88 protein-coding genes (2 of these 88 cut by a window edge) are annotated in these 115343 nt (G+C 69.2%); 41 read left to right on the top strand and 47 right to left on the bottom strand.

What is annotated here, in order from left to right:
- From HUA78_RS08200 to HUA78_RS08215, 4 genes are all read right to left on the bottom strand, one after another.
- A protein-coding gene (locus tag HUA78_RS08200; RefSeq protein ID WP_174460878.1) for a hypothetical protein crosses the window boundary here: on the bottom strand, window positions 1–267 show its 5' portion. Its footprint begins 33 nt before the window's first position; only the first 267 of its 300 coding nucleotides appear in the window; it begins with the start codon at window positions 265–267; its stop codon lies off the left edge, out of view.
- A 95-nt stretch (window positions 268–362) separates the two neighbouring features.
- The gene (gene dnaK, locus HUA78_RS08205) at window positions 363–2186 is read right to left on the bottom strand and encodes a molecular chaperone DnaK (RefSeq protein ID WP_141642005.1); all 1824 of its coding nucleotides are present in this window, start codon (window positions 2184–2186) and stop codon (window positions 363–365) included.
- Window positions 2187–2191: 5 nt separating this feature from the next.
- Window positions 2192–3085 (bottom strand): nucleotide exchange factor GrpE, encoded by an 894-nt coding sequence (grpE, locus tag HUA78_RS08210; protein ID WP_174460877.1) that lies wholly within the window; start codon window positions 3083–3085, stop codon window positions 2192–2194.
- Between the two features lie 95 nt (window positions 3086–3180).
- A complete protein-coding gene (locus HUA78_RS08215; protein ID WP_174476019.1) occupies window positions 3181–3681 on the bottom strand; it encodes a transcriptional regulator in 501 nt (166 codons plus the stop codon).
- Between the two features lie 223 nt (window positions 3682–3904).
- Between HUA78_RS08215 and HUA78_RS46260 the strand changes: the two genes are divergently transcribed.
- The 10 genes from HUA78_RS46260 to HUA78_RS47675 all read left to right on the top strand — a co-directional run bounded on the left by HUA78_RS46260 (window position 3905) and on the right by HUA78_RS47675 (window position 19486).
- Window positions 3905–6190: a lamin tail domain-containing protein gene (locus HUA78_RS46260; protein ID WP_254623603.1), complete on the top strand. Its 2286-nt coding sequence runs from the start codon at window positions 3905–3907 to the stop codon at window positions 6188–6190.
- Between the two features lie 728 nt (window positions 6191–6918).
- Window positions 6919–7362, top strand: a complete 444-nt coding sequence (locus HUA78_RS08225; protein WP_174476020.1) for a hypothetical protein — start codon at window positions 6919–6921, stop codon at window positions 7360–7362.
- Window positions 7363–7553: 191 nt separating this feature from the next.
- Entirely contained in the window at window positions 7554–8249 is a 696-nt protein-coding gene (locus tag HUA78_RS08230; RefSeq protein ID WP_174454143.1) for a sigma-70 family RNA polymerase sigma factor, read from the top strand.
- A complete protein-coding gene (locus tag HUA78_RS08235) occupies window positions 8246–8992 on the top strand; it encodes a hypothetical protein (RefSeq protein WP_174476021.1) in 747 nt (248 codons plus the stop codon). Before HUA78_RS08230 ends, HUA78_RS08235 begins: the two co-directional genes overlap by 4 nt.
- Window positions 8989–10722 (top strand): caspase family protein, encoded by a 1734-nt coding sequence (locus tag HUA78_RS08240; protein ID WP_174476022.1) that lies wholly within the window; start codon window positions 8989–8991, stop codon window positions 10720–10722. The genes HUA78_RS08235 and HUA78_RS08240 overlap by 4 nt, the downstream gene beginning before the upstream one ends.
- 27 nt (window positions 10723–10749) lie before the next feature.
- Window positions 10750–12684 (top strand): hypothetical protein, encoded by a 1935-nt coding sequence (locus HUA78_RS08245; RefSeq protein ID WP_174460873.1) that lies wholly within the window; start codon window positions 10750–10752, stop codon window positions 12682–12684.
- Window positions 12681–14570, top strand: coding sequence for a hypothetical protein (locus HUA78_RS08250; RefSeq protein WP_174476023.1), 1890 nt, complete (start codon window positions 12681–12683; stop codon window positions 14568–14570). Before HUA78_RS08245 ends, HUA78_RS08250 begins: the two co-directional genes overlap by 4 nt.
- Window positions 14571–14623: 53 nt before the next feature.
- Complete coding sequence (locus HUA78_RS08255) at window positions 14624–16669, top strand: hypothetical protein (protein ID WP_174476024.1); 2046 nt, start codon at window positions 14624–14626, stop codon at window positions 16667–16669.
- Between the two features lie 116 nt (window positions 16670–16785).
- A complete protein-coding gene (locus tag HUA78_RS08260; protein WP_174476025.1) occupies window positions 16786–18447 on the top strand; it encodes an FAD-dependent oxidoreductase in 1662 nt (553 codons plus the stop codon).
- A gap of 1 nt (window position 18448) precedes the next feature.
- Window positions 18449–19486, top strand: a complete 1038-nt coding sequence (locus HUA78_RS47675) for an ATP-binding protein (RefSeq protein WP_174476026.1) — start codon at window positions 18449–18451, stop codon at window positions 19484–19486.
- 5 nt (window positions 19487–19491) lie between these two features.
- Here the strand turns inward: HUA78_RS47675 and HUA78_RS08270 are convergent, their stop codons facing one another.
- The gene (locus HUA78_RS08270) at window positions 19492–21048 is read right to left on the bottom strand and encodes a sensor histidine kinase (protein ID WP_174460868.1); all 1557 of its coding nucleotides are present in this window, start codon (window positions 21046–21048) and stop codon (window positions 19492–19494) included.
- Between the two features lie 279 nt (window positions 21049–21327).
- Between HUA78_RS08270 and HUA78_RS08275 the strand changes: the two genes are divergently transcribed.
- Together HUA78_RS08275 and HUA78_RS08280 are read left to right on the top strand one after the other, a co-directional pair.
- A complete protein-coding gene (locus tag HUA78_RS08275; protein WP_141641992.1) occupies window positions 21328–22716 on the top strand; it encodes an ATP-binding protein in 1389 nt (462 codons plus the stop codon).
- 165 nt (window positions 22717–22881) lie between these two features.
- Complete coding sequence (locus HUA78_RS08280; protein WP_174454134.1) at window positions 22882–23379, top strand: hypothetical protein; 498 nt, start codon at window positions 22882–22884, stop codon at window positions 23377–23379.
- Here the strand turns inward: HUA78_RS08280 and HUA78_RS08285 are convergent.
- On the bottom strand, window positions 23366–24082 hold the full coding sequence (locus HUA78_RS08285; RefSeq protein ID WP_174460867.1) for a DUF2238 domain-containing protein: 717 nt from the start codon (window positions 24080–24082) through the stop codon (window positions 23366–23368). The genes HUA78_RS08280 and HUA78_RS08285 overlap by 14 nt on opposite strands.
- Before the next feature lie 436 nt (window positions 24083–24518).
- Here HUA78_RS08285 and HUA78_RS08290 point away from each other — a divergent pair, with 436 nt between their 5' ends.
- The 4 genes from HUA78_RS08290 (at window position 24519) to HUA78_RS08305 (ending at window position 28785) form a co-directional block, all read left to right on the top strand.
- On the top strand, window positions 24519–25532 hold the full coding sequence (locus HUA78_RS08290) for a Gfo/Idh/MocA family protein (RefSeq protein ID WP_174476027.1): 1014 nt from the start codon (window positions 24519–24521) through the stop codon (window positions 25530–25532).
- A gap of 125 nt (window positions 25533–25657) precedes the next feature.
- Entirely contained in the window at window positions 25658–26431 is a 774-nt protein-coding gene (locus HUA78_RS08295; RefSeq protein ID WP_174454131.1) for a VOC family protein, read from the top strand.
- Between the two features lie 78 nt (window positions 26432–26509).
- Window positions 26510–28078: an AAA family ATPase gene (locus HUA78_RS08300; RefSeq protein ID WP_174476028.1), complete on the top strand. Its 1569-nt coding sequence runs from the start codon at window positions 26510–26512 to the stop codon at window positions 28076–28078.
- A complete protein-coding gene (locus HUA78_RS08305) occupies window positions 28075–28785 on the top strand; it encodes a hypothetical protein (RefSeq protein WP_141641986.1) in 711 nt (236 codons plus the stop codon). The genes HUA78_RS08300 and HUA78_RS08305 overlap by 4 nt, the downstream gene beginning before the upstream one ends.
- Before the next feature lie 66 nt (window positions 28786–28851).
- Here HUA78_RS08305 and HUA78_RS08310 read toward each other — a convergent pair whose 3' ends face one another.
- The 18 genes from HUA78_RS08310 to HUA78_RS08395 form a co-directional block, all read right to left on the bottom strand.
- Complete coding sequence (locus tag HUA78_RS08310; protein ID WP_174476029.1) at window positions 28852–30120, bottom strand: SH3 domain-containing protein; 1269 nt, start codon at window positions 30118–30120, stop codon at window positions 28852–28854.
- A gap of 115 nt (window positions 30121–30235) precedes the next feature.
- Entirely contained in the window at window positions 30236–31408 is a 1173-nt protein-coding gene (gene larC / locus HUA78_RS08315; RefSeq protein ID WP_174460865.1) for a nickel pincer cofactor biosynthesis protein LarC, read from the bottom strand.
- A 5-nt stretch (window positions 31409–31413) separates the two neighbouring features.
- Window positions 31414–32166 carry a nickel pincer cofactor biosynthesis protein LarB gene (gene larB / locus HUA78_RS08320; RefSeq protein ID WP_141641983.1) on the bottom strand — a complete coding sequence of 251 codons (753 nt, stop codon included), beginning with the start codon at window positions 32164–32166 and terminating at the stop codon, window positions 31414–31416.
- 24 nt (window positions 32167–32190) lie between these two features.
- Window positions 32191–32790, bottom strand: a complete 600-nt coding sequence (locus tag HUA78_RS08325; RefSeq protein ID WP_174454127.1) for a chemotaxis protein CheC — start codon at window positions 32788–32790, stop codon at window positions 32191–32193.
- Window positions 32787–35255: a chemotaxis protein CheA gene (locus HUA78_RS08330; protein ID WP_174476030.1), complete on the bottom strand. Its 2469-nt coding sequence runs from the start codon at window positions 35253–35255 to the stop codon at window positions 32787–32789. The genes HUA78_RS08325 and HUA78_RS08330 overlap by 4 nt, the downstream gene beginning before the upstream one ends.
- A gap of 50 nt (window positions 35256–35305) precedes the next feature.
- Window positions 35306–35674: a response regulator gene (locus tag HUA78_RS08335; RefSeq protein ID WP_015352829.1), complete on the bottom strand. Its 369-nt coding sequence runs from the start codon at window positions 35672–35674 to the stop codon at window positions 35306–35308.
- A gap of 75 nt (window positions 35675–35749) precedes the next feature.
- Window positions 35750–36172 (bottom strand): chemotaxis protein CheW, encoded by a 423-nt coding sequence (locus tag HUA78_RS08340; protein WP_141641980.1) that lies wholly within the window; start codon window positions 36170–36172, stop codon window positions 35750–35752.
- 15 nt (window positions 36173–36187) lie between these two features.
- On the bottom strand, window positions 36188–36790 hold the full coding sequence (locus HUA78_RS08345; protein ID WP_174476031.1) for an MmcQ/YjbR family DNA-binding protein: 603 nt from the start codon (window positions 36788–36790) through the stop codon (window positions 36188–36190).
- Window positions 36787–38112, bottom strand: a complete 1326-nt coding sequence (locus HUA78_RS08350) for a methyl-accepting chemotaxis protein (RefSeq protein WP_217439534.1) — start codon at window positions 38110–38112, stop codon at window positions 36787–36789. Before HUA78_RS08350 ends, HUA78_RS08345 begins: the two co-directional genes overlap by 4 nt.
- A 133-nt stretch (window positions 38113–38245) precedes the next feature.
- A complete protein-coding gene (gene thiL / locus HUA78_RS08355; RefSeq protein WP_141641977.1) occupies window positions 38246–39178 on the bottom strand; it encodes a thiamine-phosphate kinase in 933 nt (310 codons plus the stop codon).
- A 55-nt stretch (window positions 39179–39233) separates the two neighbouring features.
- Window positions 39234–40763 (bottom strand): hypothetical protein, encoded by a 1530-nt coding sequence (locus HUA78_RS08360; RefSeq protein WP_174476032.1) that lies wholly within the window; start codon window positions 40761–40763, stop codon window positions 39234–39236.
- Between the two features lie 139 nt (window positions 40764–40902).
- Complete coding sequence (locus HUA78_RS08365; RefSeq protein WP_174454122.1) at window positions 40903–42801, bottom strand: Hint domain-containing protein; 1899 nt, start codon at window positions 42799–42801, stop codon at window positions 40903–40905.
- A gap of 221 nt (window positions 42802–43022) precedes the next feature.
- On the bottom strand, window positions 43023–44636 hold the full coding sequence (locus HUA78_RS08370) for a hypothetical protein (protein WP_174460859.1): 1614 nt from the start codon (window positions 44634–44636) through the stop codon (window positions 43023–43025).
- A 316-nt stretch (window positions 44637–44952) separates the two neighbouring features.
- Window positions 44953–45975 (bottom strand): hypothetical protein, encoded by a 1023-nt coding sequence (locus tag HUA78_RS08375; protein WP_141641973.1) that lies wholly within the window; start codon window positions 45973–45975, stop codon window positions 44953–44955.
- An 88-nt stretch (window positions 45976–46063) separates the two neighbouring features.
- Window positions 46064–46546 carry an SRPBCC domain-containing protein gene (locus tag HUA78_RS08380; RefSeq protein WP_174465447.1) on the bottom strand — a complete coding sequence of 161 codons (483 nt, stop codon included), beginning with the start codon at window positions 46544–46546 and terminating at the stop codon, window positions 46064–46066.
- A 19-nt stretch (window positions 46547–46565) separates the two neighbouring features.
- Window positions 46566–46913, bottom strand: a complete 348-nt coding sequence (locus HUA78_RS08385; RefSeq protein WP_174465448.1) for a helix-turn-helix transcriptional regulator — start codon at window positions 46911–46913, stop codon at window positions 46566–46568.
- Window positions 46914–46929: 16 nt separating this feature from the next.
- On the bottom strand, window positions 46930–47355 hold the full coding sequence (locus HUA78_RS08390; protein WP_174454118.1) for a VOC family protein: 426 nt from the start codon (window positions 47353–47355) through the stop codon (window positions 46930–46932).
- 145 nt (window positions 47356–47500) lie between these two features.
- Entirely contained in the window at window positions 47501–50362 is a 2862-nt protein-coding gene (locus tag HUA78_RS08395) for a serine/threonine-protein kinase (RefSeq protein ID WP_174460855.1), read from the bottom strand.
- 26 nt (window positions 50363–50388) lie between these two features.
- Here HUA78_RS08395 and HUA78_RS08400 point away from each other — a divergent pair, with 26 nt between their 5' ends.
- Window positions 50389–51099, top strand: coding sequence for a sigma-70 family RNA polymerase sigma factor (locus HUA78_RS08400; RefSeq protein ID WP_141641968.1), 711 nt, complete (start codon window positions 50389–50391; stop codon window positions 51097–51099).
- 29 nt (window positions 51100–51128) lie between these two features.
- Here the strand turns inward: HUA78_RS08400 and HUA78_RS08405 are convergent, their stop codons facing one another.
- The 3 genes from HUA78_RS08405 to HUA78_RS08415 form a co-directional block, all read right to left on the bottom strand.
- Window positions 51129–51716, bottom strand: coding sequence for an NYN domain-containing protein (locus HUA78_RS08405; RefSeq protein WP_141641967.1), 588 nt, complete (start codon window positions 51714–51716; stop codon window positions 51129–51131).
- Window positions 51717–51824: 108 nt separating this feature from the next.
- A complete protein-coding gene (locus HUA78_RS08410; protein WP_174460854.1) occupies window positions 51825–53336 on the bottom strand; it encodes an ATP-binding protein in 1512 nt (503 codons plus the stop codon).
- A complete protein-coding gene (locus HUA78_RS08415; protein WP_141641965.1) occupies window positions 53333–54052 on the bottom strand; it encodes an ATP/GTP-binding protein in 720 nt (239 codons plus the stop codon). Before HUA78_RS08415 ends, HUA78_RS08410 begins: the two co-directional genes overlap by 4 nt.
- 287 nt (window positions 54053–54339) lie before the next feature.
- Between HUA78_RS08415 and HUA78_RS08420 the strand changes: the two genes are divergently transcribed.
- From HUA78_RS08420 to HUA78_RS08440, 5 genes are all read left to right on the top strand, one after another.
- A complete protein-coding gene (locus tag HUA78_RS08420; RefSeq protein ID WP_141641964.1) occupies window positions 54340–54879 on the top strand; it encodes an N-acetyltransferase in 540 nt (179 codons plus the stop codon).
- A gap of 245 nt (window positions 54880–55124) precedes the next feature.
- The gene (locus HUA78_RS08425; RefSeq protein ID WP_174476033.1) at window positions 55125–56819 is read left to right on the top strand and encodes a type IV pilus twitching motility protein PilT; all 1695 of its coding nucleotides are present in this window, start codon (window positions 55125–55127) and stop codon (window positions 56817–56819) included.
- A gap of 1 nt (window position 56820) precedes the next feature.
- The gene (locus HUA78_RS08430; RefSeq protein WP_174454112.1) at window positions 56821–57927 is read left to right on the top strand and encodes a type IV pilus twitching motility protein PilT; all 1107 of its coding nucleotides are present in this window, start codon (window positions 56821–56823) and stop codon (window positions 57925–57927) included.
- 113 nt (window positions 57928–58040) lie between these two features.
- Window positions 58041–58865, top strand: a complete 825-nt coding sequence (locus HUA78_RS08435; RefSeq protein WP_174476034.1) for a hypothetical protein — start codon at window positions 58041–58043, stop codon at window positions 58863–58865.
- Window positions 58866–58931: 66 nt separating this feature from the next.
- The gene (locus HUA78_RS08440) at window positions 58932–59462 is read left to right on the top strand and encodes a GNAT family N-acetyltransferase (protein WP_254623604.1); all 531 of its coding nucleotides are present in this window, start codon (window positions 58932–58934) and stop codon (window positions 59460–59462) included.
- A 40-nt stretch (window positions 59463–59502) separates the two neighbouring features.
- On the opposite strand, the gene HUA78_RS08445 is transcribed toward HUA78_RS08440, so the two are convergent.
- The 4 genes from HUA78_RS08445 to map form a co-directional block, all read right to left on the bottom strand.
- Entirely contained in the window at window positions 59503–60282 is a 780-nt protein-coding gene (locus HUA78_RS08445) for a hypothetical protein (protein ID WP_217442387.1), read from the bottom strand.
- Window positions 60283–60817: 535 nt separating this feature from the next.
- Window positions 60818–62581, bottom strand: coding sequence for a hypothetical protein (locus HUA78_RS08450; RefSeq protein ID WP_174476035.1), 1764 nt, complete (start codon window positions 62579–62581; stop codon window positions 60818–60820).
- Entirely contained in the window at window positions 62578–63204 is a 627-nt protein-coding gene (locus tag HUA78_RS08455; RefSeq protein WP_174476036.1) for a hypothetical protein, read from the bottom strand. Before HUA78_RS08455 ends, HUA78_RS08450 begins: the two co-directional genes overlap by 4 nt.
- Before the next feature lie 437 nt (window positions 63205–63641).
- A complete protein-coding gene (gene map / locus HUA78_RS08460) occupies window positions 63642–64451 on the bottom strand; it encodes a type I methionyl aminopeptidase (RefSeq protein ID WP_174476037.1) in 810 nt (269 codons plus the stop codon).
- Between the two features lie 104 nt (window positions 64452–64555).
- Between map and HUA78_RS08465 the strand changes: the two genes are divergently transcribed.
- The 3 genes from HUA78_RS08465 to HUA78_RS08475 all read left to right on the top strand — a co-directional run bounded on the left by HUA78_RS08465 (window position 64556) and on the right by HUA78_RS08475 (window position 69190).
- Window positions 64556–64834 carry a LysR family transcriptional regulator gene (locus HUA78_RS08465; RefSeq protein ID WP_141646277.1) on the top strand — a complete coding sequence of 93 codons (279 nt, stop codon included), beginning with the start codon at window positions 64556–64558 and terminating at the stop codon, window positions 64832–64834.
- A gap of 1000 nt (window positions 64835–65834) precedes the next feature.
- Window positions 65835–67757 (top strand): TonB-dependent receptor, encoded by a 1923-nt coding sequence (locus HUA78_RS08470; RefSeq protein ID WP_371745525.1) that lies wholly within the window; start codon window positions 65835–65837, stop codon window positions 67755–67757.
- 194 nt (window positions 67758–67951) lie between these two features.
- Complete coding sequence (locus HUA78_RS08475) at window positions 67952–69190, top strand: YhcG family protein (protein WP_217442388.1); 1239 nt, start codon at window positions 67952–67954, stop codon at window positions 69188–69190.
- 3 nt (window positions 69191–69193) lie between these two features.
- Here HUA78_RS08475 and HUA78_RS08480 read toward each other — a convergent pair whose 3' ends face one another.
- From HUA78_RS08480 to HUA78_RS08495, 4 genes are all read right to left on the bottom strand, one after another.
- The gene (locus HUA78_RS08480) at window positions 69194–70525 is read right to left on the bottom strand and encodes a hypothetical protein (protein ID WP_174476039.1); all 1332 of its coding nucleotides are present in this window, start codon (window positions 70523–70525) and stop codon (window positions 69194–69196) included.
- 101 nt (window positions 70526–70626) lie between these two features.
- Window positions 70627–72624, bottom strand: a complete 1998-nt coding sequence (locus HUA78_RS08485; protein WP_174467865.1) for an ATP-dependent DNA helicase — start codon at window positions 72622–72624, stop codon at window positions 70627–70629.
- A gap of 133 nt (window positions 72625–72757) precedes the next feature.
- Window positions 72758–73519 (bottom strand): hypothetical protein, encoded by a 762-nt coding sequence (locus tag HUA78_RS08490; RefSeq protein ID WP_141646282.1) that lies wholly within the window; start codon window positions 73517–73519, stop codon window positions 72758–72760.
- Window positions 73516–74511 (bottom strand): site-2 protease family protein, encoded by a 996-nt coding sequence (locus HUA78_RS08495; protein ID WP_141646283.1) that lies wholly within the window; start codon window positions 74509–74511, stop codon window positions 73516–73518. The genes HUA78_RS08490 and HUA78_RS08495 overlap by 4 nt, the downstream gene beginning before the upstream one ends.
- Window positions 74512–74726: 215 nt before the next feature.
- On the opposite strand from HUA78_RS08495, the gene HUA78_RS08500 reads away from it, so the two are divergent.
- From HUA78_RS08500 to HUA78_RS08510, 3 genes are all read left to right on the top strand, one after another.
- The gene (locus HUA78_RS08500; protein ID WP_141646284.1) at window positions 74727–75074 is read left to right on the top strand and encodes a hypothetical protein; all 348 of its coding nucleotides are present in this window, start codon (window positions 74727–74729) and stop codon (window positions 75072–75074) included.
- Between the two features lie 101 nt (window positions 75075–75175).
- Window positions 75176–75976 carry a hypothetical protein gene (locus HUA78_RS08505; protein ID WP_141646285.1) on the top strand — a complete coding sequence of 267 codons (801 nt, stop codon included), beginning with the start codon at window positions 75176–75178 and terminating at the stop codon, window positions 75974–75976.
- Between the two features lie 42 nt (window positions 75977–76018).
- Window positions 76019–76738 (top strand): HAD family hydrolase, encoded by a 720-nt coding sequence (locus HUA78_RS08510; RefSeq protein WP_174476040.1) that lies wholly within the window; start codon window positions 76019–76021, stop codon window positions 76736–76738.
- A 59-nt stretch (window positions 76739–76797) separates the two neighbouring features.
- Here the strand turns inward: HUA78_RS08510 and HUA78_RS08515 are convergent, their stop codons facing one another.
- A complete protein-coding gene (locus HUA78_RS08515) occupies window positions 76798–77280 on the bottom strand; it encodes a transcriptional regulator (protein ID WP_174476041.1) in 483 nt (160 codons plus the stop codon).
- Between the two features lie 185 nt (window positions 77281–77465).
- Between HUA78_RS08515 and HUA78_RS08520 the strand changes: the two genes are divergently transcribed.
- Window positions 77466–78335 carry a calcium-binding protein gene (locus tag HUA78_RS08520; protein ID WP_174476042.1) on the top strand — a complete coding sequence of 290 codons (870 nt, stop codon included), beginning with the start codon at window positions 77466–77468 and terminating at the stop codon, window positions 78333–78335.
- A 131-nt stretch (window positions 78336–78466) separates the two neighbouring features.
- Here the strand turns inward: HUA78_RS08520 and HUA78_RS08525 are convergent, their stop codons facing one another.
- On the bottom strand, window positions 78467–79309 hold the full coding sequence (locus HUA78_RS08525) for an immunity 52 family protein (protein WP_371745526.1): 843 nt from the start codon (window positions 79307–79309) through the stop codon (window positions 78467–78469).
- A 399-nt stretch (window positions 79310–79708) separates the two neighbouring features.
- Between HUA78_RS08525 and HUA78_RS08530 the strand changes: the two genes are divergently transcribed.
- Window positions 79709–80620 carry a lipid kinase gene (locus HUA78_RS08530; protein ID WP_254614205.1) on the top strand — a complete coding sequence of 304 codons (912 nt, stop codon included), beginning with the start codon at window positions 79709–79711 and terminating at the stop codon, window positions 80618–80620.
- A 52-nt stretch (window positions 80621–80672) separates the two neighbouring features.
- Entirely contained in the window at window positions 80673–83555 is a 2883-nt protein-coding gene (locus HUA78_RS08535) for a carboxypeptidase regulatory-like domain-containing protein (protein WP_174476043.1), read from the top strand.
- A gap of 61 nt (window positions 83556–83616) precedes the next feature.
- On the opposite strand, the gene hrcA is transcribed toward HUA78_RS08535, so the two are convergent.
- Window positions 83617–84648: a heat-inducible transcriptional repressor HrcA gene (gene hrcA / locus HUA78_RS08540; protein WP_141646294.1), complete on the bottom strand. Its 1032-nt coding sequence runs from the start codon at window positions 84646–84648 to the stop codon at window positions 83617–83619.
- Window positions 84649–84933: 285 nt separating this feature from the next.
- Here hrcA and yedA point away from each other — a divergent pair, with 285 nt between their 5' ends.
- Together yedA and HUA78_RS08550 are read left to right on the top strand one after the other, a co-directional pair.
- On the top strand, window positions 84934–85887 hold the full coding sequence (gene yedA / locus HUA78_RS08545) for a drug/metabolite exporter YedA (RefSeq protein WP_371745527.1): 954 nt from the start codon (window positions 84934–84936) through the stop codon (window positions 85885–85887).
- A gap of 170 nt (window positions 85888–86057) precedes the next feature.
- The gene (locus HUA78_RS08550) at window positions 86058–88349 is read left to right on the top strand and encodes a hypothetical protein (protein WP_174460843.1); all 2292 of its coding nucleotides are present in this window, start codon (window positions 86058–86060) and stop codon (window positions 88347–88349) included.
- A gap of 26 nt (window positions 88350–88375) precedes the next feature.
- Here HUA78_RS08550 and HUA78_RS08555 read toward each other — a convergent pair whose 3' ends face one another.
- The 3 genes from HUA78_RS08555 to HUA78_RS08565 form a co-directional block, all read right to left on the bottom strand.
- Window positions 88376–90361: a PAS domain S-box protein gene (locus HUA78_RS08555; protein WP_141646819.1), complete on the bottom strand. Its 1986-nt coding sequence runs from the start codon at window positions 90359–90361 to the stop codon at window positions 88376–88378.
- Between the two features lie 113 nt (window positions 90362–90474).
- Window positions 90475–97644: a HAMP domain-containing protein gene (locus tag HUA78_RS08560; RefSeq protein WP_217442415.1), complete on the bottom strand. Its 7170-nt coding sequence runs from the start codon at window positions 97642–97644 to the stop codon at window positions 90475–90477.
- Between the two features lie 469 nt (window positions 97645–98113).
- A complete protein-coding gene (locus tag HUA78_RS08565) occupies window positions 98114–99004 on the bottom strand; it encodes a hypothetical protein (RefSeq protein ID WP_174476046.1) in 891 nt (296 codons plus the stop codon).
- Between the two features lie 182 nt (window positions 99005–99186).
- Here HUA78_RS08565 and HUA78_RS08570 point away from each other — a divergent pair, with 182 nt between their 5' ends.
- From HUA78_RS08570 to HUA78_RS46270, 3 genes are all read left to right on the top strand, one after another.
- Entirely contained in the window at window positions 99187–101679 is a 2493-nt protein-coding gene (locus tag HUA78_RS08570) for a TonB-dependent receptor (RefSeq protein WP_174476047.1), read from the top strand.
- Between the two features lie 214 nt (window positions 101680–101893).
- The gene (locus HUA78_RS08575) at window positions 101894–102493 is read left to right on the top strand and encodes a transglycosylase domain-containing protein (protein ID WP_174476048.1); all 600 of its coding nucleotides are present in this window, start codon (window positions 101894–101896) and stop codon (window positions 102491–102493) included.
- A gap of 202 nt (window positions 102494–102695) precedes the next feature.
- Window positions 102696–103634 carry a hypothetical protein gene (locus tag HUA78_RS46270; protein ID WP_254623605.1) on the top strand — a complete coding sequence of 313 codons (939 nt, stop codon included), beginning with the start codon at window positions 102696–102698 and terminating at the stop codon, window positions 103632–103634.
- A 4-nt stretch (window positions 103635–103638) separates the two neighbouring features.
- On the opposite strand, the gene HUA78_RS08585 is transcribed toward HUA78_RS46270, so the two are convergent.
- Genes HUA78_RS08585 through HUA78_RS08595 form a run of 3 tightly spaced genes read right to left on the bottom strand, consistent with a single transcriptional unit; the run spans window position 103639 to window position 105074 of the window.
- Window positions 103639–103935, bottom strand: a complete 297-nt coding sequence (locus HUA78_RS08585; protein WP_174454091.1) for a cyclic-phosphate processing receiver domain-containing protein — start codon at window positions 103933–103935, stop codon at window positions 103639–103641.
- Between the two features lie 25 nt (window positions 103936–103960).
- Complete coding sequence (locus HUA78_RS08590; RefSeq protein WP_141646813.1) at window positions 103961–104194, bottom strand: hypothetical protein; 234 nt, start codon at window positions 104192–104194, stop codon at window positions 103961–103963.
- 34 nt (window positions 104195–104228) lie between these two features.
- Window positions 104229–105074 carry a 2-oxo acid dehydrogenase subunit E2 gene (locus HUA78_RS08595; RefSeq protein WP_174476049.1) on the bottom strand — a complete coding sequence of 282 codons (846 nt, stop codon included), beginning with the start codon at window positions 105072–105074 and terminating at the stop codon, window positions 104229–104231.
- Window positions 105075–105187: 113 nt separating this feature from the next.
- On the opposite strand from HUA78_RS08595, the gene HUA78_RS08600 reads away from it, so the two are divergent.
- Both HUA78_RS08600 and yjjJ read left to right on the top strand, forming a co-directional pair.
- Window positions 105188–106123: a DUF1684 domain-containing protein gene (locus tag HUA78_RS08600; RefSeq protein WP_174476050.1), complete on the top strand. Its 936-nt coding sequence runs from the start codon at window positions 105188–105190 to the stop codon at window positions 106121–106123.
- Between the two features lie 198 nt (window positions 106124–106321).
- Window positions 106322–107623, top strand: a complete 1302-nt coding sequence (gene yjjJ, locus HUA78_RS08605; protein ID WP_174476051.1) for a type II toxin-antitoxin system HipA family toxin YjjJ — start codon at window positions 106322–106324, stop codon at window positions 107621–107623.
- 71 nt (window positions 107624–107694) lie between these two features.
- Here the strand turns inward: yjjJ and HUA78_RS08610 are convergent, their stop codons facing one another.
- Window positions 107695–108276 (bottom strand): type 1 glutamine amidotransferase domain-containing protein, encoded by a 582-nt coding sequence (locus HUA78_RS08610; RefSeq protein ID WP_174476052.1) that lies wholly within the window; start codon window positions 108274–108276, stop codon window positions 107695–107697.
- 205 nt (window positions 108277–108481) lie between these two features.
- Between HUA78_RS08610 and HUA78_RS08615 the strand changes: the two genes are divergently transcribed.
- From HUA78_RS08615 to HUA78_RS47225, 3 genes are all read left to right on the top strand, one after another.
- Window positions 108482–109648, top strand: coding sequence for a sorbosone dehydrogenase family protein (locus HUA78_RS08615; RefSeq protein ID WP_141649430.1), 1167 nt, complete (start codon window positions 108482–108484; stop codon window positions 109646–109648).
- A gap of 70 nt (window positions 109649–109718) precedes the next feature.
- Window positions 109719–111314, top strand: a complete 1596-nt coding sequence (locus tag HUA78_RS08620) for a sodium:proton antiporter (protein WP_246137899.1) — start codon at window positions 109719–109721, stop codon at window positions 111312–111314.
- Entirely contained in the window at window positions 111311–112444 is a 1134-nt protein-coding gene (locus tag HUA78_RS47225; protein ID WP_174454086.1) for an NAD-binding protein, read from the top strand. The genes HUA78_RS08620 and HUA78_RS47225 overlap by 4 nt, the downstream gene beginning before the upstream one ends.
- A gap of 126 nt (window positions 112445–112570) precedes the next feature.
- On the opposite strand, the gene HUA78_RS08630 is transcribed toward HUA78_RS47225, so the two are convergent.
- Window positions 112571–113743 (bottom strand): tetratricopeptide repeat protein, encoded by a 1173-nt coding sequence (locus HUA78_RS08630; RefSeq protein ID WP_174468046.1) that lies wholly within the window; start codon window positions 113741–113743, stop codon window positions 112571–112573.
- 88 nt (window positions 113744–113831) lie between these two features.
- Window positions 113832–115343, bottom strand: the 3' portion of a protein-coding gene (locus HUA78_RS08635) for an aldehyde dehydrogenase (RefSeq protein WP_174476053.1). The gene runs 207 nt beyond the window's last position; 1512 of the gene's 1719 nt are visible here — the last part of the coding sequence; its start codon lies beyond the right edge, outside the window; it ends in the stop codon at window positions 113832–113834.

Genomic DNA, 115343 nt, shown 5'->3' on the forward strand with positions numbered 1-115343 from the left:
ACCGGACACCCGCTCGGAGGAGGCCGAGGGCAGCGGCAGGGCGCGACGGTCGTCGATGAGGCCGTGGATCTCCAGCATGTGCTCCAGGTGGGCCACGCGCGCCTTCAGCATCGCCGTGTCCGGGTGCTGGCCGAGCTGGGCCTCGCGCAGCCGGATGAACGCCTCCATCACCGGCTTGAGCGAGAAGCGCAGCGTCAACCCGAGAAAGGGGATGCCGACCGTCATCGCCACCACCGACGTAATCACCACGGCTTCGACTGGATCCATGACTCGCTACCTCGAAACGGACAGGGGGTGATTCACCTACGCGGGAGGCGCGGAGATGATTGCACGCCCCCCGTCCGAAATCCGGGGGTGCTCGTTCAGCTCGCCTGGCCGGTGTAGATGGCGTCGGCGATGCGGTAGGCGCTGCCCTCCAGGCGCTGGAAGGCCTCCTTGAGGGCCACCGCGTCGGAGGTGTTGAGCATGCCCTTGAGCCGCTCCAGGTCCGTCCTGATTTCCTCGCGGTCCTTCTCCGACAGGAGGCTGGCGTACTCCTCCAGGCTCTTCTCCGTCGTGTAGATGAGGCCGTCGGCGTTGTTGCGCAGCTCCGCCAGCTCCTTCTTCTTCTTGTCGTCGGACGCGTGCGCCTGCGCGTCGGAAATCATCCCCTGGATTTCCGCCTCCGACAGACCGGAGTTGCTCACCACGCGCACCTGCTGGACCTTGCCGGTGCCCAAATCCTTGGCGCTGACGTGGACGATGCCGTTGGCGTCGATGTCGAAGGACACTTCAATCTGCGGCACGCCGCGCGGCGCCGGGGGGATGCCCACCAGTTCGAAGCGCGCCAGCGTCTTGTTGTCCGCCGCCATCTCGCGCTCGCCCTGGAGGACGTGCACGCTCACCAGCGGCTGGTTGTCCACCGCGGTGGAGAACACCTGGCTCTTCTTGCAGGGGATGGTGGTGTTCTTGTCGATGATCTTCGTGAAGACGCCGCCCGCCGTCTCCACGCCCAGGGACAGCGGCGTGACGTCCAGGAGGAGGACGTCCTTCACCTCGCCCTTGAGCACGCCACCCTGGATGGCCGCGCCCACGGCGACGACCTCGTCCGGGTTGATGCCCTTGTGCGGCTCCTTGCCGAAGAACTCCCGCACCTTCTGCTGCACGCGCGGCATGCGCGTCATGCCGCCGACGAGGAGCACCTGGTTGACGTGCTGCGCGCTCAGGCCCGCGTCCTTCAGGGCAATCTTGCAGGGCTCAATCGTGCGGTCGATGAGGTCCGCGACCAGCGCCTCGAACGTGGAGCGGTCCACCGTCTCCGTCAGGTGCTTGGGGCCGGACGCATCCGCGGTGATGAACGGCAGGTTCACCTCCGTCTCCGGCGCGCTGGACAGCTCGTGCTTGGCGCGCTCGGCGGCCTCCTTGAGCCGCTGGAGCGCCATGCGGTCCTTGCGCAAATCCAGCCCGTTGTTCTGCTCGGCGAAGCGCTTGGCCAGGTAGTCGATGAGCCGCTGGTCGAAGTCCTCGCCGCCCAGGAACGTGTCGCCGTTGGTGCTCTTCACCTCGAACACGCCGGCGGTCAGCTCCAGGATGGAGATATCGAACGTGCCGCCGCCCAGGTCGTAGACGGCGACGCGCTCGGTGCCGCCGTCCTTCACCTTGTCCAGGCCGTACGCGAGCGCCGCCGCGGTGGGCTCGTTGATGATGCGCAGGACGTTGAGGCCGGCGATGCGGCCGGCGTCCTTGGTGGCCTGACGCTGGCTGTCGTTGAAGTACGCGGGGACGGTGATGACCGCCTCGGTGACGGGCTCGCCGAGGTAGTCCTCCGCCGTCTGCTTCATCTTCATCAGGATGATGGCGGAGACCTCCGGCGGGCTGTGGCCCTTGCCGCGAATCTCCACCCACGCGTCGCCGTTGGGGCTGGTGGCCACCTTGAACGAGCTGACGCTGATGGCCTTCTTCGCCTCCGGCGAGTCGAACTTGCGGCCGATGAGCCGCTTCACCGCGAAGACGGTGTTCTCCGGGTTGGTGATGGCCTGCCGCTTGGCAATCTGGCCCACCAGCCGCTCACCGGAGTCCGTGAAGCCCACCATCGAAGGCGTGGTGCGGCTGCCCTCGCTGTTGGGAATGACCACCGGCTCGCCGCCTTCCATGACGGCGACGCACGAGTTGGTCGTTCCGAGGTCGATTCCTATCACCTTGCCCATGACGCTTACTGACTCCCCCCGGAAGTGCTGTCCGACTGCTGCTCGGTCGCCTCGGCACGCGGCTCACCGTCCGGCGAGGACGGCGCCTCCGCGGACTCGGGCGGCGTGTTTGACGTGGTGTCGACGGGCGCGGGTGCCTCCGGCGCGCGCGCGACGACGACGAGGGCCGGACGCACCAGCCGCTCGTTGAGGAAGAAGCCGCGCACCACCTCGAAGGCCACGTGGCCCACGGGGACGTCCGCCGTCTCCACCTGCTGGATGGCCTCGTGCATGCGCGGGTCGAACGGCTGACCCTTGGCGCTGAAGGACTTCACGCCGTGGCGCGCGAGCGCGTCCTCGAAGGACTTGCGCGTCATCGCGACGCCCTTCTGGAAGCTGTCGATGTCGGTCGACTTGGCCGCCGCCTCGAGCGCGCGGTCCAGGTTGTCCATCACCGGGAGCAGGTCCTTGAGCAGCTTCTCCGAGCCGAAGCGCTGGACCTCCTCCTTCTCCTTCTGCGCGCGCTTGCGGTAGTTCTCCAGGTCCGCGGCGGCGCGGACCATGCGCTCCTGCGCATCCTTCGCGCGCTCGTGCGCCTCGCGCAGCCGCTCCATCGTCTCGCGGCCCTTGGCCTGACTGAATTCGACCTGCGCCTTGAGCGACTCCACCTCCTCGCGCAAGGCGGCGACCTCTTCGGCTGTCGCCGGAGTCGCCACGGGGTCTTCGGGAATCGCGGAAGACTCGGGGGAGGCGGCGAGGTCCTCGTCAGAGGCGGCGGCCTGGGGGGCCTCCACCTCGATGACGGTCACTTCGTCATCCTCCATTCGACGCTCGACGCTGCGGACCGCCGCGTCGATGACGTCCTGCCCGATTTCCGCCTGGATGCTGTCCTTTTCGCTGGAGCCGGCCACGGCGCGCACTATCTCACGCGCCGCACACCGTTCCAACTGGCGGGAACGACTGGCGGAACCCGGACCCGAGGTATGTGCGGGCGCGATTCAGGCGGAACGGAACTTCACGCTCCGGCGGTGGGCTTCTTGGCGCGGCCCATCGTCTTCTTGGAAGCCGGGGCGGCCTTCTTCGCCGCCCGCCCGCCCGCCTTCTTGGCGCGGCCAATGGACTTGGTGCCCGCCTTCTTCGTGGCGCGAGGCTCGGCCTTCGGAGCCGGGGCCTCGGTGGCCGGGGCTTCGGGGGCGCTGGCGTGGGAGGCGCCCTTGGCCTTCTTGCTGGGGGGAGGCTTGGTGGTGGCCTCGTCCTCCGGATGGAAGGCGCGCTCCACGGCGCCCTCGACCTGGCGCACGGCGGTCTCAATCTTCTCCGCCGCCACCTTGGTGGTGCTGGCCGCCCAGGTGCGCAGCTGCTCCAGGCCCTCCTTCACCTTGGCCTGCTTCTCCGGGTCCTTCACTTCCTTGAGGAGCCGCTGCGCCTCGCCGCGAAGGTCGTCGGTCGTGCGCTTGAGCTCATCACCGGTGCGCTTGAGGAACTCCATCAACTGCTTGTCCCACTTCTCGGCCATTGAGCGTGTCCTCTCGTCGGGCGGCGGCAGCCCCCCATGGTTCCCGCGACTCTCGAATATGTCACGGACGACGCGGACGGCCATTGCCGTTCCAACGCAGCGCGACTTCCTGGGGCTCCGTCCGTGTTCGAGGGTGTCATCGTCGCGCAACAGGGATTTCGCTAGAGTGTCTCGTTTCAAATGCGGGCCCGGCCGATGGCTCGCCCTGCTGGAGCCCACATCCATGTCTCTCATCCGCGCCGCCGGGGCACTCGTCGTCCTGGCCTTCTTGAGCGCCTGTTCGGGAAGCCGCCACGATGACCCAGGCGGGGGCCCCAAGCTCCCCACCTCCGAGCTGACCGACACCACGGTGGGCGCCACCTATGAGGTGCACCTGACGGCCACGGGTGGCACCGCGCCCCTGAGCTACACGCTGGAGACGGAAGTCCCCCCGGGCTTCTCCTTCTATTCGGCCGACGGGAAGCTCACCGGCCCCGCCAGCGCCTCTGGAGAGTTCTCCCTCCGGGTGAGCGTGCGGGACGTGGAGAAGAGCGTGGATACGCGGACGTACAGCCTCAAGGTGTGGCCGGCGCCGGTGCTCTCCGCCGTCGCGCCGTCCGCCGCGTTCACCGGCAACGGCTACACGCACACCTTCTCGGTGGCGGGCGGGCGTCCCCCGCTGACGTTCTCCGTGGCGGAGGGTTCGCTGCCTTCGGGCCTGTCGCTGACTCAGGACGGAGAGGTGACGGGCGTGGCGGAGCTGGCGGGCACGAAGACCTTCACCCTGCGGGTGCAGGACGCCAGCGGCGTGAAGGCGGAGGGCCGCTTCTCCCTGGAGGTGAAGCCAGGCACGGGAATCCCCGATGGGGGCCCTTCGACGAGCTTCCCGCTGGCGGTAGGCAACTGGAACATCGAGTGGTTCGGCTCCCCGACGGAGGACCCGGCGGACGACGCGCTCCAGCTCGCCAACGTGCAGTCCGTGATTGGCGACGCGGGCGTGGACGTGTGGGGCCTGGGGGAGATGGTCAACACGGCGCAGTTCAACACGCTGAAGGACCAGCTGCCCGGGTACGAGGGCTTCCTTTCCAATGACCCCACCGTGACGTTGGGACCCACCTACTACTCGTTCAACGAGCAGAAGGTGGGCCTGCTCTACAAGACGGGGCTGGTGGAGGTGCGCCAGGCGCAAATCGTCCTGAGCGAGTACGAGAATGACTTCGCCGGCAGGCCGCCGTTGCGCGTGGACCTGCGCATCACCCGAGGCGTCTCCAGCGTGGACCTGACGGTGCTGGTGCTGCACATGAAGGCCATGACCGGGGCGGACGACTATGCACGGCGGCTCGCGGCCGGGCAGCACCTCAAGGACTACCTGGACTTCAACCTCCCCACGCAGAAGGTGATGGTGGTGGGTGACTGGAACGACGACGTGGACGGGTCCACCACGACGAACCCCAGCACGGGGGGGAAGTTCGACACACCCTACCGAGACTTCGTGGACGACACCGTGCGCTATGCCTTCGTCACCCAGGCCATGTCGCTCCAAGGGGTCGCCTCCACCGTGAGCTTCTCGACGTTCATCGACCATCAGCTCGTCAGCAACGAGATGCTGGCCCACTACGTCTCCGGCTCGGCCGCCGTGCTGCGGCCGAACATCCCCAGCTACGGCTCCACCACGTCGGACCACTACCCCATCATCAGCCGCTACAACTTCGGGGAGGTGCCGGAGCACACCGTGAAGCTCACCGCGCCCAACGGCGGAGAGTCATTGAGCGCGGGCGTGGCGTTCGACGTCACCTGGACGTCGGCCGGGGTGAACACGGTGCGGCTGCAGTACTCCCTGGATGACGGGCTCACGTGGAGCGACATCGTCGCGTCCGTGCCCGCATCGCCCGCGACCTACACCTGGACGGTGCCCGCGGTGGAGTCCTCCACGGCGCGGGTGCGCATCAGCGACGCGCAGGATGGCACCCTCGCGGATGTGAGCGACAACGTGTTCCTGCTGAACCGTCCGGTGCCCACGTTGTTCATCAACGAGTACCTGCCCCACCCGAACAACGTCTCGGGGACCACCACGGTGGACTTCGACAAGATGTTCGTGGAGATCCGCAACACCGGCACCACGGCCGTGGACCTGGGCGGCTACTCCATCCACGACGAGGAGTCGCGGCGGGGCGACAAGCCCGCGCGGCACGTCTTCCCCGGGGGCACGATGCTCCAGCCCGGCAAGGTCTACACCGTCTACTCCGGCGCGTCGGCGGTGCCCTCGGGCGTGCCCGATGTGGCGTTCGCCAACGGCGGCGACGGGCTGCGCTTCAACCGGGGCGTCAACACGGGCAGCTCCGGCGACACCGCCTTCCTGGTCCGCCCGGATGGCTCCGAGCAGGACAAGGGCAAGTACGTCAACGCGACCCAGGGTCTCTCCTACAACCGGAGCCCGGACGGCTCGGCTGCGGGGAGCTGGGTGCCGCACAACACGCTGTCCTCCTCGACCGCGTCTCCCAGAACACGCGTGGACGGCTCGGCGTTCTGACCGGCCGAGGGTGAAGTCCGCTCGACGCCATGACAGCGGCCCGTACCCACGGGTCGCCCGGCGTCGGGCGGCGCCGTGTGCCGGGCACGAACACCATCGCGAGCTGGCTCATGAACGCGGGCTTCAATCGGCGAGCAGCGCCGGGCAGGGGCAGCATCGCGAGCCGGCTCATGAACATGGGCTTCAATCGGCGAGCAGCGCCGGGCAGGGGCACCATCGCGAGCCGGCTCATGAACATGGGCTTCAATCGGCGAGCGGCCGCTGCGCCGAGCACGAGCACCATCGCGAGCCGGCTCATGAACACGGGCCTCAATTGGCGAGCAGCGCCGGGCCCGAGCACCATCGCGCGCCGGCTCATGAACACGGGCCTCAATTGGCGAGCGGCCGCTGCGCCGAGCACGAGCACGAGCACCGTCGCGCGCCGGCTCATGAACATGGGCTTCAATCGGCGAGCGACCACTGCGCCGAGCACGAGCACCGTCGCACGCTCGACCCGCTCGGCGTCGAGTGACTTCAAACTGAGATCTTCCCGAGGTCGGCGGCTCATGCCTGGAAACGCGGGACGCGCCTTCGAGGCAACGGGCCGGAGTGGCTGGACGCGAACCCGGCCGCCACCTCCGCACCGTCAGGGCCTGCCTTCGCACCGCGTCGGCGGGCCCTCCGGGCCCGGGCAACTCCAAACGCCGCGCGCCCCCCCGCCCCACAACCCGCTCGATATGAGAGACCCCATGACGGAGACACTCACGCTGTACCGCCCGGTGGGGCTGAAGGAAGCGGAGCTCGTCCTGGCCAGCGACTGTCGCGGCTTTCCTCCCCGCCTGCCGGACCAGCCCTTCTTCTACCCGGTGATGAACGCGGACTATGCGCGGCAGATCGCCCGGGACTGGAACGCCCCGGACGCCGGCTCCGGCCACGTGGGCTTCGTCACCGCCTTCGACGTGGAGTCCTCCTGGCTCACCCGCTACCCCGTCCGGACGGTGGGCGCCGCGCGACACCAGGAGCTGTGGGTGCCCGCCGAGGAGCTGGAGGACTTCAACGCCCACCTCGTCGGCCCCATCCGCTTCATCGAGAGCTGGTACGGCCTGGACGAAACCCACCGCGCCACCGTGCTCGCCCAGCTCCAGACGGCCTGGACCCAGGTCCATCCCCACTCGCCCCTCCCCTTTTCTTGAGGCCAGCCCAGAAATAGTTCGAGGACATAAGACCGCGTCCCGACAACTATTTCTGGGTCGTGCCGCAAGGAATTCGGCATCCCTTCGTTGACGTGGACAACCCATTTCGCGAGCAAGCTCCGTATCCCTTTCAAGGGTGACGGCTGGTCGGGCATTGGGCTCGAGCCGGCTCGCGTGGTGTCGGAGAGACCGTGCTGCCAGGCAATGACCGCTCCGTCCTGGAGTCCTTCCGTCGTGGGGATTCGTCCGTCCTCACCCAGGTGTACCGCGCCTATTCGCCGGAGGTGCTGCGCTACCTCTCGCGACGCTTCTCCGTGGGCCCGGATGGTGGGGCCACGCGCACCGTGTCCCTGTCCGCGCTGGACCTGGACGCGGCCCATCAGGAGACCTTCGTGCGCGCGTTTCGTCCCAACATGCGGCAGGCCTATGACGGGGTGCGGCCCTACCTGGGGTTCCTGCTGACAGTCGCTCGCTCGACGGCCATCGACCTGATGCGCGCGTCGGGACGGGTGTCCCGGGAAGCCGTCTCGCTGGACGAAGCACCGGAGCTCAACCAGTTGCCCAATGAGGGGCGCAGCCCGGAGGAAGAGGCGCTCGGCACCGAGGTCCGGACGCTGGTGCGCCGCTTCCTGGAGACGCAGTCCGAGGAAGGTCGCGCGCTGGCGCAGCTGCGGTTCGTGGAGGGGCTGTCCCAGGAGACCACCGCCGAGCGACTCCGACTCACCCGAGGCGAGGTCCGCGTGCGCGAGCGCAAGCTGCGCACGCAGTTCACCGAGCACCTGAAGTCCTCCGGCTGGCTGGAGACGACGGCCGAGCCTGGAGGCCTGGAGCTGGGCGTCCTCTTGGCCACCCTCGCCCTGTGCGCGATAGGGAGCATCCCATCATGAGGTGGTACGAGCGACACATCGACGCCAGCCTGCCGCGCTGGGCCCAGGGAGAGCTTCCCCCAGCCCAGGCCTCGCGACTGCTGCGCCATGCCCACGTCTGCCACCGCTGTGGCCCCCTCTACGAGCGCTGGGCACAGGCGCACCGCGCGCTGGAGGACTCGCTGGACGCGCCCTCCTCCATGGAGCGGCTCGCGTTGACGGAGGGGGGACTGGAGGCGGCGCTGGCCGCGGCGGAGCCCCTGGCCGCCCCTTCACGGTGGCCGTCGATGATGGCGCTCGCGGGCGCGCTGACCGCCGTCGTCGCCGCCATGGTGCTGGCCCCCACCCTGACCGACGAGTTCCGCGCCCGAGGCCTGGGCACGCCGCCGCCCGGCGTGGCCCTGCGCATCTTCTGCGCCACCCCGGGTCAGCCGCTGCGGGAGCTGCACTCGGGTGAAGCCTGCCCGGCGGGCGCCATGCTGGCCTTCGCCGCGGGCGGGCAGGCGCCGTACACGCATATCGCCGTCCAGGTGCGCGGCACGCAGCGCGCGGAGCTCACCGCCGGCCCCTTCCTCCTGTCCGGTGCGCCAGGCAAGGAGGCGCCCCTCGCGTTGACGGTGCCGCTGCCGGAGACGGTGGGCGAGGCGGAGGTGACGGCTGCGTTCGCCGACAGCCCGTCCGCGGCCCTGGCGGCCTTGCGTGGTGAGGAGCAGGGGGGGGCAGTGGTGCTCAAGCAGGCCCTGAGGGTAGAGGAAGGTCCATGAACAAGCTGGGAGTGCTCCTCGGGGTCGCCGCGCTCTTCGCCGCACGCGACGCCTCGGCGGATGCCCTGGTCCGCCGCGCGCTCGTGATTGCCCACAACGGCAGCGACGACCCGTCGCTGCCCGCGCTGCGTTTCGCGGACGATGACGGCGTGCTGTGGGCGGAGACCCTCCAGCGGCTGGGAGTGGAGACGACGCTGCTGGTGGACCCGGACGCCTCCACGCTCGCGGGCGCGCGGCCAGTGCTCGCGGGCGCGCGGCCTCCCACGCCCGACGAGGTGAAGCGCGAGGTGGCCCGGCTGCGCGCCGCCAGCCTCGCCGACGACGAGCTGGGCCGCGAGACGGACGTGCTCGTGGTGTACGTGGGCCACGGCAACACGGACGAGGCGGGCCGCGCCTACTTCACCCTGGCGGGAGGCCGGCTGGACAAGGCGAGCCTCTACGCGGACGTGGTGGACCCCCTGGGCGCCGACTACGTGCACCTCATCGTCGACGCCTGCCGCGCGTCCGGCGTCGTGGGCAGTCGGGGTGGGCAGACGGACGCGGCGGTGCTGGCGGAGCTGCGCGGCATGCTCGCTCGCGAGCAACTGGCCACCCGGCCCACCGTGGGCGCCGTCTTCGCGGAGAGCGACGATGGAGAGACCCACGAGTGGTCCCGCATCCGCGCGGGCGTCTTCAGCCACGTGGCGCGCTCGGGGCTCCTGGGCGCCGCGGACATCAATGGCGACGGACAGGTGGAATACAGCGAACTGGGCGCCTTCGTCTCCGCGTCGCTGCAAGGCGTGAAGGGCCTGCCGGCGCGGCTGAGCATCCACGCCTTCGCGCCCACCGGAGCGCCCCGCCGTCCCCTCGTCGGCCCGGCCCCCAGCGGCCCCAGCCTCACGCTGTCCAGCGGCTTCGGTCACTCGCGACTTTCCGTGGAGGACTCGGACGGACGGCGGCTCGCGGACGTGCGTCGCTCCGAGGACCAGTACGTGATGCTGCGGCTGCCGGAGCGCGACGTGTACTGGTTGCGCACGCCCACCAGTGAGGCCCGCGTCACCCTGGCGGAGCTGTCCCAGGAGGTGCTGCCGGACCTGAAGCCCCGCGAGCTCCAGGAGCGCGGTCCCGCCGAGGAGGCCCTGCGCCGGGGCCTGTTCGCCGTGCCGCTCGACAAGGACTTCTATGACCAGTACGTGGTCGCCGCGGGTCTGGTGCCGGTGGACTTCTCCCGCGCCTTTCCTCCAGCCGCGGGCGGCGGCGACTTCGTGTCCCGGCGCTTCGCGATGGCCAGCCCCTCCGCCTCCTCCGCGTGGGAGGTGGGCCTCGTGGGGCATCAGGCGCCCCTGGGGCTGAGCAGGTTCTCCACCGGCCCGAGCCTCTCCTGGCGCGATGACACGTGGCCGCACCTCTACTACGGCGCGCGCGCCACCTACTCGCTGATGCCGGTGGCGTTCGAGGGCATCCGCACGCACCGCACCACGGTGCAGGGCCTCTTCGGCCTGAGGGATGGGGAGCGCACGCCGCTGTTCCTCGAGGCGGGACTCGGCTGGGGTGTGCTGGGGGTGACGTCGCCGAACAAGCGCATGTGGGACCCGACGCTGCTGACGACACACGCGGCGGCGGGCGTGGCGGGGCGGCTGCTGGGACTGAAGCTGCGACTGGCCGCGACGGCCTCAGCAGACCGCGTCACGCTGGACGGCGATGACAGGTGGGACCGGATGTTCGGCGTCGAGCTGGCGCTGAGACGCTGACACCGTGCGGCCCGGGGGAGAGCCTTCGTGATGCGACCTGTCTGGATGACGCTGCTCGTGCTCACCGTGGGCTGTGACGGAATCGACCTGGAGCAACTCGTCCGTCAGCACAATCCCCTGTCCCGCTTCGAGCCCGAAGCCCCTGGCGAAAACTGCGAGCACGGCGGACGGCGCACGCTCACGGGCCTGGACCTGGACGACGACGGCGTCCTGGACGACGCCGAGGTGAGCAGCACCTCCTACGACTGTGCCCTGGCACCGCCGCGAGTGCTGGTGGTGACGCAGACGCTCCCTCCGGGGACACCCTGCCCGTTGGGCGGCCAGCGCTTTCGCGCGGGCCTGGACGTGAATGGCGACGGGCAGCTGGAGGACGCGGAAGTCACGCAGGAAGTCGTCACCTGTCGGGATGCGTCGACCGTGGTGTACCGCGTGAGCGACCTGAACTCGTATCCCCTCGCCTGCGACGAGGGGACGTCCCTCCTGGAGGCAGGGCCGGACCTGGATGGCGATGGAGCGCTGGGCGACACGGAGCGCCGCGCGCAAACCATCGTCTGCGCTCCCGCGTCGATGGTCCGCGTGCGCCCGCAACCCGAGCCGCCCGGAGCCCGCTGCGCCTCCGGTGGCACGCGCCTCAATGTGGGCACCGATACGAACGGCAACGGCACACTCGAGGACTCCGAGGTGGCCACGCGCACCTACGTGTGCCTCTCCGAAAACACCTTCACAGGCGACTACTATCTGCGCGACGCGGTGGACCTGGAGGTGCTGCGCTCCCTCTCCCGCATCCAGGGCTCGCTGAACATCCAGGACACCGCGTTGGCCGAGCTCGTCCTGCCATCGCTCTCCGCGGTGGAGGGGCCGCTGTACGTGGGCGGCAACACGGCCCTGACGCGTCTGGAGATGGACGGGCTGCGCTTCGTGGGCGGCGACGTCGCCGTCTACTCCAACCCGGAGCTGGAGACGCTGACGCTCGGGGGCTCGACGGAGCAGGGCATCCTGTGGGTGGAGCGGGACTTGTCCGTGCAGCAGAACCCGCGCCTCGCCAGCCTGGATGGGCTGAAGAACGTGAGGCCCCGGGGCAGCCTGTCCTTGTTCGACAACGACTCGCTCACCCTCCCAGCCTCGTGGAACCTCACCGAGCTGCCCGGCTCGCTCGATGTCATCGGCAACGCGAAGCTGACCCGACTGCCCTTCCGGGTCCTCAAGCAGGTGGGGGGCTCCATCGCCATCAATGAGAACCCGGCGCTGACCGCGCTGGAGCTGACGCAACTGGAGACGGTGGGCAACACCCTGACGCTCCGCCAGAACGGCTCGCTGACCGACCTGTCGGGCCTGCCCGTGCTCCGGACGATTCAGGAGGGTTTGTACGTGACGGACAATGACGCCCTGGTCTCCACGTCGGGGCTGGGCGAGCTGCACAGCGTGAGCTGGCTGTCCCTCGCCGACAACGACGCACTGACGGCCTGCGACTTCCCTCGACTGGCGGCCATCCACGGCCGGTTCGACCTGACGCGCAACAAGGCACTGACGCACCTGGGGACCTTCCCGGCCCTGTCCTCCCTGCCGCGACTGGCGCTCTCGGAGAACGACGTGCTGAACGACGTGTCGGGGCTGGGCAACCTCCGGAGCATGGAGGAGCTCGAGGTGACGGGGAACCCGGCGCTGAAGCACCTGGATGGGCTCTCACACCTCAAGTCGCTGACGAAGCTCAAGGTGGACTCCAATCCCGCGCTCGAACGACTCGGGTTGGGCGGCCTCCAGGAAGTGCGCCAGACACTGGGCATCGTCTGGAACACGGCGCTGCCCACCTGTCTGGCCAACACCTTGGCGGACCGGGTGTTCATCGGGACGGAGCGCGACATCCGGGGCAACGACGACACGGCCACCTGCGCGACGCCGGTGCTCCCTGTCGGCGATACAGCAGCGCAGGGCGCGTGGGCCCCCCAAGGAAGCACTCGATGAGATGGTCATGGCTGGCGTTGCTGCCCCTGGTGATGGGCTGTGAAGCCCTCCGGTTGAGCGAGCTGTTCCCCGCGCTCTCCCGCACCATCGTGGAGCCTCCGGGGGAGCGCTGTCCCCTGGGAGGACGGGTGATGTTCGTGGGCACGGACCTCAACGCGAACAGCGTGCTCGACGACGACGAGGTGACGAGCACCGAGGTCCAGTGCGCCATCGTCCCCGACCTGCTGGTGATTGTGGAGCCGGTGCCCTTCGGGACGCGGTGCCTGGGAGACGGCCAGGTCACCCGCGCCGGGCACGATGCGAACGGGAACCACACCTTGGACCCGGAGGAGGTCGCCCGCGAGGTGTACACCTGCTGGAAGGTCTCCGACGCGCCCATCCTCTCCCGCGTGCGCATCCCCGAGCCGCCCCCGAGTTCCTGCCCCGAGCCCACCAGGCTCACCCTCGTCGACACGGGGCCCGACGAGAACGGCGACAAGAACCTCGACGACGACGAGGTGCGGACCACCCTCTCCCTCTGCGCGAAGGAGCCCCAGCTCCTGGTGGAGCTGGACTGGGAGCCGGCGGGTGAGAAGTGCGCGGCGGGCGGGACTCGCGTCTTCGCGGGCATGGACCAGAACACCGACAGGGTGTTGGACGCCTCGGAGGTCCTCGCCTCCAGCTTCATCTGCCGGGACCGGAACACCTTCGAGGGCGACTTCCTGGTGCGGAACGACACGGACCTCGCCGTGCTCCAGGGCATCGGCCGCATCCGAGGCACCCTCCAGTTCCGGGGCGGCGGTCCGTCGCTCTCCCAGGTGAGGGTGCCCTCACTGGAGGTCGTCGATGGCGCCGTGGTCATCGAAGGCAATCCCTCCCTGACGCGCATGCAGTTGCCCGGCTTGCGCTTCGTCGGACAGGGGCTGGAGATTCGCGGCAACGACATGCTGGAGACGCTGGAGGTCGGCGGCGCGAGCGGCGAGAAACTGTGGGTGACCACGAATCTGGCCGTCGAGTCCAACGCCCGGCTGACGAGCCTGGACGGCCTCCGGTTCGTGGTTCCTCGCGGCGGCGTGCTCCTGAAAGGCAACGCGGCGCTCACGCACGCGCCCGAGAGCCCGGGGCTGCATTCCATCCAGTTCCTCGAGGGAGCGTTGACCATCAGCGCTCACGGCACGCTTCCGAGGCTGCCCCTGCCCAACCTGGTGCGAGTGGCCGGGGACGTCGTCATCGAGGGCAACACCCACCTGGTCACGCTCGGGGGGACGAAGCTGGAGTCCGTGGGTGGAAACCTGCGGGTGAAGGGCACCCCCCAACTGCCGAACCTCATGGGACTGTCGTCACTCCAGGTCGTCTCCGGCGAGCTGGAGGTGAGCGAGAACGCGGGGATGCTCAACTCCTACGGTCTCTTCTCGCTCCGGCATGCGGGGAGCATCACCTTCGCCCGCAACGACGCGATGACGGTGTGGGGGGACCTGCCCGAGCTGCGGAGCGTGGCGACGGGCATCTCGGTGGACTCCCTCCCGGAGCTCAAGACCCTGGGTGGCCTGATTCCCCTCGTGAACGGGCCCTGGCTCTCCCTCGACAACAATCCCAAGCTGACCGCGCTACATGGGCTGGCGAACCTGGAACATCTGCGGGGGCTCTCGGTGCGGCGCTGCGACGCGCTCGGCAACCTGGGTGAGTTCGCGAAGCTGCGCACCATCGAATCGCTGATGGTGGAGGACAACGCCAACCTGACCCGCCTGGGGTTGGACACGGTGCAGGAGGTGTCCAGCTACCTGTCCGCCCAGCGCAACCCGCGGCTTCCCACCTGTCATGTCCTCGAATTCGTGGGGCGCGCCTATACAGGCACCCCCGGCGTGCTCTTCGTGGCGGACAACGACGACCAGGCCACCTGCCCATGAGTCCGTCTGGCGGGGACAGCGCGCGCGACGAGAAGCGACCAAGAGGACCTCCGATGCGATGGACCTGGGTTGTTCCGCTCTTCTTGCTGGGGGGCTGCGATGCGATTCGCCTCGGCGACTTCCTCGAACCCCACGCGACGCTGATGCGCAAGGAGCCAGAGCCCGCGGGCGAGCACTGCGAGCATGGCGGGGAGGCGATGCTCGCGGGACCGGACGCGAATGACGATGGGCTCTTGTCCGACGACGAGGCGGACAGCATCCAGTACTCCTGCGACAAGGCGCCCCCGCGAGTCGTGCAGCGCACGCGGGAGGAACCGGCGGGCCCGCATTGCGAGCACGGCGGTCGCCGGGTGGAGTCGGGCATCGACACCGACCTGGATGGCGTGCTCGGCGACACCGAGGTGACGGCCGAGGAGTACGTCTGCGCCACGACCTTCCCAGGGGTCTTGGTGCGCACGCGGAGGGAGCCCCGGGGCGAGGCGTGTCCGCTGGGCGGCCAACTGACTCACGCGGGCAACGACACGAACCAGGACGGCATCCTGTCCGACGACGAAATCACCCGCGCGGTCTACGGCTGCCAGGAGCCGGACACGGTGCTCACGCGCGTGGTGGGGCTCGGGACGCGCGAGGACAGTGAATGCGGCTCCTCGGACGTCTACGCCGTGGAGTCGGGACCCGACCTGGACCAGGACGGCACCCTCGACGACGACGAGCTTCGCGCCTCCACCCGCATCTGCAGACCGCCGGGGAGCATCCTGACACGCCAGCACGCGGAGGCGCCCGGCGTGAACTGCATCGCTGGCGGCGTGGCCGTGGCCTACGGCGGAGACGAGGACGGGAGTCTGGTGTTGGAGGAGCTGGAGGTCCTGGGCCGGCAGTACGCATGCCGGTCCGCCGCCACCCATGACGGCACCTACGAGCTGCTCGACGCCACGGACGTCGCCGCGCTCCAGAACATCTCCCACATCCGAGGAGGGCTCATCATCTCCTCGCAGGTGGCCACGGAGGTGGTGCTCCCCGGGCTGGAGTTCGTCGAAGGCTCCGTGGACATCCACGACAACCCGCTGCTCGTGCGCGTGGCGCTCACGGGGCTTCGCTTCGTCCGGGATGACGTGGTCATCGCCCGCAATCCGCAACTGAACTCGCTGATGTTCGGCCCCGCCTCCTTCCCCCCGAGCCGCGAAGTCCAGGTGGGCCGGAGCCTGAGGGTGGAGCAGAACGCCCGGTTGTTCTCCCTGGCGGGGACGGGCGCCCTCACCCCTCGACAGGGCCTTGAAATCACGGACAACGCCATCCTCGAAGGCGCGGGGACCTTCAGTTTCGTCGAGAGCATCACGGGCACCGTGAGAATCGCGGGCAACCCAGCGCTGAGAGACGTTCCACTGCCGCAGGTCGCCCTCGTCGGGTCCCTCCACATCGTCGACAATCCCTCGCTCCTTTCGCTGGCCGGGCTGCGCAAGCTGCGGAACATCCCGGGTGACGCCTCCCTCGTCCGCAATGAGGCGCTGGAGGACACCGCCCTGCTGGAAAACCTCCAGACCGTCGGCCGGGAGTTCGTGGTGTCGGGAAACCCTCAGCTCAAGCGGCTGGAGCTGCCCAACTTCTCCCGGGTGGGGGGCTTCACCATCGAGAACAACAACAACCTGTCCGTCCTCGGCCCCATGCGGGCCTTGCGGGACGTGGGTCCCTACTTCCGCGTCATCGGAAATCCGAGGCTGTATCAAGTCACGGAGCTGGGCTCCCTGCAGAGCATCCGCGGCGAGCTGGGCATCACCAACAACCGGTCCCTGATGGACCTGTCGGGCCTGGAGCGACTGACCATCGTCAGCAACCTCTACGCGGATGGGAACACGAACCTGCCGACCCTCGTCGGGCTCAAGGGGCTGCGCGAGGTGGACGGCCTGACGGTCCGGAACAATCCCAGCCTCACGGAGCTCCGGCTCGACTCCCTGGCCCAGGTCCGCGTCGGCTTCATGGTCACCGGCAACACATGGCTCCCCTCGTGTTGGGCCACCCTGCTCGCGGAGGCCGTCCACACGGGCGCCCTCGAAGAGCGTGTCATCGAAAGCAATGACGAGGCGGCCACGTGCCCGCCGTAGCCCGCCTCGCGGGCGCTCGCTGACGCCAGGGCTCCGGGCGGCCCGCGCACGGCCCGTCCGCCCGCCTGGAGGACCTGACCTGTCCGGTGCGTTCTCTCCCAAGGGGAGCGAACCGCATGGCCAAGCCCGTCATCCTCGCGGTGGACGACGACACGGAAGTGCTGCGCGCGGTGGAGCGCGACCTGCGGCGGCAGTACGGCCGCGAGTACCGCGTGCTGAGCGCGGACCGGGGTGAGGCGGCGCTTGAGACGGTGCGTCAGCTGCGGCTGCGCGGAGACCCGGTGGCCCTCTTCCTGGTGGACCAGCGCATGCCAGGCATGTCCGGCGTGGAGTTCCTGGAGCAGGCCAAGGCGCTCTACGACGAGGCCCGGCGCGTGCTGCTCACCGCGTACGCGGACACGCAGGCCGCCATCCACGCCATCAACGAAGTGCACCTGGACCACTACCTGCTCAAGCCGTGGGAGCCTCCCGAGGAGCGCCTCTATCCGGTGCTGACCGACCTGCTCGAGGAGTGGTGGGCGCACCACCCTCCGACGTTCGAGGGCATCCGCGTGCTGGGCAACCGCTGGGCGCCTCGCTCCCATGCGCTGCGGGACTTCCTGGGCAGCAACCAGGTGCCCTACCAGTGGCTCGACGTGGAGGTCAGCGACGAGGGCCGGCTGCTGCTGGCCCAGGCCGGCGGCGCGGCCGTGGAGAAGCTGCCCCTGGTCCTCTTCCCGGACGGCACGCGGCTGATGGGGCCTTCGACGCTGGAGGTGGCCGAACGCATCGGCCTGAAGGTCCGCGCCACCAAGCCCTTCTACGATTTGGTCATCATCGGCGGAGGACCCGCCGGGCTCGCCGCCGCCGTGTACGGAGCCTCCGAGGGCCTGAGCACCGTCATGGTGGAGCGCAGCGCACCGGGCGGACAGGCGGGCACCAGCTCGCGCATCGAGAACTACCTGGGCTTCCCCGCGGGCCTGAGCGGCGGAGACCTGACCCGGCGCGCGGTGGCGCAGGCGGCGCGCTTCGGCGTGGAAATCCTCACGCCCCAGGAGGTGAGCGGCCTGCGCGTGGAGGACCCGTACCGCATCGTCACGCTGGCGGATGGGACGGAGCTGAGCTGTCACGCGCTGCTGCTCGCAATGGGCGTTCAATGGAAGAAGCTGGAGACCCCCGGCATGGAGGCGCTCACCGGCGCGGGCGTCTACTACGGCTCTTCGCGCACGGAGGCGGTGTCCTGCAAGGAAGAGGACGTCTACATCATCGGCGGCGCCAACTCGGCGGGACAGGCCGCGCTCTACTTCGCGCAGTTCGCCCGGCAGGTGACGCTGGTGGTGCGCGGCGACTCGCTGGAGCGGGGCATGTCCCACTACCTCGTCGAACAGGTGCGCTCCCTGCTCAACGTCACCGTGCTGCTCGACACCGAGGTGACGCGCGTGGAGGGTGGCGCCCACCTGGAGCGCCTCACCCTGGCCACGCGGAACCAACCCGAGCGCACCGTGCCCGCCAGCACGCTGTTCGTGATGATTGGCGCCGTGCCCCGGACGGAGTGGCTGGACGGACTGGTGGCCCGGGACGCGCGCGGCTACGTCCTCACCGGACCGGACCTGATGCCCGGAGGCCAGCGCCCCAAGGGCTGGAAGCCGGACCGCCCACCGTTCCTCCTGGAGACGAGCGTGCCGGGCATCTTCGCCGCGGGCGACGTGCGCCATGCGTCCATCAAGCGCGTGGCCTCCGGCGTGGGCGAGGGCTCCATCGCCATCTCCTTCATCCACCAATACCTGAGTGAGGTGTGACGTGTCCGCGGACGTGAAGGAGCCCCAGGAGCGTCTGCGATGCCTGGAAGGCACGCTGCTGCGCCAGGAGAAGCTGGCCGCGCTGGGCCGCCATGCGGCGGGGCTGGCGCACGAGATGAACAACCCCGCCTCCGCGGGCCGCCGCGCCACCGAGCAGCTCACCGTGGCCATGGACGCGCAGGAGGACCTGTCCCTCGCGCTGGAGCGCTGGAAGCTGACGGAGGAGCAACGCGTGCTGCTCTTGCGCACGTGCCGGCAGAGCCAGGGCCGCGGCGCCACGCGGGACCTGGACCCGCTGACCCGAGGTGACGCGGAGGACGCGCTCGCGACGTGGATGGATGCGCGCGGCGTGGTGAACGCGTGGGACCTCTCGCCCACGCTGCTCGACGCGGCCATCGGACAGGAGAAGCTGGAGGCGCTGGCCCAGGCCCTTCCCGCCGACGCGCTGCCGGACGCGCTCGCGTGGCTTGAGGCGATGGTGCGCACGCGGGCACTGCTCGCGGAGGTGAAGCAGAGCACCACGCGCCTGGCGGAGCTGGCCGGCGCGGTGAAGTCCTATACCCATGCGGGCAAGGAGCAGCTCGAACCCGTGGACGTCCACGAGGGCCTGGAGAACACGCTGCTGCTCCTCAACTACAAGCTGAAGCACGGCGTCGAGGTGAAGCGCGAGTACGACCGCGACCTGCCGCGCGTCCAGGCCCTGCCCGGCATGCTCAACCACGTGTGGACCAACCTCGTCGACAACGCCATCGACGCCATGGGCGGCAAGGGCCACCTCACCGTGCGCACCGCGAAGGACGGTGACTTCCTGCTCGTGGAGGTGGTGGATGACGGGTCCGGAGTGCCGCCGGAGCTGCTGCCGCGCATCTGGGAGCCCTTCTTCACCACCAAGCCCATGGGCCACGGCACCGGCCTGGGCCTGGACATCACCCGCCGAGTCGTCGTGGACCGTCACCACGGCGACGTGCGCGTGGAGTCGAAGCCCGGACGCACGTCCTTCCAGGTCCGGCTTCCGCTGAAGACACCTCCGCCGGGGTGACACCGCTACGCGCCGCGCAGCTCCTCGAGCTCCGGACGCGGCTGTGGAGAAGGCGCACGCGGACGCGCGGGCTCGGGGATGAAGGCGCTGTCGAGTTCGAGGGGCAGGCGGACCCGGAAGCGCGTCTCGCCCGGCCTGGAGGTGACGACCACCTCGCCTCGGTGCAGCGTGGACACCACGCGGTGGGTGATGCTCAGCCCCAGGCCCGTGCCCTCGCCCACGCCCTTCGTGGTGAAGAACGGGTCGAAGACCCGTGGCAGCACGTCCTCGGGGATGCCGGGGCCGTCGTCCACCACCTCCACCTCCACGTGGTCCCCGTCGCCGCGCGTGCGCAGCAGCAGCGTGCCCCCGCCGTTCTCCTTGATGGCGTCGGCCGCGTTCTCGATGAGACTGGTCCACACCTGATTCAGCTCCGTGCCGTACGCGGTGATGGGCGGCAGGCTCCGGTCATAGTCCCGCTCCACGCGCACGCCTCGCAGCCGATGCCCCAGCACGGCCAGCGTGCTCTCCAGTCCCTCGTGGACGTCCACGCGCTGCAGCGGCGCTTCATCCAGGTACGTGTACGCCCGGGCCGCGTTCACCAGCGCGGCGATGCGTCCCCCCGCCTGCCCCACCTCTTCGAGCAGCACCGAGATTCCCCGCGTCGCGGCCACCCAGCGCAGCGTGCCCTTCAGCACGTCGCCCTGCAGCGACTCCAGTTCGTGCTCCAGTCGCTCGAGCGACAGGCCCGACTCCACCAGCTCCGGCGCCAGCACCCACGCGTCCTCCACGCCGCGCGCGCCCAGCCACCGCGCGAGCGCGTCCTCCGCGTCTCCCCGGTCCAGGGGACTGCGGGAGACGGGCTCCAGCGAGGCGCGAGCCTCCAGCGCCCGCACCTGGGGCTCGGACAGCGTGCGGCAGTCCAGGGACAGCGCCAGCGAGGGCAGCTCTCCCAGCCGCTCCCCCAACTCGCGCACGCCGCGCATCACCGCCGACACGGGGTTGTTCAGCTCATGGGCCAGCCCCGCGGCCAGCGTTCCGAGCGACGCCAGCTTCTCCTGCTGGAGCGAGATGGACTGGAGCGCCTTCATGCGCTCGGCCATCTTCCGGAGAATCTCCCGGTTCGCCGTGGGGCACTCCGCGAGCATCTGCCAGAAGGCCTTGTGACTGAGCCGCACCAACCGGCAGTACGAGAGGGCACGGCTGCTGGCGAGGAAGCGCTGGCCGAGCAGCAGCGGCACCTCCCCGAAGAACTCTCCGGCGCGGAACACGGAGACGAGCGTCTCCACGCCTCCCACCGTCTTGGTGATGCGCAGCTCCCCCTGCAGGATGAGGTAGAAGGCAGCGGGTTCCCCTTCGTGGCCCAGCCACTCCTGGGGTTGAAGCTCCACGTGCGTGGACTCGCCGCGCAGCCACTCGGCCTCCTCGGGGTCCACGTCGGAGAAGAGCGAGACGGTCCGCAGCTCCGACAGGAAGACAGCCGCCGCGTCGCCTTCCTCCGCTCCTGCCGAGGTGGGCGGAGTGCTCGTCGGCGACAGACCCGGGGCCTCCGTGCGCGGAGGGGGAGCGGCATGCGGCTCCATACGGAGCTCCTTCCTGTCAGGGTTCCCCCAACATTGCGCCCCGTCCGCGAGTCCCGCTTCCCCACATGCTCCGTCGTCCCCCACCCTGCCGGACATGCGTCGCGCGGGAGCGGACAGCCAGGCGGAGGCCGCCTGCTCCCAGTCGGGTGAGGCCCCCCTTGAGCCCCAAGGCGCCGGGCGCCTACAGGGCTTGCATCCCACGGTCCATGTCGATTCCGGGTCCACGGGGCCATCCGGAGATGGACACCCTTCCTCGGACCCAGGCAGCATCGAAGGGACATGGGAAGCGAGGACATCGTCACAGCGCTGCGCCGGGTTTCACTGTTCTCCCGGCTGGGCGACGAGCAGCTCCACTGGGTGGCCAGTCATGGGCGCCAGCTTCACTTCGCCGCAGGGACTCGAGTCGCCGCGCAGGGAGACCCCGCCGACGGCCTGTCCGTCATCCTCGAGGGACGCACGGTGTGGTCCCGCCGGGTGGGAGACCAGGACGCCCCCACGGGCACGCTGGAGGCGGGCGACATCTTCGGGGAGCTCATCCTCTTCCTGAACTCCCCCTATCCCACCACCGGCCATGCGCAGACGGACGTGCGCTTGCTGAGGTTGGAGCCCGCCGCCTTCTGGGAGCTCTTGCGACAGGCGCCCTCGCTGGGACGGGGGCTCATGGAGGTGGCGGCCCAGCGCACCCAGCCGCAGGAAGTGGTGTCCACGCAGCAGCCCGGGCTGCTGACGCCCGGGCAGATGGTGGCGGGGCTCGCACCGGAGCTGGGCAACCCGGCGACGGCGGCGAACCGGAGCGCGACACGACTGCGCGACACGCTGCGACTGGTGTCCGCTCGGGCCATGGCGCTGGGGCAGCATGGCCTGTCCTCCGCGCAGCGTGGCGCGTTGCTCGCACTGCCTCGCGAGGCCGCCGACCGCGGCCGGGCGACTCCCGCGCTGGAGCCGCTCGCGCGGACGCGGCGCGAGGAGGACGTGGGCGCGTGGCTGGAGATTCGCGGCATGACGGACGCGTGGGACGTCGCGCCCGCGCTGGTGGCGTCCGGGCTGGACGTGGCGTGGCTGGACTCGGTGGCGCACCGCGTGGGCGAAGCGCTGCTGCGCGACACGCTGTCCTGGCTGGTGGCGGCGGTGAGCGGCGACGTGCTGCTGGCGGAAGTGGAGCGCGGCAGTGCCCGCGTCTCCGCCCTCGTGGAAGCGGTGCAGGCGTACAGCTTCATGGACCGGGCACCGGCCACGGAAGTGGACGTGCATGACGGCCTGGAGACCGCGCTGGGCGTGCTGCGCCACCGGCTGGACGGCGGCCACGTCACCGTGGAGCGGCAGTACGAGCGGACAGCCCCGAAGCTGAGCGCGGAGGGTGGCGCGCTGGACGAGGTGTGGACGCAGCTGGTGCTGAACGCGCTGGAGGCGCTGGGTGAGCGCGGCGGGACGCTGAAGCTGCGCACCTGGACGGAAGCCGGTCAGGTGGTGGCGGAGGTCGCCGACGACGGGCCTGGGATTCCCAGGGACTTGATGCCGCGCATCTTCGAGCCCTTCTTCAGCACGAAGCCGCACGCGGCGGGGCTGGGGCTGGACATCAGCCGGCGCATCATCGAGCGGCACGGCGGTGACGTGCGCGTCCTCTCCGAGCCGGGCCACACGCGGGTGCAGGTGCGGCTGCCGGTGTAGCGCTCCGGGCGGGTGTCCTGCGGAGCACGCGCGGAGCATCCACCGGGAGACGGAAGACCTGTCCTCGACGCTCGCGAGCGTCGTGCCGTGCACGCCCGCGTGGGGGGCCCTCTGGTTCGCGAGGGGCCACGCGGGTGGAGTGCTCTCCAGTCAGGGGAGCAACTCATGTCCGGCGAAATCCAGGGCGCCTGGTTCAAGGCCATCCTCGGCGCGATGACGGCAGCGTCTTCGCGCTTTCCAGCGCACCAGCGCACCATCAACAGCATGCGTGACGACACGTGGTACGCGTGGGAGGACTACGTGCGCATGACGGGGGAGCTGCACGCGGCGCTGGGAGACAGGGCGGTGGAGGCCATCGCCCAGCGCTCGGCGATGCGCACGCTGCCGCTGGCTCGGGCGAAGGGCTTCGACTCGGTGGAGAAGGTGTTCAGCGACTTCGACTTGGTGCTGCGCGCGCTGGTGAAGGACCTGCCCGCGACGGACAGCACGCGCACCGTGGCCTTCATGCCCCTGGCGGCGGAGCTGGAGAGCGGCTCGCGCCTTCCCGCGCCGCTGCTCTTGGGGACGTTCCGCGGCTTCCTGATGGGGTTCGGGAAGATAGTCACCGAGGCGAAGATGACGCCTCGGCACACCGTGCGGCGCTACTCGCTCAAGTGGATGTGAGCTTCGCGCGCGCCACCAGTCGCTCCACGCTTCGCAGGTGGGCACGGCCGAAGAGGGCCATGGCCAGGGTGGCGCCGCAGAGGGCGAGGAACATGTCCCACTGCGCGTCCCAGATGTCGCCCTGCGAGCCGAGGAACTTGTCGCCGCCCTCGGGGTCCAACACGAGCGCGGCCCACCACTCCAGCAGCTCGTAGGAGGCGCTGATGGCCAGCGCCACCGAGCCGGTGAGGAAGTTCAGCCAACCGCCGCGCCGCAGGGGCGTGGCGCGCAGCAGCACCTCGCGGATGATGAACGCGGGGAAGAAGCCCTGAACGAAGTGCCCCAGCCGGTCATAGGGGTTGCGCGACAGGTGGAAGGTGTCTCGCGCCCAGTCGCCCAGGGGCGTGAGGGCATAGGTGTAGTAGCCGCCGTACGTCAGCACGAGCACGTGCAGGAAGACGCAGACGTAGACCCAGCGAGACATGGGGAAGCGGCGGAAGGTGGCGGCCAGGACGACCATGCCGATGAGGCCTGGGCCCACTTCGAGCAGCCAGTTGAGCGGGCCCTCCGGGCTGAACAGCAACGTGGCGATGAGGATGGGAGCCAGCACGCCTGCGAGCACCAGCGGTACCCGGGCTTCTTCTCGCGTGCCGCGCACGGGAGCGAAGTACGGAGCGACGAAGTCGGCGGAGGGCGTCGAGGACAGGGAAACCGCGGGCTGCATCAAGGGGCCTCGTCTCGGGCGTGCCCGGATGTGAAGGCCGGGCCGCGCACAGCATCGCATGTCCCCAGCGGAGGCGTGCTCGCCCCATGCGTGCCGGCACGGCATGACACGAACGGCCTCGCTTCGCGGGGCGACACCGTGAGAGTCGTATCGGACGGGCTGGCATGGCCGCAGCGGCTGCATTCATGCCAGTTGCTCGGCCCGTGCTTGCCGGCACGGCATGACACGAAGGGCCTCACTTCGCTGGCCGACACATGAGGGCTGTACCCAACGGGCTCGAATGTCCGCAGCGGTGGCATTCACGCCAGTTGCTCGCCAGCACGGCTCAGTCAGGCATGACACGAAGGGCCTCGCTTCGCTGGTCGACACCGTGAGGGCGCTCTTCCATCAGCGTGGGTACACGCTCGGACCTCGGTCTCTGGCAGGCTGCGCCCCCATGGCGCGCATTGGAATCATCGGGACGAAGTGGGGGCGCATGCACGTGGGCGCCTTCCGCGCTGCGGGTGCGGATGTCGCGGCCCTGTGCGGACGCGACCCCGTGGCCACCCGAATCGCGGCCGAGCAGGAAGGCATTCCCCTGGCCACCACGGACGTGCATCAACTGTGCGCCGCCGTGGACGCGGTGGTCGTGGCAAGCCCAGACGCACTGCACGCCACCCATGTACTCGCCGCCCTGGATTCCGGACGCGCGGTGCTCTGCGAGAAGCCCCTGACTCGCACCGTCGAAGAAGCACGCCTCGTGGCACGCCACGCCCACGACACCCCGACGCCCAGCGCCGTCAACTTCCCCTACCGCATGCTGCCGCCCCTTCGCGCCCTGAAGCATTGGCTCCGTGGACGCTCCGTGCGCCACCTCGTCCTCACGCTGCGCAATGGCTTCACGCCCGTCGGAGACGATGCACCCGACGCGCCCCGCACGGGCGAATCCGGAGACTGGGGCGGCCTGTCGCACGTCATCGACGCGGCCTTGTGGCTGACAGGACACGCGCCTGTCTGGGTGCAGGCCTCGCTCTCCGGCCGGCCCGTGCACACCGCCGCGTTGCACGTGGGACTCTCCTCCGGCGCCGTGCTGGTGCTCACGCATGCCGCATGTCCGGAGCCGGGCCTTCACGGTGGATGGACGTTGCTCGGCCACGGCTGGGAGGTGGGCTTCTCCGGGGGCTACGTGCCCTCGCGCGGAGGCTGGTGCATCTCCCCCGTACGCGGCTTCGAGCAAGGCACCTGGAAGGACCTCGCCCCCGGCATCGAGCCCCGACCTGCAGAGCCCGAGCCCTGGGCCCGCGCCCACGAAGAAGGCGCGCGCCGATTCCTCGGCCTGCTGCGCGGCGCACCCCGCGACGGGCTCGCCACGGTGGAAGACGGCGCCATCGTCCAGGAGGTCATCGCGGCGGCGCTCCTCTCCAACGAAGAGGGCCGGAGGGTCCACGTGCCTTCCTCCTCGGCGGCGTGAAGGACACGCCGCGACAAGGGCCCACTCCCTCCGGACAGACAGAGCAGGCAAGGTGGCACGCGCGACTTCCCCGGCGGTGGCTACCTTTCACCCGCACGAAGCCCCACCCCATGAAGGAGCACGACATGCCGACAGTCGAAGCGCATGCGGTCGGAACGCCCACCTGGATGGACCTGACGACGCCCGACCTGGAACGGACCCGCGCCTTCTACAGCGCGCTGTTTGGATGGACCTACCTCATCGGTCCCGAGGAGTCGGGGTTCTATTCGATGTGCCAGCTCAACGGCCGCATGGTGGCCGGCATCGGCCTGAAGCCCAAGGACGCGCCCTACCCCACCGCCTGGAGCGTCTACTTCGAGGCGGATGACGTGGATGCCTTCGTCCAGCGCGCCGAGAAGCTGGGAGGCAAGGTGGCGATAGCCCCCATGGATGTCTTCGACGCGGGCCGGCTCGCCTTCTGTACGGACCCCACGGGCGCGAGCTTCGGGCTCTGGCAATCACGCGGGCACAAAGGCGCGCAGCTCGTGGGAGAGCCCGGCACCATGGCCTGGCACGAGGTGAACACCCGCGACGGCATCCGCGCGAAGGACTTCTACTCCGCCCTCTTGGGCCTGGAGGCCAAGAAGCTGGACCTCGGCATGGACTACTGGACCCTCGACAAAGGCAGCGAGCCCGTGGCCGGAGTGCTCCAGATGACCGCGCAGTGGCCCGCCGACCTGCCACCCCACTGGATGAACTACTTCGCCGTCACGGACACGGACGCCTCGGTGCGCAAGGTCACCGAGCTGGGCGGCAAGGTCCACGTGAAGCCCACCGACTCGCCCCATGGTCGCTACTCCGTGGTGACGGACCCGGTGGGGGCGGCCTTCACCCTCATCGCGCCGAGCCGGCCCGCGTAGAGCCCTGTCGGACGCACGCCACTCCCGTGGGCATCCGCGTTTTCGCTTCCGCGCGGTGCCCACTAGAGTACTGGACGAATGTCGTCCTTCTCCCCCGGCAGCGCCCGCGTCTCACGTCCCGCCGAGCCGTGGCTCGAGGAGCTCGACATCTTCGTGCGGGCTCGCTACCCGCTGCTCTACCTGGTGTCGTGGGAGGAGCACCGCGTGGACGCCATCCTCGCGGAGCTGGCGCGCGCACACGGCAAGGCCCTCTTCACCTGGTCCATCACCCGGGGCCTGCGCAGCATGGGCACCTCGCGCACCGCGCCCCTGCCCGAGGACACGCGCAATCCCATCGACGCGATGGCCGCCATCGAGAAGCTGGGCGAGCCCGCGTTGGTGGTGCTCAAGGACTTCCATCCCTACCTCGAGGACCGGGGCGTGGTGCGCGCGCTGCGGGAACTGGCGCACTTCCTCAAGAGCACCTTCACCACCGTCATCCTCCTGTCGCCCACCCTGCTCATCCCCGTGGAGTTGGAGAAGGAAATCTCCGTCATCGACGTGCCCATGCCCGGGTACAACGACTTGCTCCAGCTCTTGAGAGAGATTGTCGCGGTGGTGCGGCGCACCAACAAGGCGACCATCGACCTGTCGAGAGACCACGCCGACCAGCTCATCAAGGCGGCGCTCGGGCTGACGATGGCGGAGGCTGAGAACGCCTTCGCCAAGGCCATTGCCCATGACGGCAAGCTGGGCCCCGAGGACATCAAGCGCATCCAGGACGAGAAGCGGCAGGTGATTCGCAAGAGCGGGTTGCTCGAGTACTACCCGCCCGAGGAGTCGCTGGGGAACGTGGGAGGGCTGGAGAACCTCAAGGGGTGGCTGAGCCAGCGCACCGCGGCCTTCGGCGAGCGGGCCCGCCAGTTCGGCCTGCCGGAACCCCGAGGCCTCCTGCTCCTGGGCGTGCAGGGCTGTGGCAAGAGCCTCACCGCGAAGGCGGTGTCCGCGCACTGGAACCTGCCGCTGTTGCGGCTGGACATGGGCCGCATCTTCAGCGGGCTGATTGGCTCCTCCGAGGAGAACCTGCGCAAGGCCATCCGCGTGGCGGAGAGCGTGGCGCCGGTGGTGTTGTGGGTGGACGAAATCGAGAAGGGGCTGTCCGGCGTGGCCTCCTCCGGCGCGGGAGACACCGGCGTGTCCGCGCGCGTCTTCGGCACGCTGTTGACGTGGCTCCAGGAGAAGACGGCGCCGGTGTTCGTGGTGGCCACGGCCAACCGCATCGACGGCCTGCCGCCGGAGGTCCTTCGCAAGGGACGCTTCGACGAAATCTTCTTCATCGACCTGCCCGAGCAGGCCGAGCGCGAGGCCATCTTCCGCATCCACCTGCGACGGAGGAAGCGGGAGCCAGAGGGCTTCTCGACGGAGGAGCTGGCCACGCTCACCGCGGGCTTCAGCGGCGCCGAAATCGAGCAGGTGGTGGTGGCCGGGCTCTATGAAGCCTTCGCGGAGGACACCGAGCTGGCCCAGCGGCATCTGGTGCGCACCATCCAGGACACCTTCCCGCTGTCGGTGACGATGCACGACGAGATTCGCCGGCTGCGCGACTGGGCGAGAGGCCGCACGCGTCCGGCCTCGTCCGGGAGGACCCTGCCCCAGAGGGCGACATGAGCTCCAAGCTGTCGCGCTTCCTCCATCTGGAGAAGGACCGGGGCGAGCGCGCGAAGCGGGAGCTGCCACCCCAGCTTCAAGACGGAGGGCGCCGCTTCGAGGACATCGCCGAGCGCGGCGCGCTGCCCCAGGGCGAGGTCCCCGAGGCGCACCTGGAGCGCTTCAAGGCCCAGGCCCCGGTGGTGTTGGAGCAGCGGCCCGACAGCTCGGAAGACGACGGGCCGGACTTTCCCCGCTGCGTCGTCTGCGCGTCGAACAACGGCCGCTTCGCGAAACACTGCCAGCAGTGCGGCGCGGACCTGGGGACGCCCGAGCAGCTCGCCTACAGGGAGCAGCTCGCGCGCGAGCACCGGGAGCAGCGCGCGAAGCAGCTCGGCGTCGAGCGGGAGGGCGCGCTCCAACGGCTGGAGCAGGAACGCCGCGAGGACTCGGAGCGCTACGCGTTCCTCCTGGGGAAGCTGCGCGCGGAGGAGCAGAAGCACGGCGCGTGGCGCCTCTTCGCGCGTCACTCCACCGTGGGCACCGGGCTGCTGGCCCTGCTGCCCTCGACGTTCGCGCGGTGCCTCGCCATGGGGGCCTATGTCGGGGTGACGCTCGGACTGCTTCGCTTCGGCCCGGGCGACGTGCGCTGGGTGGGCATCGGGATGATGTTCCTCCTCGCCCTGTTGTTCACACCGTGGCGGAGCCGGTTCAGGCGCTGGCGATGAACGGCCGGGGTGCCCGCGCCACCCGAACTGGCGAAGGGCGGCACCCCGGACCTGGACTCCTTGAGACTACGAGGCCTCGGTCGTCGGACCGTCGATGGCGATGGCGCTGCGGTTGCCACGCATGAAGGCATCGAGCTTCTCGGGAGACACCTCGATGGGCGCCTTCGAGGGATGCGCGGGGTCACACACGATGAAGTTGCCCTCGTCCGTCACGCCCACCACGGCGACGAAGTGTTCGATGGCGCCACCGCCCTGGGTCCAGGTGTCCTTCTTCTTCTCGGTGGCGAGGGTGTACTCACCCGGCGCGGTCTCGTCGGGGAGGAAGTCACCGTTGTCGTCCACGTAGACGCGACCCTCGGGGGCCCTCAACGCCTCGGGCGTCAGGTCTGTCGCCGTCGAGTACTCGTAGAACGAGCCGGAGATGACCACCGTGCTGCCGTCGCGAATGGCATCCGCGATGGCCCCCGGATTCGCCGCCGGCCGGTAGAAGGTGCCGCCCGCGGCCGTCACCGCGTGCTCGATGTCCGTGGTGCCGGTGTAGCTCCCGTTCTCCCCCAATGCGTAGACGACCTCGCCCTGGTCATTCGTGCTGACACCGTCATCGCCGGAGTCGTTCTCGTGATTGCCCCAGTAGCGCACCGCCTGCACTTCCGCGCCCGTGGTGTCCTGACCGTGCGTGGTGACGAGGTCGGGGATGGGCGGAATCTCCAGGCCCTCGTTGCGCAGCGCCGTGAGGGTGGCTGAAGGACCGCAGTTGGCGTTCTCGCCGTCGCCGCCCACGTCTCCCTCGGCGCCGAACTGGTCGACGTAGACGTCCTGGTACTCCGCCGAGGCCGCCGTGTTTTCGTCGCTGGGAGTCCCCACCGCCACGGGCGCCTGCGCCGCCTCGGCCTCCGTCAGCTCCCGGGTGAAGGACGTGCTCACCCAGCCCGTGCTCCCATCGGGGCCGCGCACGTAGACGAAGCCGGCCTGCTCTGGCGAGCCCTGCGGCGGCGCGATGACCTCCAATCGCTCCCCGTTCCTGAAGCCGCCAAGGTCCCTGGAGCTCGCCAACGGGCGCTCCCGCAGATTCACCCCAATCCCTGATTCCACCTGGAGCTTGTCCCCCACCTCCAGCCTGTCGTTGCCCTGCACCGACGCGTTCGTCACGGGAGGCGGCGGAACCTCCAGCGACACCTGCGCGCGGGCGGGTCGGGCCTGCTCGAACGACGACACCGCGAAGTTCATGGCCGCCTTGGCCACCTGCTGCAGCGGCGGCGGCACCGTCTTCTCGATGGCGACGTTCCCCACCGTCCGGATGACAGGCCCCAGGCTCCTACGGATTGCATCAGTCATGGAATTTCCCCCTCTTGCCAGAAACAAACTAGCAAGAATGTTTTCGCATGACCATGTCCCCCGGTTCATCCGTCATCTGGCCGGGGGGGCCTTACACAGCCTGGAGGACCGCGGCTCAGCTTCGCTGGCTGAGCGCCACCAGGGCCGCGGCGACCACCTGCTTGAGCGGGACACCAGCGGCCTCCGCGAGGCGGCGGCAGTCCTCGAATTCGGGGTGCGCGTTGAGGACGGCGCCGTCGCGCAGGCCGCGCTTCACGCGCACCTTGCCCCAAGGCGTCTCCACCTCCACCCAGTCGCGCTCCAGCGCCTGTCGCTCCACGCGGTGGTAGCGCACGCCCAGCGTGGTGGACTCGCGCAGCAGCGTGTCCACCACCGTGTCGCGCAGGCCGCCTTCCACCAGGGCGCTCAAGAGGTGCCCGGGGCGGCTCTTCTTCATGACCACGGGCGTCACCCACGCATCCAGCGCGTCGACGGCGAGCAGCCGCTCCACCAGGTGTCCCAGCAGTTGGGGCGTGGCGTCGTCCAGGTTGGCCTCCACCACCCACAGCCCCTCCGAGCGCGTCGCCTCCATGCGGCCCAGGGACGCACGCAGCACGTTGGGCCTGTCCTTGAAGTCCTTGGTGCCCACGCCGTAGCCCACCTTCTCCACGATGAAGTCGGGAGGGTGGCCAATGTGCGCGAGCACCTTGAGCAGCGCCGCGCCAGTGGGCGTCGTCAGCTCGCCCACGCCCTCGAAGCGCACGGGCACGTCTCGCAACAGCTCCAGCGTGGCCGGCACCGGAATGGGCATGGTGCCATGCGCCACGCGGATGGAGCCGCTGCCCAAAGGAGGCGGCGCCGCGTGGACCTCCGGGTCGCCCAACAACTCCAGCACCACCGCCGCGCCGCAGATGTCGACGATGGAGTCCACCGCGCCCACCTCGTGGAAGTGGATGTCGTCGATGGACACGCCGTGGACCTTGGCCTCGGCCTCGCCAATGGCGCGGAACACCGCGAGCGCGCGCTCCTTCACGCGAGGCGACAGCGTGGACGCGGACTCGATGAGGCGGCGGATGTCCGCATAGGCGCGGTGCGGATGCGCCTCGCGCGTGTCCAACACCACATCCAGGTGGGTGCCGCTGATGGCGTGGCGCACGGCGCGACTCACCGCCAGCTTCCACCCTGGGACGCTCAGGCCCCGCAGCGCGGCTTCAATCGCCTCGGGCTTGAGCCCCAGGTCGATGCCCGCCGCCAGGAACATGTCCCCGGCGATGCCGCCCACCGGCTCCAGGTAGAGGATGCGTCGCATGGGGCTCACCGCCGTCCCTTCGTGCGGGAGACGAGCGCCGCGTAGAAGCCTCCACCGAAGCCGTTGTCGATGTTCATCGTCGCCACGTTGGAGGCGCACGAGTTCACCATCGCCAGCAGCGCGGACAGGCCCTTGAAGTTGGCGCCGTAGCCCACGGACGTGGGCACCGCGACGACGGGGATGCCCACGAGCCCCCCCAGCGCGCTCGCGAGCGCCCCTTCCATGCCGGCCACCACCACCGCGACGTGGCACTCCTGGATTTCCTCCCGGCGCCGCAACAGCCGGTGGATGCCCGCCACGCCCACGTCGTAGACGCGCCGCACCTCCGCGCCCATGGCCTCGGCCGTCACCGCGGCCTCTTCCGCCACGGGGATGTCGCTGGTGCCCGCGGTGACGATGGCCACCTTGCCCGAGCGCACCTTGCCCTGCTTGAGATGGAAGATGCGCGCCACCGGGTGGTACAGCCCCTTGGGGAAGCGCGACACGAGGACCTCGGCCTTGTCCGGCTGCAGCCGCGTCACCAGCACCGTCTGCTTGCGCTCCACCAGCGCGCCGACGATGCCCAACAGCTGCTCCACCGTCTTCGGCTCGCCCAGCACCACCTCGGGGAAACCGAAGCGGAGGTTGCGGTGGGTGTCGAGCGTCGCGTAGCCCAGCTCCGCGAAGGGCAAATCCTTGAGCTTGCCCACGGCGGCGTCCACCGAGACGCGGCCCGACTTCACGCTCCCCAGGAGCTGCTTCAGCGCCTTCTCATCCATGGGGCCCGTCTACTCCGAAACGGGCTACACGCCCAGCCGCGCCAGGAGCGCCCGGGAGCTGTCCCGCTCCAGCACCAGGAGCAGCTGCCCGCTCACCGGCGGAGTCGCCGCCGCCATGAAGCGCGCCTCCAGCACCACCACGCGGCTGGCATCGCCCTCCACCTGGGACACCGCCGCGTCCACCAGCGCTCGCGCCGTGTCCCTGCGCAGCGTGGGCACCGACGGCATCAGTCGCCACGACGTCAGCTTGCCGATGGCGGACAGGCAGGCGCTCGCGACGATGTTGGCGGCCTCCGACACCGCGCTGTCACGCTCGGCCTGCCCGGCCCCCTGCCCGCCCAAGAGCAGCGTCTCCAGCGCCGTTCCATCCGCCAGCGGCATCGCCAGCATCAACACGCCCCGCAGCGCGCCGGTGATGGAGAGCCAGGCCGCCACCGCGGGCGCGTCTCCCCCCAGCAACCCCGCGGCGTCCGAGGGGCCGGTGAGCACCACCCGAGGGACGGACAGGTCGACCTGGCGCCCGCCCATCAGGCGGGAGAGGGCGTTGGCGGCATGGCCACAGCCGATGTTGGCCACCTCGCGCAGGGCATCGAGCTGCGCGTCGCTGGGGAGGGGAAAGCTCACGCGGACAGTAACCTCGGCACATCCAGGATGAAGACCGGACGGCCGCTCCCGAGGATGGTCACACCGGAGAGTCCCGGCAACAAATCCAGCGGCCGTGACAGCGGCTTGAGCACCACTTCCTCCTGCCCCAGCAGCCGGTCCACGCCCAGCGCCACCCGGCCGGAGTCACCCTCCATCACCACGAAGGGCCGCACACCCCGCAGCCCCGGCGACGGCACCCCGACGAGCGTGTCCAGCGCATGCACGGGCAACAGCGAGTTGCCATGCGGCAGCAGCGCCGTCTCGCGGCTGCGGCTGAGCGCGTCGCCGTCCGCCTCCGTGGCGCCCACCACCTTGGCGATGGGCAGGCCGAACACCTCGTCCCCCACCTCCACCAGCAGCAGGTGCACCACCGCCACCGTCAGCGGCAGCCGCAGCGTGAAGCGCGTGCCCCGGCCCGGCTCGCTGTCGATTTCGAGCGTGCCGCCCACGCTCTCCACCACGCGCTTGACGGCGTCCATGCCCACGCCCCGCCCGGAGATGTCCGTGATGTCCTTCGCCGTGGACACCCCTGGCAGGCACGACAGCATGAACGCTTCCCGGTCCGTCAGCCGTGTGGCGACCTCCGGAGGGAGCAGTCCGCGCGCCACCGCCGCGGCCTTCAGCTTCGCGGGGTTCATGCCCCGGCCGTCGTCCTCCAGCTCGAGGATGACGCGGTCCCTGGCGCGCTTGACGGCCACAAGCACGCGCCCGCGCGGGCCCTTCTTCGCGGCGATGCGCTCCTCGGGGGATTCGAGGCCGTGGTCGATGCAGTTGCGCAAGAGGTGCAACAGCGGGTCCGCCAGCTCGTCGAGGATGGCGCGGTCCAGCTCGATTTCGGCGCCGGTGATGACCAGGTCGACCTCGCGCTCCTTGCGGCGGGCGATGTCGCGCGCCGCGCGGGGCAGCCGGTCGGTGATGAGCGACAGCGGCGTCATGCGCGCCGACATCACCTTGTCGTGCAGGTCCTTCACCAGCGTGTGCAGCCGGTAGACGCCCTCGTCCAGCACGGGCCGCACGTTCTCCGGCAGCACCTTGCCCACCTCGCGCAGGCGCGCCGTGGCGAGCATCAGCTCGCCCACCGTGTCGAGGAAATAGTCGAGCAGCTCCGTGCGCACGCGCACCGTGCGCGCCGAGGAGTCTCCCGTCGCACGGCCCCCCTCGGCCGTCGTCGTGGGGACGACCACCGGCACCGGGACGGCCACGGCCAGCTTCACCGAGACGACGTCGACCTCCGCCACGTTCTTGAGCGAGGACTGGATGCCCGCCTCGCCCACGGACGTCTCCAGCTCCAACTGGATGTAGCCGTCCGGGATGCGCCCGGCCTTCAGCTCCTCCAGCGCGGGCCGCAGGTCCACCAGCGTGCCCAGGGTGGTGAGCCGCTTGTGCACCAGGAAGGCCCGCACGCCGGGCACCTGACACGTGGGGGAGATGCGCAGCCGCACCGCCCAGCGCTGGGTGGCGCGGTCGTCGGGAAGCACTCCCGTGGAGGCCGCCTTGAGGGCCGTCCCCAGGTCCGCGACCAGCGTCTCGGGGAGCACGGGCGGCGTCGCCGGGGACGCCATGCCATTGCCGGAGGACGGAGGCGCGCCGATTCCCAGCACCTCCCGCACGCCTCCCACTCCGGTCTCCGGAGCCGTCAGCGGGGGTGGCGCGTCCGGCGCGACGGCGCCCGAGGCTTGAGAGCCATTGCCAGGAGTCGTGCCTTGCGAGCCCGGCCCCGGTGTTCCGCCAGACGACGTGTCCGGCGCGGGAGTCGAACTCCCGGACGTCCCCGATGACGTGCCACCACCGGAGCCTGACTCGGGCGTGCTCGAAGGAGTGGACCCCGTGGAGCCCGCACCGCCGCTGCCCGACGAACCCGTGCCAGAGCCAGACGCACCGCCGCTGCCCGACGAGCCAGAGCCAGAGCCAGAGCCGGACGCGCCGCCGGTGCCCGACGAACCAGAGCCGGACGCACCGCCGCTGCCCGACGAGCCCGAGCTGGGGTCCTCTCCGTTGTCGGAGCCCTCCGGCTTGAGCACGGTGACCTTGGCGACGCGGGTGGCGGTGGGCGCATGGCCCGTCATCGCCGTGACGCGGACACCCAGCTGCGCGAGCAGCGCCGACGCGTCATCCGGTGGGCGTCCCTCCGCGACGGCGCGAACCTGCGCCAGCAGCGTGTCCGAGGCGCTCAGCAGCAGGTCCACCAGGTCCCGGTCCAACCGGCCACGGTCCTGCCGAACGGCGTCCACCAGGTCTTCCACCCGGTGCGCGACGATGGCGATGGGCTCGAAGCCCATGGACGACGCCATGCCCTTCACCGAGTGGGCATGGCGGAACATCGAGTCCACCGCGCTCGAGGAGCCTTCGCGCTCCAACTGCACCAGGTCCCGCCCGAGCGCCTCCAGGTGCTCGGTGGCCTCCGAGATGAAGAGGCCCAGGTAGCGGGACATGTCCATCGTCATGGCCCGACCTCGTCAGGAAGCGTCGCGAACCCGCCCGGAGGCGATGCCGCTCACGCCTCTCCCAGGACCTTCTTCACCACGGCCAGCACATCCTCGGCCCGGAACGGCTTGACGATGAAGTCCGAGGCACCCGCCTCGATGGCCTCCATCACCAGGCTCTCCTGCCCGAGCGCGGAGCACATGATGACCACCGCGCTGCTGTCGTGCTTGATGATCTCCCGCGTGGCCTCGATGCCGCTCTTGAAGGGCATCACGATGTCCATCGTGGTGAGGTCAGGCTTGAGCTCCTTGTACTTCTCCACGGCTTCCAGACCGTTGGCCGCTTCGCCGACGACCTCGAACCCTCCAGACGCGAAGATGTCCTTGATCATGTTGCGCATGAAGATGGCATCGTCGACGACCAGGACCCGCTTAGCCATGTGAAGAACTCCGCCTCCGAATCGCCTAGCCTAGAGGAGCGCGGACACTATCACCCGCGCTTTCCAGGGGGCTACTCACTTGGAATGGGTGAACAAGGCAACCACCGCGGCGTCCAGTCCCTCTGGATCCAGCACGGTCACTCCCAGCCCGCCCAGCCGAGCAACGCCACGGATGGCCGGCGTCGACTTGCCCGGTGCCGTGCTCACCCGCTCCACCGCCTCGATTCCATCCACGTCCGTCACCAACAGTCCCAGATCCCTCCGGCCCCGGTCCAGAAGAACCACGCGGGACGGCGGCGTGGCACCGTCCGGCAACCCCAGGAGCTGACGCAGCTCCACCACCGTCACCACCCGGCCCCGCAGGTTCATCACCCCCGTTATCGCCGGGGGCGCACGCGGAACCCGCGTGAACTTCTCCGGGGGAACCACGACCTCCCGCACCGCCGACAGCGGCAGCCCGTAGCGTTCTTTCTCCACCCGGAAGATGACGTGCCGCACAGAGGTCGTGTTGTATCAGCTTTGCTTTGAGCGGGACGCGGTGGCGCGCCGCGCCGTGCGGGGCTTCTTCACCCCGGGCGCCGCCTTCTTCGCCACCGTCTTCCTGGCGGCCGGCGGGGATTTCTTCGCGGCCGGCGCGACTTTCTTCGCGGCCGACGTGGGCTTCTTCCCGACCGACACGGCCTTCTTCCTGGCCGGGGTGGACTTCTTCACCTGGGACGAACGCGGCGGCTTGCCACCGTCCACGGCGTCGAGCACCGCCTTGGGCGCCACGGCGCGGAAGCTCTCGTGAACCCACAGGGACAACAGCTCCACCGGGGCCACCTCACCGGGGGCGAAGCGCGCCGTCACCCAGCCGCTCTTGCCCAGGCCGTAGCCGGTGGGTTCGGCGAAGGGGAGCATCAGCGCCGCCTCGTGGGACTGGGGAAGCTTGATGGTGACGGTCAGCCCCTGCTCGTCCAGGACGAGGACGGCGAACATCTTCCCCCGCACCTTGGCCGTGCGGTGGCCCCACGGAAACTCCTCGGTGACGTGGGGAAACGCCAGCATGACCTCGCGCAGACGGACTTCCACGGCGCGCAGGGCGGCATCGGACGACGAAGCGGAGGACTTGCTCATGGCCCCAGACGGAAGCTGCGCACCACGCTCTGCAGCTCGACGGACAGGTTGGTCAGCTCGCTGGCCAGCGACGTCATGCGCGACACGGCGGCCGTCTGCTCCTGGATGACGGACTGGATGGCCTCCGTGGACGCGGCGTTGTTGCGCGCCACCAGCTTGATTTCCTCGATGGCCTTCACCATCTCCTCGCTGCCCTTGTGCTGCTCGCGGGTGCTCTCGGAGATGAGGTGCACCTTCTCCGAACCCTTGCGGATGGTGTCGGTGATGGCGCCCATGCTGCGCACGATGTTGGTGAGGTCCTCGCGGCCCTCGGCCAGCTCCGCGATGCCTTCCTTCATGGCGCTCACCACGGAGGTGGACTGACCGGAGATGTCCCGCGCCAGCTTCGAAATCTGCTCGGCGGAACGGCCCGCGCTCTCCGCCAGCTTGCGCACCTCGTCGGCCACCACCGCGAAGCCGCGGCCGTACTCACCCGCGCGCGCCGCTTCAATCGTCGCGTTGAGCGCCAGGAGGTTGGTCTGCTGCGCCACCTGGGTGATGGCGTCGACAATCTTCGAAATCTCCTGCGTCTTCTCGCCGAAGGCGAACACCTGCTGGCTGGCGGATTCGATTCGGTTGAAGACCTTCTTCACCTTGTCGCCGGCCAGCCGCGCCGCCTTGGAGCCGTCCTCCGCCGCGCTGCTCGTCTCCGCCGTGGTCCGCGCCGCGTCCTCCGCGCTGCCCGTCGCGCGCTGGATGCTGCTGGCCATCTCCGTGATGACCTTGGACGCCTTGGACACCAGCTGCGACTGCGACTCCGCGCCCCCGGCGATGATGTTCATCGACGAGCCCACTTCCTCCGTGGACCCGTTGACGTTCTCCGCCGAGCGCTGCAGGTCGATGGCGGTGTCCGCCACGCTCTTGGCCGTCTCCTGAATCTTGCCCACCAGCTCCCGCAGGTTCTCCTGCATGCGGATGATGGCGCCCGTCAGCTCGTCGATTTCGTCGCGCGTGCGGCCACCCTCGGCGGCCACCGGCTTGGACAGGTCTCCCTGCGAAATCTCATAGGCGGAGCGGCTGAGCACCTTCACGCGGGTGATGCGCACCAACCAGGAAGGCAGCAGGAACGCCGCGGTGAGGGTGAGCAGGAGCCCCACGCCCAGCCGCACTCCGTCCTTCCACGCCGCGAGCTGGGGGAACACGTCCTTGAAGAGCGCGTCCGCCAGGAACATCCAGCCGATGAGCACCAGCCCCAGCATGACGTAGCCATTGAAGATGACCTGGCGGAGGGAGACCTCTTTGGTCGCACGGGGACCCTCCACGGCGCGAAGGAGCCGCTGCATGGGCTCGCGGCGAGGGGTCAGGCCAGGGGCAGTGTCGTCACGTAGGGGACGGCGCACGGGATGCTTTCGGGGGTGGTGCGGAAGCGCCTTGGGTTTAGCCTTGCTGTCGGACAGGGTCAATCCACCTGGGATGCTACCGGAAGTGGTCGAACCCGCCCGGCCGGCGCACCGCGCGTCCCGCTTCATCGTGGATCACCCACCCCGCGCCCTCTGACAGCACGCCCACGCGCGTGACGACGTGCCCGCCGCGAGCACACGCCCGCTCGAATGCCCGCCCGCGCCCCGGCGCCACCGCCAGCAAGAGTTCGTAGTCCTCGCCTCCCGCCAGCGCCCCCTCCGGCCCCAGCTCCCGCCGCACCGCCGCGGACATGGGCAGACGCGCCAGCTCCACCACCGCCCGCACTCCCGATGCGGTGCACAGGTGACCCAGGTCTTGTGCAAGCCCATCGGAAACATCCAGCGCAGCGGACGCAAAGCGCGAGGCGAGCTGGCCCAGGGCCACGCGCGGCACGGGGCGGCGCTGGCGGCGAACGGCGGCGCCGCGCTTCAAGCCGGCCTTCAAGTGGGCAAGGCCGAGCCTCGCGTCGCCCAGCGTGCCGGACACATAGAGCCAGTCCCCGGGCCGGGCACCCGAGCGGGTGAGCGGTGGACGCGACAGCTCGCCCGTGGCCGTGATGGTGACGGACAGCTCGCGCGCGGAGGTGAAGTTGCCGCCCACCAGGTCCACGCGGTGCTCGCGCGCCAGCGCGGCCATGCCCCGGGCGATTCCAGACAGGTGGGCCGCGGGGAAGTCTCGAGGCAGCGCGAGCGCGCAGACGAACCAGCGCGGCGTGGCGCCCATGGCGGCCACGTCGGAGAGGTTCACCGCCAGGGCCTTGTGGCCGATGTCCGCCGGGGAGAAGCCCGCGCGGGTGAAGTGCACGTCCTCCACCACGGCGTCGGTGGTGACACACAGCGCGCCGCGCGACGGCGCGAGCACCGCGCAGTCATCGCCCGGCCCCACCGGCACGCGGGCCTTGGGGAAGTGGTGCAGGAAGCGGCGGATGAAGTCGAACTCACCAGGCATCGCCCGGCAGGAAAGACCAGCCGCCGCTTCCAGGCAACGCGCGCGTGCGCGGCGACTACTGGAACACGCTGACGCCCAGGCCCGGCACCTCGCCGCCGTGCAGCCACGTGGCCACGCCCACGCCCGTGGGGCCCACGGAGAGCCGGGGGAAGCCGCTCTGCGCGGACGGCGCCGTGTCGAGCAGCAGCGCCCTGCCCCACCCCTGGCTGGCGGTGTAGCGGCTCGTCGCGACGCGATGGCCGCCCTCCAGTTCGTGCGACCACACCACGAGCGCCTGGTTGCGGCTCAGGGACACCACCTGCGGGTCCGTGGCGTGTCCCAGCGTCAGGGGCTGCGCGTCCACGTCCCGCCGCTCGCGGAAGCCGTACGTCGCGAAGTCATAGGCCTGGGCGGACAGCCGGGTGAAGGAGGCACGGGCGCGGGGCCAGACCACCATGGCCCGTCCGCCCTGCTCCTGACTGGCCTGGGCCGCGCCGGAGCTGCCCAGCGCTTCCTCCACTCGCTGCGCCTCGCCCCAGCCGGTGCCGGGCACGAAGGGCCGCGCCCACAGCTCCACGTTCACCCCGCCCAGCTCGCTCCACAGCGCGAGCACCGCGCCACCCGGGCCCGCGAGCGGCTCCGCGTAGAAGCTGTCCACGCCGTCCGGACTGGTGCGCTCCGCGGCGCTCCACCCCTCGGCGGGCGTCCACCGGCTGAACCAGGCCATGCCAATGCCTTCCATCTCGTCGAACCGGTACCAGCCCACCACCGCGTGGCCGTCACCGCTGACGGACACCTGCGGCTCCAGGGAGAAGCCCGGCACCGGCGTGTCGATGCGGCGCGCGTCCTCGAAGCCCGTCTCGGGCGAGCCCCGCGTCAACCAGACATTCTCGCTGAGCGTGTCCCCGTCGAACTGCGTCCACACCGCCGTGACGGTGCCCGCCGCGTCGCGAGAGACCTCCAGGTACGTCGCGTCTCCCAGCGAGCGCGACAACACGCGGTCCGGCTTGCTCCACCCCTCCCCCGGCGCGTGGCGGGAGTACCAGAGCTGCGCCGCCCCGGAGCCTTCGCTCTGCAGCCACACCGCGAGCGAGCGCCCCTGCGTGTCGGCGACCACCTGCGGTTGACGCACCCGAAGCGCGTCTTCCGGGAACTCGCGCGACAGGCCCACCGTCTCGGCGGGAGTCCAGCCCGTCTGGGGCACGTACTCGCTGAACCAGAGCCGCTCGTCGAGGCCGTCCTTCTCCGTCCACACCGTCACCGCGCGGCCATCGTCGGCCACCGCCACCCGGGGCGTCGCCACCTGCAGGCCCGGCGTGCCCATCAAGCAGGGCGAGGCCCACCAGGCCCGGCTCTCCACGCCTGGCTCACCGGGGTCCTGGGCGCGCGTGAAGGCCGTCATGGTGGCGAGGTTGCGGCGCGCAAGCCACGCCTGGGGCAGCGGGCGCGCGCGCACCAGCAGGGGCGCCTGACCCGGCACGGGCTCCTGGGCGGCGGGGCGCTCCGGACAGAAGTTCGGAGGAGGCGGCGTCGGCGGGTCTTCCCCGCAGGCCGACACTCCCAGACCCATCACCACCAGCACGCTCACGACGACCGTGTTTCGCATCCGCCCTCCTGCCACTGCCGGTTTGACTGTTGACTCGATAAACAGACGCCCCACCGTCGGACGAGCCGTCGGTGGGGCGCCGGGTCCGGGCCTCTTCAAGGGAAGAAGCCCGGAAGCTCTTTCACCACGAGCAGCCGCTTTAGCGCTGGCCGGCCACGAACGACGCGGAGCGCGCGTAGTCCTGGTGCCACGAGGCCGGCAGACGCTCCAGCACCGGGCGGGAGTCGGCCACGGGCGCCGTCAGCTCGCCCTGCATCGCGTTGTCGCCCACGCGGAAGCCGTTGGCGAACAGCGTGTTGGAGCCCTTGCCCGCGCGCGCCAGCTCCTCCTTGGTGCCCAGGTTGAAGTTGAAGACCTTGCCCGCGTACTTCTCGCGGGTGACGGAGGTCAGCGTGGCCACGCCGTCGCGGGTGCTGACGCGGTCAGCGACCTTCAGCGTGCCAGCGGCCACGGCCTTGCCGTCCGCCATGATGACGGGGTGCCTGTCGGTGAGGCTGACCGCGTGGCCCTTGTCGTCACGCAGGTTCACCATCGGCTCCACTTCGCCACCCGTCTGCACGTCGGTCACCGTCAGCGTCTCGCCCTTGGCGTTCGTCACGATGCGGGCGCCGCGCTTGACGTCCTCCACGTTGGCGATGGTGCCGTCGGCGAGCACCACCTTCGTGCCCTCGGCCATGCAGCTGTTGTAGACCATGACGCCATAGCGATAGCGCGCGTCGCTCAGCATGCGCACCGTCACCGTGGCCACCGTGTTCGCCGGGGTGCCGCAGTTCACCTTGGTGCTCACCGTGATGACGTACTCCACCGCCTGGTTGAGGACCGTCTGGGTGCTGCAGTTCTCCGTACCGGTGCCGGCGATGGACGTCTCACGCGACAGGTCCGCCAGCAGCTTGACGGTGGCCGTCTGGCTGTTGATGGAGCTGGTCAGCGAGGGGACCAGGTCCGCCTGGCTCATGCACGTGCCGCCCGTGACGGGCTTCACCATGCGCACCTTGGAGCCCGGGAGGATCTCCTTGATGAGGCAGGCGACGCCGTTCTTGCTGCCCGCGTTGAAGGTGAACTTGGTGGGGATGTAGATGTGCGTGAAGTTCCAGGGCGCCGTCACCGGGAAGTTGTTGGCCGCGTCACCCACCCAGCTGGTGGTGACGGTCGTGTTGCGCAGCGCGATGCTCGCCGGCGTGCTGCCGCCCGAGGGAGCCAGCGTGGCGCCCACCGCGGCGTAGTCACAGTCGATGCCGCCGCGCATCTGGCACAGCTCCGTGTTGAGCTTCATGCTCGTGGGAACCGACAGCCGCGGGTGCTCCAGCGACAGGTCCGCGCCGCCCGTCGTCGTGCTGGACTGGCCGCGCACGAAGGTGACGACCTCCTCGCCGGTGTTCTCGTTCATGGCGATCATCATCGAGTCGAGGATGACCTGCCGGTCCTGGTTCACCGGGATGGCCGGACGGACGATGACGTCGTCGAAGCTCTGGCCGGCGGCGTACTCCTCACCGGACGCCGAGTCGACCACGGCGGTGTCCGTCTCCGCGTTGTTCGCGTTGAAGGCCACGATGTCCGTGTACACGTAGCTGGCGCCGTTGAGACACGCGGCCCAGGGGTTGCTCTCGTAGACGCGCACCGCGCCGGCGGTGACGCCGCGGGTCAGGTTGAGGAAGTGGTCACAGCCCCAGTTGTTCACCAGGGACGCGCCTTCCGCCTCCTTGCCAGAGGCCTTGAGCGCCAGGGCCTTCTCGCGCGCCAGTCCCAGCCGCTGGAACAGCTTGGGCGAGTTGGTGGCCGTCTTGCCGGAGCCACGCAGGCGGTTCATCACGAAGCGGTACTGGCCCGGGTCCGCCAGGTCGATGGCAACGGCTTCACCCGTCGCGCCCCGGGACTTCTCCTCCAGGACACGGCGCATGTACTGCGAGTCCTCCACCAGGGTCGCGCGGTCCAACCCCCGGTCCGGGGAGCGCAACGGCCCGGCCCAGGCTGACGTCGCGAGCGCGACGAGCGGCAGGGCCGCGGAAACAGGCACCGAGAAACGCGAGTACGGCTTCATTTGTAACCCCCTCTGCTGCAGTGGACTGCCTTTGCCAACGACAACCACAACGCATCCGATGACTTCTCTTGAGACGGGCCCCCTCCTCACCAACGAGGAGAGAGCCCTTGACCCCCTGGGCATGGGGCACCTGCCCATGCCCGCTCACGACGGGACTGCTCGGCGCCCCGGCGGACGTGGGGGTGCGACGACCGCCAACCGGGACACCGGAAGACTCCGCGCTACAGCGCGTTGCAGGACAGACCGCAGACGTCCTGGGCCTGGTCCACGCAGATGACGTCCCAGCTGCCCGTGCAGCAGAACGGGTCGCCTTCGCACACGGACGCCGCGCACGGCGAGCAGTGCGTCGCGATGGGATTGCCCGGGTTGCACACGTTGTGGCACGGGCGCGGACGGCTGAGGTACTCCTCGAAGACCGCCTTGCGGTGCGGCAGGAAGACGTTCTCCAGCGCCGGGGAGATGCGGAAGCGCGTGCCCTCGGGCCCCGCCTCCGTCAGCTCGCTGATGTGGGTGAAGCCCAGCGAGTTGGGCCACGTCAGGCCGCCGCCCAGGCCGTTGCTGTTGCTCAGGTCGTGGCAGCCGGCGCAGGACAGCGCCTTGGCGCGGTTGACGATGTTGACCGGCGTCAGCGTGCTGCCGATGCGGTCCAGCTCGCCCTGAATCAGCGTGCGCAGCGCGGACGCGTTGTTGCCGAACTGGCCGGTGTAGTTGTTCTCTCCGCCCTGGGCATCGCTCTGGCCGCCGTTGAACTGGTCCTGGACGTCCATGTTGAAGAGGTTGATGTCGTTGCGGGCCAGCGCCTCCACCTGGGTCGCGAAGAAGAAGCGGAAGTCCGCGGCGCGAGCGTGGGTGGAGTTCGGGTTGAACAGCCCGCCGAACGGGTTCACCTTGTCCGTGGAGATGATGGCCTTGAGCGAGGTGCAGGTGCCCGAGGCGCAGGTCTTCTGCAGCTTGAACTCACGCAGGAGCCAGTTGCTCTGCATGAACTGGTTGGTGCGAATCTGGCCCGCGATGGTGGCCGGGTCCGCGCCGTAGTTGTCGATGTGGACGACGGGACGGAAGCCCGGCAGGCCCGTGAAGTAGAAGTTGCGCAGCTGCTGGGTGCGCGACGCGGGGTCCGCGTTGGCCGTCAGCCGGTGCCAGAACTCCGCCACGGGGAGGCAGCCATCCAGCCCCTCTTCCGGGTGGGGGTTGGGCAGCACGGCCTCGAAGATGATGAAGTTGCGCGACAGGATGTTCGTCTCGCCCGACTTGCGCGCGAAGATGATGCGGTACTCGCCGCAGTTGGCGCCGTCCGCGGGCGCCAGGTCGAAGCGGTTGAACAGGCCCACCGCCTTGTAGGCGTTGGCGGAAGCCGGGTTGGTGAACGGGTCCTGGTTGGCCTGCGAGCCTTCCTGGGTCCGGCACTGGTACGGGAAGCTGTTGAAGACCGGCTGACCACTGGAGGTCAGGTCATTGCAGTGCTGGCCCTGGTTGAGTCCCGGCCGCGCGTTCTGCGTGTCCCAGAGCTGGCGGTAGATGGCCAGGCCCGTCAGGCCCGCGACACCGCTCTGCGCGGCCAGCTGGTCGAACACCTCACGCATGGAGAAGTTGTTGACGATGGCCGTCTCCGTCACGATGAGCGAGCGGAACGTGTTCACCGTCACCGTGGCCATCTGGGACTTGTCACCGGACTCGTGCAGCAGGCCGATACCGCCACGCTCGGAGTGCAGTGGAGCGGTCCGCGCGGGCGGGGCTTCCTCCGGCGCCTCCAGCAAGTCCTCCTGCGTGCTACAGCCCGCAAGAGCCAGAATCGATGCAAAAGCAAGACACGAGCGCCGCACGCGCTTGTCCATGTGCTCCCCCTCTTCGAATTGACACAGCTGGTTTCACCGCTTCTGTGCAGCGCGCGCCCTTATGAAGCATTCAACAAATAATTACAAGACATCATCGGAATTACCACAATACCCACATAAGCCAGCTCATGCGTACACACATAAGTATTCCCCACGACACGCGAGCCTTTGACCCTGGGTGCGTCAAGACTGCACACCCCTCGCGTCCGGGCGGTACGCCGGGCGCGTCCTCCCGGCACGCGGGAGGATGCGAGACAAAGACAATGTCGCGTTCAATCCGTACGCACCGGCGCGTCTCACCGGTACGCAAGGAATGTCACTGAAGCTCCATGGGACAGGCGGGGAGCATGTCGTTCTCCGGGGTGCGCACCACGTTCTGCGTCAGGCACATGGGCCGACAAGTCCCCCCGATGCAGTAGTCCCCTTGCGCGCAGCACCCGCCGTTGCAGAGCACCCCATTGGGGCAGCACACCCGGTCGCCGCCGTAGCAGGCACCGCCGTAGCAGGCATCCCCCTGGGTGCAGGAGTCCCCGTCGTTGCACGCCGTGCCCGCCGGCCGCGCCGCGTAGCCACACGCACCCGTGGCGGGGTTGCAGGTGCCGGGGCTGGCGTAACAGGTGCCGGGCGCGCTGTTGCAGCTCACCGTCGTCCCCACACAGCTCCCCGTCGCCCCACACTTGTCGTTGAGGGTGCAAGCATTGCCGTCGTTGCAGACGGCGCCGGCGGTCAACGGCGTGTAGACACACGTCGCCCCCGAGCAGCTCCCATAGGGGGAGAAGCAGGGCCCCGGTGGGGTGTTGCAGGGGCCGCAGGTGGACTCCACGACGAGGATGTTGAGCATGAAGCGGCCGCAGGAGCCGTTCTTCCCATCCACGGTGATGCGCACCTCCTGGTTGCGCGCCAGGTTGAGGATGGCGGAGGACGTGAGCGTGGAGGCCGAGGCGTTGTCGTTGCAGCCCAGCGAGGCGCTGCTGTGCCAGTCCGTCACCTGCACCACCGTGTCGTAGTCGGTGGTGTCGAGCGGGTCCGTGACGAAGGTGTAGCTGCCGTCATACGGGGCGATGAAGTGGAAGCTCAGGTCAGGTCCGCTGCCACCCCCGCAGGCGGGCGTCACCTCGTTCGCCGCGCCGCAGGTGCGGCCCACCGCCACGCCCCGGCCCACGCGCAGCCGCAGGTCCACGTAGGAAGACGTGACCACGCGGGCTTCCTGGGTGACCAGGCTCTCCGGGGCCACCGGCTCCGCGCCGGCTCCACCCCCGGGGGACTGTGTGCATCCCAGCCCCAGCAGCAGCACCCAAAGAAAGACACCGTTCCAGTGTCGATACTTGTTCTCCGCCATGACTGTCCCCCCTGCGTTCAACTTCCAACAGCATACACACTCGCAGTGGGCATTACGATAATTCTACGACAGGGCGGTTTTCAGGCAGTCATTCAACGCGGGGTGTCGCCTGGGAGCGCAGGCTGGTGGCGAGGCCGCCCCACCACATCCCCATCATCGCGAGGAAGGCCGGGACGTCCTGGCCATGGCGGACGGGGTGGTCCGGACGGAGGGCCTCCCAGCCCCGGTGCTCCAGGACGACCCGGGTGCCGCCCTGGGAGGGCTCGAAGCGGACGTCCACCTGGGTGAGTTCGCCTGGGGCGAAGTTGCGTCCGCGCCATTCGAAGCAGAGCCGCGCGCCGGGCTCCCACGTCAGCACGCGGCCAATCTCGAAGGTGCCGGCGCCGTCCTCTTCGATCAAGCGGCCTCCGGCGCCTCCCTCGAAGCGCACCACGCTGTCGGCCGCGTGGGAGCCCCGGAAGCGTGGCCCGCGCCGCCACCAGAGGTTGGTCTCCTCGGTGAAGACGGTGAAGGCGACCTCTGGCTCCACCTCCAGGAAGGTCGTCACGCGGGCAATCTGCTCGGTCGTCATGTCGGGCCTCGCGAGGGACTCATGGCCGCTTCTTCGCGCGCGTGCGCTCGGCGTGTTCCTTGAATGACTGGAGCTGCTCGCCCCAGAAGGCCTCCACCTCGTCGAGCCACACGCGCAGCTCCGAGAAGCGCTCCGGCCTCAGCCGGTACAGCTTGACGCGAGCGTCGTCCTCCACGGCGTCCTCCTGGACGAGCCCCGTCTTGCGCAGGACACGCAGGTGCCGGCTCATGGCGGGGGGAGACATGTCGAAGGCGGCGGCCAGCTCTCCGGCGCGAAGGGGCTGCTCGCGCAGCAGGTCGATGACCCCACGGCGGGTGGGGTCGGCCAGGGCGGCGAAGGTGTCGTCGAGACGTCGGGCGGCTCCCATGGTGTGCTTTCGGGGCTCAGCCCTTCATGCGCTGGGCGAACCACCACGCGTGGCCCTCCAGGTCCTCCGCGCCGTAGCCCCGGTCCGTCCAGTAGTCGTCGCCGTAGTTCGTCGTCTCCGGCTCCCGGGTGATTTTCGCGCCCGCGGCCTTCGCCCGCGCGCAGTGCGCGTCCACGTCATCCACGTAGAGCATGAGGTAGGCGGCGCTGGTGCCTCCCGCCGCGGCCGGCGTGCGCCCCGGGTACTTCGCGCTGAGCGAGCTCAACATGATGACGCCCTCGCCGAAGACGAGCTCGGAGTGGACGATGACGCCCGGCCCTCCCTCCACCTTCAGCCGCGTCTGGAAGCCAAAGGCCCGCTCCAGCCAGTCGATGGCGGCCGGAGCATTCACGTAGAACAGCCCGGGGGTGATGCGCGCACAGCCCTCTGGAACCTTCTTCATGGCGGATCTCCTGGCAACGAACTTCGTTGCCTCCATGGGCAATATTTAACGCTGTCGTTAACCATCCGCAAGCGCCAAGGACGCGTCCCCGCCGGGCGAGGAAGCGGCCATCGTCAGGACGGAGGGCTGCCGGGGCTCCAGGGGTTCAGCGGGCCGCGAGCCACGCCTCGACCTCGAGCGCCTCCTTCACGCGGGCCTTGGGGAAGCGCCGGTAGATTTCGAGCGTGGACTGAGCCAGGTCCCGTGCGCGCCTGGCTTCACGGGGTTGGTCCACCAGGGCGCGCGCGACCAGGAACCGCATGTCCGCGAGGAGGAGTTCGTCGGAGCCGAAGGCGCTCTTCTCATAGACGGCCAGCGCACGCTCCAGATGCGGACGGGCCTTGCGTGGCTGATTCATGGCCAGGAGCGTCTCGCCGATGAGGGCCCGGTCATAGGCCGCCTCCAGGGAGTCGGGACCCCGAGCCTTCTCTCGAATGGCCAGGGCGCGCTCATGGAGCGCGAGCGCCTCGGCGTGGCGGCCCAAGTCCCGCAGGACCTGGCCCATTCCGGCCAGGGGCTCGGCGACAACGGCACTCTCCAAGCCGAAGACCTTCTCTCGAATCGCCACCGAGCGGCGGTAGTACGCCACGGACTCCTCGGCGCGACCCTTGACGTGGCGAAGCATGTTGGCGCCGTTGTGCAGCGCCGACGCCACGGCCGGAGATTCCTCGCCGTACACCTTCTCGCAGATGGCGAGCGCGCGGTGCTGGTTCGCGAGCGCGTCCTCGTAACGGTTGAGATAGGTCTCCTGCACGGCCAGCGCCTGGAGAACAGCGGCCACGTCCGGATGGTTGGGCCCGTAGTGCTCGGTGTAGCGGGCCAGTGCTTCCTTCAAGAGCGCGGCGGACTCCTCGAAACGGCCCGCGACGCTGAGCACCCGCCCCGCGCTCAGCAGGGGCGTCGAGAGCCGGGCATCTCCCGCGGGGAACGCCTTGCGGGCCAACTCCAGCGCGTGCAAGCCCTGCGTGACTGCCTCTGGCAGCCGCCCCTTGGCATGCAAGAAGACAGCGAGATTGGTGGCCAGCAGGCGCTCCAGCTCCGCGTCGCCTCCGAGCCGTGCGACAGCGGCGGTGGCATTGCTCGCGTACAGGTTCTCGGGGTCCTGCTCGTCAAGCGTGCTGGCGACTCGCAGCAACGCGACCCACCCGTCCGCTAGCTGTCTGTCCAGCCCGGCCGCCTGGGCCGTCTGGATGAGCTTGTGCAGCGTCTTCACGGAGTCACGCGGTTGGAGCCCCGCCTGCGAATGAGCGAGCACGTTGAGCATCTCCACGTGCGCCGGCGGGTAGTCCAGGCCCTCCATCCGCGCGGGAAGCGTGGAGGCCAACTCGAGCGCGGACTTGAGCTGCCCCGCGTGCAGCCGCGCGCGGACCGTGGCGAACTCCTTCTGAAGCGCCTCCAGTCGCTGTCGCGTCTCCAGGTCCTTCGGAAGCGGACGTGGCGAAGTCAGTGCCTGCACATCCGAGCACCGGGCCAGGTCCTCCAAACGGCTCACCGCGCGGGCGGCGTTCTGGACCACGGTCGTATCCGCCGACGCCAGCACCTCCACCAAGGCGGAGACGTCCTTGCGGCGTTGGTCCAGGCACAGCAACTGCCGCTCGAACATGCCCTCCGTCTGCCGCCCGTGGATGCGCGTGGCCTCGCACGCCTGCTTCGACGCCGTCGTCCAATCACGCACGTACGCGTCCAGCCCCTTCTCCACCACGCGCCACGCATCCGCCGCGTAGGGCAGCGTGTCCTTCGTGAGCGCGACGTGAACGGTGCTCCGGGTCTTCGCGTCCCAGATGTCGGTGAAGGCGCCAGGGTCGTCCGCGCACAGCGCGGGCCGCGTGGAAATGAAGACGCCCGCCCCCACCGCCGCGAGCAGTACGGCCGCGGCGGCGCCCCCGAGCAGCTTCTGCCTGCGCGAGCGAGGCTCCTGCCGCAGGGCCCGCAGCAGCACATCCATGGAGGCGTGACGGTCTCCGGGGGTCGGCGACAAGCCCTTCAACACCGCGACGTGAACCCAGTCAGGGACCCCCGTCTCGCGCTGGAGGGCACGGACCTCGCGAGCGCGCTCGGCGGGCGTGACGTCCATCTGACAGGCCCGCGCGGAGGGCCTGACGCCATAGAGCGCCTCGAGGAGCGCGACGCAGAAGCTGAACTGGTCGCTGCGCGCGTCGGGCCGTTCGCCTCTCGCCTGCTCGGGGGACATGTAGCCCGGCGTGCCCAGCAGCGCCCCCGTCTGGGTGAGAGACACACCTGGCACGGATGGGGCCACGAGCGCGGGCCCGGGCTTCGGCGGCTCTTCGACACCTTCGTCGAGGATGCGCACGAGTCCGAAGTCGGTGATGCGAACCCGTCCCGCATTGTCGATGAGGACGTTGTCCGGCTTGAAGTCGCGGTGCACGAGTCCCGCGGCGTGCGCGGCGGCGAGCCCCTGCCCCGCCTGGAGGAACAGGCCCAGCACCTCGCGCCAGGGCATCCGTCCCGCGCGCATGCGGGCCCCCAGCGTGGTGCCCTCGACGAACTCCATCGCCAGGAAGACGCGCTCGTCGACTCGGCCGAAGTCGTGGATGGCGACGACGTTGGGATGGACGACACGCGCGGTCGCCTGGGCCTCACGCAGCAGCCGGCCCTGGGCTTCCGCGAGACGGGCGGGTTGGATGGTGTCGAAGCGCAGAATCTTGAGGGCGACGCGGCGGTCGAGCTCCGGGTCCCGCGCGGAATAGACGACGCCCATGCCCCCCGAGCCAATGCGCGCCATCACCACGTAGCGACCCAGCGAGGTGCCGGGACTCAACGGCTCCCATGGCGGTGTCGGCGAAGCCGTGGGTTGGCTCGCGTCACCGTCCACGGAGGCCACGGCCTCCGCCACCAGCACGCGGCATGCGGGGCAGCCATCCAGGTGCTCCTGCACCACCGTGGCCTCTTCACCCCGCAACAATCCCCGACCGAAGGCGAGGAGGTTCTCCGTGGTGGGACATTGCATGAGTCCTCAAGGTAGGCTTCGGGTGGATGGCCAAGACACCGGACACCGAGGTCCATGAAGAGGACCTTGCGCTCGCGAGAGCCTGCGCTCACGGTGACACCGTGGCCCTGGCCGCGCTCGAGGCGCGCATCATTCCCCAGGTCCGCGTGGCATTGAAGCGCCGTGGAGTGGACGAGACGACAACCGACGAGGCGCTCCAGGTCTTTCGCGCGCGTTTCCTCGTCGCCGACGGCGCCATGCCGCCCCGCATCATGGAGTATTCCGGGCGCGGTCCGCTCTCCGCCTGGCTCCGCATGACCGTGCTGCGGCTGGCCTGGGGGCTGGTGAACGAGCGCAAAGGGCCGGCCCTCCCCGATGACACGCCGTTGGAGGCGCTGAGCGCCGCGCCCCACGACATGGAGCTGCAGTACCTCAAGTCCCGCTATGGGGCGGACTTCAACGCCGCCTTCCAGGAGGCGCTCGCGGGGCTGGAGCCGCGCGCGCGGACCCTGTTGCGAATGCATCTGGTGGACGGAATGGGCACCGCGCGCATCGCGGAGGCGTACGGCGTGGACCGCTCCTCGGTGAAGCGCTGGCTCGCCACCGCGCGCGAATGGCTGCTGGACCAGACCCGCACGCGCTTCGCGGCCCGCGTGGGCGCGCGCGTGCCGGAGCTGGGCAGTCTGCTCGCCCAGCTCCAGAGCCAGCTCGACCTGAGCATCCGCCGCCTGATGACGACGGAGGGAGACGCGCCGTAGCGCGGCCCCCTTTCGTGCCCGCGAGCGGACTACACGAACATCATCGGGTCGAACTCGTCCACGTTGACCGGCAGCAGCCGGGGCAGCGGGCGCTGGAACACCTTCGCGTTGAGCTCCAGGTCGACAATCTTCAGGCCCGAGGGCACCAAATCCCTGAAGCGCTGGCTGACGTACTCGCGCAGGCCGAGCACCGCCACCTGGCGCTTCTCCTCCAACATGGGCTTGAGCGCCTCGGCGAAGTCTCCGCCGTCATGGCTGGCCAGGCCCACCGCCGCCTTGGGGCGCTGGACGCGAATGGACTCCAGCAACTTGAGGATGCCCAGGTCCACCACCTTCTGGTCCTGCCGCCCGTACAGGAGCGCCACCTCGCACCCCGCGGACTTCAGCGCGCGGATGAAGCCAATCATCATGTCCGGCAGCTGCTCGCCCCGCGCGTTGAGCACCACCACGCAGCGCACGGGCGCGGGGAAGTAGCTCTCGCAGAAGGCCACCAGCCGGTCGAACTGGACGCGGTCCTGTGACTCGGGTTTGCGGCCGACAACGTTGGACACGGCCCAGTCGATGTTCTCCGCATCGATGAGCACATAGGAGGCGGCGGGGGGACGTCCGGTGAGCATGGGCGCGGACAATACGCTCGCGCGCCATTTCCAGGGGGATTGCGTGAGCGCCGCGAGCCGCCCTGGCATGTCACGAACACCTGACGGCACCTCAGGCGACCTGACGCGTCAGAAGCGGTCCGGCCCCGGCGGCATCTCCGGCAGCGGCGCCAGCGCGGCCAGCAGGCCATGCTCCGGAATGGGCGGCTGCATGGGCAGCACCACCGTGAAGCGAGAGCCCCGTCCAAACTCGCTCTCCACGAACACCTTGCCGCCGTGGCCCTCCACCAGGCTCTTGACGATGGCCAGCCCCAGGCCCGCGCCGCCGTGCTCGCGCGTGGAGCTGCCGTCCACCTGGTAGAAGCTCTGGAAGATGCGTTCGAACTGGTCCTCGCGGATGCCCACGCCGGTGTCTTCCACGCTGACGCGATAGCCGGACATCCCCAGCGACTCCTGCGGGCCCGCTTCCGACAGCACCACCGACACCCGGCCCCCGGAGGCGGTGAACTTCAGCGCGTTGGCGAGCAGGTTCACCAGCACCTGCCGCAGCTTGTCCGCGTCCCCCGCCAGCCGGGGCCTGGGAAGGGGCGGCAGCCGCACCTCCAGCTCCACGCCCTTGCGCTGCGCCTGCGGCATGACGGTGGACACCGCCGTCTGGATGACGCCGGCCAGGTCCACGGGAGAAATCGCCAGGCGCAGCTTGCCCGCTTCAATCTGGCTCAGGTCCAGGATGGAGGAGATGAGGTTGAGCAGCGACTCACCCTTTTCGACGATGGTGCGCACGTAGAGCAACTGCTCCGGGTTGAGCACGCCGGCCAGCCCCTCCGCCAACATCTCCGAGTAGCCGATGATGGACGCCAGGGGCGTGCGCAGCTCGTGGCTCACCGTGCCCAGGAAGGTGGACTTCAGCCGGTCCAGCTCCTTGAGGCGGGTGTTGACCTGCGCCAGGCGCGAGTTCTGCGCCTCCAGCTCCCGGTGCGTCTCCAGCATCGCCTCGATGTGCAGCTGCGTCGTCAGGTACGTGCGGTGGCCGCTGGCCACCAGCGCGGCGAGCACCTGGCCAAAGTGCGTGAGCACCTGCGCCGCCGTGCGCTCGGGCGCGCGCCGCACCTTGGCCACCAGCTCCTGGGCGCGCGTCAGCTCCAGCCCGGAGATGTCCGTGAGCGTGTCGGGGAAGTCCCCCAGCTCCTCGGGCGTGAAGGGCCCCAGGATGACACGGCCCAGGAAGTCCCCCTCCCAGCGCACCGGCATCACCAGGTAGCGCAGGCCGGTGAAGCACGGCAGCGCGATGAGGCCCGCCTCCTCCGCGCCATCTCCCTGCGCCACGCGCGCGCCCTGCAGCGGGTGCACCGGGCCGTCCTTCACCCGCGCCACCGTCGCCGTGCAGCGCGTGCGGCCATCCGGGAAGGAGAAGACGTAGGCGCAGAAGTCGCCGTGGCCCACCTTCACGTCGGCCAGCTTGGTGCCTCGCGCGTCCAGCACCTTGATGCCCACGCGGTACAGCTCGCTGAAGCTCTTCACCACCTCGGAGAAGGAGGGCAGGTCCAGCATCTCGCCCAGCGACAGGCGACGCTGGAGCACCGACTCGCGGCGCGAGCCCGTGGCGCCTTCCGGTGGCGCGTTCCCCTGATAGCCGCTCATCGCCCGCCCCCCAACTGCTCGTCGCGCCCCACCGCCGAGTAGCGGCCCGCCAGCGTGGTGCCCGACAGGTCCATCCGCCCGAAGACCTGGGAGAGGAACTCCGTCTCGGTCAGCCCCACGTTGCGCGCCAGGTGCGCCCGGGCATCCAGCCGCCGGTAGGCCGCCTGCGCCACCGCGTGGAAGGTCTCCAGCACGCCCTCGCCCTTGAGCGCCACCGCGCCCACGACGGCCTCCCCGCCGCGCTTGCGCGCCTCCTCCAGCTCCGCGTCCGTGCGCGCGTCGGGCAAATCCCGCTTGTTGAACTGGATGACGACGGGCACCTGATCCACGTCCAGGCCGTTCTCCTTCATGTTGTCCTGGAGGTTTCGCCAGTAGGCGTTGTTCTCCGCCGTCGCCCCATGCCGACTGTCCGCGATGAACACCACCGCGTCCGCGCCCTGGAGCACGATGCGCCGGGTGGCGTTGTGGATGACCTGGCCGGGCACGGTGAACAGCTTCACCTTCACCTTGAAGCCGGACGACGTGGAAAAGAAGACGGGCAGCAGATCGAAGAACAGCGTCCGGTCGTCGTGCGTCTCCACCGTCAGCAACCGGCCCCGCACCTCGGGGGACGCCCGGGCATGGAGCTGGCGCAGATTCGTCGTCTTCCCGCTGAGTCCGGGCCCGTAGTAGACGATCTTGAGCGTCAGCTCTCGCTGGGCGTGGTTGAGTTGCAAAGGATGGCTCGGGCAGGCGGGGTCTAGATGAGGAGGCCAGCCCTCCGTGGATGACCAGGGTTTTTATAGTGGGAAGGCGCCCCGCGCGGAAGGCCGGCTGGATGCCAGCCGTGGAAGCGATGCCCATTCTTGGAATGGGACGGGCCAGAGTCGGGTTGACCGGAATCCGCCCCTCACAACCGCGGGGGAGGCAATCTCCTCACTTGGGAAGACAATGTGCGCGGAATGACCGCGTGCACCGGTGGCGGGGGTGCGGTTAGGATCGCAGAGCGACGGAGGAGATGGCGATGACGATGAAGCAGGTGGACCCGGGCGTGGAGATGGCCCCAGCCCCGGTGCTGGAAGCGGCGGTGGGCCTCCCCAACGACCTGATGGCGGCGGTGAAGTTCACCCTGCCCACCGACGAAGACATGACGGCGGTGGCGGCCCTGCGCGCCAGCTCCGAGCCCTGGAAGAGCCGGGGTGAGACGCAGGAAGACAGCCTCAAGGCCCTGGCCCAGCTCAAGCCCTTCATCCACGTAGCGAAGCTGCAGACGCAGATCGTCGGCTACGTCACGGTGGAGCGCGACGGCCCGGTGCCCGGCGCCGCCTACCTGCGCAACATCGTGGTGAAGACGGAGCTGCGCAAGAAGGGCCTGGGCGCGGTGGTCCTGGAGCAGGCGCTCCGAGCCGCTCGGGACATGTACCGCAAGACCATTGCCCTGCGCGTGGACCCGTCCAATGCGCCCGCGGTGAGCTTCTACCGCAAGGCGGGATTCACCACCGTGGCCACGGTGGTGTCCAAGAAGTCCGGCAAGCTCCGGCTCCTGATGTCCCGCGAGCTGTAGTTCCTGGACCTGGCTGGCGGGAGGACGCTTGCCTCCCGCCGCCTTCGCTCCGAGCGGGCCTTCTGGCCCCGGAGCCCCTCTCTTCAACCCTGGCGGACATGGCCCGGCCCCCTCGACAGGGTGGGTGTGGGGCCCACCGCGCTCAGCGCGGCGTGACTCCGTCCAGGGGTGGGCGCTTTTGCGTCAATGTCGACTATCCTGCGGTCCCCCGCGCTCCGCGCTCCGTGGCTCGAGTTCGAATCCGCATGAGACCCCTTGCAGAGCTGTTGCGCCATTTGTCGCGGCCTGGAGTGACGGAGCTGACCCTGGCCACCGGGCGCCCTCCCATGATTCGGGGCAGCAACGGCTACGAGCCGGTGGACCCCGCCGCGGTGACGACGGACGACGTCGTCCGGGCGCTCCAGGCCATGGTGGGTGTGGCCCGGGCATCCAGCGTCTCCGACGCACCCTCGAACTGGTCCGTCAACGCCAATGGACTGGGTGCCCTGTCCATCGCCGCGATGCGTCGGGGAGACCTCATGCACCTGAGGTTGTCCCGCGCGGCGGAAGTCGCGGCCAGCGCCCCGGCCGCCGTGGCACCGCCCGCCCAACCCGTGGCGGCGCGGGCGGCTCCGGTTCCCCCCACCCCCCAGCCGGTGCCTGCCGCCGCGCCTCAGAGCGCCGGGCCCGGGTATGCCTCCGCGCCCACCGCATCCGGGAATACCGCCACGCCTCAGAGCGCCGGGTACACCCCCTCGGGAACCCAGGAGGCCGCGCGCTCGCTGGCGACGTCGCGCCTGACGGGTGGAGCCAGGGACCTGGCCGTCGTGCTGGAGCAGGGCCGCAGCAGCCGCGCCAGCGACGTGCACGTCGTGGCCGAGCGCCCCGTGCTCTTCCGTCTCGCCGGAGAGCTGGTGCCCCAAGGCGGCGTACTGGATGCGGCGCGGGTGGAGGGCATGTTGATGCCGGTGGTGCCGGAGCGACTGCGCCCGGTGCTGGAGCGCGACGGCAGCTGTGACTTCTCGCTCGACTCGCCGGAGATGGGGCGCTTTCGCGTCAACGTCTCGCGGCACCGCACGGGCCTCAAGGGCACCTTCCGGGTGATTGCGCGCGACATCCCCACGTTGGAGTCACTGGGGCTGCCCGTCGAAATCGCCAAGGCGACGCACCATCATCAGGGGCTCATCGTCGTCACGGGCCCGTCCGGCCACGGCAAGACGAGCACCCTGGCGGCGCTGGTGGACCTCATCAACCGCGAGACGTCCCACCACGTGCTCACGGTGGAGGACCCGGTGGAGTTCGTCCACCCGCGCAAGAAGGCGCTCATCAGCCAGCGCGAAGTGGGCGCGCACACGAAGACGTTCGCCAGCGCGCTCAAGGGCAGCTTGCGCGAGGACCCGGACGTCATCGTGGTGGGCGAGCTGCGCGACACGGAGACGGTGCGCATGGCGCTGGCGGCCGCGGAGACGGGCCACCTGCTCATCAGCACCATGAACACGCCGAGCGCGGCGAAGACCATCGACCGCCTCATCGACCTCTTCCCGCCGGCGGACCAGCAGCAGGTGCGCCTGTCGCTGTCCAGCGGCCTGCGCCTCATCGTCAGCCAGCGGCTGATGGCGAGCGCGGACGGCAAGGGCATGGTGGCGGCGGCGGAGGTGCTCCCCGGCTCGGTGGCGCTGGGCAACCTCATCCGCGACAACAAGACGTACCAGATTCCCTCGCTCCAGCAGCGCGGCAAGAGCCTGGGCATCATCCGCTTCGAGGACTCGATGGCGGACCTGGTGCGCGCGCAGAAGGTGAAGTTGGAAGTGGCCAAGGGCTTCGTGGACAACCCGGACGAGCTGGAGGCGGTGGTGACGGGAAAGAGGCCGGGCACGTCCGTGGCCGCGCCGGAGACGCAGCAGGACAGCGCCCGGCTCTTGAGCAAGATGGGCTCGTTGATGGGAAGGAAGGGGGGCTGAGATGAGCACCACGCCGCGCATCTCCGCGCTCTTCGACATGCTGCTGGAGCAGAAGGGCAGCGACCTGCACCTGAGCACCGGCTATCCCCCCATGGGCCGCATCCGTGGCGAGCTGACGCCGCTGCACGAGTTGCCCCTCACGCCCCAGGAAGTCGAAGGGCTCTTGTTCGAGCTCATCAACCCGCAGCAGAAGCGGCAGATTGTCGAGGAGCTGGACCTCGACTTCGCCTACGGCTACGGCACGAAGGCCCGCTTCCGCGCGAACTACTTCTACAAGCAGACGGGCCTGGGCGCGGTGTTCCGCACGATTCCCAGCAAGGTCCTCACGCTGGACGACCTCAAGACGCCCGAAATCGTGCGCAAGCTGGCCGAGCGTCGCAGCGGGTTGGTGCTGGTGACGGGCCCCACGGGCAGCGGCAAGTCCACGACGCTCGCGGGGATGGTGAACCACATCAACCAGACGCGTCCCGCGCACATCCTCACCATCGAGGACCCGGTGGAGTTCGTGCATGAGTCCGCGCGGGCACAGGTGACGCACCGTGAGGTGGGGCCGCACGCGTCCAGCTTCGCCACGGCCATCCGCTCGGCGGGGCGCGAGGACCCGAACGTCATCCTCATCGGCGAGCTTCGCACCAACGAGACGATGAAGCTGGCGCTCCAGTTGGCGAGCTTCGGCGTGTTGGTGTTCGCCACGGTGCACACCAACAGCGCGCCGGCGACCATCGACCGCATCATCAACTCGTTCCCCGCCGACGAGCAGGCGCAGGTGCGAGGCATGTTGGCGGAGAGCCTGGCGGGAATCGTCGCGCAGCAGCTCATCAAGACGGCGGACGGCAAGGGCCGCGTGGCGGCGCTGGAAATCCTCGTGGGTGGCGCGGCCATCGCCGCGATGATTCGCGAGGGCAAGGTCTTCCAGATTGCATCCAAGATGCAGGCGGGCCAGGGCCAGGGCATGCAGACGCTCGACATGCACCTGGAGAGGCTGGTGCGCGACAACATCGTCACGCCCGACGCCGCGCTGGAGAAGGCCCAGGACAAGGAGAACCTGGCCAAGGTCATCCAGCGCCTCAAGCCGGATTGGGTGCTGCCGGAGTCGATGAAGGCGTAGTCGCCCCAAAGCCCGCCCGCGACGGCGGAAATGTCCGGGCGAGAGGGAGACCTTTTCCGCCGGTGTCAGGAAGGCAAGGCCGTGGCGTCGCTGGGCCCGCAAGGGAGCCCTGGATGCGCTACGGCGATGACAAGTCCTTCGAGATGGCACGCAGTCTGTTGCCTTCCACGCACCGACAGGCAGCTCGCAAGAGTCGCGCGAGCTTGCACCGGCGCTCCCGCCGCAGCTCGAGGACCCGAGTCGCCCAGCTCATCAGAGACCCCGAGTTCGCCGAGGACTGCGCGGAGCTGGATGAAGACACCTCCTCCGAGATGCGGGGGCTGGTGTGGGAACGACAAGCCTCGGACAAGGTCAACCCCTTCATCCGCTGGGCGGAACAACGGACGTTGGACCAGCCTCGCGACCTGCGATTGGGGTTGATGCGCAAGGCGCTCCCCGATGGGCTCGTCGGCCGTCACGCGCTCTCTCATCTGAAGCAGGAGAAGCACTTCCTGAGCACCGCGGAGCTGTCGGCCCAGGAGTCCTGGCGCCTGTGCACGAGAAAGAAGAGCCTCCCGACCGAGCGCGGTCTGATGGCGCAACTCCTGCGCGAGCTGCTGCGGCTTCCCACCGGACAGAAAGCCTTGAACAGCTACCTCAAGCGCGCGTCGGCCACGGGATGGAGCAGGCAGTGGGGACACGACGGCCATCGTCATGTGGTGCTCCACGGCTCTCACGCGCCTCGCCTGCTGCTGGGAGTTCATGACGTGCTCCCCTTCCTGGATGACCTCGGCTTCGAGAGTCGGCTGGTGTCCTACTGGAGCCATCCCCCGCGGCCCGAGGCGCCGACCCGTCCCCTGGCCCTCAAGTTCCTGAGAACGTTCCATCGGCTGAAGGGAGACCTCACCGCCACGCTCGCGGCCCTCCCTGTGCCCGTCCTGACCAACCAGCCACGCTGAGGCACACACCCTCGGTAGGACCTGGAACCGCGACGAACCGACGTGCGCGAGCAGGCGACGCGGAACATGATGCACACCATGCTTCACGGCTTCGAGAGCACGACGACGGAACGGCTGCTGCTTCGCCCGTTTCGCGAGACCGACCTGGACGCGGTGTTCACACTCCATGGCGACCCGGAGACCTCTCGCTTCAACCCCTCCGGCCCCTTGCGCTCGTTGGACGCCGCGAGGGAGCTGCTAGCGCTGTGGCTGAGTGACTGGGCGAAACACGGCGTGGGGTACTGGGCCGTGGAGCAACGAGAGACACCGGGCGTCGTCGTGGGCGTCTGCGGCGTGCGCCACAAGCTGTTCGAGGGTCGGACGGTGTTGAACCTCGCCTATCGCTTCGCGCCTCGGACCCAGGGGCTGGGTTATGCGACGGAGGCCGCGCGCGTCGCCGTGGAGAAGGCCCGGCGACACCTCCCCGAGGTGCCCCTCGTCGCCATCATCCATCCGGAGAATGCACCGTCCCTCCGCGTCGCGGAGCGACTCGGGCTGCGGTTCGAGCGCATCACCGATTATGAGGGCACCCCGAGCCGCGTGTACGGGGTCGACTGAGCTTCGACGTGTCCGTGCGGCCTCCCGAGGCACAGGAGGACTACAACTCCTCGCGGAGCCCCTCTCGGAACACCGTGAATACCGCCTGCCCGCAGCGGTCCGATGTGTCCGCCTGCGCTCTCGCCACGCGCACCTCGTAGCGGACACCTCCCAGCAGAAGTCGCTTCGTCTCTCCAACAGAGACAGTGACGGGTGATGCGCCACGCTTCCGAGCATCCTCGAACCGGAGCCGTGCGCCCTGGGTGCGTGCGTCCTTTCGCCGCTCGCAGTCAGCAAGTTCCCACCGGACTCGCAGCTCCGGCACCAGTCCCGTGGGCAGCAGGACTTCGCCTTCCGGCGTGGTGGGCGCGCTCGGTACCGTGAGCAGCAAGAGCCCTCCGTCCGCGTCGCGGAGCGTGTCGCCCGAGAGGAGTTCTGGATGCTCTCCGTCGCTGGAGACACAGCTCGCGGGCTCGCGGTGGCTGACCCAGCCCACGGTACGTCCCGTCAGGTCCGCCAGGACCTCTGGCACGGTGAGCCCGTAGCTCAGGCCGCCGCGCATCTCGCCTGCCTTGTACTCCAGCACCGAGGCCCACTGGTCCCCATGGCGGTATGCACCTCGAAGTTGTCGGGCCACGGTGAACCGTCGCTCCAGCCGTGGGCCCGTGCGCTGGATGGAGCGCGTCTCCGGCGTCTCCTTGAAGGCCACGTCCACCCGGGCCGCGCGCCACACGTCCGCGCACGCGAGGGAGCCAGGTGACTCCGCAGCGCGTGTGCCTCCATCCGGCGTCGATTCCGCGGAGGCCCCCGACACCGTGATTCCGTCGGCGGACGAGGGCACCGCGCGCCTGGAGTCACGCGAAGCCACGTCGGACGGAGCGAGTCCTCCAGCGGGCGGCTCACGAACCCCGCCCACGGCTGAAGACCGTGGGGTCTCGGACCGCTCCGCGACAGCAGAGCCTGCGTCCGTCGCGGGAGGCTCGGGGCGAAGCCAGCAGGCACCGTGCATCAGCAAGAACCCCAGCGCACAGCTCCGCGCACCCAGCCGGTGTGGTCCTTCCGACTTCGGCATCACGTGCTCCTCTGCAGGGCAAGTGCCCTCCGCCTCCGCCGACTTTCGCCCTTCTGGTCAGGGGAGGCCAGCGATGCGGCGGCATGTCTGCTTCGCGGCTTTCGGTCACGGTCTGCCCCACCTACTCTCGCCCGTCCGAGGAAGGACCCGCATGACGACACGCGACAACTCCAGTACCCCTTCGACCATGGGGTGGCGGATGTCCCCGTGGACGTCTACGGCAAGCCGGGCAAGGGGCCGGTGGTGATTGACGCGGGCTGGGCGCCCTGCTCCCGACGAACCTGACGCATCCTGACCGTCGAGGTCAGAGGCATTCCGCGTACAGCAGCGTTCCATCCGCCGACACGTGGAAGTCGCGTCCCTCCACGCGTCCCCGAGACAGGAGTCGCTCCCGCTTGCGTCGGACGTCGTCACGCCGTCGCACCAGCGAGGACTCTTCGTGCGGCACCCTCGGCTGGAAGCGCGCGGGGCCCCCCTTGTCATCCGGCGCATAGCGGGTCAGCAGTGAGCGCTTCGAGCCTCGGCCCGCGCCGTCATCCGCGTCACCGTCGTCGGAGAAGTCGAGTTCCAGCGAGCCCCACTCGCCCACGTCGCAGTCGCAGGAGCCACAGCCCGGAAAGCCGCAGCCCAGGAAGCCATCGCGGCAGGAGACACACTCCGCCTTCGGTGACGAACCGCATGCCGCGCAGCCGTTGTCGCCAAATGAGTACGAGTGCCACCCCGAGTTGCTCACGCCCGCGAACTGGTAGCGGTAGTTCATCACGCTGTCGTGCACCACGCTGTACTGCCCCGGCACGTCGTTGCCGTTGTGGTCCAGGTTCAGGTTGTGGCCCAGCTCGTGGATGAACGTGCCGCGCTGCTCCTGGATGCTCGGACTGCTGAAGCAGCCCATGCTGATGATGAGGTCGTTGCCCAGCAGCTCGGCCTTTCCCGACGAGCAGCTCGTGAGGCTCGTGTGCCGGTTGGCCCACATCGCGTAGTGGAAGTACGGCCGGCGCTCGGGGTTCGCGGACGAGAACGCGCTCTGCTTCAGCGCGTAGAAGTCGACGCCGTTGGCGCAGCTCCCATAGCAGACCACCTCATGCCATGGCAGCGCGCTGTCGATGAAGGCATGCAGCCGCACGCTCCCACCCGTCTCCTGGGCGAATACGGCCGCCGCGTCCGCCACCAGGCCGGCGTACGGCTGCCGCGTGAGGTACGGGTTCGTCGGGTGCTGCATCCAGTCGACCTCCACGTAGAGGTCCCTTGCCGTGGGGCTGCTCCACTCGGAGAAGGAGAAGCCGTCATTGCCGAACACCTCCAGCGTGTCCGCTATCGAGTCCCCATCCGAGTCCTCGTTGTTCTGACTCAGTCCGATAAGCGGCTCGAGCGAGTCCGAGAGCCCATCCTCGTCACCGTCGTTGTCATCGAAGATGGTGGACCAGAGTTCCTCGTCGTGGACGAAGCTGGCCGTTCCGGCGCTGCCCGGGAAGCGCCCCACCACCACGCGCTGCGTGCCGACGTTCTGCGTGCTCGTCGCGGTGACGAGCGGGTAGTACTTCGGCCCGCTGTCGTCATCGTGCTGGAGGTACTCGGTATTGGAGCGCAGCAGGAAGAGGAGATGGTCTCCTCCCCCGGGACTGGTGGCCGAGGCCCGGAAGGTGTCCTTCGCGTTCCACGCGAAGAGGAGCGGCACGCCTCCGAAGGGCTGCTGCGACAGGAGCAGCGTCCCGTTGCGATACAGGCTCGTCGTGCCACCGCGCCCATCCGCGTACGCTCGCACCCAGACGCGGTAGTAGCCGGAGTCCGGCGCGACGAAGGTCACACACGAGCGCGTGGCGCCCTGGCAGTCGTCACCCACTGCGACCTGACTCCAGCCATTCCTGTCGCGCAACACGTGCAGCACCGTGTCCGGCACGGAGCCCGTCAGCTCTCGCGTCTCGAAGGTGTACGTCTGTCCCGCGTCGAGCCAGGTGCTCAGCCAGATGAAGCTGCCCCAGTCCCGCGATGCCACGTAGTGCGGCCCCGCCCACGCCATCATCGGCGCCAGCAGCAACACCATGCGAAGCGCCCCCATGAACGACTTCATCGCTTCTGCTCCCCCTGGAAGAACCACTCCTTGAATGTCTCTTGCGCGCGGTCGCGCTCCCCGGGCGAGAGAGTTCTCCACTTCACCTGCTCCTCCGCGAGCGCGCGCAGGTAGCGAGCGTCCTCGTCCCGTGCACGGGCGTCATCCGGAGGTGGGGCGGAGAGCTTCGCGACGAGATTGAGCGCGGCGAGATAGCGCTGCTCTTGTCGCGCCCGGGTCTCAGGGCTCGCGTCCTGGAAGGCTCGCTCCGTGCGAGTCACGAGCGCGGCCAGGTCGTCGACGGGCGCCTCGCGCAGGAGCGCTTCCTCATCTGGAGTCAGGGGAACCAGTGCGTCCTTCGCGAACCTCGTCAGCGGGGATGTCGCGGGGGTGGAACTCGCCACCTGCACCGTGAGGCCATCAGGTCCCTGGACCTGCTCGATGTGAAGGACAGGCTCCGGCGAGTCCTTGCGCGGGTCACCAGGCCGAGCCACCTCGGCTGGCTCCTGCTGCACCGTGGCCGAGTTCGCGGCGGAGTCCTCGCGTGACATGTGCCGAGGCACCAGCAGGGGGATTCCCGCCGCGAGCAGTACGACGCCCAACACCACGCTCCCGACTCCGACCTTGTCGCCTCGTGCGCGCATGCCGCCCCCACTCGCAGGCCACACGTCTAGCCGCAATTCGCGCCGGCATCAAACAGCCGGAGTCTCGGAAGGATTCAGCCCGAGACAGGCGTGGGGAGGACTCCCCTCGCCCACCGGCATCAAACAGCCGGAGTCTCGGAAGGATTCAGCCCGAGACAGGCGTGGGGAGGACTCCCCTCGCCCACCGGCATCAAACAGCCGGAGTGCGGAGACATTCAGCCCGGGACAGGCGTAATGAGGACTCTCCTCGCCCACCAGCATCAAGCAGCCGAGGTGCGGAGACATTCAGCCCGAGACAATCTCGCGGAGGAGTGTCACTCGGTCGGAGATCGGGGCAGCACGACGGGTGTCATCGAACGGCCCGGTGCGCCTCCGGACGGCGTCAGCGGGAAGACCTCGACGGTGCTGCGTCGAACACGTCGTGCGCCAGGCTCAACTCAACGGGCCTCGGGCTGTGACGTCAGGAAGGGTGGCTCCACCACCGGATGAGCACCGGGATATGGGGTGAGCACCTCGCAGCCCTCGCGCGTCACCAGGATGGTGTGCTCGAACTGCGCGGAGAGGCTTCCGTCCTCCGTCACCACCGTCCAGCCGTCCGCGAGCATTCGAATCTCGGGGCGGCCCAGGTTCACCATCGGTTCGATGGTGAGCACCATGCCGGAGCGCAAGGTGATGCCCGTCCCCCGCGAGCCGAAATGCGGAACATGGGGCGGCGCGTGCATGGAGCGTCCGATGCCGTGTCCTCCGAACTCCCGCACGATGCTGCACCCTTCCTTCTCCGCCAGCTCCTGGATGGCCGCGCCGATGTCGCCCATCCGAGCACCGTGACGCACGACGGAGACACCCACGTCACGACACCGGCGCGCCACGTCCACCACATGCCGAGCGTCGGCGGAAACGTCCCCGATGCAGAACGTGGCCGACGTGTCTCCGTGGTAGCCGTTCAGGCTGGTGGTGACGTCGACGTTGATGATGTCACCGGGGGCCAGTCTTTCGTCCGGGCGTGGGACGCCATGACAGACGACGTGATTGCGGCTGGTGCAGACCGTCGCGGGAAAACCGTGGTAGCCCAGCTGGCTGGGCGTGCCGCCTCGACGGGCCGTGTCCTCGCGCACCCACTGGTTGATGTCCTCCGTGGAGATGCCCGGCGTCAGCTTCCCCGCGACCCAGGCGAGCGTGCCAGCAGCCGCCTCGCCCGCACGACGCAGACGCTCCACCTCGGTGCCCTTGAACAATGGTGTTCCCATGGGGAGCCAAGGTGTCCCTGGGGGGCGTCAGCGTCCAATGCTGTTTCGGTATCGCGCTCGAGGGCGGGGGTGCAGGACAGGGGCGCTCGCGGTAACCTGGGGCCGTGAGCATCACCCACCTCCAGTCCTTCGTCGCGGTGGCCGAGGAACGCCACGTGGGCCGCGCCGCGCGCCGGCTCCATCTCACCCAGCCGCCGCTGAGCCGCCACATCCTCGCGCTCGAGGACGAGCTCGGCACGCGCCTCTTCGAGCGCACTCGACAGGGCATGCGCCTGCTTCCCGCTGGAGAGGTCTTCCTTCACCACGCGCGCCGCATCCTCGCGGAGGTGGACACCGCGGTGCTCACCGTGCGCGGCCTCTCACCTCGCGACGCGGGCGGGTGAGGCAAAGCGCACGCCTGCTCGCTAGCCCGGAACCTCCACCGGGAACTCCAGGGCTTCTCCCCGGTGAGACAGGACCGCTGTGCGAATCAACTCGCGAAGCTGGCGCGCACTGAGCGGCAGGTCGGCGAAGACTCGCGAGGGCGAGAAATCTCCCAACGCCAGCCCTGGTCCCTGTTCCGGTCCCCAGATGCGCTCAGCCACGAGTTCGTAACGTGACCCGGCCAGCTCGAGGGAGACCGCGCAGTCCCTGTCATTGAGCCTCCGCGCGGCGAGCACTTTCATCACCCCGCCTCGCGGGTGTGAAGTCCGCTCCAACACGTCGTGACCACACATCCAGGATGCCCCCGCGCTCGTTGCGAACTGGACGATACCACGAGGCCTCGACGAGCCTCATGACGCTCGGCGGGCGCCCGTGCCCGAGGTGGGGACATACTGCCGCGCCGAGAGCCACCGGACCGAAAAGGAACCGCCAGACATGCCGCGCAGGTCGTCATGCATCCCGTCATCACCTCGTCGGCTCGTGGTTCCCTGGGTGCTGCTCTCGTCACTGGCCTGGGCTCAAACACCAGACACCGAAATAACGACGACGGAGTCCAGCGCGCGGAACACCGTTGTTGGCACCTCCTCATCGCCTGAGTCGCGCACTCGCATCGCCGGCTCCGACGGCTCCGACGGCTCCGACGGCTCCGACGGCTCCGACGGCTCCGACGGCTCCGACGGCTCCGACGGCTCCTCCGTAGCTGTACAGGAGCTGCCCGCCGCCAATGTACCCACGGCGCCTGAGACGACCCCTCGTGTCGCTGTCGATGCGCCCATGAAGCAGGTGGCGACCTCCCGCGCCTTCGCCGAGGCACCCTCACAGCACGAGGCGCCTGCTGCTCCCATCGCCGATGCGTCCACCGCGCCTGAGGTTCCATCAAGTACGACGCTGCCCACAACGACGCCAGAGACAAGCGCATCCTCGCGAACCGTCGTCACGGGCACGCGCCTTCCACGTCCCGTGCGAGATGTGCCCGCCACCACCGTGGTGCTGCCTCGCGAGGAAATCGACCGCAGTCCCTCGCTGACGCAGGACACCCTCGTCCGCTCCCTGCCCTCGGTCGCCACCTTCCGCCGCACGCCGAGCCTCGTCTCCGACCCGACCGCCCAGGGCCTCAACCTGCGCGGCCTCGCTCCCTCCGGCGTCGCGCGCACCCTCGTCCTGTTGGACGGCGTCCCCGTCAATGACCCGCTCGGGGGCTGGGTCTTCTGGCGCTCGCTCCCGCGCCTTGGACTGGACCGCATCGAGATCGTCCCCGGTGGCGGCTCCGCCCTCTATGGCAGCTCCGCGCTCGGCGGCGTCGTGCAGCTCATCTCCCGCCCCATCACCGGCCCGGCGCTCGACGCGGACCTCTCCGCCGGCAACCGCGACACGGGCCTCCTCGCCGCGCGCGGTGCACACCGCTGGGGCTCCATCGCCGCCGCCGTCGAAACCGAGCTGCTCACCAGCAGCGGCTATCGCATCGTCACCCCGGGCCAACGCGGCGCCATCGACAGCGACACGCCCAGCAACCATGTCGTCCTCAACGGCCGCGTCGAAGCTCAACCTTCCGATGCGCTGACGCTGTCCGCTCGCGCCAACCTCTTCCGTGAGAACCAGAACGGAGGCACCCGCTTCACCACCGCTCGCGTGGAGCTGGCGCACTTCGGCGCGGGCGCGCGATTTCAAACCGACACGCTGGGCACCTTCTCCCTGGACCTCTACGGCCGTGCCCTTCGCTTTGAACAGAACCGCGCCCGCGTCGCCCAGGACCGCGCCGCTGAGTCCCTCGCCGCGTCCCAGGACGTGCCTGCTGATGACCAGGGTGCCTCACTCGTGTGGACCGCGCCGAGCTGGACGGCGGGGGGCACCCATCAGCTCTCCGCGGGACTCGACGCTCGGCGGCTGGCGGGCACATCCAGCGAGCAACTCTTCCCACCCACGCAAACTCCCGACACCGTTCTCACCCGTGAAGCCGGCGGCACGCAGTGGACAGGTGGCGTGTTCCTCCAGGACCTCTACGCCATCACTTCCGCACTGGAGCTGTCGGCCGCGCTCCGCTTCGACGTCTGGCGCAACACGCAAGGGCTCCAACGCGTCGAGCGAGCCAGCGGCACGGTGGACACCACGCCCTTCGAGGACCGCACCGAGCACCAGCTCAGTCCACGCCTGGGCGTGCGCCTGCGCCCCTGGGACGCCGTCACGCTGCGTGCCTCCGGGTATCGAGCCTTCCGCGCCCCGACGCTCAACGAGCTCTATCGCCCCTTCCAGGTCGGCACCGTGTTCACCGCCGCGAACGCGAACCTCGGCGCGGAGCGCCTGTGGGGCGCGGAGGCTGGCGTGGAAGTCGAGCCCCTGCGCACCCTCACCGCCCGCGTCACCGGCTTCTGGAATGTGCTCGAGGACCCCATCACCAACGTCACCCTTCCCGACGGTATGGGCCGCGAGCGGCAGAATCTGGGTCGCGCCCGCGTGCGCGGCGTGGAGGCCAGCATCGACTGGCGACTGTCACGCCAGTGGACGACGCTCCTCGGGTACACCTTCGTGGACCCCACCGTGACGGATGCGCCCGGCCAGCCGGCGCTCGTGGGCCGACACCTCGCGCAGGACCCCAGGCATCGAGCGGCCGCCAGCCTCACCTTCGAGGACCCGTCCCTCGTCACCGCCACCGTGCAGCTCCGAGTCACCGGGCCTCAATACGAGGATGACCTCAATGAGCGCGGCATGGGTGGCGCGCTCGTCGTGGATGCGGCCGTCAGCCGGCGGCTCTTCTGGAAGGTGGACCTCTTCGCCGCGGTGGAGAACCTCTTCGACCGCGAATATCTCGCGGGCCGCGCGGGCGTGGACACGTTGGGCCCGCCCCTGCTCGCGCGCGTGGGCCTGCGACTTCGTGACGCGCCCTGAGCCTCCGAGGCGGTCACACGGCATCCCCGGCAGCACCGTCACACCCATCCAGTAGGGTGGACCTCTCCGCCGCCAGGAAGAATGGTGGCACTCATTCAGCACAGAGGTGGTCGTTGACGACGAAGCAGTCCCGCCAGAAGACCTCGAAAGCGAAGGGCAAGAAATCCTCGGCGCCACGGAGACAACAGTCGACGTTGGCGGGGTCCAGAGCGCCCGACGTCGGTTTCCTGCTCGAGCGCGTGGTGGCGATTCTCGAGAAGTCCCGCGCGCAGGTCCTTCGCTCCATCAACAGCATGATGGTGCTGGCGTACTGGCAGATTGGGCGAGAACTCGTCGAGTTCCATCAAGGCGGCGCACACCGAGCAGGCTATGGCGACCAGCTCCTCGAAGCCCTCTCCGCCCGCCTTCAAGAGCGAGTAGGTCGGGGCTATTCCACGACGAATCTCCGCTACTTCAGGACGTTCTATCTCGCGTACGCAGACCGCTCCCCTGAGATTCGCCACATCGAAAGTGGCGAATCTTCAAGGGCGTCCTCGGGCGCATCAACCGGCCCCGAGCGTGAGTTCCGCCACAAGGAACGAGGCGTGCTCCAGTACCTCGAGCGAGCACTCGGGCACCAGGGCGTTCTCGAGGGTTTCTCGCCGATGCTCGGCTGGTCACATTATCGGTTGCTCATGAAGCTCGAGCACGAGGCCGAACGGCGCTTCTACGAAATCGAGGCCGAGCGCGGCTCCTGGCCCGTCGAGCACCTCGAACGACAGATTCACACGCACCTCTTCGCGCGCCTGCTCAAGAGCCGCGACAAGCACGGCGTCATGGACCTCGCGACCCGGGGACAGGTCCTCGAGAGACCAGCCGACGCCATCAAGCACCCCTTCGTCCTCGACTTCCTCGACCTTCCCGAGAGCGAGCTGCTGCGCGAGAGCGACCTGGAGCACGCGATCCTCGGCAAGCTCTCGCACTTTCTCCTCGAGCTCGGCAGGGGCTTCGCCTTCGTGGCGAGACAGAAGCGATTGTCCTTCGAGGACGAACACTTCTACGTCGATCTCGTTTTCTACAACGTCATCCTGAAGTGCTACCTGCTCATCGACCTCAAGCTTGGCAAGCTCGCGCACCAGGACGTGGGCCAGATGGACAGCTATGTGCGGCTGTTCGATGCGCAGGGACGAACAGAAGGCGATGGCCCCACGATTGGGCTCATCCTCTGCGCGCAGAAGAACGAAGCGGTGGCCCGCTACTCCATCCTCCACGAGCATGAACAACTCTTCGCCGCCAAGTACGTGACCTATCTGCCGAGCGTCGAAGAACTGGAGCGAGAGCTGGCCCGCGACAAACGCCTGCTCGACGCGCGCGCCCCGGGCGTTCGCACGCCGAAGGGGCAACACCCGCGGCGACCTCGCAAGCGAGCGGGTGGAGGACGAGCGACGCGGTAATGCTCACGGACACTGGCGCGAATAGCCGATACGCCGGAGCATTCGCATCGGCTCCTGGGCTTCGACCAGTTCCGTGTACATCACATGCGCGCGGCCCTGTTCATCCACCTCCAGGGCCCAGTCGAAGAAGGGTGAATCGAGGAGGCTGGACTCCAGGTCGATGACCGTCTTCGGCGCCCAATCCCCCCGCGCGTCGTTCCGGTACTCCAACCGCTTCCCGAGATTGCGCAGCACATGAATCACCCCCGAGGCGGAGAACCTCAGCTCACCAGAAGACGACTCGAAGGGAAGGATGCTCGTCGACCACTCGCCTGGAGCACTCCGGCTGCTCAGCGACAAGACGCCCGCCTTCGCCCAAAGGATGTGCGGCACCCCCGCTGGTGACACCGCGATGACCGGATTCGCACCCGCCGCGGCCACCTGCTCCCTCACCCACGTCCCCGAGGCGTTCGTCGCGTAGAAGATGCCAGCGCGTCCAAGCACGGCGTCGTACTCATACGTCACATGGGCTTTGCCCTGGCCATCCGCGCGCAGCGACACGCGCGTGGAGAGCGACCCGAGCTCGATGCCCGTATCGATGACAGACAAATCACCAATACGACCCTGCACATGGTTGAGCCGGTGCTTCACCGCATCCACCAGGCTGATGGCATGCAGCCTGCCCTGCGCATCCAGGTCATGGGCACGCACCAGGCCACTCATCAGCCGAGCGTGCTCCCAGCGTCCCCCTGTGTGATGGAGGAAATCGGTGGGGACCACCTGCGCCAGGTCATCGGACCGCGGGCTGATGGCCAGGTGGACCTCACCCGCCGCATCCACGCGGATGCCACCCAACCACCACTGCCCTCCCGCGAAACCCGTCTCGGCGAAGACGCGCCAGGGCTTCGTCGTCACCACTCGCAGCACCGCGTCGGTGTACTCGACGAAGTACGCCTCACCATCCGCATCCAGGGCGAACTGTGGATACCCCCTGTCTGCTCCCAGCGGCAGCACCGTGCGCGACTGCCAGCCGTCCTCGCAGTCGCTCCACGCCGTCATCCGCGCATCCACACCGCCATCCCCCAGCGGCCGGACGGGGATGTTCAGCCCACCGTCAGGCCCCGCGTCCTCGGAAAGCGGAATCCCACCATCCCGCCCACCGTCAGGCCCCGCGTCCGGCTCCCCGCCATCCGGCCCCTCCTTCCCACCGAGTTCATCCCCTCCGTCCGGTGAATCGCTCCCCGAGTCCGGGGGAGGCTCCCCCATGGGCACCAGCGAGATGGGCTCACACGCACACACCAACGCCACCGCGGCGAGCAGGACGAGGCGCAGGAAGGGAAGGACCAGACAGTCCACGTCAGGGCTCTGGGGTGTGCGGGGACAGCCGGTGAAACAGACCCGGCCGAAGGCATACGAAATGAGCGGAATTCTCGGGCAATTTCGCCCAGAAATTCAGCTCACTCCACCGAACGCAAGGACCGCACGGGGCGCACCGGGCCGTTGAACCAGCGGCTCAGCTCCACCAGGTCGTCCATCCGCCGCGCGTCCGGCAGGCTGGCCAGGAAGACCTGGCCATACGCCTTGGTGAGGATGCGCCGGTCCAACATCGCGACGATGCCCTTGTCGGACTGGGTGCGAATCAGGCGCCCGAAGCCCTGACGCAGCGCCAGCGCCGCCTGGGGGAGCTGGTACTGCTCGAAGGGCTCCTCGCCCCGCGTCTGGAGCTGCTTGATTCGCGCGGCCACCAGCGGGTCACCCGGCGAGGCGAACGGGAGCCGGTCGATGATGACCAGGCTCAGCGCATCCCCCGGCACGTCCACGCCCTCCCAGAAGCTGTGCGCCGCGAAGAGCACGCTCGGCGTGTCGCGGAACGCCTCCAGCAACTGCGCCTTGGGCCGCTCCCCCTGGAGCAGCGCCTGATACGGCAGCCGCCCCGCCGCCAGCTCGTACGCGCGCACCATGTTGCGCAGCGACGTGAAGAGCACGAAGGCGCGGCCCCCCGTCACCTGGCAGAGCTGGACGATTTCCTCCGCCGCCGCCTCGATGAAGCCAGGGGCGCTCGGGTCCGGCAGATGCGTGGGCAGATACAGCGCGGCCTGGCGCGGGTAGTCGAACGGGCTGGGCACCGCCAGCGTGCGCACGCGCGTCACCGTCTGGCCATCCTCGCCATACAGCCCCATGCGCCGGGCGAAGAAGTCGAAGCGGCTCTCCGCCGCCAGCGTGGCGGACGTGTACACCACCGTGTCGAGCGCGCCGTACATCCGCTCGCGCAGCTCCTTCGCGACGTCGATGGGACTGGCGCGCAGGAACAGCCCCTTGCCGCGCTGCTCCGCCCAGTACACGTGGTCCGACGACTCGGCCTTCTCCAGGAAGGAGAGCTGCTCCTCCAGCTCGTCCGCGCGGCGCGTAATCGCGGCCAGCTCCGGCTCGCGCTCGCCCGCACTGAAGGCGGACAACGCGGCCAGGCCCTCGCGCACACCGCCCAGCGCGCTGGACAACTTGCCCATCGCCTCCGGCTGAATCGAGACGGAGGCCTCGTGGCCCGACAGCCCCAGCGCCCGGGGGGCCTGCGCGAAGAAGGCGTCCGCGCCGGTGCGCAGCCGCGCGGCCAGCGCTCGCAACATCGCGTGCCGCGAGTCGTCTTCCTTCAACGACGCCACGGCGTCGCGCGCCAGCTCTTCCAGCCGGTAGTTGGAGACCCCCACGCCGAAGTGGCCGCTCGCCGCGTCCTCCAGCGCATGCGCCTCGTCGAAGACGACGGCCTCGTAGTACGGCAGCACGCCCTCGGTGCGCTTGCCGGAGCTGCGCAGCGACAGGTCCGCGAAGAAGAGGTGGTGGTTGACCACCAGCAGGTCCGCGCTCTCCGCGCGCTTGCGCATGCGCGTGACGAAACACGACTCGTACAGCGGGCAGCGCGTGCCCACGCACGTCTCGGACGTGGTGGACAGTCGAGACCACGCACTGAACGACTCCGGCAAATCCAGCTCGCTGCGGTCCCCGGTCTGCGTGTCCTCCGCCCACGCCTTGAGCTTGGGCCAGTACCGCGCCTCGTCGCGAGAGCCGAACTGCGGCTCCTTGGCGAAGGCCCCGTAGCGATGCAGGCACAGGTAGTTGTTGCGCCCCTTGAGGTACGCGGCCTCGAAGGTGAGCCCCATCTTCTCGCGCAGGAGCGGCAGGTCCTTGAAAAAGATCTGGTCCTGCAGCGTCTTCGTCGCCGTGGACACCACGACGCGGCGGCCCGACAACAGCGCGGGCACCAGGTAGGCGAGCGTCTTGCCCGTGCCCGTGCCCGCCTCCGCCAAGAGGTAGCTGCGCTCCGCGAAGGCCCGCTCCACGGCGCGCGCCATCTGGAGCTGCTCCGGCCGGTGCTCGTACGCGGGCAGGGCCACCTGGAGCGCGCCCCCCGGACCGAGCAGGCTGTCGACGGTGAGTGACGGAGAGACGGGAAGCGTCATCGGGAGTGGCGAGCCTCGCGGGAGCGGCCCGACACGATAGCAGCCAGCCGCGCCCCAGGCCCGTTTCCATCCACCATCCATGCCCCACGCCCGCATGGCCGGCCGCCCCGCGGGGGAGTCGCCGCCCGCCGCGTCAGGGCAGGTCGCTGAAGAAGAGCAGCCGCACGCGCTGGATGATGAACGTGAAGAGCACCAGCACCACCAGCGAGAGCGCCGCGATGGCGGCCGCTCGCAGCCGCCGCTTGCCTGGCGACACCTCCGAGGACTCCACCTCCGTGGGCACCACCAGGGTGGCCCGCCGCACCACTTCCTCCCGTGCCCGGTGCGCCACGGCGTCGTCCGGCGCCCGCGCCAGCCGCACCCGGTACAGGCGGCCCGCCGAGGCCAGCTCCCCGCGACCCATGGCCAGGGTCAGCAGCCTGTCGTGCGCCTCCCACTCCTCCCAGTGCTCCGCCAGCGAGCGCCACGCCCCCATCAGGTCGTCCGAGGGCTTGTGCTCCTCCGCCATGAAGTTGGCGTACACCAGCCCGCACTGCGCGCAGGACGTGTCCACCTCCCGCCGCGGCGACACGCACTTGGGACAGTGTCCCGGCGGAGGCGTGAAGAGCGCCTCGTCGTCCAGCGTCACCGGCACCGCCGAGCCCCGCACCACCCGCAGGGCCGGCGTGCTGGCGCGCGCGGGCAGCGGCGGCACCGACGCCGTCGCGTCCTCCACCGAGGACTGCGTCGAGCCGGAGCCCTCGCCCGACAGCGCCGGGGACACCGAGAGCGGCAGCGACGCACGCGCGCGGCTCTCCGCGCCACACCGCTGGCACGACACCACCAGCCCGCCCCCCTCCATCCGGAAGGACTCCAGGGGGATGAGCCGCTCACAGGCTTCACACTGGAACTTCATGACACCACCTGACGCAGCGGCACGGGCATCGCGCAGCCGATGAGGGCCAAGAGGCACAGCGCGCAGATGAGCTTGCGCGTGGGACTGAGGGGCTCCAGCGGCGCCACGACGTCAGGGTGCCCGAAGCCCACCACCTTGCTCGTCACCAGGAGCCACAGGCCCCAGGACGCGGTGACGAAGAGCGTGAGGAACAAGAGCAGCGCGGCCATGGCCCGCCCCACCCAGTGCGCGTGACGGCCCAGCAGCGCGAAGGCCAGGTGCCCGCCGTCCAGCTGTCCCATGGGCATCAGGTTGAGCAGCGTGACGAGCAGGCCGAACCAGCCCGCGATGACCACCGGATGTACCAGCACGTCCTTTCCCTCCGGCAAGGGCCCCAGCGCCAACCACGTCAGCCCCCGCATCAGCAGGCTGTCACCAAACAGGGTCTGCACGCCATGAAACGTCTCTTCCGGCGCGGCGGGCGCGTGCGTCAGCTTCGCCATCACCCAGGTGAACAAGTCCTTGCCGTACGCCCACAGCGACATCTCGCCGGGGAACTGCGAGGGCACGTGGGGCGCGTCCACCACCGTGGAGTGCGCAAGCCCCCAGTAGAGGATGGGCAGCGCCACCACCAGGCCCGCCAGCGGTCCCGCCGCGCCAATATCCACCAGCGCGTTGCGGTGCGGGATTCGGTCCCGGATGCGGATGACGGCGCCCAGCGTGCCCACGCCCAGCACGGGCAACGGGATGAAGTACGGCAGCGACGTGTCCACGCGGTGGATGCGCGCGAGCACGTAGTGGCCCATCTCGTGAGTGCCCAGGATGGCCAGCAGCGACAGGCTGAAGGACAGCGCGCGCATCGCCGCTTCCCGGGAGACCTCGTCCGGCGAGTACGGCCGCTGGAAGTGGAAGTACAGCAGGTACGAGGTGAAGGTCGTCACCACCGTCAGCAGCAGCAGCAGCAGGTGAATCCAGTACCGGGGCGCGGGACGTGCGGCGGGGACGATGTCCATTCGGAAGCCTCGGGGTTTGGGGCTAGCAAGGCGAGATGTGCATTGCAACGCGAGCGCGCTCACCCAACGGGCGTACAGTGTGTCCGGACGGACCTTGACATGGAGTCGACATCTGGTACGTACCCCGGCGCTTGAGGTCCCATTCAAACGGACGAGCGTTCCCTTCACGGGGGTGCTCGACCACCGTCCAAGCAACACTCAACGAGGGGAAAACCATGAAGAAGCTCATCCTGTCCGCCGTTGCCGCGTCCAGCCTCATCGGCTGCACCAGCGTCGAGAGCGCTGTTGTCTCCGGCACCGAAATCGCGGCGAACGGTGAGGCCGTGGCCGTCATCCAGACCAACGCGCTGGGCCTGACCGCCATCTTCCACATCATCGACATCGTCCAGAGCGACCTGGACACCGTGGTGAACAAGCTCCTGATCGCCGAGGCGAAGGCGATGGGCGCGTCCAAGGTCGACCTGAAGTCGGCGTCCACCACCCCCCGTCACGGCATCTACGCCCTGTTCGGCACCATCATCGGCATCACCTCCTCCACGGCCACCGGCGTGGCGGTGAAGTAGTCAGGCCGCCGGCCCTCACGGCGGCACCTTTCGGGAGGCCCCCTGGCGACAGGCGGGCCTCCTTGCTTTTCAGCCCCCCTCCTGCCTCACTTTCTCATTCCATGCGCCTGCGCCTCTTCGTGCCCTGTGTCCTCCTCGCCCTCGCGGGCTGCCCACGAAAGACGGACGACACCGCAGCGCTGGCCGCGCAGGTGAAACAGCGGCTGGCGGAGCGGGACACCAAGCTCGGCGGGTATCACATCGCCGGCACGGTGAAGGACGAGGGCCAGGACGAGGTGCCCTTCTCGTTCGACTACCGCGCGCCTCAGCGCATGCGCGGCACGCTGGGCACACCCGCCACGCGCATCTTCTCGTGGGACGGCACCCACCTCTTCGAGCAGTTGGACGGCGAGAAGCGCTTCACCACGTTCAAGTCGGAGCTGCCTCCCGCGAAGCTCGCGGGCTTCCTCACGGAGACCTTCGGAGTCTTCACGCCCGAGGGCTTCCGCGCGCCGCTCGTGTCCCACGGCGCCACCCTGCGCCGCGTGAAACATCCCCGCGCGCCAGAAGCCGTGGAGCTGGCGGTGACGCTGGGGGGCGAGGCCCAGGGCCTGGAGCTGGTGTACGTGCTGCGCTGGCCGGGGCTCGACTTCCTGGACAAGCGCTCGCGCGCGCCGGACGGCACGCAGGCGGAGGTCCGCATGGAGGAGGAGCACTGCGACGCGGCCCTGGCACTGTGCGTCCCCCGGCGCCTCACCCGGTGGCTGGGGGGGCGGAAGGTCGGGGAGACGGTGCTCTCGCGTGTGGAGCTGAACAGCCCGCCGCCCAATGACACCTTCACCCTCACGGCACCAGAGGGCTACGATGTGAAGACACGAACACTGGTGGAGGCGACCCCAGAGAACCCGCCCACGGGCGGTTGACCGCCACCTGGGGCGTCCCCACTTTGGCCCGGGAGGCGCGCGATGGTGGAGAACGTCATCTTCGACGTCGATGGAACGCTGGTGGACTCGGTGGACGAGCACGCCGAGGCGTGGCGACGTGCGTTCCTGCACTTCGGCAGGGATGTCCCGTTCGCCCATGTGCGCAGTCAGATTGGCAAGGGAGCCGACCAGCTCATCCCCGTCTTCTTCAACGACGACGAGTTGGAGCGCTTCGGCAAGGAGCTGGAGGAGTACCGCTCCGCGCTGTTCCTGCGGGAGTTCCTGCCCAAGGTGAGGCCCCTGCCTCGCGTGAGGGAGCTGTTCCAGCGGCTGCGTCAGCACGGCCGACACCTGGCCCTGGCCTCCAGCGCGAAGGACGAGGAGCTCCAGTACTACGTGCGGCTGTGCGGCATCGAAGGCCTGTACGAGACCCAGGCGAGCAAGGACGAGGTGGACAAGAGCAAGCCTCACCCGGACATCTTCGAGAGCGCACTCGCCAGGCTGGGCCGCCCCGCGCCGGACGTCACGGTGGTGGTGGGCGACACGCCCTATGACGCGCTCGCCGCCGGCAAGCTGGGCCTGTCCACCGTGGGCGTGCTGGCCGGAGGCTTCTCTCCGGAGGACCTGCGTTCCGCGGGCTGCCGCATCCTGGTGAAGGACCCCTCGGAGCTGCTGCGGCTGGCCGAGGACTCCTCGGTCGACTGGCCGTGGAACGGACCTGGCGCCACGCCGCCGGCCTCCAAGGACGAAGAGCCTCGCTGAAGCAGCGCGTTCGCGCCCCACCTCGAGCACACCGAGGATGGGGCGCGAGCCGCGCGCGACTACCTGCGCGAGCCGCCCCGGCCGCGTGAGCCGCGCGTTCCGGTGGTGCCGCGACGGGAAACACCTCGGGTGCTCTTGCGAGCCGTGCCGCGCTTGGAGCGCGTGCTCGTGGAAGTCTTGCGAGCCGTGGCCCGGCGTCCGGCGACGCGACGCGCGGTGGACTTGCTCCCAGAGCGCGTGGCGCGCACGGGCTTGCGCGTCCTCGAAGCAACCGCCTTGCGAGCCGATGCGGACCGCTGCGCGGCGGTGCGCTTGCGCGCGGCCTTCTTCGCGGCGGCGCGCACCTTGGGACGGCGCCGGGCCATCTTGGCCTTGCTGCCGGAGCCACCCTTCATCCCACCGCCGGTGGCCTTGTTCACCGTGGCCCAGGCCCGAGCCGCCGCCGTCTTGTCCGACGTGCCGCGAGCCTCGTAACCCTTCTCGATTTTCTCGGCCATCCGCTTCTGTTTCGCCGTGTACTTCGCCTTGCTTCCTCGTGCCATGCATCGCCCTCCAGGCCTTGCGCTTCACCGGCGCGGAGCCGGCCGCGCCTGAAAGGTGTGCAGCCACCCTGGCACACGGAAGGGGCGCGACGGCCACCTCTGTCCCTCCGCAACTTCTTCCGACGCACCGGGTTTCAGCAAAGCGAGGCCGGACACCGCCGCACTTCGAACCTGGAGCCATCCCCATGAAACGAGTCACCGCTCACCGTCGCATCCTCGCCGCCGCGCTGTGTTTCACCCTGCCCTTCGGGCTCACCGCCTGCGGCGATGACGTACCAGACGAGACCACTCGGTACGTGGGCGAGGCCGCGTCGTATCTCACCGCGGCCGAGGAGGACGGCGCGCTGGGCGCGGACGCGGTGGCGGACACGGACGCGACACAGCAGGGGGCCATGGCCGACGAAGACGTGAGTGGCCTGGAGATGGAGCCCACCGACGACGGGAAGGCGTGCGACTTCAGCGAGCACCAGCGGACGGTGATGGCGAAGTACGACGACGACGGGGATGGCGCGCTGAACGCGCGGGAACTGCGCGAGCTGAAGGCGGACGTGGGTGAGCGGCGCGACACCTTGCGTCCCCGGCTGGCGCAGCTGGGCCGACGCGCGCGGCACTGGGCCTTCTGGCGCGTGCGCTGGGCCTTCGACGAGAACGGCGACGGCGCGCTGTCCGCCGAGGAGCGCACCGCGCTGGTGGACGCCATGGAGGCGCGCTGCCAGCGCCTGCGCACCGAGCGCCTGGAGCAGCACGACACCAACGGGGACGGGACGCTGGACGAGCCGGAGCGGCAGGCGGCACGGGAGGCTCGGCGCGCCCGCTGGGAGGCCCAGCGCCAGGAGCGGCTGAGCACGTACGACGCGAATGACAACGGTGTGCTCGATGCGGGTGAGCATGTCGCGCTGAGGCAGGACCGGGTGGAGGCCGCCCAGGAGCGCCGGGCGACACTGCTGGCCACGTACGACACCAACGGTGACGGCCGCCTGAGCACGGAGGAGGCCCTCCCGCTGCGTCAGGACATCCAGCGCCGCATCATCGAAGGACGCGACGCGGAGGGCTGAACCTCTGCACGAGACAACCCAACTCCGAGGCAGGAGCGCCCTGACCCGCGACTTTTCTGGGAGTCTTGGACCTCCGCCGTCCCGCCCTCGTTGAGGAGCCGAGCAGCGGGCGACTCGGCTCCCCCACTCTTCTACGGTGGGGGCTGAAGCGGCTTCACGAGCCCGGCCCGCGCCAGCAGCTCCCGCACGCGCCTCGACAGCGCCACGTGCTCCGGGTTGGCCACCGTGAAGCGTTCCGGCGTCAGAACGATGAGCGTACCCTTGTCCTCGACCGGCTCAACGCGCACGGGAGCGGGAAGCGGGGGCACCGTGCCCCAATGACGGGCGAGGTACGTCACCCAGCCCACCCAAATGTCGGCTTTGCCTTCTTCATCGTCCATATCCCGGTGCGCACGAGACATGACCACCGCCCAGTCAGGCTCCCAGGCCACCGCCATGGCGCGCACCACTTCGGTCAGCACGGATGCCGCGAGGATTCGCTCCGCGTTCTTCCCCGGGTAGGGAAGTGACAGTAAGCATGCATTGTCGGTGCTGCATCCGACGTAGCCCCCGCACTGCATTCTCACTGAGACAAAGTTTGAGCCGGCGCCGTCGTTGTATGCCGAGACGGTCCAACCCAACTCTTCAATGGGGGGCCCGCCGGAATCTCGGTTGACGCCGCGCCGGAACGCCTCCGTCAAGGTGGGGAGGTCAGGGGGCATGAGGGGGATTTTCCGTCCCTTTCGCGGCTTGGGAAGCTTGTTCCAGTGCGCCAGCAGGGGGTCACACGCGGCCAGCATGTTGAGGAAGGTCGCTGCTCGTCGGGCGCACTCCTCTGGGGATTCCCGTCTCGGCCCCCAGTGGGCACCCGCGTAGTAGGTCTCAGGGTGGGCCCTGGGCGCGGATTGAACGGTCATGATTCGCTCTTCTGAGGGTACCAGGGGGCGTGCCAGGGTGTGGATGGCGGTGATCTCCTTGTAGCCATCGAACTTCACGCCACCGCTGTTCCTGCCCACGCCACCCACCCAGGAGGCGTCATCGTAGGAGTGTCCTGAAATCTGTTCCTGATACGCCCGAGCACGAGGGGACGCGCCCTTGCTCGCGTGGGGCCATACAGGGGCAACGGCCGTGGGGTGAAAAGGCTCGCGACCGCTGAGGATTGCGAACCCTTTCAAGTGGACGCGGAGGGCTGAACCCTCGCCTCCCAGCTCGCCCCCCGCGTCCCCAGGGATGTCGCATGACCGCTGTCTTTCGGTCCTCTTCCCCCGGAGACCGCTGGCCCCTTCGGCTCCGCGTGCACACCTTTTCCCGCACGCAGCAAGGAGGAGGTCCCCCTGGAACCCGCGCTCATCGAGCCTCCACGCCGGCTGGCCCCGGACGACGGGCCGGCGGCCCTGGTGGTCAACACGCAGTCCCGCTCGGGCAGGGAGGCCTATTCGCTCGCCCGGGACGCCCTCGCCTCGCGGGGCGTCATCCTGACGGAGAGCCACGCGCTGTCGAAAAGCGGACGGCTGCGCCGAGTGCTGGAGCAGATGCTGGCGCGCGGCACTCGCCGCATCCTCGTCGGGGGCGGAGACGGAACGCTGAGCGGCGCGGTGGCACATCTGCTGGGGCGTGACGTGACGCTGGGCGTGCTGCCGCTGGGCACCGGCAACGACTTCGCTCGCTCCCTGGGCATCCCTCCCGACGTGGAGTCCGCGTGTGACGTCATCGCGAAGGGCTATGCGGCGCGCGTGGACGTGGGGCTCGCCAACGGGCGCCCCTTCCTCAACGCGGCGAGCCTGGGCCTGGCCGCCGCGATTGCCCGGCGACTGACGAAGCGCCTGAAGCAGCGCGCGGGCAGGCTGGCCTATCCGGTGGCCGCCGCCGCCGAGGCGAAGGACCTGCGGCCCTTCCGCATCCGCATCAAGGCGGATGAACAGGAACTGGAACTGGATGTGCTCCAGCTCGTGGTGGGCAATGGGCGCTACCACGGCGCGGGCAACATGGTGGCGCCCGATGCGCGCCTGGATGACCGACGACTGCATGTCTATGCCGTCGCCGCGCCCTCCTCGACCTCCGGCAGGGACGGCACGGGCCTGGGCCAGCTCCAGGACCTGGCCACGCTCGCGCGCGTGGCGCTGTCGGTGCGCTCCGGGGAGCACGGGGAGAACCCCGCCGTCACCTCGCTGCTCGCCGTGCGGCTGTATGTGGAGGCCACGCCTCCGCAGGAAGTGAACGCGGACGGAGAGCTCGTCGGCATGACGCCCATGCGCTTCGAGGTGGCCCCCGCGGCCCTGCGCGTCTACGCGCCCGCGCCCTCCTGAATTCCGAAATGACCCAGGCTGTCCTAGGCTGGCGTCCTCCCGAGGACGAGCCATGCGCCTGCGGTCCCAACGTCCCATCTTCTTCGCCGCCCTCCTCGCCATCGGCGCGGTGTTGTTGCTCTGGTTCCGCGTCCCGAGGCCCGGCACGCCCTCCGACCCGGCGCCCTCCGCGCCTCGCGAGACGCAAGCCTCCTCCAGCGGCGGTGGCGTCACCGCCCGCGCCGAGTCCGTGTCCGCCACGGTTCGCGACGAGCCCGCGGCCCCCGACGAAGGCGCCTTCGTGGTGCGCGTGGTGGGCGCGTCCGGTCCGGTTGCGGGCGCGAACGTGCGGGCCTGGCGCAAACAGTCGAAGGACCTCGTCGATGCGGCGGCGTCCTCCTGGCGGCTCGCGGCCGAGGGCACCACGGGCGAGGACGGCACGCTGCGGCTGCCCACCCGGCCGGGCGACTACCTGCTGTCCGCGCACGCCGAGGGCCATGCTCCCGCGCGGCGCGAGGCGACGCGACCCGCGGGTGAGGCGGAGACATCCGTCGAGCTGACGCTGAGCGCGGGCGTGACACTCCAGGGTCGCACGGTGGCGGAGAACGGCGGTGAGCCGGTGCCGCTGGCGGAGGTGACGCTGCATCCGTACCCGGGCGCCGCCATCGCCTGGGCGGAGCCCGCGGCGATTGCCGAGGAAGCCGTGACGGCGACGAGTGACGAGCGCGGCCAGTTCCAGTTCACCGGACTGGCTCCAGGCCGCTATGGCCTCACGGCCGAGGCGCCGGGCTTCAGCCGCCGCACGCTGCGCTTCCTCCACGTGCCCCAGCAGGGAGAGCTGGTGGTGGGGTTGTGGGGCGCGGGCACGCTGGAGGGCTTCGTGGTGGACGGGAAGGGCCAGCCCGTCACCGGCGCGCAGGTGACGGCCTCGGGAGGAAGAGCGCCCGTGAGCACCACTTCGAGCGAAGGCGGCGGCTTCGCGCTCGAGGTCGGCGGTGGCGACTGGGTGCTGTCCGCGCGACATGGCGACGCGGTGGGCCGCGTGCCCGGCACGCTGTTCGTGGCGCCGGGCGAGACGTTGCGCGGCCTCACCGTCGCGCTGGGCTCGACGAGCGGACTGACCGGACAGGTGAGGTCTACCGGCGATGAGGCTCCGGTGCGCGGCGCGGTGCTGGTGGTCAGCCCCACGGGAGCCGACGGTGAGCTGGCGCGCACCACGTCCGGAGGCGAGGGCATCTACCGGCTGGGCCTGCCTCCTGGTGAGTACGACGTGCAGGTCCACGCTCCGGGCTTCGCCAGCGCCACGCATGACGGCGTGGTGGTGTCCGAGGGTGCCCACGCGACGCTCGACGTGAAGCTGGAGCCGGCCACCGCCGAGGTCGAGGGCGTGGTGGTCAACCCCCAGGGTCAACCGGTGGCGGGCGCGGAGGTGCGAGCCCAGCCGCCGCGCAACGGCGGGGGCGCGGCGGCCACCACGCGCACGGACGCACAGGGCGCGTACACGCTCAGCGGGCTGGTGCCCGGCCGGACGTCGGTGCGCGCGCGGCGCGATGGCTCGCAGGGCTGGACCAGCCGCGTGGAGACCTTGAAGGCCGGCACGCGCACGCGCGTGGACCTGACGCTGACCGAGTCCGGCATGGTCCAGGGAGTGGTGACGCAGTCCTCGGGCAAGCCCCTGTCCGAGCCCGCGGTGGTGCGCGCGGTGCCCCGCGGCGCGCCCGGCGGCACCTCCGACCTGGCATGGGCGGAGACTGACGCGGCGGGGCTGTACCAGTTGGAGCTGCCGGCGGGCGTGTACCAGCTCACCGCCGTGCTGCCCCGCGCGCGCTTCATCTACTTCCAGGATGACGACCCCAGCGTGACGGTGCAGGCGGGGAGCGCCGTACAGCAGGACCTGGTGCTGGTGGAGGAGCGCGGCATCTCCGGCACGGTGCGCGAGCCCTCTGGAGCGCCCAGCCCCTTCGCCGTCGTGGCCGCGGTGCAGGGGGGAGACATGCCCTTCACCATGCGCGTGCAGGCGGACGAGAACGGAACGTTCGCCATTCCCACGCGGCCGTCGGGTGCGCCTCCGCTGCAGGAGCTGGCGGCCCACAACGGTGGGCGCGTGGTGAGGGTGCCCTCGGTGCGCGAGGGCCAGGGGTTGATGGACCTGCGCCTGAAGCCCGCGGCCCACCTGCGCGGCCGGGTGGTGGCGCGCGGTGGAGCGGTGCCCGCGGGCTTCACGTTGAGGCTGACGGAGGACAACGGCGAGGAGCTTCCATGGGAGCCCCTGGCGCCGTCCACGCGGCGCTTCAGCGGAGACACCTTCGAGATGAGGGATGCGCCCGGGCAGGTGGTGAAGGTGCATGTCCAGACGCAGGACGGGCGCACCGGTTCGGCGAGGGTGGCACTGGAGCCGGGCGGCAGCGCGAACGTGGAGGTGTCACTCTCGACGGGAGGCGCGGCCTCCATCATCGGGCGCGCGGTGTGGAGTCGGGGTGGTGGTCCGGCCGCGGGTGTGGCGGTGTTCCTGGACCGCGCGGTGACGGCCAGGCCCGACACCGCCACCGGAGTCGACGGCCGCTTCCATCTGGACGAGGTCCGACCCGGTCCGCACACCGTGAGGCTGATGCCGCCCGAGGGTCGCGTGGAGACGCACTCCGTGAAGGTGACGGAGGCGGAGACCTCGGACCTGGGCGACGTGACGGTGTCCCCGCGCCGCGCGACTCCAGGCACCGTGGGCGCGGGCTTCAGCGAGGAGCGCGGTCAGGTGGCCGTGGCGTGGCTGACGCCGGATGGGCCCGCCGCGCGCGCGGGTGTGGCGGTGGGTGACCGGTTGCTCGCGGTGGACGGGCTCGTCGTGCGCGACAGGTCGGAAGCGGAGGCGCGCACCCGAGGCGCTCCCGGTACACCCGTGCGCCTCCAGGTACGGCGCGAAGGCGGAGAGCGCGAGCTGCAGGCCACTCGCGCGGAGTGAGGAGGGCCGCAGCTTCGCTCGCACGCGCGGGGGTCCTCCCCTCCGCGCGATGTGGTGCCAGCTACACCTTCTCCAGCACGCGCGACAGCACCTGCGCGGTGAAGTTCACCAGCGGAATCACGCGGCGGTAGTCCATCCGCGTGGGGCCGATGACGCCCACCGTGCCGAGCACCTGCTCCTGGTTGCCGTAGGGGCTGGCGATGACAGACACATCGCCCGCGGCGGAGAAGTCGCTCTCCGCGCCGATGAAGATCTGCATCTCGTTGGCGCGCTGCACCTGGTCCAGCAGCGACAGCAGACGGTGCTTCTCGTCCAGCGTCTTGAAGAGCGCGCGCATGCGCTCCACGTCCGCGAACTCCGGCTGCTCCAGGAACGAGTTGGTGCCCTGGATGAGCACGCGCTCCGTCGTCGGCAGGTCCGTGGCGGCCGCGCCCAGCTTGAGCGCCTTGGCCGTCATCGCGTTGTAGAGCGCCTGCTCCTGGTCCATCTCCGAGCGGATGCGCTCACGCGCCTCCTCCAGCGGAACCTCGTGCAGGAGCTCCGACAGGTAGTTGCTCGCCCGCATCAGCTCGTCCGAGGTGATGGGGAAGTCGACGGTGATGGCCTTGTTGTGCACCTGCCCGCTCTGCCCCACCAGGATGGCGAGCACCCGGTCCTCGCGCAGACGGACGAACTCGATGCGACGGAACACCGCGGACTCGGGCCGGGGCGTCACGACGACGCCCGCGTGCCGCGTCAGCGAGTGCAGGAGGCGACTGGCATCTCCCAACACCTCTTCCAGATTCGCGTCGTGGAAGAGGCCCGCGTGGATGAGCTCCCTGTCTCGCGGCGTGGGGTCCTTCAGTTTGACGAGCGTGTCCACATAGAAGCGATAACCCGCGTCAGTGGGCACCCGGCCCGCGGAGGTGTGCGGCTTCTCCAGGAACCCCAGCTCCTCCAGATCCGCCAGCACGTTGCGCATCGTGGCCGAGGAGACCTCGAACCCAGGCCGGCGAGCGAGCTGCTGGCTCCCTACCGGCCCGCCCGTGGAGATGTACTCCTGCACCACGGCCCGGAGGACTTCCTTCTCGCGTTCACCCAGCTCTTCGGACATCCAGGGGCTCTCACTCTGAAGCATGCGGCCAGCCACCGCGCCGCGAGCGCTCCACGAGACCCAAGTGTAAGAAAGCCTGTCCGTGGGTTCAATCCACGTCGGAAGGAGACATGCGGCCGAAGGGTGGTCCCCGCCCTCGCACCACCCACCGGGGAGCCAGGCGGGCGCCGCCGCATCCAACCTGGCGCGCACTCGCACTGTACCGCCCGACGACTCCACCGACTGTGGGGTACGGCAATGCGTACATGGCCCGTGGGGAGGTCGGACGCTACAAGCCGCGCCACCGTGTCCGCCTCGTCCGCCGCCTCGTCCCTGTCCACGCCTTCCACTCCCGCCCTCTCCCCCGTCGCGGCCCCTGTCGCCGGTGACGCGCTCCAGTCGGGTGCCTCGCGCGGCCGCATCCTGCTGTGCCTCGTGACGCTGTACCTCGTTTGGGGCTCCACCTATCTGGCCATCCGCTGGGTACTCCAGGGTGGCATGACGCCATTCCTCGCATCAGGAACGCGCTTCCTGCTGGCGGGAGCGCTGTTGTTCGGCGCGATGTGGCTCAAGGGCTCGCCGGTGCCGACCGCGCGACAGTGGGGCTCCAGCGCGGTGGTGGGACTGCTGCTCTTGGGTGTGGGCAACGGCGGGCTCGTGTTCGCGCAGCAGTGGGTGCCCTCCGGCGTGGCGGCGCTGGTGGTGGGCAGCCTGCCCATGTGGTCGGCGCTGTTCGGTGGACTGTTCGGCCAGTGGCCCGGAAAGCTGGAGCGCTGGGGACTGGCGGTGGGGTTTGGCGGCATCGTCCTGCTGAACCTCGGGGGCGAGCTGGGCGGGAGTGGGTGGGCCACGCTGGCCCTGCTGGTGTCGCCGATGAGCTGGGCGCTGGGCTCCGTGCTCGGACGCCGCATGCCGATGCCCCAGGGGATGATGGCGCCCGCGGCGCAGATGCTGTGCGGTGGCGCGCTGATGCTGACCTTCGGGCTCCTGCGTGGCGAGCACCTGACGGCCATGCCGGATGCGCGCGCGCTCGCGGCCTTCGCGTACCTGGTCACCTTCGGCTCGCTGGTAGGCTACACCGTTTACGGCTACCTGATGCGGCACACGAGCCCCTCGGTGGCCACCAGCTACGCGTACGTCAATCCGGTGGTGGCGGTGCTCCTGGGCGTCGTGTTCGCGGGCGAGTCGATGAGCCCCCTGTCGTGGGTCGCCATGGCCGCGATTCTGGGCGCCGTCGTGCTGCTGACCCGCAAGCGCTGAGCACCTCGCGCGGACGCAGCACCAGAATGTCTGGCGTCAGCGAAGACCACTCGCGGAAGACCACTCGCGGACCCTGCGTGCTCGAAGGTCCGCACGTCGCGTGACACCCCGGACGAGAAGGGGCAGACGGCGCTTGACGCTGGTGCCCTCCCTCGCTGTTTAACGGGGGGATGGAATCCATCCGCGCGCTCTGTCTCGCATGGCTGCTGGTGGGTGGCCTCGCCGCCGCCGCGCCCGTCGTCCAGGTGCCCGAGGGCGGCGCCGGCGTGCCGGTGGTCTCGAAGGGTGTCGTCTGTGGTCCGTTGCGAGCAGGCTGGACGCTGGCGTCGGACAGTCGGACCCTGCGGCCTCCGCAGCGGGTGGAGCAGGACGACGCGCGCATCCAGGAGTTGAAGGTGGCGTCGTCGGTGGGGCAGTGCGAGACGACCGAGGAGCGCGTCACCGTCATCGCCACCGGCGCCTTCCCGCGCGTGGACGCGGCGGCGACGAACTTCTTTCCGGACGAGGGCCGCGTGGAGCTGCGCGGCGCGGGGCTGGACCACGTGGGCATCTCCTGGAGCGGGACGCCCCGGGGTGAGTCCCAGCCCCAGCTCATCGAGGGACAGGACCGGTGCCTGGCGCCCTCGACGGAGCGGGGGCCGGCGAGCTGCACGGTGCCCGTGGCGCGCGGGCTGCCCACGGACGCGGCGCTCTACTGGACACCGCCCCATGGTCGGCATGGACCGGATGTCACGACGTACGACGCGTCTGGCAACGTGGTGGACCCGGAGACGTTCCGGCTTCGCCCCGGGCGCGTGGTGCTGACCCAGCCGCTCATCCAGTCGGGTGGCGTGGATGTGTCGCGAGGGCCGGGCTCGGTGGCGCTGAGCCACTCGGAGGCGCTGGCGTCGGTGGACTGCGGGCCGGTGCGCTGCGAGGTGAACGAGGGCACGGTGTCGCTGCGCAACGTGCCGGGCGTGGACGTGAGCGTGACGCTGCGCCTGCGCCTGGCGCCGCGCATCTACTTCGCGCGTGGCGAGGTATTGGAGCAGGTGCTGCTGGAGACGCTCCCGGTGCTGGCGTGTCCGCTCACGGCCGTGGAGGGCACGGTGCTGCGCGACGCGGAGAACGCGGCGATGGTGGTGCGGCTGGACACGTCATGCCAGCACGACCCGCGCAAGCTGTTGTGGTCGATGAACGACCAGCGGGCGCGGGTGGAGCGCGTGGTGAAGGCGCAGGACGGCGTCTATGTGTTGCTGCGCACGGGAGGCACGTCCGAGCAGCAGGTGACGGTCATCGCGCAGACCTCGCGGGTGGAGGGCTCGGTGGTGGCGTCGGATACGACGAAGACGCAGCCGCTGCCCGTGCCGCGCGCGTCGCTGGAGCTGTCGGACCAGGGGGCCATCGACTTCATCCCCATCAACCGACCTGCGGAGCTCATCGTGGCCTCGAGCGGAGAGCAGGGGCGCTTCGTTCCGCGCCCTGTGGCCGGGGCCTACAGCATCATCTCGCGGGACGGGACGACCTATGTGCAGGGCGAGCCCACCGCGGGCGGCTTCGTGTCGCTGCGCTTCGGCTATCAGGTGTCCACGCTGCCGGGAGAGCTGGCGACGGCGGACCTGTTCGTCGTCAACGAGCGGGTGCAACGCTCGGTGCGCGAGGCCAGCGTACCCATCCGCATCGAGAGCGTGGTGGAGCTGGTGTGCGCGGACAAGGAGGGCAAGGACCAGGTGCTGGAGCCCAGCCGTCCGCACCGAATCAACTACGAGATGCGCAACTCGTGTCGGGTCATCATCCACCGGGAGCGGCTCAAGCCCGAGCAGGGCACACAGGAAATCGTGCTGCGCATCGACGTCACCAAGGCGGACGGCTCGGCGCGAGGGGAGAGCCACGTGGAGCAGCGGATGTTGCTGCGGCCGCAGGGCGAGGCCCGGACCATTCCCGTGCCGGGGCAGCTGGCGCAGTTCGACCGGATTCTCGTCCAGGTGTCGCTGGTGGCGGACGAGTCGCGGTACGCGCTGAGCACGTCGGACCGCTCGGGGCTGCCGTCGGCGCAATGGACGGCCATCGTCAGGGGAGGGCGCTTCCGGCTGTACACGACGGCGACGATTCCGGCGGGCCTCTACCGGGCGACGGAGCCCAGCGGGCAGCTCATCCTCAACTTCGGCGTGGTGTCGCGACTGGCGCTCTTGAACAACGAGGGACAGGAGCGGCTCCTGGGCATCGAGATGGGGCTGATGGGCATGGGGTTGATTCCCCAGTCCGGCGACATCGAGTTCCCCCCGACGCTGGCGGTGGTGCTGGGGCTCAGCTTGCGCGTGCCCATTGGACCGGGAGCGGCGGTGGGGGCACAGGCGTGGGTGGCGCGCGAGTTCCGGGACGACATCACCCGCCGCTCCGACGGCTCCGTCGTCCCCTCCAGCCGCTGGTCCTTCATCTTCGGGCCCAGCATCTCCGTGGGCAACGTGGGCTTCAATCTCTGACGCCGCGCTCGCGCGCCGGCGCCCTGTCAGCTCGCGGTGCGCGTGCCGTGCTCGTGATGCACGCCGACTCCGGGGGACTCCGTCTCACGGGGCAGCCAGACGTTGAACGTGGACCCCTGGCCCGGCACGCCCTGGGACTCCACCCAGATGCGTCCGCCGTGCTGTTCGACGATGCCCTGGCTGATGGTGAGCCCCAACCCCAGGCCGCCGTACTTGCTGCCGTGCGCGCGCCCGAAGCGCTCGAAGATGAGCGCCTGCTTGTCCTTGGGAATCCCCACGCCGCTGTCCTTCACGGACAGGTGCACCCCTTCCTTCCCCTCGCGCACCAGCCGCACCAGCACCGCCCCACCCTCCGGTGAGTAGCGGATGGCGTTGGACAAGAGGTTCGTCAGCACCTGGTCCAACCGACCCCGGTCCCACGTCCCCTCCAGGTGCTCCGGCGCCTCCACCTGGATTTCATGCCCCTGCGACAACACCGCCATGCGGTCCCGCGTCTCCTGCACCAGCTGGCCCAGGTCGAACTTCTCCAGCTCCAGCGACAGCCGCCCCGCCTGCAGCCGACTGATGTCCAGCAGGTCCTCCACCAGCTTCGCCATCCGGTCGATTTGCCGGTTGATGATTTTCAGCGACTTGCCCGGCCCCGCTTCCGTCTCGCCGCCCAGCTTCAAGAGCGCCAGATGCGCGTGCCCCTTGGCCGCCGCCAGCGGAGTGCGCAGCTCGTGGCTCGCCGCCGCGAGGAACGCGTCCTTCGCCTCGCTCGCCAGCCGCAGCGCGGTCTCCGCGCGCTGACGCTCGGTGATGTCGCGTGCCACGGAGATGAACCGCCCCCCGGGCCCCTCCGCCGCGGACACGAACTGGAGCACCACCTCCACCGGCACCTCGGTGCCATCCCTGCGCCGGTGCGTCGTCGAGTACGTCTGGCTGGGCAACGTCCCACTCACCAACGGCGCCAGCAGCTTGCGGAACCCCGCCTCGTCGAAGGCGCTCTCCACCTCCAGCACCGACAACCCCACCAGCTCGTCCGTGCTGCTCGACAGCTGCTTGGCCGCGCCCGCGTTGGCGTACGTGAGCGTCAGCGAGTCCGGCGAGAACATCAGGACGCAGTCCAACGTCGCGTCCAGCGTCATCTTGAAGCGCCCCAGCGCCTCCTCCGCCCGCCGCTTGTCGTCGATGTCCGTGGCCACGGCAATCCAGCCCACCACGTGCCCGGACTCGTCCCGCTCCGGCACCGCGCGCGCCAGGTGCCAACGATACACGCCGTCGAAACGCCGCAGCCGGAACTCCCGCTCCACCCGCTGGCTGGAGCGGATGGCCGTCTCCCACGCCGAGCGCATCTCCTCCCGGTCCACCGGGTGCACGAACTCCAGGAACGTGCCCAACGACAGCGGATGCTCCTCGTGGATGCCCGTGTAGTCGCGCCCCGCCCGGTTGGCGTAGGTGAACGAGCCGTCCGCCCGCGCCGCCCACATCACCTCCGGCAAGGACTCCGTGAGCCGCCGGTAGCGCAGCTCGCTCTGCCGCTCCACCGCCTCGCGCTCGCGCTGGCGCAACATCGCCGCCTGCCGCTGGATTTGTTGTTCCTTGAGGAACAAATCCACGAAGACGCTGACCTTCGAGCGGAGGATTTCCGGGTCGAAGGGCTTGAGCAGGTAGTCCACCGCGCCGTGCGCATAACCCTTGAAGATGTGGGCCGCGTCGCGGCTGAGCGCGGTGAGGAAGATGATGGGAATGGTGCGCGTGCGCTCCCGCTGCTTGATGAGCGTGGCCGTCTGGAAGCCGTCCAGGCCCGGCATCTGCACGTCCATCAGGATGACGGCGAAGTCGCGCTGAAGCAGGAACTTGAGCGCCTCCTCGCCACTGGTCGCTTTGACAAGCTCCTGCCCCAACGGCTCGAGGATGGCCTCCAGCGCCAGCAGGTTGGACGGGTGGTCGTCCACCATCAGGATGCTCGCCCGGGGACGGCTTGCGCCGTCCTGGGGGCGTTCGGCGGAGATGTGTTCGCTAGGCGTCATTGAAATAGGAGCAAGGTATGCCCCACCGTTCACTGGCGGGACAGGCTAGGCGCGCCCCCCGCCGTCCCCAAGCCCGGCGGTGACGAGTCGTGCGCTAGCCATCATTCGACCTCTCAAGCCGACACCCAGAGACGGATGAGTTCCAAAAGCTTGTCCGTATCCACCGGCTTGGGCAGGTAGTCACTGGCCCCCGCGGCCATGCACTTCTCCCGGTCGTCCTTCAGGGCCTTCGCGGTGACGGCGATGATGGGCAGGCTGGCGTACTTCACGTCCTTGCGGATGGCCCGCATGGTCTCGTACCCGTCCATCTCCGGCATCATCACGTCCATCAGCACGATATCCACGTCGCGGTGCTGCTCGAGCGTCTCGATGGCCGCCCGCCCGTTCTCGGCGAAGACCACCTGCATGCCGTGGTTCTCCAGCACGCTGGTAAGGGCGAAGATGTTGCGCATGTCGTCATCGACGACGAGCACCTTCTTGCCCACCACCTCCGACTCCTGCTCGCTGCGCTGCGCCAGGGCCGCCCGCGCGCGGGGAGGCAGGTTCTGGTCCAGTCGGTGCAGGAACAGCGCCGTGTCACTGAGCAACTGTTCGGGACTCTTCGTTCCGCTCTTGAGGATGACGCTGCCGGTGTAGCGGCGCAGGCGCGTGTCGTCCTTCGGCGTCAGCTCCTTGCCCGTGTAGATGACGATGGGCAGGTCCCTGAAGCGCTGCTGCGTCTTCACCTCCTCCACCAGCTTGATGCCGTCCATGTCCGGCAGGAGCAGGTCGATGACGAGGCAGTCGTACTCACCCTCCTCCAGCTTCTGGAGGACCTCCTGGCCTGTGGCCACCGCCGTGACGGCGACGTCGCCGCCCTCGGCGAGCAGGCTGACCAGGCTGTTGCGCTGGACGTCGTCGTCCTCCACGAGGAGCAGGCGCCGTTCCGTGCGCTCCAGGAACTTCGCCAGTTGGTTGAACACCCGCTCCAGACCCTCCTTGCTGACGGGCTTGGTGAGGTAGCCGAACGCGCCCTGGGCGTTGCCCAGGTGCTTGTCCATGACGCTGATGATGTGCACCGGGATGTGGCGCGTGCGCGGGTTGCGCTTGAGCCTGTCGAGCACGCTCCAGCCGTCGACGACGGGCAACTGGATGTCGAGCGTCACCGCGTGCGGCTGGAACTCGTTGGCCATGGACAGGCCGGTGTCACCCCGCGTGGCGACCAGGGCCTTGAAGCCCTTCTCCCGCGCCAGCTGCACCATGATGCGGGCGAACTTCAGGTCGTCCTCGATGATGAGCAGGACGCGGTCACCCTCGCGGATGTGGTCCCGGTCGTCCTCCACCGCGAGCGGCGGAAGCAGCGAGTCCACCTGAGGAGGCGGCAGCGCCGCGTCCAGCACATGGGCGTTCTCGGCGGCGGTCGGCGGCACCGGCACCGGCGAGGGCGTCGGGAACAGGGGCTCCGACGAGACGTGGGACATGCGAGACAGCGGCTCGAGCGGCGAGGGCATGACCGGCATGACCGGCATGCCGTCGTCCTCGGGGCCCACGTACTCGGGCGGCAGATACAGCGTGAAGGTGCTGCCCTTGCGCGGCTCGCTGTGGACGTGGATTTCGCCGCCCAGCAGCTTCGCGATTTCGCGGCTGATGGACAGGCCCAGGCCGGTGCCGCCGTACTTGCGCGCGGTGGAGCCGTCCGCCTGCTGGAACGCCTCGAAGATGAGGCGCTGCTTGTCCTTGGCGATGCCGATGCCCGTGTCCGTCACCGAGAAGGCGAGCACGAAGCGCGAGCGCTTGAGCACCTCGTGGTCCAGGCGCGTGCCCGGCTCGGCCAGCTTCACCGTCATCTTCACGCTGCCTTCGTCCGTGAACTTGAAGGCGTTGGAGAGCAGGTTCTTGAGCACCTGCTGCAGCCGCTGCGGGTCGGTGCGGATGTGGCGGGGGGCGCCCTGCGCCACCTCCACCGTGAAGGCCAGGTTCTTCTGGTCCGCGACGGGGCGGAAGCTCCGGTCGATGAACTGGTTCAACTCCGACAGGACGATGTCCCGCGGCTCCACCTGCATCTTCCCGGCCTCCACCTTGGACAGGTCGAGGATTTCGTTGATGAGGCTGAGCAAATCACCACCGGAGGCGTAGATGGTGTTCGCGTACTCCACCTGCTTGGTGCTGAGGTTGCCGTCCTTGTTGTCGGACAGCAGCTTGGCCAGGATGAGCAGGCTGTTGAGCGGCGTGCGCAGCTCATGGCTCATGTTGGCCAGGAACTCGCTCTTGTACTTGGAGATGACGGTGAGCTGCTCGGCCTTCTCCTCCAGGCTGACGCGCGCGCGTTCGACTTCGTTGTTCTTCTCCTCGACGCGGCGGTTCTGCTCCTCGAGCAATTTCGCCTTGTCCTCCAGCTCGCTGTTGCTGCGCTTGAGCGCGTCCTGCTGCTGCGTCAGTTCGCGCGACTGGCTCTGCAGCTCCTGAGTCAAACCCTGCGACTGCTGCAGGAGCTGCTCGGTGCGCATGTTCGCCATGATCATGTTCAGGACCACGCCGATGCTCTCGGTGAGCTGGTCCAGGAAGATTTGATGGATGGCGCTGAAGGTGTGGAACGAGGCCAGCTCGATGACGGCCTTGACCTCACCTTCGAACAGCACGGGCAGGACGATGATGTTGAGGGGCGCGGACTCGCCCAGGCCAGAGGAGATGGTGATGTAGTCCGGCGGCACGTGGGTGAGCAGAATCGTCTTCCGCTCCAGGGCCGTCTGTCCGACGAGTCCCTCGCCCAGCCGGAACCGGTTGGCGATGTGCTTGCGCTCCCGGTACGCGTAGGTGCTCGTCAGCTTGAGCACCGGCGTGCCGGAGTCGGTGTCCATCAGGAAGAAGGCGCCGTGGTGCGCGGAGACCAGCGGAGTCAGCTCGCTCATGATGAGGCGGCTGACGGCGTCCAGGCTCTTCTGGCCCTGCATCATCCCGCTGAACTTCGCCAGGTTCGTCTTGAGCCAGTCCTGCTCCTGGTTCTTCTGCGTGGTCTCACGCAGGTTGACGATCATCTGGTTGATGTTGTCCTTCAGCGCGGCGACCTCGCCCTCGGCGACGACGGTGATGCTCCGGGTGAGGTCACCCTTCGTCACCGCGGTGGCCACGTCGGAGATTGCGCGCAGCTGGCTGGTCAGCGTACCGGCGAGCTGGTTCACGTTGTCGGTGAGCTGCCGCCACGTGCCGCGCGCACCGGGCACGCGGGCCTGACCGCCCAGCTTTCCTTCGATACCGACTTCGCGGGCCACCGTGGACACCTGCTCGGCGAACGTCCCCAGCGTGTCCGTCATGTTGTTGATGGTGTCCGCGAGCGCGGCCACTTCGCCCTTCGCGTCGACGATGAGCTTCTGGGTGAGGTCACCGTTGGCGACCGCCGTCACCACGCGCACGATTCCGCGCACCTGCGTGGTGAGGTTGGAGGCCATGAAGTTCACGTTGTCCGTGAGGTCCTTCCACGTGCCGGCCACACCGGGCACGCGGGCCTGTCCTCCCAGCTTCCCTTCGACACCGACTTCGCGGGCCACCGTGGACACCTGCTCGGCGAACGTGCCCAGCGTGTCCGTCATGTTGTTGATGGTCTCCGCGAGGGCCGCCACTTCGCCCTTCGCTTCGACGACCAGCTTCTGCTTGAGGTCGCCGTTGGCGACGGCCGTCACGACCTTGACGATGCCGCGCACCTGCGTCGTCAGGTTGCGGGCCATGAAGTTCACGTTGTCCGTCAGGTCCTTCCAGACGCCGGACACCCCGCGCACTTCCGCCTGTCCACCCAGCTTGCCTTCCGTGCCGACCTCGCGCGCGACGCGCGTCACCTCCGAGGCGAACGAGTTGAGCTGGTCCACCATGATGTTGATGGTGTCCTTCAGCTCCAGAATCTCGCCCTTCGCGTCGACGGTGATTTTCTTGGAGAGGTCACCGTTGGCGACCGCCGTCGTCACCAGCGCGATGTTTCGCACCTGCGCGGTGAGGTTGGAGGCCATGCTGTTGACGTTGTCGGTGAGGTCCTTCCACGTACCGGCGACTCCCGGCACCGCGGCCTGACCACCCAGCTTGCCGTCCGTTCCCACTTCCTTCGCGACGCGAGTCACCTCGGCGGCGAACGCGCGGAGCTGGTCCACCATCGTGTTGATGGTGCTCTTGAGCTCCAGGATTTCGCCCCGCGCCTCGACGGAGATTTTCTGCGACAGGTCGCCATTGGCGACCGCCGTCGTGACCTTGGCGATGTTTCGCACCTGGTCCGTGAGGTTGCCGGCGAGGACGTTCACGTTGTCGGTGAGGTCCTTCCACACGCCCGCGACTCCGGGCACCGCCGCCTGCCCTCCCAGCTTGCCCTCGGTGCCGACTTCCTTCGCGACACGCGTCACTTCCGACGCGAAGCCTCGGAGCTGGTCCACCATCGTGTTGATGGTGTTCTTCAGCTCCAGCACCTCGCCCTTCACGGAGACGGTGATCTTCTGCGACAGGTCGCCGTTGGCGACGGCCGTTGTCACCTTGGCGATGTTGCGCACCTGGTCCGTGAGGTTGCCGGCGAGGACGTTCACGTTGTCGGTGAGGTCCTTCCAGACGCCAGACACGCCCTTCACGTCGGCCTGACCGCCCAGCCGGCCCTCGGTGCCGACCTCCTTCGCGACGCGAGTCACCTCGGCGGCGAACGCGCGGAGCTGGTCCACCATCGTGTTGATGGTGCTCTTGAGCTCCAGCACCTCGCCCTTGGCGTCGACCGTGATTTTCTTCGACAGGTCGCCATTCGCGACAGCCGTCGTCACCTCGGCGATGTTTCGCACCTGGGCCGTGAGGTTGTTGGCCAGCAGGTTCACGTTGTTGGTGAGGTCCTTCCACGTGCCCGCGACGCCCGGCACCTCCGCCTGGGCGCCCAGCTTGCCCTCGACACCCACCGTGCGGGCGACGTCCGTCACCTGCTGGGCGAAGATGGACAGGGTCTGCGTCATCGCGTTGATGGTCTCCGCGAGGGCGGCGATTTCGCCCTTCGCGTCCATGATGAGCTTCTGGGTGAGGTCACCGTTGGCGACCGCCGTCACCACGCGCACGATGCCGCGAACCTGGCTGGTGAGGTTGGAGGCCATGAAGTTCACGTTGTCCGTGAGGTCCTTCCAGACGCCGGACACGCCGCGCACTTCCGCCTGACCGCCCAGCTTCCCCTCGGTGCCGACCTCCTTCGCGACGCGCGTCACTTCCGACGCGAAGCCTCGGAGCTGGTCCACCATCGTGTTGATGGTGCTCTTGAGCTCCAGCACCTCGCCCTTGGCGTCGACCGTGATTTTCTTCGACAGGTCACCATTGGCGACCGCCGTGGTGACTTCGGCGATGTTGCGGACCTGGTCGGTGAGGTTGTTCGCGAGCAGGTTCACGTTGTTGGTGAGGTCCTTCCACGTGCCCGCGACGCCCGGCACCACGGCCTGGGCGCCCAGCTTGCCTTCCACGCCCACCGTGCGAGCGACGTCCGTCACCTGCTGCGCGAAGATGGAGAGCGTCTGCGTCATCGCGTTGATGGTGTCGGCCAGCTCGGCGACCTCGCCCTTGGCCTCCATCTTCAGCCGCTGCGTCAAATCCCCGTTGGCGACCGCCGTCACCACCTTGGCGATGCCACGCACCTGGGTGGTGAGGTTGACGGCCATCACGTTCACGTTGTCCGTGAGGTCCTTCCACGTACCGGAGACGCCCTTCACCTCGGCCTGTCCGCCCAGCTTGCCGTGCGTGCCGACCTCGCGCGCGACGCGCGTCACTTCCGAGGCGAACGAGTTGAGCTGGTCCACCATGGTGTTGATGGTGTTCTTCAGCTCCAGAATCTCGCCGCGAGCGTCGACCGTGATTTTTTTCGACAGGTCGCCATTGGCCACCGACGTCGTCACCAGGGCGATGTTGCGCACCTGGGTGGTGAGGTTGGAGGCCATGCTGTTGACGTTGTCGGTGAGGTCCTTCCACACGCCGGCGACGCCCTTCACATCGGCCTGACCGCCCAGCTTGCCGTCGGTGCCCACCTCGCGCGCGACGCGCGTCACTTCGGAGGCGAACGCGCGGAGCTGGTCCACCATCGTGTTGATGGTGTCCTTCAGCTCCATCACCTCGCCCTTCACGTCCACCGTGATTTTCTTGGACAGGTCGCCCTTGGCGACGGCCGTCGTCACGTCGGCGATGTTGCGCACCTGGGCCGTGAGGTTGTTGGCCATCAGGTTGACGTTGTCGGTGAGGTCCTTCCACGTGCCGGCGGCGCCGGGCACCTGGGCCTGGGCGCCCAGCTTGCCCTCGACACCCACCGTGCGCGCCACGCTCGTCACCTGCTGGGCGAAGACGTTGAGCGTGTCCGTCATGTTGTTGAGCGTCGCGCCCAGCGCGGCGATTTCGCCCTGCGACGGCACCATCAGCTTCTGGGTGAGGTCACCGTTCGCGACGGCCGTCACCACCTTCACGATGCCGCGCACCTGCGTCGTGAGGTTGGACGCCATGAAGTTCACGTTGTCCGTGAGGTCCTTCCACGTGCCGGACACACCGGGCACCGCGGCCTGACCGCCCAGCTTTCCTTCCGTGCCCACTTCACGCGCCACGCGCGTCACTTCGGAGGCGAAGCCGTTGAGCTGGTCCACCATCGTGTTGATGGTGCTCTTCAGCTCCAGCACCTCGCCGCGCGCGTCCACCGTGATTTTCTTGGACAGGTCGCCGTTGGCGACGGCGGTGGACACCTCGGCGATGTTTCGCACCTGGGCCGTGAGGTTGTTGGCCATCAGGTTCACGTTGTCCGTGAGGTCCTTCCACACGCCGGACACGCCCTTCACCTCGGCCTGTCCGCCCAGCTTGCCGTCGCTGCCGACCTCGCGCGCGACGCGCGTCACCTCGGCGGCGAACGAGTTGAGCTGATCCACCATCGCGTTCACGGTGGTGCCGATGCGCAGGAACTCGCCCTTCACCGGCTGGCCGTCGATTTCGAGGGCCATCTTCTGCGTCAGGTCGCCTTCGGCCACCGCCACCAGCACGCGAGCGACTTCCGTCGTCGGCTGCACCAGGTCGCCGATGAGCGCGTTGATGGAGTTGATGCTCGTGGCCCAGTCGCCGCGCGCGTCGCCCAGCGACACACGCTCGCCCATGCGGCCCTCGCGGCCCACCACGCGGGAGACGCGCACCATCTCGTGCGTCATGGCCGAGTTGAGCGTCACCACCGCGTTGAAGGCGCGGGAGATGTCATCCATCACCGGGAGGGTGGAGAAGTCCGGCAGGCGCACGGAGAAGTCTCCGCCCTGCACGGCCCGCAGCGCGGCCAGCAGCGTCCGCATCGGGTCATCCCCTCGGATGCGCGCACCACCGCCGGGCGTCCTGGCGCCGCCGCCACGACTCCGCGCACCCTCGTCCGCCTGCCTGCCCGCCCCATGAGAGGGCTTCGAGTCACTCGCACGGGTGCGGGTGCGCTCGGCTTCCACGCGGTGGGCCGCGAGGGTGTCGCTGGAGGTCTGCGGGCTGGAAGCCACATCGCTCCGAGGCTGCTTGCGCGTCGAGGCGCGCTTCTTGCCATTGCTGGAGCTGGGAACCTTGGTGTCGTCCACGAGGAGAACCCTTCTGATCGGGATGAACGCCGTGAGCTGTGTTTCACGACGGACGGCCGGGCCGCGAATCTCCTGTGAGTTCGCGGGCTTGTCGATTCAAAGCCCGCCCTGACAGGACGATTTGTCGCCTACTGGACTTCCACTCCGAACTTCCGGACGGCCCGTGTGGAAACCACGGGACCCGGAGCCTTTGTGCAACATGTCAGGGCGGCGGTGCCGTGCAGGGAAAACCGTCGCAGCCCTGGACATAGAGCGGCCGACCGGAGAGCCGGCGAGCAGGGGCCAGACTCCGGTATTCCGGTGCTTTCTCACGCATTCCGGTGCGCACATCGACCGAGAACGACGGTGCCCCGGACGGTGTGCAGCCGATCAACAGCCGGTCCGGTTCATCCAGCCACCACACGGTCTCCACCGCGCAGGGGAGGTCCAGTTCAACGGGGGTGAGGGTGCGGGTGTCGAAGACGCGCAGCAGTCCTTCGGAGAGCACGGCGGCCAGCACGCCGCCCGAGCCCACGGAGAGTCGGCCCGTGGTTCCGGGAACGAGCATTTGCGCGAGCACCGTGCCCCCAGGCGCCACGGAGACGAGCTGTCCGGAGGCATCCAGGGCCAGCATGCCGTGGGAGTGACCGGCCAGGGCCATGGGCTCGAAGTCGCCCATGGGGCGCAGGGTGGCGCCGTCCTCGCGCAGCAAGCGGCCCGCGGCGGAGAGCCACAGCCGGTTGTCTCCGTCGAAGGCGAGGGCGAGGGTGCCGGTGAGTTCCCTGCGCGTGGCGGCGTCACCGGGGCCGCAGACGGCGACGGCGTGGGGGCCGTAGACAGCGGCGCGCGTGGCGTCCGGGGAGACGGCCCAGCCCAGCCGGGCTTCGGGGTGGGCCTTGGAGAGACAGTGGTTGAGGGCGCCGAAGTTCGGGTCCGTCGTCGGGGAGGAGACGAGGTAGGGCAGGCTGGTGGTGGCGACGTAGAGGAGGAGGCCCAGCGAGACGGCGGTGGCGAGGGTGAGCGGCCAGGGCCGGAGGCTGCGAGCGCGCGTATTCCTCGCGGACGCGCGTGCGCCCTTCCTTCCCGTGGTCACCGCGCTCTCGCGTCCACTCAAGGTTGAGACCTCGTGACAGTGCTGCCCCGGCCCTCGACCTCACACGAATAGCGCCCGACCCGCTTCCGAGCCACCCACCCCGAGGCTGGCTCCAGCACAGCACGGAATCATCACGGGTGCCTGCCTGCTTCGTGCGGAAACCATGACGAACGACGCTCGAGCCCCATGGAAGGTTCTGGGAGATGCGGAACCTGACCGTGTTTCACGTCGTCGTCGGAGTCCTCGTGGGGATGAGCCAGGCACCCACGGCCAGGGCGGAGCCCACGAGCAGCATCTTGGGCACGGTGATTGACGCCCAGAGCCGACAGCCCGTCGGGGATGTCGTCGTGACTGCTTCCGCGTCCGAGCCCCAGGGCGAGTTCACTGTCGTCACGGAAATGGACGGCACCTACCGGTTCGAGCTCCTTCCACCGGGCGTGTACGAACTGCGCTTCGAGAGGGAAGGATTTCTACCGTTGAGGAGGGACTCGGTCCCCGTGCGAGAAGCGCGTGCCTTGCGCATCAGTGCCAGCCTCCTTCCCGAGTCCTTTCGAGAGTTGTTTGAGCCGACTCGCGGCGAGTTCCCCCCCGTGGACACCGAGAGCACGGGTGTCTCCGAGTCCCTCGACCATCTCGACACCGACTTTCTTCCCATCGCACGACCCATCCCGGGCAGCGCGATGCGCTCGGTCGACAGGCTTCAGTCCTTGCGCTCGGAAGCAGTCGACACGGACCAGGGGCTCACACTCCTCGGAACGAGCCCCTCGGAGAACGGATATGTGCTGGACGGCCTCTCCACCCAGGACGGTGTGTTCGGACGCAATGCCGTACCCCTAAGCCTGGAGCTTCTTCAGTACGACTGGGGTGAGCTGCTGTTCCGTGGGCGCATTCCCCAATACGGACGAGCCACGGGAGTCATCATCGATGCGGGGGAGAACAAATCCGGTGGCAATGAGTTCAACGGGTCCGTCTTCGCCCATTGGGCCACCGGCTTGCTCCAGGGGCGTCGGCCGCTCCAGGACAGTCCCCATGAAGTGATTGAGAACATGGGAGAGCTGGGCGCGGTCCTCTCCGGCTCCATCCTGAAGGACCAGCTCTGGTTCTCCCTGGGGCTGATTCCCTCGGTTCAGCGAGTAGAGAGCACACGCTCGCGGTCAGCCGTCCCCGAAGAGGACTCCCTCACCATTCAATCCGACCAACGAGAGGTCCAGGCCTTGGGTCGCCTGACCTACCTGTTCAACGCGGACCACAACACGACGCTGACGTTCATCACGATGCCCGCCACCCAGCGATTGCATGAGGGGACGGCTGCTTTCGCACCACGCACGCTGGAGCGAGACACCCTGCTGCTCGGACTCGGGCACCGCGGGGGACTGTTGGACAAGGCGGTGTTGCTCGATATCGATGCGCGCTGGCTTCGACAACACTTCTCCCAGCGCCCTGCTCTCTCGGGGGACACGGGGACGGAGACAGAAGGACTCGCCTGCGGCTCCGCGCTGTTGGCGCTCTACACCCGGTGCGGAGACGAAGAGCACGAGACGAATCAATTCCAGGTCCAGGGACGGGCCCACTATCGGAACTATGGAGCCCTGGGAATCCCCAAGCTGCAGCACACCCTGAAGGTGGGGCTCGACGCGGAGTGGCTGGTCCACGACGCGGTGCAGAGAGTCCCCAGCGCGCAACGCCGGTCTCCCCGTGGCCTCCAGTCAGCGCCTTCGAGCATCGCGACCCGGACACATCGCGACGTGGTGGGGGGCTTCGTCCAGGACTCCTGGATGTACTCCTACCTTCTGACCCTCAACGTCGGGCTTCGTTACGACATGCAGCGGCTCGTGCCCTCACACGGGGAGACACATGCTGAAAGCCACATGCTCTCGCCTCAATTGGGCGTGGTCGTGGACCCATTCGAGCGTGGCGAGATGCGCCTCTTCGCTCACTACGGCAAGTATCGCGGGCGCGTGTTGCTCGGACTGCTGCTTCCTGATGCATCGGGTGAGCAGGTTCGCGGGGTGGAGGTGGATCCCCACCTTTCACCTGCCTCGACCAGCGAGGTCACACTCGGCACCGACGTGGCGGTGCTGGGCGAAACAGTCATGAGCGTGACCTATGTCCGCAGGGAGCTGGATACGGGACTGGGACTCGTGAGCAACCCGGGAGGCGATGCATGGCGGCTCGTCAATCCCGGGAAGGGGTTGGGCTCCGGCCTGCCCAAGCAGGAGCAGACTCATGACGCGGTAACGTTGGAGCTGGCACGAACGGCCGCTTACGACTGGATGGGGCAGGCCAGCTACACGTGGTCGCGCTTCAGCGGCAGTCGTGAGGACCCGCTGAACCACATGCTGCGAGGAACGTCCGCCGTGGCACGGCGCACCCATGTCCTCAAAGCCTTCGGGGGAAGACGACAGCGGTTGACTCCGGCGATGTTGGCGCACTTGGGGCTTGCCTATGTCGCCGCGTCGGGAGCACTCAAGACAGGACAGCGGGGATCCACGCCTTGGTTGCATGTCGTCGATGCGCGGTTCGGAGTGGACTATCAATTCGACCGCGGCAAGGCACTGTCCTTCGACCTCGATGCCTTCAACCTCTTCAACATCCAGACGGAGACGCGGATGACCCCGAGCAGCGAAGACCCCACCGTGGCCATGGAGCAGCAACCACCGAGACAGGTTCGCTTCGGGGCGCGGTACACGTTCTGAGTCCTGGCCTGAAGGCTGCACTGCGCCGAAGCCCATGCGATGGAAGCGCGGCTTGCGGTGGCTGGTGTGTCTGCTGGGACTCGCAGTTGTGGTGCCCTTGGCCGCACTGGAGGGCTTCTACAGCCACACGCTCGCGAGGGTCCCTGTCCTTCCCTCCAAGCCCGTGCCTCTTTTCCGACCCGCGGAGCAACTCCGGCTCCGATGGTGGATGAGCATGGAACGGCCCCAGGTGACTCACGTCCAACCCATCTGGCCCTGGACAGTGGCCCTCGGTGTATTGCAATTGATCCCTTTTACAACCGCCTGCTTCGCAGAAATCGAACCCGAGGGATTCGGGCTCGCACTCGATGCCGCGTATCGCTGGAGTTCCGACCTGGAGCAGCGCGGCGCCGACCGCATTCGGCCTGGGGAGCGCGTCGCGCTGGCGGTCTGGCTCACTCGCCACTGGAGCGCGGAGGACCTGGTGCTGCACGAACTCCGGCACCGCGCACTCCACGAGCAGCAACAGGGTGTCTTCGACGTTGCCAGGAGTATCTTCGGCAAGGAGTGGGCGGAGCTCGACCTCGCGAGCATCGCGCTGCTCAAGGCGGTCTACGACGCCCCCATGAGACAGGACCCCTGGTGCAATCCGGAGCTCAGCCTCGAGAGTCGCGATTGGTTCCTGCGAGCCTCTCACGCGAACGCGGCCATCACCGTGGATGAACTGGAGGAAGTCCTCAAGGCGCGGCCCCTCCTCGCACCACGCCCCGTGCAGTGGCCTCCTTGCGGAGAGCCTCGTGAGGGTGACACCTGGGATTCCTCCCCGCCTCATTGACGAGGACGCACCCGCCCACAACAGACACCACTTCTCCGTCGACGCCCGGCCGAACCCTCCACGCTCCCCTCCCTTCCTGCTCGCAGGGACGCCGCGCGGACGGACATCACTCCAGATGAATGCGAGCGTGCGAGCTTCCGCGAGGCTCGCTTGTCGCCAGGGCCCCAAGCCTCAACCTTGAGCACGAGGAAAGGACCCCACCATGCGACGAGCGCTCTTCTCCGCGGCCCTGACGTTCAGCTTCTTGATGACTCCCGTTGCCCTCGCGCAGACAGCGGGCGGTGGGTCGAGCGGTGGGTCGTCCGCTCCTGGAATGACCTCACCTCCACAGAACCAGCAAGGCCGAGGTGTCTCGGGAGATACCGGCACGCAGCCACCGGGCACATATGAGTCCGGCAGCTACTCTCCCGTCCCACAGGGCGCCACCGGAGCCGAGGACAACCTCGGTACGCCGAACACGGATTACTCGGGCACGGGTGGCTCCGGAAACACGAACAACACCCCGGCCTCGAACCAAGGCGCTGGAAATGACGTCCCCAGCGGCAGGGCACCCTCCACGCAGGAAGGCACCGAACCTTCCGACGCGGCGGGTGACGCGCATGGCGGCAGCGCGGAGGCCGCATCCTCGGGGAAGGACCTGAGCCCGAAGCAACTGACTCGTGAAGTCGCGATGCTTCGCTCCGATGTCCTGCGCCTCCAGCGACAGGTCAACGCCCTGCGCGGCCCGCACTCGGACAAACAGGACGAAGGCACCGGCGGCTCGGGACAGGCGGCCTCGGGACAGGCGACCTCGGACCAGAGCACGCCCCCCAAACAGAGCGCGTCCCCGGAGCCCGCGCGGGACACGGGGGCGAACCCCGAGAAGACCGTGGTCGCCAGCGTCGTCATGCGCGGACAGGTGGCCTCGACCTCGAAGGGACGCGTCGTGGTCCGAGACGCGGAGACCGGAGACCTCTACAACCTCCGCGTCGGCCAGAACACCCAGGTGGTCCGCAACGGACAACGCATCTCACTCGAGAGCCTGCCCCAAGGCACCGCCGTCCAGGCGGCCTTCAGCCTCATCGCCGACGGCAGCACCAACGCGACCCGCATCCAGGTCGCGCCGAGCCCGAGTCCAAATCCGAGTCCGCGCTCACGCTGAGCCGTCACCGCTCGCGAACGAAACGCTCGATGCGCTCCATCGCCAGCTCCATCTTGTGGCGCGCGGAGCTGTTCGCTGAATGCACCCGGACACGCGGAGGAACAAAGCCCCGCATGGCCACCGCTTCCTCGAGCCAGAGCAGCACGTCGTAGCCCGTGCCGTGCTCATCGTCTCCAAGGTCATGGTCGAGGCTGAGCTCGACCACCTGCCCACCTTCCAGCAACGCGATGGCCTCCTCCGGCCACCGCACCGCCACCCAGCCCTCCGGCGTGGGCCTCTCGTCGTCCAGATAGACCTTCATCGAAGGGCCTGCTCCACCGAAGACCTCAGCGCTCCTCGTCCTTGGACGACTTGCTCTCCGCGAGCTGCCGCATCTTCGCGGCGAAGGGGCTCTCCCCTTCCGCGCGATTGGGCCCGCCCGCCAGTCGCTGGCGTCGAGTCATCGCCAGTGGACCTTCCGCCGGACCCTCGAGCGCTTCCTTCTCGTAGCGGTCCTGCCCTCCGAGCGCGCGCCCCACGGGACGGGCGGAGGCAACGCGACGATTGGTATCCACGGGCATGACGGGACCTCCAGCAGTGGCGACGTGTCCCGTTCTACCCCACCCGCTCGCCGCTCGCAGCCCCCCACGTCTCCTCGGGCGACTCCAGCGCCGCGCCCACGTGCCGCAGCACCTTCGCCACCACCTCCACGTCGAGCGCCCGCGCGTCCCACGTACACGTCAGCGTCATCATCCGCCCGGGAACCAGCTCGCCCGCATCCACCACCGGCACGGACCGCACCGCACCCGGCGCGAGGATGAGCGGCACCCGCGTGTACGGCACCGTCGCCACGAAGCCGCGCTCCAGCCCCAGCGAGCCCAGGCTCGTCACCACCACCGAACCGAACGGGTCCCTGGGCATCCCCACCCAGCGCAGGTCCACGTTCAGCGTGAACCAGACGAAGGACAGGAGCCGCAGCGCCAGCCCCATGAACATCCCGGGGATGCGATACGAGCGACGCTTGCCCCGCTCGATGACCGCGTCCTTGCGCGAGCGCACCTGGGACACGACGGCCTCCATCGCCCGCGCGAACTCCTCCAACGACAGGGTATCCGCCCGAGGCACCGTGGCCGTCGTCAGGTCCGCCCGTCCCGACTCCTCGGGCTGCACGACGAGCACGCACACACCCACGTCCACACGCAGCGAGGGCGCGCCCCAGCGCAGGAGCACGTTGGCCTCGGGGTACAGGCGCAGCGCGTCCGCGGACGCCTTGGCCACCAGGTGCGTCACCGTGAGTCGCTGTCCGGTGCGAGCCCGCCACGCCTCCAGGAACGCAACGGCCTTCTCCATGCGCACTTCGAGGGACGCATAGGCGCTCGGGTCCTTGGGCGAACGCCACGCCCCCAGGGCGAGCTTGCGGAAGGCACCCGGCGGCGGTGCCGGCTTCAGGTCGAGTTCCACGGCGGGTGTCCGGCTTCGCACGGAGCCCGGTCGCCTGCAACCCTGCGCCGCGCACCCCACCCTGTTAGACAGGGGGCCGCTGCTGGAAGCCCCCTCTCACCGAGGCACCCGACATGACGCCCCTTGCCCTGGCCCTGTCCCTCGCCCTCCAGGCCGCGCCGGCCCCGCAGAAGGCCCCGCCGCCGAAACCCGCTGCCCCCGCCAAGACTGTGTCCACTCCCACGACGCCCGAAGACCTCACCGCCGCCACCCGCGCCTGGCATGAGCAGCGCATCCAGCGACTCCAGTCCGAGGAGGGTTGGTTGACGCTCGTCGGCCTCTTCTGGCTCAAGGAGGGCGAGCAGACCGCCGGCTCCGCGCCCGAGAGCGAACTGGACTTCCCGGCCGGTACGCCCGCGAAGCTCGGCACCTTCACTCGCAAGGGCAACACCGTCAGCTTCCAGCCCGCGTCGGGTGTGCAGTTCACGCGCAACAACGCGCCCTTCACCGGGGGCGAGCTGAAGACGGACGAGAAGGGCTCCCCGGATGTGGTGAAGCTCGGCAGCCTCAACTTCCAGGTCATCCTCCGAGGCGACAAGCTGGGCGTGCGTGTGAAGGACTCGCAGGCGCAGGCGCGCAAGCAGTTCCACGGCATCGAGACCTATCCGGCGAGCCCCACGTGGCGCGTCACCGCGCGCTTCGAGCCCTCGGCCACGCCGCGCACGCTCCAGGTTCCCAACGTGCTGGGCACCACGGAGGAGATGAAGGCGCCGGGCACGCTCGTCTTCACCATGGACGGCAAGGAGTACCGCCTGACGCCGGTGGAGGAAGAGGGCTCCAACCAGCTCTTCATCATCTTCGCGGACGAGACGAACCGCGATGCGACGTACGGCGCGGGCCGCTTCCTGTACTCGGACATGCCGAAGGACGGACAGGTGGTGCTCGACTTCAACCGCTCCTACAACCCGCCCTGCGCCTTCACGCGCTTCGCCACCTGCCCGCTGCCTCCGCGTGGCAATCGCCTGGCCCTCCGCGTGGAGGCCGGCGAGAAGCGCTACGGCGACCACTGAGGTCCAGGGAGCTGTTCATCTTGCTGTGCCCACCGGGCCGACTCCGCTCTCACGCGGGGCGGCCCGGTTTCATTTTCCCAGTGAATCCAAGAAGATGCTCGTGGCTCTCATCTCGAACATCCTTCGGGATTCGGTTCACGAATCGAATCAGAAATCTGTTCACGGGTTGAATCAGGGAGACAGGGCGGGCCCCACTTCATGGCCACGGTGGAACAGCTTCTAGCGGCCCTCGGCCGTCGGGATGAAGCCCGAGCGAGCGAGCTCGCGACGCAGCTCAAGGTTTCTCGCCCCTCGGTGACGCGCCTCCTCCTCGCGGCGGGGGACCGCGTGTGTCGCATGGGCGAAGGACCGGCGACCCGCTATGCGCGGACCCGCGAGCTGCCCCCGCTCGGCACACGGCTGAACGTCCACCGCATCGATGAAGCAGGCGCTGTCCACCGGTACGGCGTGCTCCGCTTGCTCACGGGTGGTCGACACTGGCTCGAATACACGGAACGCGCGCCCAAGCACTTCGAGGGGCTCCCGCCGTTCGCGACGGACATGAGTCCACAGGGCTACATCGGCCGGACATTCTCGCTCCGCCATCCCGAGCTCTTGCTCCCCCAACGCGTGGCGGACTGGACGGATGACCACTGTCTCGTCGCTCTGGCCCTGCGTGGAGAGGACTGCGTCGGAGACCTCATCCTCGGTGACGAATCGCTCGACCGATATCTCGCCACGCCTCTGCCCACGGCGACTCCCGACGACTACCTCGCGCTCGCACGGGCTTCCGAACAGGGACCGTCGGGCTCCTCCGTGGGCGGAGAGCATCCCAAGTTCGCCACGTACTCCCTGGGTCGCCACGTCATCGTGAAGTTCGCGGGCCCCGACGATGGAGCAGCGGCCTTTCGATGGAGGGACCTGCTCATCGCCGAAGCGCTCGCACTTGAGACCCTTCGCGACGCGGGCATCCCCGCGGCCAACGCGCGTTGGCTGGATGTGGAGGACCATCGCTTCCTCGAAGTGGAACGCTTCGACCGGCTCGGCGCACGCGGCAGGAAGGCCCTGCTGTCACTCGGAGCCATCACCGACGAGTACATCGGCCCGCGCGACACCTGGACGCAGGCCGCATCGAGAATGCACGAGGCGCAGCTCGTCTCCGAAGACGATGCACGGCGAATGCGCTGGCTCGACACCTTCGGCCAGCTCACCGGCAACACGGACCGCCACTTCGGCAACCTGTCCTTCTTCCCAGAAGGGCCGAAGCGGTTCCGACTCGCGCCGGTCTACGACATGCTGCCCATGGTGTTCGCGCCCGTGGGAACGAACCTCGTCGAGCGGACCTTCACGCCACGCCCGCCCACCGCGAGCACCGTGGACGTCTGGTCCGACGCCGCACGCCTCGCCCTGGCCTACTGGGAGAAGCTCACACGAGAGCCCGCACTCAGCGCGCCCTTCCGGGAGCACTGCGGCCACTGCGCGGCCACCCTCCAGACCTTCATGAACCAGCAGCCCGTCTGACCGAGGAACGCACTCCCGCAACAACAGGCCACGAGCCGACACACCCTGTCCGCTCGTGGCCCGTGACTGACTCAGTGCACGCTGGACGGCTGCTCCGAAATGGCCTCGCGCCCGCGCGGTGATTCCAGACGTGGGGCGATGCCCTGGGCCACCTGTCGCAGCAGCGCCTCACTGAAGGCCGGCAGGTCCCCCGGGTTGCGCGAGGTGATGAGGTTGCCATCCTCCACCACCTCGCGGTCCACCCAGCGCGCGCCCGCGTTGATGAGGTCCGTGCGGATGGAGGGCCACGACGTGAGCGTCATCCCATCCGCGATGTCCGCCTCCACCAGCATCCACGGCGCATGGCACACAGCCGCCAACGGCTTGTCCGCGCGGTAGAAGTCCCGCACGAAGCCCACCATGTCGATGTCCATGCGCAGGTGGTCCGGTGAGTAGCCCCCCGGAATCACCAGCGCATCGAAGTCCCGGGACGACACGTTCCGCACGGCCTTGTCCGGGGTGATGACCTCCTTGCCCTTCTTGCCCTTCACGGGCGTGTCGGCCTCCACGCCGATGACGACCGCCTCGTGCCCTGCTTGCTTCACGCGGTCATACGGAATGCGGAACTCGGAATCCTCGAAGTCGTCGGCCAGGATGAACGCGATGCGCGCCATAGGACGTCTCCTTGTTGCGAATGGACGGGTTGTCCCGTGCGCTCAAGGTGCCCACGCGCCCCGTGGCGACACAGGCGCGCCTCCGCGCTCGGCCCGCCCGCCTGCCCACCCTCCCGACGAGGGACGCCTCCCCGAGCGTCCTCACCCTCACGTCCGCCATCCGTCACGCTGGCGCCCCCACCCGACCGCGGACATTAATCGCCCCATGCGCGCCTCTCGCCTGCTCGCCTCCGCCCTCGTGGTGCTCGCCGTGTCGGCCTCCGCCTGTCGCAAGAGCCAGTCCCAGGGCACCGCCTCACCCGAGGACTGCGTGCGCGTCGCGGACGACTGGGGCCCGGATGGCGCCGTGCCCATCACCGTGGACGTCGTCGCCGAGGGCCTGGAGGTCCCCTGGGGCATCGCCTGGCTGCCGGGTGGAGACGCGCTCGTCACCGAGCGACCTGGTCGCGTGCGCCTGCTCAAGGCCGGCGTGCTCCAGCCCCAGCCCGTGGCCACCGTGCGCATCACCCGCGCCGCGGAGGGCGGCCTGCTCGGCATCGCCGCGCACCCGGACTTCGCGACGAACCGCCAGTTCTACGTGTACGTCACCACCGACGCGGGCGGGCAGGACGAGAACCGCGTGGAGCGGTGGACGCTCTCCGAGGACCACACCACCGCGACGTTCGACCGCGTCGTCTTCGGCGGCATCCCCTCCGCGACGTACCACGACGGAGGACGGCTGCGCTTCGGCCCCGACGGCATGCTCTACGCGGGCACCGGTGACGCCCGCGAGCCGGACCGCTCGCAGAACGTCAATGACCCGGCGGGCAAGCTCCTGCGCCTGACTCCCGAAGGACAAATCCCCCAGGACAACCCCTTCCCCGGCTCCCCCGCGTTCCTCACCGGCATCCGCAACCTCCAGGGCTGGGACTGGAAGGATGCCACCACGCTGTACGTCACGGACCACGGCCCGAGCGGAGAGACGATGCGCCGGGGGCACGACGAGGTGAGCCTCGCCCGTCCTGGGAGCAACCTGGGCTGGCCCGGCATCTACTCGTGCGAGCTTCACGCGGGGCAAATCACGCCCTCGCTCACCTTCGCGGACGCGATGCCTCCCGGGGGCGCCGCCCTCTACACCGGCACCGCCATCCCCGAATGGACGGGCTCGCTGCTGGTGGGCACGCTGGGCTCGCGGCACCTGCACCGCGTGCGGTTCGCCGCTGACAACCCCGCCCGAGTCACCCTCCACGAGGTCTACCTGCGCGACACGTACGGCCGGCTGCGCGAGGTGAGCATGGGTCCGGACGGCCACCTGTACGTCACCACGAGCAACTGCGATGGGCGTGGGGACTGCGGGGCGAAGAAGGACCTCATCCTCCGCCTGAGGCGTTGAAGCCCGCGGCCGGCCGGCCTCTCAAGATGGGGTCGTGACCTCGCTCTTCCGTTCTGGAAGACTGCGCGCCGTGCACTTGGAGATGCCTCTCGTCATTGGATTGATGGTGGCTGCCATCGTCCTGGCCATCGCCGCCAAGCGGGCGAACATGCCCTACAACGTGGCGCTCGTGGTGGGAGGCCTGCTCATCTCGGTGGGCAACCTGCTCCCCGGCGTGCCGCCACTCAACCCGGAGGTGGTGTTCCTCGTCTGCCTGCCGGCGCTGCTCTTCGAGGGAGGCATCACCGCGGACCTCAATGGCATCCGCGCCAATGCCCTGCCCATCCTCATCCTGTCCACCGTGGGCATGGTGCTGGCCATTGGCGCCACGGGCACCGCGCTGCACTACCTGGTGGACCTGGCCATCTGGCCCGCGCTGCTTTTGGGCGCGCTGCTGGCCGTGACGGACACCGTCTCCATCCTCTATGCGTTCCGTCGCGCCCCGGTGCCGCCGCGCTTGTCCGGCATCATCCAGGGCGAGAGCCTCTTCAACGATGGCACGGCGCTGGTGGCCTACGCGGCCATCGCCAGCGTGGTGGCGGGAGCAGCGGCGCCGTCGCTGCCGATGCTGGCCGCGCGCGTGTTGCTCGCCTCGGCGGGTGGCGCGGTGGTGGGGCTCGCGGTGGGCATGCTGGGCGCCTTCGTCATCCGCCGCACCGAGGACCCGCTGGCCGAAATCATGGTGACGACGGCCGTGGCCCTGGCCTCGTTCGTGGTCGCCGAGCAGATTCACCTGTCGGGTGCCATCTCCGCCGTCGTCGCGGGACTGGCCGTCGGTGTCGGGCTGCGCAAGGACGTGTCCCCACAGAGTCGGGTGGCCATCCACTCCTTCTGGGAGTACGCCACGTTCGGGGTGAACACCTTCCTGTTCCTGGCGGTGGGACTCACCACCAAGCCGGAGACGCTCAGCGGCTACCTGCCGGAGACGGCCATCGCGGTGGGCTGTGTGTTGGGCGGGCGCGCGGTGGCCATCTACGGGCCCTTCCTGCTCCTGCGGCTCATCCGTCCGGCGGAGGCGGTGCCGCCGCGCTGGCAGCACGTCTTCATCGTGGGCAACATCAAGGGCGCGCTCTCCATCGGACTCGCGCTGGGTCTTCCGGAGACGACGCCGGGCCGCGAGAAGCTGGTGGCCATCGCCTTCGGCGTGACGCTGGTGTCGCTGGTGGGTCAGGGATTGGTGCTCACCCACGCGTTGAAGTGGCTGGGCCTGTTCCAGCAGGACGAGGTGGCGCTGGCCATGTCCGAGCAGCGCGGCAAGCTCATCGCCAGTCGCGCGGCGCATCAGGAACTGGCGTCGCTGCATGAGCAGGGACTGGTGCCCCGCGCCGCGTATGACCACCTGCGCAGCGAGTACCAGGTGAGCATCGCCCGTGCGGAGCGCGAGCTGCGGCGGCTCAATGACCATCACCTCGCGCAGGGGGCGAGGGACCTCATCGCCATGCGGCGTCGGCTCATCGACGCGGAGCGCACGGCGCTGCAGGTCGCGCGCAGGAGCGGCCTCATCCCCGAGACGACGGCGGAGCACATGCTGGCGCAGTTGGATGAGCGGACACTGAATCTGGAGAAGGTGTTGCACGGAGCGCACGGCGACGAGCCGGCAACGGAGCCCGGGAGGAAGGCGTCGTGAAAATCGTCATCGCGGGTGGGGGACGGGTGGGCAGTGTGCTGGCGTCCCGGCTGGTGGCCGAGCAGCACACCGTGACGGTCATCGAGCGGGACGCGAGCATCTGCACGCGCCTCTTCGAGGAAGTGGGCGTGGTGGCGGTGTGCGGGGACGCGACGAGTCCGCAGGTGCTTGAGGCGGCGGGAGTGGCGTCCGCGGACGTGGCGGCGGGGGTGCTGGCGAGAGATTCGGAGAACCTGGCGTTCGCCATGCTGGTGCGCAGCATGTCTCCCGCGCGCATCATGGTGCGCATGCTGGACACGAGCTATCGCGAGGCGTACCGGCTGGCGGGAGTGAAGGAGCTGGTGGCGGAGGCGGAGGTGGTGGTGGCGAAGATGACCACGGCCATCGACTTCCCGCAGGTGGCGGGCTCGCTGCCGCTGGGCGACGGTGACACGGTGCTGTTCGAGCTGGCGCTGCCGTTGCGCGCGCGCGTGGCGGGACAGACGGTGGCGCAGGTGCGAGCCATGGAGGGCTTCCCGCGCGAGTGCATCTTCATCGGCATGGTGGACCCGCAGGGTCGCGCGGCGCTGCCGGATGGGAGCACGGTGCTGAAGGCGGGGCACACCATCATCCTCGTGGCTCGACGCGCGCAGCTCGCGGAGGCGGTGTCGTTCCTCACGGCGGAGCCAGTGGGGACGACGGGCGCGGCGGCGCTGGCGGCGACGCTGCGCAAGGTGGACTTCCTGGCGCCGTTGAATCCGGAGGAACTGGAGACGGTGGCGCGCGGCGCGGAGCACCTCCAGTGGCCGGCGGGCACGGAGCTGTTCCGACAGGGCGACGCGGGAGAGAGCTTCTACGTGGTGCTCGCGGGCGAGGTGCAGCTCAGGGACACGGGAGGACAGGCCGTGGCCACGGTGAAGCCAGGAGGCTTCTTCGGGGAGCTGGCCCTGCTGACGGGAGAGCCGCGCACGGCCACGGCGGTGACAGCCACGGCTTGCGAGCTGGCGGCGGTGGGCCGCGAGGACTTCCGCAGCGTCGTCATGGCCAACCCGGGCGTGGCGCTGGAGATGAGCCGCATCCTGGGAGAGCGGCTGTCGCGCGTGCAGGGCGGCAAGACGCCCACCAAGCGCTGGGGCCTCTTCGGCCGGTAGCACCCGCGAGGGTGGAGCGCACGAAGCGCCAGGGCGTCTCCACCCCGGCGTCGCGCCTTCGATGCGACGAGGCCCGAGGGTTTGCTGGGCACACGGTGCCGTGCCCAACAACACCGCGCGAGGCCCTCAGCCCTCGTTCAGCTTCTTCAACAACCGCTCGGCCTGCTCCCGGACGACGCCTTCGCCCAGCGCCTGCGCACGCTGCGCATGGTGGATGCACGCGGCGCGGTCCGTCAGGAAGGTGGCCACCGCCATGTTGAGGTGCGTCGTTGCATCCTCGGGATGCGCGGCCAGTGCCCGCTCCAGGAGCGGCTTCGCGCGAGCGTGTTCGTCGTCCTGCATCAAGAGCAGCGCCAGGTCATTGACGGGCCCCAGCTCGGTGGGCACCAGCGCCACCGCCTCCTCCAGTCGCCGACGCGACTCCGCGCGCTCACCCAACGCGCCATGCATCTGCGCCAGCGCCTGCAACGTCTGCCAGCTCCTGGGCGCCAGCCGCAGCGCCTCCTCGAAGAGGTCCTTCGCCTCCGCGAAGCTGCCCGCGCTCATCACCGCCAGCCCGTGCATGTACACGTAGTTGATGTGCGTCGGCTCCAATTGGCGCAGCTCCAGCACGGTGCGCTTGGCGCCCTCGGGACTGCCCCCTGACAGGTACAGCTTGAAGAGGTCCTCCAGCACCGCGCGCCGCAGGCCTCCCTGCGCCTTGTCCAACGCCTGCGTGCCCGCCTGGATGCCCAACCCCAGCGCGCCCTGTGCCGAATGCGCGCGCATCAACATCAGCAGCGGCATCGCTTCCTGCGGCGCGCCCTCCGCCGCCTTCTGGAAGTGCGTCACCGCCGCGCTCGGCGTGCCCTGCTGCAGATGGATGCGCCCCAGCTCGAAATGCGTGTGCGCGCTGTCGGGCGCCACCTGGAGGGCGGACTCATACGCGGCCCGCGCGCCATTCAAGTCGCCCCGGTCCAGCAACAGGCCGCCCAGGTTGAAGCGCTCGAAGTAGCCCGACGTGGGGGCCGCGGCCAGCACCTTGAGGGCCTCCAGCGCCTCCGCGTTGCCCGCCTGGGCCCTCAACATGGCGAGGTGCCCCTGCCCCTCCGCATGGTCCGGCTTCGCCTTCAGGAGCCGCAACGCCGCGGCCTCCGCGTCGCCCGCCGCGCCCGTGCTCAGGTACGTCCGGACGAGTCCCAGCAGACAGTCCACGTCGTTCGGGTCGATGGCGAGCCCCTTCTGGAAGCTCTTCACCGCGTCCTGGGGCTGACCCACCTGGAGAAACCGTCCGCCTTCCCGAGCATGCGTCGATGACATGCCCCGGGTTTATCACGGGGTGGCGAGCCCCGGCAGCCCGAGGAAGGGCCACCCCCGAGCCTCCGCTCACAGAGCGATTCCACGACACTCAGCGACGCAGCGCCGCCGCCGCGATGCCCGGCATCTTGAGCCAGGACGGGGACCGCTCGAACTGGACCAGCCTCCGCCCCAGGTCACGCACGCTCCGGTGTCCGGGGACCCACGGCGGGGCGAGAAGGCTCGTCAGCGGCCCGCGGAGGACGGACTTCTCCACCTGCTCCAACATGAGGCTGTTGTGAACCCAGCCCTGGCCACTCTGGATGTCCTGGGGCGTCGAGGACGGATGCCCACCCCAGGGCAGCGAGATGAGCGCATAACCCGCCGCGGGCCAGGTGTTCACCGCCACCGTGCCATACCGCAGCTCGCGAATGGCCTTCTCCAGCGCGGCCGCCACGGCCGGGTCCTTCAGCGAGCGCGGGTGGATGATGAGGGTGGCGTTCAGCGTTCCCCACACCTTGTCGTTGAGGAACGACACCGCGCTGTCGAGGAAGGCCACCGGGTCATCCGCGCCGGGCAAACCCGTCTCCGAGAGCACCGTGCACCACGGCTCGTGACGGAAGACGCGGTCCTCGGCCTGCCGCGAGTCCACGTCCGGAATCAACGCGAAGGGCAGCTCGCCCACGCCCGCGTGGCCCACCTGCCGCAGTTGGGAACGCCCCTCGGTGAACTGGCGCCAGCGCTGGTCCGCGCCCGGGTAGTACGCGCGTCGCACGGCGGCCTTGCCCAGGCTGACCTCCACCGCATCCACCACGTGCTCGCGCGGCTTCCAGGCCTTGGGCTGCACCAGCAGCTTCGCCGCGTTGCAATTGAAGGACGCGTTGTTGGCCACCATGCCGGCGATGCTGTCCGCCTGGAAGCGCAGCTCCCCTTCCGAGTACGGCCCCGGCACCACCACCACCGGCGAGATGTTGCCCAGCTCGCTCGTGAAGGGCTTGCGCAGCAACGGCTCGTTGCGCGCGCGACGGGCCTCCGCCTCCGGACCGGGCGGCCCCCACACCAGCGCGTCATGCGTCTTGTCGCTGCCGGTGATGTGGACTTCATCCACCGCCGCGTGCCCCACCAGCACCGCGCCCTCCTCCGCGCCGCCGTACACCACGGCGAAGACATCCCGCCGCGTCAGCGAGGCGAAGGCCTGCTCCAGCATGGGCCCCAGGTAGGCGTTCACCGGGTTCATCTTGAGGACGCACGCGGCGCCCTCGACGAAGAGCTTGTAGAGACAGTCGGCGGGCGGAATCGAGTTGACGTTGCCCGCTCCGAGCACCGCGCACAGGCGTCCGTCGTGTGGCTTGCGGTAGAACGAAGCCTGGTGCTCGCGGAGGTTGCTCGCCGTGACGCCGGGGAGGAAGTGGACCTCCCCCTCGGCGTGGGGCAGCAGCATCCCCTCGAGCGCGTTCATCGGGTAGATGCGCGCCGCGAGCCTTCCGTCCTCCAGCGTGCGCAGGCGAGAGGCCGGGATGCGCGGGACACCGTGACGTTGGATGTCTCGTAGGGAGGCGGCCAGCAGGCGCAGATTGCGCACCACCACCATGGGCCCGGCCAGCCACTCCTCGCCAGCCAGGGG

The sequence above is a fragment of the Myxococcus sp. CA033 genome (genome assembly GCF_013336625.1).
In the GTDB taxonomy this organism is placed as follows: Bacteria; Myxococcota; Myxococcia; order Myxococcales; family Myxococcaceae; genus Myxococcus; species Myxococcus llanfairpwllgwyngyllgogerychwyrndrobwllllantysiliogogogochensis.

Excerpts from the sequence above, each read along its gene's own strand:
- dnaK (WP_141642005.1), bottom strand. The coding sequence starts at position 2,186 with ATGGGCAAGGTGATAGGAATCGACCTCGGAACGACCAACTCGTGCGTC.
- HUA78_RS08215 (WP_174476019.1), bottom strand. The coding sequence starts at position 3,681 with ATGGCCGAGAAGTGGGACAAGCAGTTGATGGAGTTCCTCAAGCGCACC.
- HUA78_RS46260 (WP_254623603.1), top strand. The coding sequence starts at position 3,905 with ATGTCTCTCATCCGCGCCGCCGGGGCACTCGTCGTCCTGGCCTTCTTG.
- HUA78_RS08225 (WP_174476020.1), top strand. The coding sequence starts at position 6,919 with ATGACGGAGACACTCACGCTGTACCGCCCGGTGGGGCTGAAGGAAGCG.
- HUA78_RS08235 (WP_174476021.1), top strand. The coding sequence starts at position 8,246 with ATGAGGTGGTACGAGCGACACATCGACGCCAGCCTGCCGCGCTGGGCC.
- HUA78_RS08240 (WP_174476022.1), top strand. The coding sequence starts at position 8,989 with ATGAACAAGCTGGGAGTGCTCCTCGGGGTCGCCGCGCTCTTCGCCGCA.
- HUA78_RS08250 (WP_174476023.1), top strand. The coding sequence starts at position 12,681 with ATGAGATGGTCATGGCTGGCGTTGCTGCCCCTGGTGATGGGCTGTGAA.
- HUA78_RS08255 (WP_174476024.1), top strand. The coding sequence starts at position 14,624 with ATGCGATGGACCTGGGTTGTTCCGCTCTTCTTGCTGGGGGGCTGCGAT.
- HUA78_RS08260 (WP_174476025.1), top strand. The coding sequence starts at position 16,786 with ATGGCCAAGCCCGTCATCCTCGCGGTGGACGACGACACGGAAGTGCTG.
- HUA78_RS08270 (WP_174460868.1), bottom strand. The coding sequence starts at position 21,048 with ATGGAGCCGCATGCCGCTCCCCCTCCGCGCACGGAGGCCCCGGGTCTG.
- HUA78_RS08275 (WP_141641992.1), top strand. The coding sequence starts at position 21,328 with ATGGGAAGCGAGGACATCGTCACAGCGCTGCGCCGGGTTTCACTGTTC.
- HUA78_RS08280 (WP_174454134.1), top strand. The coding sequence starts at position 22,882 with ATGTCCGGCGAAATCCAGGGCGCCTGGTTCAAGGCCATCCTCGGCGCG.
- HUA78_RS08285 (WP_174460867.1), bottom strand. The coding sequence starts at position 24,082 with ATGCAGCCCGCGGTTTCCCTGTCCTCGACGCCCTCCGCCGACTTCGTC.
- HUA78_RS08290 (WP_174476027.1), top strand. The coding sequence starts at position 24,519 with ATGGCGCGCATTGGAATCATCGGGACGAAGTGGGGGCGCATGCACGTG.
- HUA78_RS08295 (WP_174454131.1), top strand. The coding sequence starts at position 25,658 with ATGCCGACAGTCGAAGCGCATGCGGTCGGAACGCCCACCTGGATGGAC.
- HUA78_RS08300 (WP_174476028.1), top strand. The coding sequence starts at position 26,510 with ATGTCGTCCTTCTCCCCCGGCAGCGCCCGCGTCTCACGTCCCGCCGAG.
- HUA78_RS08305 (WP_141641986.1), top strand. The coding sequence starts at position 28,075 with ATGAGCTCCAAGCTGTCGCGCTTCCTCCATCTGGAGAAGGACCGGGGC.
- HUA78_RS08310 (WP_174476029.1), bottom strand. The coding sequence starts at position 30,120 with ATGACTGATGCAATCCGTAGGAGCCTGGGGCCTGTCATCCGGACGGTG.
- larC (WP_174460865.1), bottom strand. The coding sequence starts at position 31,408 with ATGCGACGCATCCTCTACCTGGAGCCGGTGGGCGGCATCGCCGGGGAC.
- larB (WP_141641983.1), bottom strand. The coding sequence starts at position 32,166 with ATGGATGAGAAGGCGCTGAAGCAGCTCCTGGGGAGCGTGAAGTCGGGC.
- HUA78_RS08330 (WP_174476030.1), bottom strand. The coding sequence starts at position 35,255 with ATGACGATGGACATGTCCCGCTACCTGGGCCTCTTCATCTCGGAGGCC.
- HUA78_RS08335 (WP_015352829.1), bottom strand. The coding sequence starts at position 35,674 with ATGGCTAAGCGGGTCCTGGTCGTCGACGATGCCATCTTCATGCGCAAC.
- HUA78_RS08345 (WP_174476031.1), bottom strand. The coding sequence starts at position 36,790 with ATGAGCAAGTCCTCCGCTTCGTCGTCCGATGCCGCCCTGCGCGCCGTG.
- HUA78_RS08350 (WP_217439534.1), bottom strand. The coding sequence starts at position 38,112 with ATGCAGCGGCTCCTTCGCGCCGTGGAGGGTCCCCGTGCGACCAAAGAG.
- thiL (WP_141641977.1), bottom strand. The coding sequence starts at position 39,178 with ATGCCTGGTGAGTTCGACTTCATCCGCCGCTTCCTGCACCACTTCCCC.
- HUA78_RS08360 (WP_174476032.1), bottom strand. The coding sequence starts at position 40,763 with ATGCGAAACACGGTCGTCGTGAGCGTGCTGGTGGTGATGGGTCTGGGA.
- HUA78_RS08365 (WP_174454122.1), bottom strand. The coding sequence starts at position 42,801 with ATGAAGCCGTACTCGCGTTTCTCGGTGCCTGTTTCCGCGGCCCTGCCG.
- HUA78_RS08370 (WP_174460859.1), bottom strand. The coding sequence starts at position 44,636 with ATGGACAAGCGCGTGCGGCGCTCGTGTCTTGCTTTTGCATCGATTCTG.
- HUA78_RS08375 (WP_141641973.1), bottom strand. The coding sequence starts at position 45,975 with ATGGCGGAGAACAAGTATCGACACTGGAACGGTGTCTTTCTTTGGGTG.
- HUA78_RS08380 (WP_174465447.1), bottom strand. The coding sequence starts at position 46,546 with ATGACGACCGAGCAGATTGCCCGCGTGACGACCTTCCTGGAGGTGGAG.
- HUA78_RS08385 (WP_174465448.1), bottom strand. The coding sequence starts at position 46,913 with ATGGGAGCCGCCCGACGTCTCGACGACACCTTCGCCGCCCTGGCCGAC.
- HUA78_RS08390 (WP_174454118.1), bottom strand. The coding sequence starts at position 47,355 with ATGAAGAAGGTTCCAGAGGGCTGTGCGCGCATCACCCCCGGGCTGTTC.
- HUA78_RS08395 (WP_174460855.1), bottom strand. The coding sequence starts at position 50,362 with ATGCAATGTCCCACCACGGAGAACCTCCTCGCCTTCGGTCGGGGATTG.
- HUA78_RS08400 (WP_141641968.1), top strand. The coding sequence starts at position 50,389 with ATGGCCAAGACACCGGACACCGAGGTCCATGAAGAGGACCTTGCGCTC.
- HUA78_RS08405 (WP_141641967.1), bottom strand. The coding sequence starts at position 51,716 with ATGCTCACCGGACGTCCCCCCGCCGCCTCCTATGTGCTCATCGATGCG.
- HUA78_RS08410 (WP_174460854.1), bottom strand. The coding sequence starts at position 53,336 with ATGAGCGGCTATCAGGGGAACGCGCCACCGGAAGGCGCCACGGGCTCG.
- HUA78_RS08420 (WP_141641964.1), top strand. The coding sequence starts at position 54,340 with ATGACGATGAAGCAGGTGGACCCGGGCGTGGAGATGGCCCCAGCCCCG.
- HUA78_RS08425 (WP_174476033.1), top strand. The coding sequence starts at position 55,125 with ATGAGACCCCTTGCAGAGCTGTTGCGCCATTTGTCGCGGCCTGGAGTG.
- HUA78_RS08430 (WP_174454112.1), top strand. The coding sequence starts at position 56,821 with ATGAGCACCACGCCGCGCATCTCCGCGCTCTTCGACATGCTGCTGGAG.
- HUA78_RS08435 (WP_174476034.1), top strand. The coding sequence starts at position 58,041 with ATGCGCTACGGCGATGACAAGTCCTTCGAGATGGCACGCAGTCTGTTG.
- HUA78_RS08440 (WP_254623604.1), top strand. The coding sequence starts at position 58,932 with ATGATGCACACCATGCTTCACGGCTTCGAGAGCACGACGACGGAACGG.
- HUA78_RS08450 (WP_174476035.1), bottom strand. The coding sequence starts at position 62,581 with ATGAAGTCGTTCATGGGGGCGCTTCGCATGGTGTTGCTGCTGGCGCCG.
- HUA78_RS08455 (WP_174476036.1), bottom strand. The coding sequence starts at position 63,204 with ATGCGCGCACGAGGCGACAAGGTCGGAGTCGGGAGCGTGGTGTTGGGC.
- map (WP_174476037.1), bottom strand. The coding sequence starts at position 64,451 with ATGGGAACACCATTGTTCAAGGGCACCGAGGTGGAGCGTCTGCGTCGT.
- HUA78_RS08485 (WP_174467865.1), bottom strand. The coding sequence starts at position 72,624 with ATGACGCTTCCCGTCTCTCCGTCACTCACCGTCGACAGCCTGCTCGGT.
- HUA78_RS08490 (WP_141646282.1), bottom strand. The coding sequence starts at position 73,519 with ATGAAGTTCCAGTGTGAAGCCTGTGAGCGGCTCATCCCCCTGGAGTCC.
- HUA78_RS08495 (WP_141646283.1), bottom strand. The coding sequence starts at position 74,511 with ATGGACATCGTCCCCGCCGCACGTCCCGCGCCCCGGTACTGGATTCAC.
- HUA78_RS08500 (WP_141646284.1), top strand. The coding sequence starts at position 74,727 with ATGAAGAAGCTCATCCTGTCCGCCGTTGCCGCGTCCAGCCTCATCGGC.
- HUA78_RS08505 (WP_141646285.1), top strand. The coding sequence starts at position 75,176 with ATGCGCCTGCGCCTCTTCGTGCCCTGTGTCCTCCTCGCCCTCGCGGGC.
- HUA78_RS08510 (WP_174476040.1), top strand. The coding sequence starts at position 76,019 with ATGGTGGAGAACGTCATCTTCGACGTCGATGGAACGCTGGTGGACTCG.
- HUA78_RS08515 (WP_174476041.1), bottom strand. The coding sequence starts at position 77,280 with ATGGCACGAGGAAGCAAGGCGAAGTACACGGCGAAACAGAAGCGGATG.
- HUA78_RS08520 (WP_174476042.1), top strand. The coding sequence starts at position 77,466 with ATGAAACGAGTCACCGCTCACCGTCGCATCCTCGCCGCCGCGCTGTGT.
- HUA78_RS08535 (WP_174476043.1), top strand. The coding sequence starts at position 80,673 with ATGCGCCTGCGGTCCCAACGTCCCATCTTCTTCGCCGCCCTCCTCGCC.
- hrcA (WP_141646294.1), bottom strand. The coding sequence starts at position 84,648 with ATGTCCGAAGAGCTGGGTGAACGCGAGAAGGAAGTCCTCCGGGCCGTG.
- HUA78_RS08550 (WP_174460843.1), top strand. The coding sequence starts at position 86,058 with ATGGAATCCATCCGCGCGCTCTGTCTCGCATGGCTGCTGGTGGGTGGC.
- HUA78_RS08555 (WP_141646819.1), bottom strand. The coding sequence starts at position 90,361 with ATGACGCCTAGCGAACACATCTCCGCCGAACGCCCCCAGGACGGCGCA.
- HUA78_RS08560 (WP_217442415.1), bottom strand. The coding sequence starts at position 97,644 with ATGCGGACGCTGCTGGCCGCGCTGCGGGCCGTGCAGGGCGGAGACTTC.
- HUA78_RS08570 (WP_174476047.1), top strand. The coding sequence starts at position 99,187 with ATGCGGAACCTGACCGTGTTTCACGTCGTCGTCGGAGTCCTCGTGGGG.
- HUA78_RS08575 (WP_174476048.1), top strand. The coding sequence starts at position 101,894 with ATGGAACGGCCCCAGGTGACTCACGTCCAACCCATCTGGCCCTGGACA.
- HUA78_RS46270 (WP_254623605.1), top strand. The coding sequence starts at position 102,696 with ATGCGACGAGCGCTCTTCTCCGCGGCCCTGACGTTCAGCTTCTTGATG.
- HUA78_RS08585 (WP_174454091.1), bottom strand. The coding sequence starts at position 103,935 with ATGAAGGTCTATCTGGACGACGAGAGGCCCACGCCGGAGGGCTGGGTG.
- HUA78_RS08590 (WP_141646813.1), bottom strand. The coding sequence starts at position 104,194 with ATGCCCGTGGATACCAATCGTCGCGTTGCCTCCGCCCGTCCCGTGGGG.
- HUA78_RS08600 (WP_174476050.1), top strand. The coding sequence starts at position 105,188 with ATGACGCCCCTTGCCCTGGCCCTGTCCCTCGCCCTCCAGGCCGCGCCG.
- yjjJ (WP_174476051.1), top strand. The coding sequence starts at position 106,322 with ATGGCCACGGTGGAACAGCTTCTAGCGGCCCTCGGCCGTCGGGATGAA.
- HUA78_RS08610 (WP_174476052.1), bottom strand. The coding sequence starts at position 108,276 with ATGGCGCGCATCGCGTTCATCCTGGCCGACGACTTCGAGGATTCCGAG.
- HUA78_RS08615 (WP_141649430.1), top strand. The coding sequence starts at position 108,482 with ATGCGCGCCTCTCGCCTGCTCGCCTCCGCCCTCGTGGTGCTCGCCGTG.
- HUA78_RS08630 (WP_174468046.1), bottom strand. The coding sequence starts at position 113,743 with ATGTCATCGACGCATGCTCGGGAAGGCGGACGGTTTCTCCAGGTGGGT.